Here is a 112,426-nt window from a genome sequence, read left to right as displayed (position 1 = left end):
ACGCCGCCGACGGCCTGGAGGTTGATCATCTGCGGGATGAACAGCTCGCGGGTGGCGGCGAAGACCTGGCCCACGCCGGCGCGGACCTGTGCGAGCAGCCAGGCGTCCAGGGGCGCCTCGGGCAGGTGCGCGGCCAGGCGGGTGCGCAGGGCGTCAGCCTCAGCGCGAGGGGCCCATAGTTCGCTGCGGCCGTCGGACAGGCGCAGGGCGATCAGGCCATTGGCGCGGGTGATGCTGTCGGCGTCCTGCGGCAGTTCGAGGCCCAGGCCCAGCAGCACGTCGTCGCCCCGGGCGAGGCCGAAGCGCACCCAGTCGGGGGTTTCGTCACCGAGGGTGGACTTGGAGAACACGGCGTATTTCTTCAGGTCCGCCAGTTGCGCTTCCAGCAGCGCCGCGTCGAGCGCCAGCAGGAAGCCGTCGCCTTCGGAGAGTATGCGGAAGCTGGAAACCATGCGGCCCTTGGGGGTGCAGCGCGCACCGAGGCTGGTGGTGCGCTCGTCGAGGTAGGCGAGGTTGCAGGTGACCTGGCCCTGGAGGAACTTGGCGGCGTCCACGCCACGTACGGCGAGCAGGCCTTCGTGGGTGAGCGGGCAGAAGAATGCTGAGTCGGCCATCGGTGTTCGCAGGAGTGGGGGTCTGGGGCGTCATGATAGAGCCCGCCATGCCGGTTGTCAGCGGGTGCCGCATGCGGCTCGGGTCGTTATAATGCCGGCCTCTTCCCTGGAGGCGCTCTGATGGCCGACGCAACTGAACTGAACCGACTCTTCTGGCACAGCCGCCGCGGCATGCTGGAGCTCGATGTGCTGCTGGTACCTTTCGTCCGGGAGGTGTACCCCAGCCTCGATGAGGCGGACCAGGCGCGCTTCCGCAAGCTGCTCGAATGCGAGGACCAGGACATGTTCGGCTGGTTCATGCAACGCGGTGAGCCGGAAGATTCCGACCTGCGGTACATGGTGAAAATGATCCTGGACCGTGTCCAGCCCAAGTAGCGCCTTCGAATGCCACTGGCGCCCTTCGCGGCGCCTGCTGGTGCTCTACCTGTCGCTGTTCTCCCTGGCATTGGTCGCCGTGGCCTGTGCCGAGCTGCCCCGGTGGGCACAGCTCGCTTGCCTGTTCGCCTGCCTGGCCCATGCGGCCTGGACACTGCCGCGCCAGGTGCTGCTGGCGTCCGCCTCATCCATCCGGGGTTTGCGCCTGGATGCCGACGGCTGGCGGCTGCGGCGCCACGACGGGCAATGGTGCGCCGTGCGCCTGAGTCCCGACAGCCTGGCGTTGCCGATGGCGGTGTTGCTGGTCTATCGCCCCGAGGGCGCGATCATGACACGGGGCCTGTGCATCCCCGCGGATTCACTGGATGAGCGGAGCCACAGGCGCCTGCGCGTGCACCTGCGCTTCAATCGCCATAGATGGGTGGCGCCAGGATAGTGTCGCGGGCCTCGGGCAACTGGTCGGGATAATCGAGCGTGTAGTGCAGGCCGCGGCTTTCGCGGCGTTGCATGGCCGACTCGATCATCAGCTCGGCGACCTGGGCCAGGTTGCGCAGCTCGATCAGGTCGCGGCTGACCTTGTAGTTGGAATAGAACTCGTCGATCTCGCTGAGCAGCAGGCGCACCCGGTGCTGGGCGCGTTGCAGGCGCTTGTTGGTGCGCACGATTCCGACGTAGTCCCACATGAATCGCCGCAGTTCGTCCCAGTTGTGCGCGATGATCACGTCCTCGTCCGAGTCGGTGACCTGGCTGGCGTCCCAGGCCGGGAGACGGGCGGGCAGGGGGATGGTGTCGAGCTGGGCGAGCATGTCGTGGGCCGCGGCGCGGGCGTAGACGAAGCACTCCAGCAGCGAGTTGCTGGCCATGCGGTTGGCGCCGTGCAGGCCGGTGAAGCTGGTCTCGCCGATGGCATAGAGGCCGGGGATGTCGGTGTGGCCATCGCGGTCGACCACCACGCCGCCGCAGGTGTAGTGGGCGGCGGGTACCACCGGGATCGGCTGGCGGGTGATGTCGATGCCGAAGTCCAGGCAGCGCTCGTAGACGGTCGGGAAGTGGCTTTTGACGAACTCGGCCGGCTTGTGGCTGATGTCCAGGTAGACGCAGTCGATGCCCAGGCGCTTCATCTCGTGGTCGATGGCGCGGGCGACGATGTCGCGCGGGGCCAGTTCGGCACGGGGGTCGAAGCGCTGCATGAAGCGTTCACCGTTGGGCAGCTTGAGCAGGCCGCCCTCGCCGCGCACCGCTTCGGTGATGAGGAAGCTCTTGGCCTGCGGGTGGTAGAGGCAGGTGGGGTGGAACTGGTTGAACTCCAGGTTGCCCACCCGGCAGCCGGCGCGCCAGGCCATGGCGATGCCGTCGCCACAGGCGCCGTCGGGGTTGCTGGTATAGAGGTAAACCTTGGCCGCGCCGCCGGAGGCGAGGGCGGTGAAGCGGGCGCCGTAGGTGTCGACTTCGCCACTGGCGCGGTTGAGCACGTAGGCGCCGAGGCAGCGATGCCCCTCGAGGCCGAGCTTGCGCTCGGTGATCAGGTCGACGGCGACGCGCTGTTCCAGCAATTCGACGTTCGGGCGCCGACGAGCCTGTTCCAGCAGGGTGTTGAAGATGGCAGCGCCAGTGGCGTCGGCGGCGTGGATGATGCGCCGATGGCTGTGGCCGCCCTCGCGGGTCAGGTGGAATTCGAAGCCACCGTCCTCGCGGGCGTTTTCGTCCTCGCGGGTGAAGGGCACCCCCTGGTCGATCAGCCATTGGATCGCCTGGCGGCTGTTCTCGACGGTGAAGCGCACGGCGTCTTCCCGGCACAGGCCGGCGCCGGCTACGAGGGTGTCCTCGACATGGGAATCGACGGTGTCGGTGTCGTCCAGGACCGCCGCCACCCCCCCTTGTGCCCAGTAGGTTGACCCGTTGGAAAGGTCGCCTTTACTCAAGACTGCGATGCGCAGGTGCTCGGGCAACGTCAGCGCCAGGGTGAGGCCGGCTGCACCGCTGCCGATCACCAGGACGTCGTGCTGAAAGTGTTGGCTCATGTCGGGATCCCGCGAAAATGCGGCCACTAGTATATAGAGGGGGTGGGCGGCACAATAGCGGGCTTATGTCCGGCAGAGAATCCCGGGAACTTTCTTAGTCCCCCTGGTTTCTTACCTCCGTCGCACATGAGGTGACGTGCTTGTTGAGTTGTGCCGCGGAGCGTTTCCTGCGTTCCTGGCAGCGGCAAATCAGGCGAAAAATTATCCGCGCAGCAGTGGCCAGTGCTCTGCTGCGCGATTCCGTGCAAGACGGAAACAGTCTTGTAGGAAGCTTGCTTGGAGGGGAGAACTTTTGCGCAACGCCCGAGTCTATTTTGGCAAGCCGATCCACTGGCTGGCGCAGTGCCCCTCGAGCTCCAACGAGGAGTGTCCATGCTAACCCAGGAACAGGATCAGCAACTGGTCGAACGGGTGCAGCGAGGCGACAAACGAGCTTTCGATCTTCTGGTGCTGAAGTATCAGCACAAGATTCTGGGTCTGATCGTGCGATTCGTCCACGACGCCCAGGAAGCTCAGGATGTTGCTCAGGAGGCCTTCATCAAGGCCTATCGCGCACTTGGGAATTTTCGCGGTGACAGCGCTTTCTACACATGGCTGTACCGCATCGCCATCAACACGGCGAAGAACCATCTGGTGGCGCGCGGTCGGCGCCCGCCGGATAGCGATGTGAGTGCCGAGGATGCGGAGTTCTACGATGGCGACCATGCCCTCAAGGACAACGAATCACCGGAACGGGCATTGCTGCGGGATGAGATCGAAGGCACCGTCCATCGGACCATCCAGCAATTGCCGGAAGATTTGCGTACTGCGCTGACTTTACGTGAATTCGATGGTCTGAGTTACGAGGACATTGCCAGCGTCATGCAATGTCCGGTTGGTACGGTTCGCTCGCGTATTTTCAGGGCGCGAGAAGCTATAGATAAAGCCCTGCAACCTTTGTTGCAGGAATCCTGAGACAGCGGCGACAGCTAAGAGAGGAATCGCCATGAGTCGTGAAGCCCTGCAGGAATCGCTGTCCGCGGTAATGGATAACGAAGCGGATGAACTGGAGTTGCGACGTGTGCTCGCGTCCAGCGGCGATGAGGAGCTCCGTTCCACCTGGTCTCGCTACCAGATAGCGCGTGCCGTTATGCACAAGGAACTGATCGAGCCGCGCCTCGACATCGCCGCCGCGGTTTCCGCCGCGCTGGCTGATGAGGCGCTGCCGGCCCAGGCCGCTCGCGGTCCTTGGCGCAGCCTTGGCCGCCTGGCGGTTGCCGCTTCGGTGACGCTGGCCGTGCTCGCTGGTGTGCGTATGTACAACCAGGACGAGGTGGGCGCCCAGCAGCTGGCCCAGCAAAGCGCTCCGCAGCCGGTGATCAGTGCGCCGCAAGCCAGCAAGGACACCGTTCTTGCCGGTTACAGCACTGACTCCCAAGGCGTGCGTCCGCCGCTGTCTGGTGCCGCGCAAGCGACCTCGGGTTGGCATGATCAGCGCCTGCCGGCCTACCTGCGCCAGCATGCCCAGCAGGCCGCCATGAGTGGGACCGACAGTGCGCTGCCCTATGCGCGTGCCGCCAGCCTGGAAAGCCGCTAAGGAGAAACATGCGCGCATTTCCACTCTTCGTGTTGCTCGGCGGTGGTTGGCTGGTTCAGGCCGCCCACGCCGCCGATGCACAGGACTGGCTGAAGCGACTCGCTGACGCCGAGCAGCGGCAGAATTTCCAGGGCACCTTCGTCTATGAACGAAGCGGCAGCTTCTCCACCCATCAGGTCTGGCATCGCGTCGATGCCGGCAAGGTGCGTGAAAGGCTGCAGCAGCTCGATGGGCCCGCCCAGGAAATCCTCCGTGTGGATGGACGTACCGAATGTGTGAGTGGGGCGCTTTCCGACCAGATGGTCGACGGCCAGGTCTGGCCGGCCCGTGATCTCGATGTCGCCCAGGTGGCAAAGTCCTATGACCTGAGCCTGGTGGGCGAGTCGCGAGTGGCGGGGCGCCAGGCCGTGGTGCTCTCACTCAACCCGCGCGACCAGCATCGGTACGGCTTCGAGTTGCATCTGGACCGGGAGACCGGCCTGCCGCTCAAGTCATTGATGCTCAATGAGAAGGGCATGCTGCTGGAGCGTTTCCAGTTCACCCAGATCGACACCACGCAAGCACCCAGTGACAGCCAGCTCCAGGCGGGGCAGGGCTGTGAGCCCGTACGCTACGCCGAGGCGCCCAAGGCCCTGGCCAGCGCCTGGCGCTCCGATTGGTTGCCGGAAGGGTTCGCCCTGACCAGTGCGGTCCAGCGTCGCAGCCCGGTATCGACGGATCCGGTGGCCTGCCTGCTCTATGGCGATGGCCTGGCGCGCTTCTCTGTCTTCCTCGAGCCCCTGCACGGTGCGTCTGTGGAAGATGTGCGTGTCGAGCTCGGTCCGACTGTTGCCGTATCCCGTCGGCTCGGCACCAGCGAAGGTGACGTGATGGTGACTGTGGTTGGCGAAATCCCCGTGGGAACTGCGGAGCGCATTGCGTTGTCTATGCGTACGGCCGGAACCGCAGCCCCCCAGGCGGCCCAGTGAATTGAACGACGCCGGGGCGGAGCAGCCATGTCCATGCGAGCCCGTCAGGGTTCATGGGCTGATCGCTCCTCGGCGTTGGTCCCCGCAAGCGAATTCTTGTTTATGGTGTATCGGGCTGGGGGCATTCCCCCGGCCCGAATTGCGTTTGCCCGCCGGGCCGGTCGGCTCGTGACGGGTTCACATTCCTCGTTTCATGACGGGAGCTGTATGTCGATGCTAAGCATGAAATCCTGCATGTCCGCGGTCGCGGCCCTGCTGCTGCTCGGTCAAACCCTTGTCGCCCGGGCGGAGCTGCCCGACTTCACCCCGCTGGTGGAGGAGGCCTCTCCGGCGGTCGTCAACATCAGTACGCGGCAGAAGCTTCCGGATCGCGCCGTCGCCGGCAACCAGGCCATGCCCGACCTTGAAGGCCTGCCGCCCATGCTCCGCGAGTTCTTCGAGCGCAGCATGCCGCAGATGCCGCGTAACCCGGGCGGTGGTCGCCAGCGCGAGGCGCAATCCCTGGGTTCGGGTTTCATCATCTCCAAGGACGGCTACGTCCTGACCAACAACCATGTGGTGGCCGACGCCGACGAGATCATCGTGCGCCTGTCCGACCGCAGCGAGCTCGAAGCCAAGCTGATCGGTGCCGACGCGCGCACCGACGTGGCCCTGCTCAAGGTCGAAGGCAAGGACCTGCCCATCGTCAAGCTCGGCAAGTCCGACGCCCTGAAGGTCGGCAGCTGGGTGCTGGCCATCGGCTCCCCCTTCGGCTTCGACCACTCGGTGACCGCCGGTATCGTCAGCGCCAAGGGGCGCAGCCTGCCGAACGAGAACTACGTGCCCTTCATCCAGACCGACGTGGCCATCAACCCGGGTAACTCCGGTGGCCCCCTGTTCAACCTGGATGGCGAGGTCGTGGGCATCAACTCGCAGATATTCACCCGCTCCGGCGGCTTCATGGGGCTGTCCTTCGCCATCCCGATCGACGTCGCCATGAGCGTCGCCGACCAGCTCAAGGCCGAGGGCAAGGTCAGCCGTGGCTGGCTCGGTGTGGTGATTCAGGAAGTGAACAAGGACCTGGCCGAATCCTTCGGCTTGGACAAACCCGCAGGTGCCCTGGTGGCCCAGGTGCTCGACGACGGTCCTGCAGCCAAGGGCGGCCTCCAGGTCGGCGACGTCATCCTCAGCATGAATGGCCAGCCGATCGTCATGTCCGCCGACCTGCCGCATCTGGTCGGTGCCCTCAAGCCGGGTAGCAAGATCGACCTCGACGTGGTCCGCGAGGGGTCGCGCAAGAAGCTGGCGCTGACCATCGGCTCCCTGCCCGAAGATGGGGAGGAAGTGACCTCCACCGGCGCGCCGCAAGGTGCCGAGCGCAGCAGCAACCGCCTGGGCGTGCTGGTCGCCGAACTGTCCGCCGAGCAGAAGAAGAGCCTCGACATCAAGGGTGGTGTAGTGATCAGGGAAGTCCAGGACGGCCCGGCCGCCCTGATGGGCCTGCGTCCGGGTGACGTGATCAGCCACCTGAACAACCAGTCCATCGACTCGGTGCAGACCTTCGCCAAGGTAGCCAAGGAGTTGCCGAAGAACCGATCCGTGTCCATGCGCGTGCTGCGCCAGGGCCGTGCCAGCTTCATCACCTTCAAGCTTTCGGAGTAATCCGATGCACTGAAAAAGGGCGACCCGGGTCGCCCTTTTTCATGCCTGCGCTCCGCCATGCGGGCGTGACGCCCGCGCTGCCGATCAGGTAAACTCCCCGGCTATTTTTCGGCAAGCAACCGGCTTGCGGCTTTTTTCGAGTGTCGACCCCGTGAGTGACCTGAGTCATATCCGCAATTTTTCGATCATCGCCCACATCGACCATGGCAAGTCGACCCTGGCCGACCGCTTCATCCAGATGTGCGGCGGCCTGTCCGATCGCGAGATGGAGGCCCAGGTGCTGGACTCCATGGACCTGGAACGCGAGCGCGGCATCACCATCAAGGCCCACAGCGTGACCCTGCACTACAAGTCGCAGGATGGTAAGACCTACCAGTTGAATTTCATCGATACCCCCGGCCACGTCGACTTCACCTATGAAGTCAGCCGCTCGCTGGCCGCCTGCGAAGGCGCGCTGCTGGTGGTGGATGCCGGCCAGGGCGTCGAGGCGCAGTCGGTCGCCAACTGCTACACCGCCATCGAGCAGGGCCTGGAAGTGATGCCGGTCCTGAACAAGATGGACCTGCCCCAGGCCGAGCCCGAGCGGGTCAAGGAAGAGATCGAGCACATCATCGGCATCGACGCCACCGACGCGGTGCCGTGCAGCGCCAAGAGCGGCATGGGCGTGATCGACGTGCTCGAGCAACTGGTCAAGGTCATCCCGCCGCCCGAAGGCGAGATCGACGCGCCGCTGCAGGCGCTGATCATCGACTCCTGGTTCGACAACTACCTGGGCGTGGTCTCGCTGGTACGCGTCAAGCACGGCCGGGTGAAGAAGGGCGACAAGATCCTGGTGAAATCCACCGGCAAGATCCACCAGGTGGACAGCGTCGGCGTCTTCACCCCCAAGCACACCGAGATGGCCGACCTCAAGGCCGGTGAAGTGGGCTTCATCATCGCCGGCATCAAGGACATCCTCGGTGCCCCCGTGGGCGACACCCTGACCCTGTCCAACACCCCGGATGTCGATGTGCTGCCGGGCTTCCAGCGCATCAAGCCGCAGGTCTACGCCGGCTTGTTCCCGGTCAGCTCCGACGACTTCGAGGACTTCCGCGAAGCGCTGCAGAAGCTGACCCTGAACGATGCCGCCCTGCAGTACGAGCCGGAAAGCTCCGAGGCCCTGGGCTTCGGCTTCCGCATCGGCTTCCTCGGCATGCTGCACATGGAGATCATCCAGGAGCGCCTGGAGCGCGAGTACGACCTGGACCTGATCACCACCGCGCCCACCGTTATCTTCGAAGTGGTGCAGAAGAACGGCGAGACGATCTACGTCGACAACCCGTCCAAGCTGCCCGACCTCTCGTTCATCGAGGACATGCGCGAGCCCATCGTGCGTGCCAACATCCTCGTGCCCCAGGAACACCTGGGCAACGTCATCACCCTGTGCATCGAGAAGCGTGGCGTGCAGCGCGACATGCAATTCCTCAGCAGCCAGGTTCAGGTTTGCTACGACCTGCCGATGAACGAAGTGGTACTCGATTTCTTCGACCGCCTGAAATCCGTGAGCCGTGGCTATGCGTCCCTGGATTACAGCTTCGACCGTTTCCAGTCGGCCAACCTGGTCAAGCTGGACGTGTTGATCAACGGCGAGAAGGTCGATGCCCTGGCGCTCATCGTGCACCGCGACCAGGCCCACTACAAAGGCCGCGCGCTGACCGAGAAGATGAAGGAACTGATCCCACGGCAGATGTTCGACGTGGCGATCCAGGCGGCGATCGGTGGTCAGATCGTCGCGCGTACTACCGTCAAGGCGCTCAGGAAGAACGTTCTGGCCAAATGCTACGGTGGCGACGTGAGCCGTAAGAAGAAGCTGCTGGAAAAGCAGAAGGCCGGTAAGAAAAGGATGAAGCAGGTCGGCAGTGTGGAGATTCCACAGGAAGCCTTCCTCGCAGTGCTCAAAGTGGATAGCTAGGGTCTATGTCGATCAATTTCCCGCTTCTGTTGGTTCTCGCCGTGGCTGTCTGCGGCGTGCTCGCTCTCATCGATCTGGTTCTGCTGGCTCCGCGCCGGCGCTCCGCGATTGCCGCCTACCAGGGGCAAGTCAGCGAGCCCGACCCGGAGGTGATGGAAAAGCTCGACAAGGAGCCCTTGCTGGTGGAATACGGCAAGTCCTTCTTCCCGGTGCTGGCCATCGTGCTGGTGCTGCGGTCGTTCCTGGTCGAGCCCTTCCAGATTCCGTCCGGGTCGATGAAACCGACCCTGGAAGTAGGGGATTTCATCCTGGTCAACAAGTTCGCCTACGGCATACGCCTGCCGGTGGTGGACACCAAGGTGATCGAAGTCGGCGACCCGCAGCGCGGTGATGTCATGGTGTTCCGCTACCCCAGCGACCCGAACATCAACTACATCAAGCGCGTGGTCGGCCTGCCGGGCGACCGCATCGCCTACAGCAGCGACAAGCGCCTGACCGTCAATGGCGAGCAGGTGGCCGAGAAACTGGTCGGCGACGAGCCCGGCACCCTGGGCAGCTCCCGTCTCTACGAGGAGAAGCTGGGCGAGGCCGAGCACCTGATCCGCAAGGAAATGAAGCGCTACCGCATGGAGCCGGGCAAGGAATGGGTGGTGCCGCAAGGGCATTACTTCATGATGGGCGACAACCGCGACAACTCGAACGACAGTCGCTACTGGAACGACCCCAACATTCCCAAGGACCTGCTCGGCATGGTTCCTGACCGCAACATCGTCGGCAAGGCCTTCGCCGTGTGGATGAGCTGGCCGGACCCGAAGATGAACAACCTGCCCAACTTCTCCCGCGTAGGCCTCATTCACTGAGGCTTGCCGACTTTCGCTTTTGCGGCGCTGTTCAACGCAGCGCCGCCCGCTATATATAGTCTTGCAACGGGCCAGCCGGCCCGCATAACAACACTGACAATGAGGTCATCATGACGTTTGCGCATTCGCAGAGGGGCTTGTCGATACTGGGCTGGCTGGTTGTCCTGGCCATCGTGGCGTTCCTGGCCAGTACCGCCTTCAAGATCATTCCGCACTACATGGATTACTACGCGCTCGAGAAGCTCATCAAGTCCGTTGAGAACGAGAAAGGTCAGGCCATATCCACGCCGCGCGATTTCCTGGACTACGTGCGCAAGGGCATGATGGTCAACAGCATCCGCGACATCGATCTGGAGAAGGCCCTGCAGGTCAAGGTCGAGAACAACGACTTCTATGCCACGCTGAAATACGAAAAACGCGAGCCGCTGATCGAGAACCTCGACCTGGTGGTGCACTTCGACAAAGAATTCCGTGTGCGAGTCCCGTGAGCGTATCCCTCAGCCGTCTCGAGCGTCAGCTCGGCTACACCTTCCAGGACCAGGGTCTGATGACCCTGGCCCTGACCCATCGCAGCTTCGCCGGGCGCAACAACGAGCGCCTGGAGTTCCTCGGTGATGCCATCCTCAACTTCGTCGCCGGCGAGGCGCTCTACGAGCGTTTCCCCCAGGCGCGTGAAGGCCAGCTCTCGCGCCTGCGCGCCCGCCTGGTCAAGGGCGAGACCCTGGCACTGCTGGCCAGGGGCTTCGAGCTGGGCGAATACCTGCGCCTGGGCTCCGGCGAGCTGAAGAGCGGTGGTTTCCGCCGCGAGTCCATTCTCGCCGATGCGCTGGAAGCGCTGATCGGGGCCATCTACCTCGATGCCGGCATGGATTGCGCGCGCGAGCGCGTGCTGGCCTGGCTGCACAACGAGTTGGAAGGCCTGACGCTGGTCGATACCAACAAGGACCCCAAGACCCGCCTGCAGGAATTCCTCCAGTCGCGGGCCTGCGAACTGCCCCGCTATGAAGTGGTGGATATCCAGGGCGAGCCCCATTGCCGCACCTTCTTCGTCGAGTGCGAAGTTGCCCTGCTGAATGACAAGACCCGAGGCCAAGGTGCCAGCCGACGCATCGCCGAACAGGTGGCGGCGGCGGCGGCACTGGTGGCCCTGGGCGTGGAGAACGGCCATGACTGAATCGAACAACCCGCGCTGCGGCTACGTGGCTATCGTCGGGCGTCCCAACGTCGGCAAGTCCACGCTGCTCAACCACATCCTCGGGCAGAAGCTCGCGATCACCTCGCGCAAGCCCCAGACCACCCGCCACAACATGCTCGGCATCAAGACCGAGGGCGAGGTCCAGGCCGTCTACGTCGACACCCCCGGCCTGCACAAGAACAACGAGAAGGCGCTCAACCGCTACATGAACAAGACCGCCTCGGCCGCCCTCAAGGACGTCGACGTAGTGATCTTCGTGGTGGACCGCAACCGTTGGACCGACGAGGACCAACTGGTGCTCGAACGCGTCCAGTACGTCCAGGGCCCGGTGATCCTGGCCATCAACAAGACCGACCGCCTGGATGACAAGGCCGACCTGATGCCGCACCTGGCCTGGCTCCAGGAGCAACTGCCCAACGCCGAGGTGGTGCCCATCTCCGCCCAGCAGGGGCACAACCTCGACACCCTCGAGCGCCTGGTCGCCGAGCGCCTGCCCGAGGGCGAGCACTTCTTCCCCGAGGACCAGATCACCGACCGCAGCAGCCGCTTCCTCGCCGCCGAACTCGTGCGCGAGAAGATCATGCGCCAGCTGGGTGCCGAACTGCCCTACCAGATCACCGTCGAGATCGAGGAGTTCAAGCAGGAAGGCCGCATCCTCCATATCCACGCGCTGATCCTGGTGGAGCGCGACGGCCAGAAGAAAATCATCATCGGCGACGGTGGCGAGCGCATCAAACGCATCGGCCAGGAGGCGCGCAAGGACATGGAGGTGCTGTTCGACTCCAAGGTCATGCTCAACCTCTGGGTCAAGGTGAAGGGCGGCTGGTCCGACGACGAGCGTGCCCTGCGTTCCCTGGGCTACAACGACCAGTAACCGATGCAGACCTGTGCGCAACCGGCCTTCGTGCTGCATAGCAGGGCCTACCGCGAAAGCAGCGCACTGGTGGATTTCCTCACCCCGGAAGGGCGCCTGCGCGCCGTCCTGCGGGGGGCGCGGGGCAAGGCCGGGACCCTGGCCCGGCCCTTCGTGCCGCTGGAGGTCGAATTCCGCGGCCGCGGCGACCTGAAGAACGTGGGGCGTCTGGAAGGTGCCGGCATCCCCCACTTCCTCACCGGCGAGGCCCTTTTCAGCGGCCTCTACCTCAATGAACTGACCATCCGCCTGCTGCCTGCCGAAGCGCCGCACCCCGCGCTGTTCGAGCACTATGCCGCCACCCTCCAGGCCCTGGCCGCCGGCCGACCGCTGGAGCCGCTGCTGCGCGCCTTCGAATGGCGCCTGCTGGACGAGCTGGGCTATGGTTTCGCGCTGGACCTGGACCTCAGCGGCGCGCCCATCCTCGCCAGTGGCATCTACCGCCTGCTGCCCGACGCCGGCCTGGAGCCCGTCGGGCAGTTGCAGCCCGGCCTGTTCCAGGGCGCCGAGCTGCTGGCCCTGGCCGAGGCCGACTGGAGTGCCCCCGGCGCCCTTGCTGCGGCCAAGCGCCTGATGCGCCAGGCCCTGGCGCCCCATCTCGGCGGACGGCCACTGGCCAGCCGCGAACTCTTCATGACGATCAAGGAACCTTCCCGTGACTGAAGCCAACCGTGTTCTGCTCGGCGTCAACATCGACCACGTCGCCACCCTGCGCCAGGCCCGTGGCACCCGCTATCCGGACCCGGTGAAGGCCGCCCTGGATGCCGAGGAGGCAGGCGCCGACGGCATCACCGTGCACCTGCGCGAGGATCGCCGGCACATCCAGGAACGCGACGTGCGCGTACTCAAGGAGGTCATGCAGACCCGCATGAACTTCGAGATGGGCGTGACCGAGGACATGCTCGCCTTCGCCGAGGAAATCCGCCCCGAACATGTCTGCCTGGTCCCGGAGACCCGCCAGGAACTGACCACCGAAGGCGGTCTCGATGTCGCCGGGCAGGAAGCGCGGATCAAGGCCGCGGTCGAGCGCCTGGCGCGCCTGGGCAGTGAAGTCTCCCTGTTCATCGACGCCGACCCGGCGCAGATCGAAGCGTCCCATCGCGTCGGTGCCCCGGCCATCGAGCTGCACACCGGCCGCTATGCCGACGCCCACACCCCTGAAGAGGCCGCCCGTGAGCTGCAGCGCATCCGTGAAGGCGTGGCCCTGGGCCTGAAGCTGGGCCTGGTGGTCAATGCCGGCCATGGCCTGCACTACCACAACGTCGAGCCGGTGGCCGCCATCCCCGGCATCAACGAACTGAACATCGGCCACGCCCTGGTGGCACACGCGCTGTTCGTCGGCTTCAAGCAGGCGGTGGTGGAGATGAAGGGACTGATCCAAGCGGCAAGCGGCAAGCCTCAAGCCGCAAGATAAGGGCTGCATCCGCGTTTGGACGGAGCTTCGTTTGTTGGGGCGGCTCCGTTATCGGGTAAGGGCTCAGCCGCTACTCATGCGCTTGCGGCTTGCAGTCCGCAGGGTGGGTAGAACGGAGCGAAATCCACGCGGTCGCGGTTCGATATCACTCCGAAATGGTGGACCGGTGAAGCGTGGTCCACCCTACGCCCGGGCCGTGAAAATAAATAAGTCCGGGCGTTGACGACTTCCGTCGATCCCCCAGGCTTTTGCAGCTTGCAGCTTGCAGCTTGCAGCTTGCAGCTTGCAGCTTGCAGCTTGCAGCTTGCAGCTACGGCTTCCTCGCGACCACCACCGCCCGTGCCGGGGCAGGGAGCCCCTCGATCGTGCGGCTGTGGTCGGCGGGGTCGAGGAACTCGGGCAGTGACTGGAAGCGCATCCACTCGGTGCTGCGCTGCTCTTCGACGCTGGTGACGCTGACGTCCACGCAGCGCACATCGACGAAGCCGGCGCGGCGCAGCCACAGTTCCAGCGCCGGCACCGATGGCAGGAACCACACGTTGCGCATCTGCGCATAGCGGTCCTCGGGCACCAGCACCTGCTGGGCGTCGCCTTCCACCACCAGGGTTTCCAGCACCAGCTCGCCGCCACGCACCAGGCAGTCCTTGAGGTCGAACAGGTGGTCGATGGGGGAGCGACGGTGATAGAGCACGCCCATGGAGAACACCGTGTCGAAGCCCTCCAGCCTGGCCGGCAGCTCTTCCAGGGCCAGGGGCAGGTGCCAGGCGGGCAGGTCCGGCAGGAAGCGCTTCATCGCCAGGAACTGGCAGAAGAACAGCCAGTTGGGGTCGATACCCACCACGCTCTCGGCACCGGCGCCGAGCATGCGCCACTGGTAGTAGCCATTGCCGCAGCCCACATCCAGCACGCGCTTGCCGCGCAGGTCGAGGTGCGGCGAGACCCGTGTCCATTTCCAGTCCGAGCGCCATTCGGTGTCGACGTGCACGCCGAATAGCTCGAAGGGCCCCTTGCGCCAGGGGATCAGCCCTTGCAGGGCCGTCTTCAGCGTGGCACGGGTGGCGTCGTCGCAGGGGCCGTCGAGGGCGAAGCGCCGGGCCAGTTCCACGCTGGTCGGGATCAGCGCAGGCAGGGCCTCCACCGCCGCGCCCCAGCGCGCCAGGTCACCGTGGCCGACGGCCAGCTTGGCGTCGAGTTGGGCGGGCAGGTCGGCGGCCCAGTCCTGCAGCGGGGTGCCCATCAGCGTCTGCTGCAGGGCGTCGAGGTCGAGCGTACGGATCATGGCAGGGCGATCAGCGAAGCGAAGTTGAGGCACTGGAACCAGGGCACCACGCGGGAGAAACCGGCCGCCAGCAGGCGCTCGCGGTGTTCCTCCAGGCTGTCCGGGCGCATCACGTTCTCCAGGGCGCTGCGTTTCTGGGCGATTTCCAGCTCGCTGTAGCCGTTGGCACGCTTGAAGTCGATGTGCAGGTCGGTGAGCAACTCGTGCTCCGCCGCGTCGTTGAAGCGCAGTTTCTCTGAGAGGATCAGCGCGCCACCTGGCAGCAGCGCCTGGCGGATGCGCGCCAGCAGGGCCTGGCGGTCCTCGCGGGCGACGAACTGCAGGGTGAAGTTCATCGCCACCAGGGAGGCGGGCTCGAAGTCCAGGGCGAGGATGTCGGCCTCCAGGACTTCCACCGGCAGCAGCTCCTGGTACATCGAGTCCTGGGCATGCAGGTATTCGCGGCAGCGCTCGACCATCGCCGCGGAGTTGTCCACGGCCAGCACCCGGCAGCCTTCGCTGCGCACGTGGCGGCGCAGGGCCTGGGTCACCGCGCCGAGGGAGGCGCCGAGGTCGTACAGGCGGGTATTGGGTTGCGCGAAGCGGGCGGCCAGCACGCCGATGTTCTCGACGATGGTCGGGTAGCCCGGCACCGAGCGCTTGATCATGTCCGGGAACACCTTGACCACGTCCTCGTTGAACGCGAAGTCGGTGACTTGTGCCTGAGGCGTGGCGTAGATGCGATCGGGGTTGTGCTTCACGGGGCCGGTACCAGCTGGTGGAAAGGCCGGCATTCTAGCCAAGACCGCGCCCGGCCAGAATCCCGGCGTGCCGATCGGTCGAAAATCAGCGTCGCCCGTGCAGCACCGCCGAGGCGACGATGCCCAGTTGCCCCAGCCAGTAGGTGAGCATGATGGCCAGCCCGGCCGCGTCGAAGGGCGTCACGAAGCGATTGATCCCCAGCAGGCTGTCCGAGACCACGAAGCACAGCGCCCCCAGCGCCGCGACCCGCACCGAACGCCGCCCCGGCCCGCGGGTGCCCAGGCGGGCCAGGGCGCGCCAGAGCATCGCGCTGATGGTCAGGGCATAGAGCGCCACCGGCACCAGCAGGCCGCCGAGGCCGCCACGGGCCAGCGACGCGAACATTCCGGCACCGAACAGCACCGCCAGCAGCAGCGCCAGGGGCGCCAGGTGCCGGGTGTCGGACAGGTAGGCGCCGATATAGGCCAGGTGGCCGAGCAGGAAGGCCGCCAGGCCGAAGACGAAGAAGTCCGGCGACCATTGCAGGAGCATGTCGCCGGCCAGGCACAGCAGCAGGCCCACTGCGACCCAGTGTCGATAGCGGCCGGGTGCGGCGCTGCGCAACAGCCAGGCGAGGAGGGCGAGGATGGGCACCGGCTTGGTCCACAGGCACAGCGTGGCCAGGTCGTTGGCATCGCCGTAGAGGTAGGCCAGCGCGCCGGCCAGCCCGATCAACAGCCACTGCATGGGAAACTCCTTGAATGGTTGGTGCGCGGCCGCCTTCCGGCGACTCGCGGTGGCCTTGGCAGCCTCGGACCACTGTGCGCATCGCCACGATCGGGCTCCAGGCGCAAAACGCCAGGGGCAGTCGCCGATTGCGCCGCTAGACTGAAAAACGCAACCCGCCACGAGGACAACGAAGTGATGAAGACGGTGACGCGCCTGCAGGCCGGATTCCTGCTGGCGATCGGCATGCTGGTCCTGAATATCGTGCTGCCGCTGGCCACAACCCGCTGGGTCGGCGGCGCCGAGCGCCAGCTGGAGCGGCATGAACACATGGGGCGTGAGCTGGCCGACCTCCTTTCGTCCCTCAAGGATGGCGAAACCGGCCAGCGCGGATTCGCCTTGACCGGCCGCGACGACTACCTGACACCGCTCTACCAGGGCTACGGCGATGTCGACAAGGACATGGCGCGCTTCCGGGTCACCTTGGCTGGCGACGAACTGTTCGATGACCTGCAGATACTCTTCGGCCTGATTGCCGAGCAGCGCACCTTCTTCGCCCGGGTCATCGAGCTGCGTCGCAGCGAAGGACTGGCCGCCGCCAGCGAGCTGATCGGCACCGGCAAGGGCAAGCAACTGATGGATGCGATCCGCCTGCGCCTCGGCGAAATGCAGGGCGTGGTCGAGCAGCGCGTGCTGCTGGCCAAGCAGGAAATCGAGTGGCGTGGCTGGGCCGGGATGGCGATGCTGGGGCTGATCACCCTGCTGGACCTGCTGGTGATCGCGCTGCTTTTCCACTTCACCTTCCGCATGCTGCGCGAGGGACGTGAAGCCCGTCTCGCCCAGGACATGCTCAGCGAACAACTGAGCCTGGGCATGCAGCGTGTGGAGCTGCGCAACCACCAGATATCTTTGTTGAGCCGCATGGCCGGTGCCCTGCATTCGGTGAACGAGTTCGACGAGTGCTTCGGCATCATCAGCCGCTTCGCCGGCCAGCTGTTCCCGCAGAGCGACGGTTGCCTGCACCTCTACCACCCCTCGCGGGACGTACTCGAAGAAGCCGGCCGCTGGGGCGGCTGGGAGGCCGGCAGCGTCGAGCTGTTCGAGCCCGACGACTGCTGGGCCATCCGTCGCGGGCAGAGCCACCTGGTGCTGGACGTGGACAAGGACCTGGTCTGCCCGCACCTGCACGAACGTCACCTGGCCCGGAACGGGTCGCTCTGCGTGCCCCTGATGGCCCAGGGCGAACCCCTGGGGGTGATGACCCTGTGCGGCGGGGGCGCCGACCTGGAGCTGGCCGAAGCCTTCGCCGAGCAGGTGTCCCTGGGCGTGGCCAACCTCAGCCTGCGTGAGAGCCTGCGCCAGCAGTCGGTGATGGACGCCCTGACCGGCCTGCACAACCGCCGCTTCCTCGACGAGACCCTGCGCCGCGAACTGCTGCGTGCCGGTCGCAAGCAGTCACCGGTGATCGTCGTCCTGCTGGATGTGGACCACTTCAAGCGCTTCAACGACACCTTCGGGCACGAAGCAGGCGACCTCGTCCTGCGCCACCTGGCGCTCGAAATGAAGCGCCACGTGCGCTCCAGCGACCTGGCCTGCCGCTACGGCGGCGAGGAGTTCGCCCTGGTGATGCCGGAGATCAGCCTCGAAGATGCCATCGATCGCTGCGAGGCGCTCCGTCTCGGGGTCACGCGCCTGCAGATCCGCTACGGCGGCCAGCCCCTGGGGCCCATCGCCATTTCCCTGGGCCTGGCTTGCTTCCCCGCCGATGGCGAAGGTGCCGATGCGCTGCTGCACGCTGCCGACAGTGCGCTGTACCAGGCCAAGCGCGCCGGCCGCAACCAGCTGTGCCTGTACCAGGGCTTGCGCGGCCAGCACAGCATCACCGCCGAGTCCTAGGCCCGGCGGTGGGCATCGTGGGATTGTGAGTGTTTCGCCTGCAGGGCCCGCCAGGTCGCGGGCCCTCGCGGTCAGTCGACGCTGACCTTGCAATCGAAGGTCTGCTCCGGCGCTACGTCGGCTTCCCAGGGGCGCTGGTAGACCAGCAGCAGGCGGCCTTCGCCGCTCTGCGCGGCGTTGAAGCGCCAGGTGGACTCGCCGGCGCCGCCCACCAGGCCGGCTTCCTCCGGCGTGTCGTACACCTCAGGGCCGAGGCTGCGCAGCACGCCTGGCGCGGCGTCCTTCACCACCCAGCGGAAACCCGTGGTGGGATTGCTCGGCAGGGTCAGGACCAGCAACTGGCCCTTGTCCAGCTCGATGGGGCAACTGCTCTGTTTCTGCACCACCAGGCTGGTGGATTCGTGGGCGCACGCGGCCAGCAGCACCAGGGCGGCGGGCAGCAGCAGGCGGGGAAGGCGGGCAGGTTTCATGGACGGCTCCGTCGTTCAAGGGCCGGAGCAGCATATCCGCTGCTCCGGCCCCTGGGTAGGCACCGCAGGGATCAGCCGAAGAGCACCCTGGCCACATCGGAGAAGCGTCGGGCGAAATGCACCGTCATGCCCTCGCGCAGGTAGTCCGGCAATTCCTCGTAGGAGCCGCGGTTGGCCTCAGGGATGACCAGTTCGAAGATCTTCTGTCGCCGCGCGGCGATCACTTTCTCGCGCACCCCGCCGATGGGTAGCACCTGGCCGGTGAGGGTCAGCTCGCCGGTCATGGCCACGCCCTTCTTCGGTGCCTGGTCGCGGGCCAGGGAGAGCAGGGCGCTGGCCATGGTGATGCCGGCGCTGGGGCCATCCTTGGGCGTGGCGCCTTCCGGTACGTGGAGGTGGACGAAGGCCTGGTCGAAGAAGCCGGCGTCGCCCCCGAACTTCTTCAGGTTCGAACTGATGTAGCTGTAGGCGATCTCGGCCGACTCCTTCATCACCTCGCCCAACTGGCCGGTGAGCTTGAAACCGCGGTTCAGCGTATGGATGCGCGTCGCCTCGATCGGCAGCGTGGCGCCGCCCATGCTGGTCCAGGCCAGCCCGGTGATCACGCCGGTGCCCGAGAGCAGCTGCTCCTTGCGGAACGGCGGCATGCCGAGGAAGGGTTCCAGGTCCTTCTGCGCGACCTTGATCCTGGTCGCCGGGTCCTCCAGCAGCCTGACCACCGACTTGCGGATGATCTTGCCCAGCTGCTTCTCCAGCTGGCGCACCCCGGCCTCGCGGGCGTAGCCCTCGATCACCGCGGTCAGCGCGCCGTCGGTGATCGACAGGCGCTCCTTCGGCACCCCGGTGCGCTCCAGCAGGCGTGGCCACAGGTGGCGCTTGGCGATGGCGTGCTTCTCCTCGGTGATGTAGCCGGACAGGCGGATCACCTCCATGCGGTCCAGCAGGGGCCCGGGGATGGAGTCCAGGGTATTGGCCGTGCACACGAACAGCACCTTGGACAGGTCCATGCGCAGGTCCAGGTAGTGGTCGAGGAACTCGACGTTCTGCTCCGGGTCCAGCGTCTCCAGCAACGCCGACGCCGGGTCGCCCTGGTAGCTGGCGCCGAGCTTGTCGATCTCGTCGAGCATGATCACCGGGTTCATCACCTCCACTTCCTTCAGCGCCTGCACCAGCTTGCCGGGCAGGGCGCCGATGTAGGTGCGGCGGTGGCCCTTGATCTCGGCCTCGTCACGCATGCCGCCGACGCTGAAGCGGTAGAAGGGGCGCCCCAGGGATTCGGCGATGGACTTGCCGATGCTGGTCTTGCCCACGCCGGGCGGGCCCACCAGCAGCACGATGGAGCCGGCGATCTCGCCCTTGAAGGCGCCGACGGCGAGGAATTCGAGGATGCGGTTCTTGATGTCGTCGAGCCCCGCGTGGTGCGCATCGAGCACCTTGCGCGCATGGCCGAGGTCGAGCTTGTCCTTGCCGTACACGCCCCAGGGCACGCTCGTGGCCCAGTCCAGGTAGTTGCGCGTCACCGCATATTCCGGCGAGCCGGTCTCGAGGATCGACAGCTTGTTCAGCTCCTCGTCTATGCGCTTCTTCGCCTGCTCCGGCAGGACCTTGCCCGCCAGGCGCTGCTGGAACTGCTCGGCGTCGGCGCTGCGGTCGTCCTTGGTGATGCCCAGCTCCTGCTGGATGATCTTCAGCTGCTCCTTGAGGAAGAACTCGCGCTGGTGCTGGCCGATCTTACGGTTCACCTCGGCGGAGAGCTCGCTCTGCAGGCGCGCCACCTCCACTTCCTTGCGCAACAGCGGCAGCACCTTCTCCATGCGCTTGAGCACCGGCACCGTGTCCAGCACCTCCTGCAGCTCCCTGGCCGGGGCGCTGGTCAGCGCGGCGGCGAAGTCGGTGAGCGGCGAGGGGTCGTTGGGACTGAAGCGGTTGAGGTAGTTCTTCAGCTCCTCGCTGTACAGCGGGTTGAGCGGCAGCAGCTCCTTGATGGCGTTGATCAGCGCCATCCCGTAGGCCTTCACCTCGTCGCGCTGGTCCGCCGGGTTGCGTGGGTAGTCCACCTCCACCAGGTAGGGCGGGCGATGGCGCTTGAGCCAGCCCCGGATGCGCACCCGCGACAGGCCCTGGGCGACGAACTGCAGCTTGCCGCCCTCGCGGCTGGCGTGGTGCACGCGCACCAGGGTGCCGTGTTCCGGCAGGGTGGACGGGTCGAAGTGGCGCGGGTCCTCCGGCGGGTTCTCCATGAAGAACAGCGCCAGGCAGTGATGGTCGGTCTTGGCCACCAGTTCCAGGGTCTCGGCCCAGGGCTCCTCGTTGACGATCACCGGCAACACCTGGGCCGGGAAGAACGGGCGGTTGTGGATGGGAATGATGTAGACCGTGTCCGGCAATGTCTGTCCGGGCAGGACCAGGCCTGTGCTGTGCGGGGCGGTCGCTTCTTCGACCAGATCGGCGTTGATGTCCTGATCGCTCATTGGGCACCTGGTAGCTGGGAATTGAAGGCGTGTGGTCGGGGCATGTGAGGCAGATGGGGCTGTATCGCGGGCTTTTCAAGCGCGTGGGTCGCCCTCGTGCTGCCCGGCGGTGCTGGGCAACGGCTGGCCACTTGCCTAAAATGCGCAAATTCTGACCACGACCCGCCATGCTAGTTGCCCGCCTCCTGCGCCTCGATGAACAGGCCCACGCCCACGCCCACGGTCATCACCAACTGGTGATGTCCCTGGCTGGCCGCGCCGAGTTCGAGGTGAACGGCCGGGGCGGCGAGGTCTGCCGCATGCGCGCCTGCCTGGTGCCGGGGGATGCCGAACACCAGTTCGCCGGCATGGGCGAGAACCGCATGCTGATCCTCGACCTGGACGAGCAGGGCACCAGCAGCGAAGACCGCGAACTGCTCGTGCGCCTGTTCGAGACCCCGCGCTACCCCGAGCTGGACGCCGATTTCCAGAACCTCCTGAGCTACGCCGGCGCCGAGCTGGCGCGCTACGGCAGCGACCCGATCCTCGCCCGCTCACTGGGCGGCGTGCTGCTGCGGGCGCTGCATCTGCGCCTGTTCGGCGACTCGCCCCGGCGCCCGGTCGGTGGGCTCGACCTCGAACCCCTCGATGAGCACATCCGACAGAACCTGGCGCGGCGCATCAGCGTCGCCGAACTGGCCCAGGTCGCCTGCCTCAGTCCCAGCCATTTCCATGCCCAGTTCAAGGACAGCGTGGGCCTGAGTCCCCACCAGTACCTGCTCAAGACCCGCCTCGATCGCGCCGCCAGGCTGCTGCGCGAAAGCGACCTGGCGCTGGTGCGCATCGCCGAGGAATGCGGCTTTTCCAGCCAGAGCGCACTGACCAACGCCATGCGCCGCTACCTCGGCCTCACCCCCCGGCGCCTGCGCAGCGGCCACTGAAGCGAAGGTGATGGCCAGTTGCTTCCGCCGGCCGCGTGAAGTTCCGCCGATCAGCTAATCTGCAATCCAACTGGTTCGCACAGGCCAGGGGCATGGCGCACGAGCCGGCCCCCGCCGGCCGTTGAAAGGGTGGAAGACGACATGCTGCGCGTCACTCCATGGGCCCCCGGGGTGGGCCTGATCGGTCTTTTGTGCTGCCTGGGCGGCACACTCTCGGCGGCGACCCTGCAGGGCGAGGTGGTCGACGGCCATGGCCAGCCCCTGGGCAATGCGGTGCTCAGCCTGAAGGGTCCTTCGGGCAGCGCCGCCATCCCCGACACGGGCGTGATGGACCAGCGCGACAAGCAATTCGCCCCCTACGTGCTGGCTGTGCATACCGGCACCGCGGTGAGCTTCCCCAACAGCGACAACATCCGCCACCACGTCTACTCCTTCTCACCTGCCAAGCGCTTCGAGCTGCGCCTCTACCAGGGCACGCCGTCTACGCCCGTGGTGTTCGACAAGCCCGGCGTGGTGGTGCTCGGCTGCAACATCCATGACTGGATGCTCGGCTACGTGTACATCACCGACGATCCCTTCTTCGTCGTCAGCGATGATGCCGGCCGTCTCAGTCTCGACCTGCCACCGGGGCGCTATGTCGCCAGCCTGTGGCACCCCCAGGTCGCCGGCATGCTGCCGGTCGCGGCGGGGGAGATCGAGATCACGGCCACGGGCCTTAAGCAGCGGTTCCCGCTGACGCTGCAGGGCGCGCCCGCCGCACAACCCCCGGCACCGGCGGAAAAGGGCTTCGGCGACGCATTCAAGAGGGCCACGGGTGAGGCTCAGTAACAGCTTCCAGGCGCGCATCGCCTGCGTACTCATCCTGCTCCTGCTGGTGGTGGTCGGCGCGTTGTACTTCGCCTTCAAGGCCGCCACCGGCGCCGCCGTGCAGGCCCAGGCGCGCGAGGAGCTGGACATCGGCGGACGGGTGTTCGTCCGCCTGCTGGAGTTGCGCAGTCGCCAGTTGCACGACGCCGTCCAGGTGCTGGCGGCCGACTTCGGCTTTAAGGAAGCCGTCGCCAGTGGTGACGAGCAAACCATTCGCTCCGCCCTGGGCAACTCCGGTGCCCGCATCAACGCCGGCGCGGTGATGCTCCTGGGCATGGATGGCAAGCTGCAGGTCTCCACCGCCGAGCGGCTCGGCAGCGACTCTTCCGCGCGCCTCGCCGAACTGATGCAGGAGCACCAGCGCAACGGCGGGCAGGGCCTCCTGCAACCCATCGACGACGATATCTACTTGCTGGTAGAGGCCAATGTCACCGCGCCCATACCCATCGCTCGCGTGGTGATGGGCTTCCGCCTGGACGCCGACTTCGCCAGCGAGATGCGTGAACTCACCCACCTCGACATGAGCCTGGTGGCGACGCAGGCGGGCAAGCCGGACATCTGGCTCAGCACCTTGTCGGGCGACATCGAGCAGGAGCTCAGGGGCGAGATCAAGGCCAGCGATGGCGACATCCTGCGCATCGGCGAACGGCGCTACATGGATCGTCGCATGGTGCTGTCCAGTGGCTCGGACTACCAGGTGCTGCTGCTACTGCACAAATCCCTGGAGCAGGCACAGCAGGCCTTCGCACCTCTGGATCGGGACATCCTGCTGATCGCCCTCTGCGCGCTGCTCGGCTCCCTCGCCGGCGCGTTGCTGCTGGCCCGCAGCGTATCGCAACCGGTAAGGCAACTAGCCCTCGCCACCCGGCGCATCGGCGAAGGCGACTACCAGAGCGTCATCGAACTGGATCGCTCCGACGAGCTCGGGCAACTGGCCGGCGCGATCAACCGCATGCGCGAGGATATCGCCGAGCGCGAGCGCCAGCTTGCCCACAACGCCCTGCACGATCCGCTCACCGGTCTGCCCAACCGCACCCTGGCACTCGACCGGCTGGGCAGTGCCATCACCTCCGAGCGTCCCACCGCACTGCTGCACCTGGGCATCGGCAATTTCCGTTCGGTCAACGAAACCTGCGGCCCCGGCGGTGGCGACTTCGCCCTGCAGCAGATCTGCCGACGCCTGCAAGCGACCCTGCGACCCGGCGACAGCCTGGCGCGGCTGGTCGCCGACGAGTTCTTGCTGCTGCTCGGGGGGGCCGACCGCGACAGCGCGGTGGCCGCGGCGGACAAGCTCCAGCAACTGCTGATCAAGCCCCTGCGCATCGGCAGCCTCGACGTCGCCATCGACTCACGCATCGGTATCGCCTGTTACCCCGCCGACGGCGGCGCGCCGGACGAATTGCTGCGTCGCGCCAGCATCGCCATGCAGGACGCCGCCCAGGCGCCCGGCCACCTGCAGCTCTACCAGCAGGGCCGTGACGACGCCCAGCAACGCCAGGTGGTGCTGATCCGCGACCTGCGCCATGCCGCCGGGCGCGGCGAGCTGGTGCTGCACTACCAGCCCAAGCTCGACATCGCCGAAGGCCGGGTGCTCCAGGCCGAGGCGCTGCTGCGCTGGCAGCACCGGCACCTGGGCATGGTCTCGCCCGGGGAATTCATCCCGCTGGCCGAGCGCACCGGCAGCATCCAGTCGCTCACCGCCTGGGTCATCGAAGAAGTGCTGCGCCAGCTCCAGGAATGGGCGGGGCGGGGGCTCGATCTGCAGGTCTCGCTGAACATCTCCGCCGACGACCTGATGAGCCGCGACCTGGTCGAGCGGGTGTCGGCGCTGCTGCGCAACTACCGTGTGCACCCCGGGCAGGTGGTCTTCGAGATCACCGAAAGCGCGGTCATGGCCGACCCCGTGCAGGCGCTCCGTGTGCTCGACGGCCTGCGCGACCTGGGCATCAGCCTGTCGGTGGACGATTTCGGCACCGGCTACTCCTCCCTCGCGCAGCTCAAGAGCATGCCGGTGCAGGAGTTGAAGATCGACCAGTCCTTCATCCGCGAGCTGGACGAGACCAGCGAGGACGCGGTGATCGTTCGCTCCACCATCGAGATGAGCCACAGCCTCGGCCTCAAGGTGGTCGCCGAGGGCGTCGAGCATGCCCACAGCCTGCGCCTGCTCGAACGCTGGCGCTGCGACACCGCCCAGGGCTACCTGATCAGCCGGCCGCTGTCGGCCAGCGCCTTCGAGGCCTGGATCGCCCAGCCACTGCGCTCACCCGTCGCCGCGGTGCACTGACCATGAACCGATACCTCGTCCTGCTCATAGCCCTGTCCCTGCCCGCGGTTGCGATCGCCGGCGAGGGGCGCCTGCTGGCCACCGGCGGCGCCACCAGCATCGAAGGCTCCGCCGGCGGCGGCATCACCCCCTGGGCGGTGCTGGCCGGCTATGGCGAGAAGGGCGAGTGGGGCGCCACGGCCTTCGCCACCCGTGTCGAGACCGGCGACTACCGCCTCGACGCCGCCGGGGTGGCCGCCTCCTGGGACAACCGCTTGGAGCTGTCCTACGCCCGCCAGCGCTTCGACCTCGGCACCCTGGCCCGCGACCTGTCGTTGCCGGAGAACACCCTCAGTCAGGATGTGGTCGGGCTCAAGGTGCGGCTGTTCGGCGACCTGATCTACGACCCGCTGCCGCAGGTGTCCCTGGGCCTGCAATACAAGCGGCAGAAGGACTTCCTCATCCCCTCCCTGGTGGGCGCCCGGCGCGACGAAGACACCGAGGGCTACCTCGCCGTCAGTCGCCTCATCCTCGGCGGCGCCTTCGGCTACAACCTGCTGCTCAATGGCGGGCTGCGCTACAGCCGGGCCAACGAACTGGGCCTGCTGGGCTTCGGCGGTGACCGGCGCGACGAGCGCTCGCTGCTCAAGGAAGGCGCCATCGCCGTGCTGCCCGACCGCCACTGGGCCGTTGGCATCGAATATCGGGAAAAGCCCGACAACCTGAGCTTCGCGGGTGAAAGCGACTGGGCGGACCTGTTCATCGGCTACTTCCCCAACAAGAACCTGGCGGTGGTGCTGGCCTATGCGCGCCTCGGCGAGATCGCCACCCTCGACCACCAGGACGGCGTCTACCTGTCCGTGCAGGGGAGCTTCTGACATGCGCCGCCTGCTCATCGCCGCCGCCCTGGTCCTGGTGGCCGCCTGTGCCCAGCAGCCGCCCAGGGACGACAGCCTCTACCAGGACCTGGGTGGCAAGGCCGGCATCACCCGCATCGTCGAAGGCATGTTGCTGAACATCGCCAGGGACCCGCGCATCGTCGAGCACTTCCGCAACATCGACATCGAACGCCTGCGCGACAAGCTGGTGGAGCAGTTCTGCGTCGAGGCCGGCGGCCCCTGCCGGTACACCGGCGACAGCATGGAGGAGAGCCACAAGGGCCAGCAGCTCACCGAAAGCGACTTCAACGCCCTGGTCGAGAACCTGCAGGACGCCATGGATGCCGAGGGGATCGCCAGCCGCACGCAGAATCGCCTACTCGCGCGCCTCGCCCCGATGCGCGGTCAGGTCATCCACAGGTAGCATTGCAGAGCGGTGGTTGCACCTTTAGGTGCAACCGGGTTGCCCCTCTTGTCGGACAGTCGGAGGATTTGGCAATAACTCCGGAGCTTTTCGAAAGAAAAGGCGGCCTGCGCTCTCTACATTCCGCTGTCCCTTTCGCGCGCCCGGGTCGACACTTGACCGGGAGGCGATCCGACGTAGCCAGACCGGACCAGGAAGACCCGGTGCAGTCCGGATGGCTTGGCGTCTCGTCCTGCGGCGAGGCCTGACGCCTGAGCACCGACTACGGGCAGAGGTTGCACCCCATGGGTTGCGCCGGGCCTGCAAACCAATCGGTAGTCGCCCCGAGCAACTGCCAAATGCCAACCAGAGAGATGCGGAATACCCGTCCCGTCTCAATAACAACAAACGACAGGGGAGACCCCCAATGAGTATGAGCAACCCGATGCTGATCACCTTCGTGATCTATATCGCTGCCATGGTTCTGATCGGCTTCGTTGCCTATCGTTCCACCAACAACCTCTCCGACTACATCCTCGGTGGCCGCAGCCTCGGCAGCTTCGTCACCGCGCTGTCGGCCGGCGCTTCCGACATGAGCGGCTGGCTGCTGATGGGCCTGCCGGGCGCCATCTACCTCTCCGGCCTGTCCGAGGCCTGGATCGCCATCGGCCTGATCGTCGGTGCCTACCTGAACTGGCTGCTGGTGGCCGGCCGCCTGCGCGTGCAGACCGAGCACAACGGCAACGCCCTGACCCTGCCGGACTTCTTCACCAACCGCTTCGAAGACAACAGCCGCGTACTGCGCATCTTCTCCGCCGTGGTGATCCTGGTGTTCTTCACCATCTACTGCGCCTCCGGCATCGTCGCCGGCGCCCGCCTCTTCGAAAGCACCTTCGGCCTGTCCTACGAGACGGCGCTGTGGGCCGGTGCCGCCGCCACCATCGCCTACACCTTCGTCGGTGGCTTCCTGGCGGTGAGCTGGACCGACACCGTGCAGGCGACCCTGATGATCTTCGCCCTGATCCTCACCCCCGTCGTGGTGATGATGATCAACGGCGGCATCGAGCCGACCTTCGCTGCCATCGAGCTGCAGGACGCCGCCCACTTCGACATGCTCAAGGGCGCCACCTTCATCGGCGTGATCTCGCTGATGGCCTGGGGCCTGGGCTACTTCGGCCAGCCGCACATCCTGGCGCGCTTCATGGCCGCCGATTCGGTGAAGTCCATCCCCAACGCCCGCCGCATCTCCATGACCTGGATGATCGCCTGCCTGGGCGGCGCGGTCGCCGTCGGCTTCTTCGGCATCGCCTACTTCTCCGCTCACCCGGAAGTGGCCGGCCCGGTCACCGCCAACCCCGAGCGCGTGTTCATCGAACTGGCCAAGCTGCTGTTCAACCCCTGGGTTGCCGGCGTGCTGCTGTCCGCCATCCTGGCGGCCGTGATGTCCACCCTGAGCTGCCAGCTGCTGGTGTGCTCCAGTGCCCTGACCGAAGACTTCTACAAGGCCTTCTTCCGCAAGAACGCCAGCCAGAACGAACTGGTCTGGGTCGGCCGCGCCATGGTGCTGCTGGTGGCCGTGATCGCCATCGCCATCGCCTCCAACCCCGAGAGCAAGGTGCTGGGCCTGGTGTCCTACGCCTGGGCCGGCTTCGGTGCCGCCTTCGGCCCGGTGGTGATCCTCTCCCTGGTGTGGAAGGGCATGACCCGCAACGGTGCCCTGGCGGGCATGATGCTGGGCGCCGTCACCGTGATCCTGTGGAAGAACCTCCTCGGCTGGACCGGCCTGTACGAAATCATCCCGGGCTTCATCCTCGCCACCCTCGGCATCCTGATCTTCAGCCGCATCGGCAACGGCCCCTCCGCCGCGATGATCAAGCGCTTCGACGAAGCCGAGAAGGAATACCAGGACGCCAGCGCCTGATGCCTAGAGCGCCCGGGCCGCAGAGCCCGGGCAGCGAAGAGTTTGATAGTGCTTCAACGGCCCTCGTCCTCGGACCTGGGCCGTTTTTTTTAGCGGTGTCTGCATCAGGTGTTGCTGGGAGATTTCCAGTTCAGCCGATTGCAGAGTTCCGTTGGGGCTTCCGGTTTCGCCCCTCCCCAGGCGAGTCCCTCGCTTGATCATCGATGTGCGAATCACGCTCGGGGCGAAGCGGTTTCCGTAGGGTGGCGTAGAGCGAAGCGAAACCCACGCGGTGGGCATGGCAGGGAGCCATGAATGCCCTGAAGGCAACGTGCTTGAGCTTGTTCGTTGAGCCCGCAACAGATGACGCAGACAGGGACTTTTTTATGCCCGCAGAGATCCCCGCCCCACTGAGGCGGGGCGAGTTGCACGTTGTGGAAGGGAAGGGCCCGGCACAGGGCCGGGCCTGGTCGTATCGCGGATGATCAGTTCATGCCCAGCCAGGTGGGCAGTGCCAGGGAGATCCAGGGCACGTAGGTGATGAACAGCAGGAAGACCAGCAGGATCATCAGCCAGGGCATGGCGGCGCGGATTGTGGAGGTGAGCGGCATGCCCGTCACCGCGGAGGTGACGAACAGGTTGAGCCCCACGGGCGGGGTGATCAGGCCGATCTCCATGTTCACGACCATGATGATGCCGAGGTGGATCGGGTCGATGCCCAGCTTCATGGCGATGGGGAAGAGGATGGGCGCGAGGATCAGGATGATCGCCGAGGGCTCCATGAAGGCGCCGGCCACCAGCAGCACGATGTTGACCATGAGCAGGAACATGAAGGGGGTGAGCCCCGCTTCGATGACCCAGGCGGTGATCTGCTGGGGCAGTTGCTCGGTGGTCAGCACGTGGGCGAAGAGCATGGCGTTGGCGATGATGAACATCAGCATGATCGACAGCTTGCCCGACTCCAGCAGCACCTTCGGCGCCTCGCTGAGCTTCATGTCCTTGTAGACGAACAGGGCGATGAAGGCCGAATAGACGGCGGCCACGGCAGCGGCCTCGGTGGGGGTGAACATGCCGGAGTAGATGCCGCCGAGGATGATCACCATCAGCAGCAGGCCCCAGATCGCCTTGCGCGCGGCGCTGAGCCATTCGCGGAAGGTGGCGCGGGGCATCGCCGGCAGGTTCTTCTTCACCGCGATGATGTAGATCGCCACCATCAGCACCACGCCCAGCAGCAGGCCGGGGACGACGCCGGCCATGAACAGCTTGCCCACCGAGGTTTCGGTGGCGGCGGCGTAGACCACCATCACGATGGACGGCGGGATGAGGATGCCCAGGGTGCCGGCGTTGCACACGATGCCGGCGCCGAACGCCTGCGGGTAGCCGGAGCGCACCATGCCGGCGATGGCGATGGAGCCCACCGCGGCCACCGTGGCGGGGCTGGAGCCCGAGAGTGCGGCGAACAGCATGCACGCCAGCACCGCCGCGATGGCGAGGCCGCCACGGATGTGGCCGACGCAGGCGTTGGCGAAGTCGATCAGGCGCTTGGCCACGCCGCCGGTGGTCATGAAGGCGCCGGCCAGCAGGAAGAAGGGGATGGCCAGCAGGGTGTAGTGCTCGGAGGTCTCGAACAGCTTGATCGCCAGCGAGCGCACCGAGTCGGGGCTGAACAGCATGATGGTCACCGAGCCCGCCAGGCCCAGGGAAATGGCGATGGGCACGCCGATGAACATCAGCAGGAACAGCAGCAGGAAGAGGAACAGGATGGTCATTGCTTGCCTTCCTCGTGCTCGGTGAGTTTCAGCGCATCGGCAGCTTCGTCGGCCAGGCCGAGCCCGGTCTGCCGGTTCTGCAGCAGGCGCACGAGGATTTCGCCGTAGCGGATGAACACCATGGCGAAGCCGAGCGGCACGATAAGCGCGATATGCCATTGCATGACGCCGTAGTGGCCGAGGTCTTCCGCGCCGATGGCGGCGGTGAACAGGGTCTGCACCCACTCGAAGCTGGCCACGCCCAGCAGGCCGGCGTAGGCCAGGCAGCAGAGGCAGGCGATGACGCCGATGATGCGTTGGACCTTGCGAGGGGTGAGCCTGACCAGGGCGTCGACGCCGATGTGGCCGGCGGTGCGCACGCCATAGGAGAGGCCGAAGAAGATCAGCCAGGCGAACAGGGCCTTGGTCAGCGAGGTGCTCCAGGTCATGGCCTGGGCCATGCCCATGATGCTGTCGCCGATGGCGAAGAGCCGCTCGCTCGCGCCCTCCCAGCGGTCGGCGAGGCTGTAGAACAGGGTGTAGAGGTTGTTGAGGATCACGTAGACGAAGGTGACCAGCGTCATGGCCGCCAGGAGGAAGGCGATGAAGCCTTCCTCGAAGTGGTCCCAGACGCGCCTTAGGGTGTTCATGGATGGCGTCTCCCGAGCTATGGAAGCGGTGCCGGCGCGGTGGGCCCGCGCCGGCCGGCGTTTACTGGGCCTGGTTGGCCGCTTCGGCTGCCTTGATCAGGTCGGCGCCGATCTCGCCTTCGAACTTCTTCCACACCGGCTTCATCGCGTCGCGCCACTCGTTGCGCTGCTCGGGGGTGAGCTCGATGATCTCGCTGGTCTTGGCCTCGATGATGCGCTGCTTGTCGCCCTGGTTGAGGGCCTCGGCCTGCTTGTTCACCTCGGCGGTGACTTCCTGGGTGATCTTCTCCAGCTCGCTGCGCACATCCGGCGGCAGGCCGTTCCAGAACTTGGTGTTGGTGATCAGCATGTAGTCGAGCACACCGTGGTTGGACTCGGTGATGTACTTCTGCACTTCATGCATCTTCTGCGAGTAGATGTTCGACCAGGGGTTCTCGGCGCCGTTGACCACGCCGGTCTGCAGGCCCTGGTAGACCTCGGCGAAGCTCATCTTGCGCGGGTTGGCGCGCACGGCCTTGAACTGCTCCTCGAGCACGGCGGAGGCCTGCACGCGGAACTTCAGGCCGCGCGCGTCCTTGGGTTCGCGCAGGGGCTTGTTGGCCGAGAGCTGCTTCATGCCGTTGTGCCAGTAGCCCAGCCCGGTGATGTTCTTGCTTTCCATGGACTTCAGCAGGCCCTGGCCCTCGGGGCTGAGCTGGAAGCGGTCGACGGCCTGGATGTCGTTGAACAGGAAGGGCAGGTCGAACAGCTGCACCTGCTTGGTGTACTGCTCGAACTTGGCCAGCGACGGCGCGATCATCTGCACGTCGCCCAGCAGCAGCGCCTCCATTTCCTTGCCGTCGCCGAAGAGCGAGGAGTTCGGGTAGACCTCGACCTTGACCTTGCCGGCCAGGCGCTCCTCCGCGAGCTTCTTGAACAGCAGCGCGCCCTGGCCCTTGGGCGTGTGTTCGGCGACGACGTGGGAGAACTTGATGACGATGGGGTCGGCAGCGTGCGCCAGGCTGGCGGCACCCAGGGCGAGTGCGCAGGCGAGCGCTTTTAACGTGGGTTTGAACATGGGACTTCCTCTTGTAGTTGTAAGCAGATCCATGCGCGGGGAGCGCTACTACGGCTGACAAGAGCAAGTCTAGGCGCTGGCCAGAGGGAAAGCGGTCAGTACCCGGATCACGGCCAGTCTTGTTCTTGTCGGCTCGCTGGCGATCCGATGGCAAGTCCCGTACCAGACGCGCGGGTAGGGCCGGAGGCTCGGGCCTCGAGGCGTTTGGCCGCGAAACCGGGCGGGTTGGAAATGGCGAAAAACCGCCCATCTGTCGCGATTTGGTGGCGGAAATCCGCCGTGTCCGGCGCCTGCCGTGGCCGCCCGTGCAAGCGGGGTCAGTGCGGCCGTATCGAACCGCATTCGCGGCTCAACCAGTCGAAGAACGCCTTCACCGGTGGGTGCCGCTCGCGGCCGGGGACGCAGAGGGTGGAATAGCCCGCGCCCTCGACGCTGATCTCCGGCCGGTAGGGCACCAGCAGGCCGTTGGCGACGCTCTCGGAGACCAGGATGGAGCTCGCCAGCACCAGCCCCTGGCCGGCGATGGCGGCTTGCAGGGCGTAGTGCTCCTCCGCGTATTCGCGTTGCGCCGCGGTTTCCAGCAGGTGCTCCTCACCGGCGGCCTGGCACCAGGCCTTCCAGCCCAGTTCATAGAGCTGCGCGTTGTGCCAGCGGATGGTGATCAGCGTCGGCACCGCCCTGCCCAGGCTGGCGACCAGGGCCGGGGCGCCGTAGACGCCGAAGCACTCGTCGAGCAGGCACTGGCTGTGCAGGCTGGGGTAGTGCGTGGTGCCGTAGCGGATCACCAGGTCGACACTGGCGTCCTGGTGCAGGTCCACCAGGGTATTGCGGGTGTCCAGGCGCAGGCTGATGGCCGGGTGGGCGGCGTAGAAGCGCCCCAGCCGGGGAATCAGCCAGAGCGCGGCGAAGGCCGGCGTGGTGGAGAGGGTCAACTGGCCGCCGCTGCGTTGCGGGCGCAACTGGTCGAGGGTCTGGGTCACGTCCAGCAGCGCCCCGTGCAGGCTGCCGAACAGCTGCTGGCCACAGTCGGTCAGGCGCACGCTGCGGGGCAGGCGCTCGAACAGCGGCACACCGAGCCAGCCTTCCAGGCTGCGGATCTGGTGGGACACCGCCGTCGGCGTCACCGCCAGCTCCTCGGCGGCGGCCTTGAAGCTCAGCAGGCGGGCGGCGGACTCGAAGGTGCGCAGGGCGGTCAGGGGCAGGTTGGCGAACATCTGGGCTCCACGGATGAAATGGATTCATCCTGGTGAACTAAGGGTCATTTGTCCGGAAATACGGCTGGCCCTAGCTTAGTTCCTGTGTTCAGGCCGGTCACCGGCTTGATGAAGACAACCGGAAGCAGGAGCTACAGATGAGCCGTATTCTTTCCATCCAGGGCAGCCCCCGTGGCGAGCGTTCCCACTCGCGGCGCCTGCAGGAGGCTTTCCTCACCGCCTGGCAGGGCCGGGACGCCGACCGCCAGGTGGTGCGCCGCGAAGTCGGCCGCTCGCCCATCCCGGCGGTCACCGAAGGCTGGATCGCCGCCGCCTTCCACCCCGAACCCGAGCAGCGCACCGAGGTGATGAAGGCCGACCTGGCCCTCAGCGACCTGCTGGTGGACGAGCTGTTCGCCGCCGACCGCCTGGTGATCGCCGCGCCCATGTACAACTTCGGCGTGCCCAGCGGGGTCAAGGCCTGGGTCGACCAGATCGTGCGCATCCGCCGCACCTTCGACTTCGACCCGAGCCGCCCGGGCAACCCCTACACGCCGCTGGTGCTGGGGCGCAAGGCGCTGATCATCACCACCCGTGGCGACCACGGCTACGGCCCCGGCGGCGTCAACGCCCACATGAACCACGCCGACACCTACCTGCGCGACGTGCTGAGCTACATCGGCATCACCGACGTCAGCGTGGTGGCGGTGGAGAACGACGAGTTCGGCGGCGACGCCTTCCAGCAGTCCTACCAGCGTGCCGAGCGCGCCCTGGTGGAACTGGCCGAGGTCTTCTGAGGAGGTCGCCATGGCCTGGCTGTTCCTGCTGATCGCGGCGTTCTTCGAAGTGCTCTTCGCCATGAGCATGAAGTACGCCAACGGCTTCACCCAACCGCTGCCCAGCGCCCTGGTGGTGCTGGCGGCCATCGCCGGCATCTACTTCCTGACCCTGGCCATGCGCGTGCTGCCGGTGAGCGTCGCCTACCCGATCTGGACCGCCATCGGCACCCTCGGCACCGTCATCCTCGGCGTGGCGCTGCTGGGCGAGTCCATCACCCCGGTAAAGCTGCTGTCGGTGGCGCTGATCATCGCCGGGGTGGCGGGGTTGAAGTGACAGGCCGCTGCTCGGTTGTGACCGGTATGTAGGGTGGAGGTCGCTTTTCACCTCCACCAGACGGAGTCGAGCGCGGCACGCCGGGGGGCGTGAAACACCGCATCGATGGGTTTCGCTTCGCTCTACGCCATCCCACGAAAGCGCAAGGCATCGCGAATGAATTCGCTCCCACGAGGGCGGTGCTGCGCGCCGCTTGGCGACTGAAGTCGCCCCTACGAAGGTTCCTGTGCATCGGCCCTTCGCAAGGCGTTGCCATTGCCCTAAGCTGCCACGCTTTCCCACCCCATCGAGGCCTTTACGTGAGCTCCCAAGACCCCCTGCACGGCATGACCCTGGCGAAGATCCTCGAAGAGCTGGTCGCCAAGTACGGTTGGGACGGCCTGGCCAAGCGCATCGATATCCGCTGCTTCAAGAGCGACCCGAGCATCAAGTCGAGCCTGACCTTCCTGCGCAAGACGCCCTGGGCGCGGGAGAAGGTCGAGTCGCTGTTCATCGACGTGCGTCGCCGCCAGGAGTGAGCCCTCAGAGCCGGCTGGCCTGCACCGAGGCTTCCGGCATCTGGCACAGGGTGGCGCGGCCGGGTTCCAGGTAGGGCTGGAGGATGGGTGCCATGCCCTTCATCACCTGCACCGGCAGCGCCGAAGTGAAGCGGAAGTTCGAGGCCTGGCTGCCCGCCACGTAGGCGGTCAGCGTGCCGAAGTGCCGGGGCCCCAGGTAGAAGACGAAGGTGGCGGTGCGGTTCAGCGCCTTGGAGCTGATCACCTGGCCGCCGCGCCCCACGGTCTGCAGGCGGTTGTCGCCGGTGCCGGTCTTGCCGCCCATCACCAGCGGCTTGCCGTCGGGCTGGGTGAAGGTGCCCTGCAGGCGCCGCGCGGTGCCGGCGTCCACCACCTGCGAGAGCGCCTCGCGCAGCGCCGTCGCCACTTCCGAGGCCATCACCCGCTTGCCCGGCACCGCCGCATGGCTGAGCTGGGTTTCGTAGGGCGTGTCGGCGGCGAAGTGCAGGCGGTCGATGCGCACCGTGGGCAGGCGTACGCCGTCGTTGACGATGATCCCCATCAGTTCCGCCAGCGCCGCCGGGCGGTCGCCGGAACTGCCCAGCGCGGTGGCCAGCGACGGCACCAGGTGGTCGAACGGGTAGCCCAGCTGGCGCCACTGCTGGTGGATGTCGAGGAAGGCTTCCACCTCCAGCATGATGCGGATGCGCTTGTCCCGCGCGTTCTTGCGCTGCGACTTGAACAGCCAGCCATACACCTCGCTGCGCGGCCCGCCGCTGGCTTCCACCGCCTCGCGGTAGGTCGCCTGCGGGTGCCCCTGCAGGTAGGCCAGCAACCACAGCTCCAGCGGGTGCACCCGCGCCACGTAGCCTTGGTCGTTGAGGTTGAAGGCGCCGGGGCCGTAGCGGTCGTACAGCTGGTCGAGGCGCTTGTCGCCCAGCGCTTCGTTGGGCAGGCGCTCGCGCATGAAGGCGGCGAAGGTGGCGCGGTCGGCCTGGGGTTGCAGGTAGCGGTGGATGGCGGCGAGGCGCGAGGCCCAGGGGCGCAGGCCGTCGAGGAAGGTGGCCATGCGCTCGTCGGCGTCCTTGCCCTTGTACTTGTTCCAGAAGCGCAGCAGGTAGGTCTGGCTCTCGCGGGAGACGAACAGGTCCAGGTAACCCTGGCGGCGTGGGTCCTTGTCGTCGGACAGCAGCGCCACCTTGCCGCCGTCGGGGCGGTAGATGTCGTGGCGCACGATGTCGCGCAACAGGCGCACGAAGGGCAGGTTGATCGACTCGCGCAGGGCGTCGCGCAGGGTCGGGTTGCGGCCGTTGTCCTCCTTGCGGAAGTTGCTGAAGGTGTGCAGCCCGCCGCCGGTGAAGAAGCGCTCGAAGGGGTTGGCCGAGTAGGTGCGGTCCAGCGCCGCCGCCAGCATCGGTGCCAGGCTGCGGTCGCTGGTGCCGGCCAGGTAGTCGAGGGCCCAGCGGCTCAGCGCGTCCAGCGGGTCGACCCGCACCTTGCGCAGCTCCGCCGCCGGCATCTGGCCGTAGCGCGCGTGCAGCGCGGCGATGTAGTCGAGGTAGGTGGCCAGCACCCGCAGCTTGGCGGTGGAGCCCAACTCCAGCTTGCTGCCCTCGTTGATGTCGAAGGGCTGGTCGGTGTTGTCGGTCTGCACGCGCACCTGGTTGCCCGAGGGGGTGCGCTCGAAAAGGGTGAAGCTGTAGCGCACCTCGCGGGTCTTCTCCGGCGACAGCAGGCGCTCACCGAACAGCCCGGCCTGCTCGGCGAACGCCGGTTCGGCGAGGTCGTGCAGGTAGGTGGTGACGGCCTGCTGCAGCTCCCCCTGCAGGCTGCTGCTGGCGGCGAGGTCGAGGCGGTCGAGATCGTACAGCGGCATCTGCAGCAGGCTCGACAGGCGCGCCCGCGCCAGGCTGACGCCCTTGTTGCCTTCGATGCGCGAAAGCGCCGGCTCCTGCTGCAGGTCTCGGAAGACCAGGCGCGCCTCCAGCGCCGCCCGGCCCAGGGCCGGGCGCAGTACGCCGGCGTTGCCCAGCAGGCGCAGGTGGCTGTCGGTCAGCGCCTCCAGCTCCTCGCGCCCGCGTGCCAGGTAAAAGGAGGGCCGACGCTGGGCGATCATCAGCGACACCACCTCTCGCAGCGCCTGGCCCCGCGCCTGCAGGCGCTCGGGCTCTTCCTGGTCCTCGGCGAGGAGGCGGTTGGTGCGTTCGAAGTCGGCGCCGTACCAGACCCGCAAGCCATCGGCCATGCCGTGCACCTCGCCGTGGCCCGGCACCGCGGAGAGCGGCACGCTGTTGAGGTAGTCGAGCACCACGCGCTGGCGAGCGGCCAGGGTCTCGGGGCCGCCCTGGTAGGCGCGCACGCTGGCCGAGGCCATCTGGCGGATCTTCTCGCCCGCCGAGAGGGTGAGGCCGGAGGGCGAGTGGCGGTACTTTTCCAGCTGGGTCGCCAGGGTGCTGCCGCCGGCGCTCTGGCCGGGCATGTCGAGCACCTTGCCGGCCTGGGTCAGCGCCGCCTTGACGAAGCGCGGCCAGTCCACCGCCGGGTTGGCCAGGGGCTGGTCGGCCAGCAGTTGGCGGTTCTCGATGAACAGCAGGCTGCTGGTGAGCAGCGGCGGGATGGCGGAGAAGCCGGCATACAGCTGTTGCGGGTAGCTGAAGCGGTACAGCGGCTCGCCCCGGCAGTCGGCGATGTCGATGCCCGCCTGGACCTTCTCCCGGTACGGCGGGAACAGGCCATGGCGGCTGTAGTCCATCAGCGCCGGGGAGAAACGCACCTGCCGGCGGATGGCATAGCCGCGCGCGTCGAGGCGCTGCAGCATCTGCGGCAGGTAGGCGTAGCCCAGGCGCTTGTCGAAGGGGCCGTCGTGGGGGTACAGGATGGCGTCGCTGGGGCCTTCGTCGAGGCGGTAGGTGAGGGTGGCGGCGTAGCGGCTGATTTCCCGGGACTGCAGCCAGGAGCTGCGCATTTCCTCGCGGGCGGCGTAGCCGAGAGCGGCGGCGGACACGAGCATGAAGCTCCAGAACGCCAGGCGGTGTTTCTTGCGGCGGGGGCGACGGGAGCGCGAGGTCACGTCTTCGAGGCTACCTTTGGGTACCTGGGTGGACGATGCGTCGGTTTGCCATAAAACGCCCATGATCGGATGGCCTGGCTGGCGCGTTACCGCTCTTGTACAAAGCGTAGTAGGTGGGAGCCGGAGAGCGCTCCGAAACGACGGAATACGAGGCGAACAGCCATGTCAGACGATAACCGGCAGCAGATCGAGCGCAGCTGGCGCGCCAACGCCGCCGCCTGGAGCGACGCCGTCCGTGGCGGACGCATCGAGAGTCGCCGCGTGGCGACCGACCGGGCGATGCTCGAGGCGATCGACGCGCGCGCCCCGCAGCGGGTGCTGGACCTGGGTTGCGGCGAGGGCTGGCTGTGCCGCGCGCTGGGCGAGCGGGGCATCGGAGCGCTGGGCGTGGACGCGTCGCCCGCGCTGGTGGAGCTGGCCCGGGCAGCCGGCGGCCGTTTCGAATGCTGGGACTACCAGGGCCTCGCCGAACAGCCCCTGCGCTTCGGCCGCTTCGATGCCGTGGTGTGCAATTTCGCCTTGCTGGACGAGGACCTGCAGCCGCTGCTGGCGGCGATCACCCGGGCCCTGGCGCCCGGCGGCGCCCTGCTGCTGCAGACCGTCCACCCCTGGAGCGCCGCTGGCGAGGAGGGCTATCGCGATGGCTGGCGCCTGGAGACCTTCGCCGCCTTCGAGGGCGCCTTCACCGAGCCGATGCCGTGGTACTTCCGCACCCTGGAATCCTGGCTGGCGTTGCTGGGGCGCAGCGGCCTGGTGCTGGAAGCGCTGCACGAGCCCCGCCACCCCGGCAGCGGCCTGCCGCTGTCGCTGCTGTTGATCGCCCGGCCTCAGGGCTGAATGCGGTAGAAGGTGCGGGGTACCCCGTGGCCCGGGTTGGCCAGGCGCACCGGCGTGGCCTTCGGCGGCTTGCGTTGGTTGAGGCGGTTGCTCAGGTCCAGCCAGGCCGCAAGGGCCGACATCAGCAGCACCCCGGCGCAGGCCAGGGCCACCTGGCCCACCGCATCGAGCGCGTAGAGCGTGGCGATGGCATCGGCCAGCGGCGCCAGCAGCACGCTGAGGCAGAACACTTCCAGCGAATGCATGCCCATGCGGCACACCTCGCGGGCCGGCCAGCGGGTCAGCCAGTCCGTGCGCGGCAGCAGCACGGCCACGCAGTGGGCGAGGGCGAGGAAATGCAGCAGGCGCAGGGGCGAGAGATCGGTCTTGTCCAGCGGATAGAGCACATCGCCCAGCCACTTCGGCATCCAGGCGTCATGCAGGCCCGGCGCTTTCCAGCTGAGGGCGACCACGGCGCTGAACACCAGGTAGCCGGCGGCGGCGAAGAACAGCGGCGACTTCCAGGTGGCCGGCGGCGCATCGGCTGGGCGGGCCTGGGCATGGCGCGCGGCGACGCCGCCGAGCACGAAGAGGAATTGCCAGGCCAGCGGGTTGAAGAACCATTCGCCGCCCGGGTGGGAGCTGAGGTTCCACCAGGGCGCGCACAGGTACAACGCCCCCGAGAGCGCAAGGGCGGCGTAGCTCCAGCGCATCAGCAGCGGCAGGATCAGCGGCAGCCCGGCCAGCAGCACGACGTACAGTGGCAGCGGGTCCATCAGGTTGGGCTTGAAGCGCAGCAGCAGCTCGTCGATCAGTGCCTGTTGCGGGTTGGCGAGGAAGTAGTCCAGGCCCATCTCGTTGATGAAGTTGCGGCTGTCCACGTGGTTGTTGGTGTAGAACACCACGCCCATCAGCACGGCGAGCAGGAAGATGTGGGCGACGTACAGCACCCACACGCGGCGCAGTACGCGCAGGCAGGCCACCGCGTAGCCGTCGCGCAGCAGCAGCTTGCCGTAGGCGAGCACGGCCGCGTAGCCGGCGAGGAAGACGAAGATCTCCGCCGCGTCGCTGAAACCCAAGTTGCGTGGCGTGACCTGCCCTAGAGGGTTGTGCGGGATGTGGTCCCAGAAGATGAACACCAGGGCCAGCCCTCGGAAGAAATCGATACGCAGGTCGCGTCCTGTCTGCATGGCGGCTTACTCGCGGCAAGTCCCGCCCGGAGTGGGCGAGCGGTGGGTCCTGATGGTTCTGACTGCGGCCCCGGAGCGAGTTTCCCCATGCAAGACAAACGGTCGTGGCCGCCCCGACGCACGGCTTTACCGAAGCGGCGGGAAGCCGCACTATCCGCGCGTTTCGATGCATGCTTTCAAGGAGCGGAAATGAGCAAGGCGTTGCTGGTTGTGGATATGCAGGCGGGGTTGTTCCTCACCACCCCCGAGCCCTGGCGTGCCGGGCAGGTGCTGGAGCGGATCAATCGCCTGGCCGACCGCGCACGCAGCGCCGGCGTGCCGGTGATCTACGTGCAGCACGACGGCGAGCCCGGCAGCGAGCTGGAGCCTGGCTGCATCGGATGGCAGCTGCATCCGGGCCTGGAACGAGGCGACAACGACTGGGTGCTGCGCAAGACCGCCTGCGACGCCTTCTTCGAGACCGAGCTGAAATCCACCCTGGACAAGCTCTACGTCACCGATCTTGTGGTGACCGGCTATGCCACCGAATTCTGCGTCGACACCTCCGTCCGCCGTGCCGCCAGCGAGGGCTTCAACGTCATCCTGGCCAGCGATGCGCACACCACCCGCGACCGGCCGCACCAGAGTGCCGAGGCGATAGTCGCCCACCACAACTGGATCTGGAGCGAGTTCGTCCAGCCACGGAACCCGCTGCGCCTGCAGCAGGCCGAAGAGATTCACTTCTGAGGAGAGCCACCATGGGCAGCATCACCTTCCCCGACGGCGCCGCCGTACCCGCCATCGGCCAGGGCACCTGGCACATGGGCGAGCGCCCCGACCAGCGCGCCCGCGAAGTCGCCGGGCTGCGCCTGGGCCTGGAGCTGGGCATGAGCCTGATCGACACCGCCGAGATGTATGCCGAGGGCGGTGCGGAGCAGGTGGTGGGCGAGGCCATCGCGGGGCATCGCGAGCAGGTCTTCCTGGTCAGCAAGGTCTACCCGTGGAACGCCAGCCGCACGGGCGTCGAACAGGCCTGCGAACGCAGCCTCAGGCGCCTGGGCACCGACCGCATCGACCTCTACCTGCTGCACTGGCCGGGCGAGCATCCGCTGGAGGAAACGGTGGAGGGCTTCGAGCGCCTGCGCGAGCAGGGCAAGATCCTGCGCTGGGGCGTCTCCAACTTCGACCTGGCCGACATGCAGGGCCTGCCCGCTGGCTGCGCCGCCAACCAGGTGCTGTACAACCCCGAGTCGCGCGGCATCGAGTTCGACCTGCTGCCCAGCCAGCAACGCCAGCGCATGCCGCTCATGGCCTACTGCCCGGTGGGGCAGGGCGGCAGCCTGCTGCGGGATGCGGCGCTCGTCGAAGTCGCCCGCCGCCACGAGGCCACCCCGGCGCAGGTCGCCCTGGCCTGGGCGTTGCGCCAGGACGGCTTGATCGTCATCCCCAAGGCGGTCGATCCCGTGCACATCCGGCAGAACGCCCGCGCCGGCGAGTTGCGCCTGAGTGCCGACGACCTCGCCCTGATCGACCGCGCCTACCCGGCGCCGACGCGCAAGCAGCGACTGGACATGGTCTGACCCGCTTCGCACCGTAGGTTGGCGCCGGGCGCAGCGAGGCCCAACGGCGCAGGAGCCGGCTTCGGCGCGTTGGGCTTCTGATCTCGGCCCGACCTACGGATGCATTGCGGTGCCTCCGGGTCCTATCCGGCCAATATCCGTAGAAGCGCCCGTCACCTAGATTCCTATTGTCCTACAGCTCCAATAGACTCGCGGGTCTGTGACCCAGGGAAGGATTGTTATGAATCGCATGCTGTGGACGTTGGTCGGACTGATGGGTTTGGCGATGAGCGCGGGTGCTCAGGAGGTGCCGGCGCCGGACCCCCTGCTCGATGCGCCAGCTGCATCCGCCACCCCCGGCAGCGCCGCCCGTGGCGTGTTGCGCGCTCGTGACCAGGCCGTGCTGGCCAGCGAGCTGGCCGGGCGCATCACCGAGATGCCCTATGCCGAAGGCCAGGCCTTCAAGAAGGGCGAGGTGCTGGTGCGCTTCGACTGCGCCGCCTACCAGGCCCAGCTCAATGCCGCCAACGCCGCCACCCGTGCCGCCCGCGAAGAGTTGAAGAACAAGCAGCAGCTGGCCGCGCTCAATTCCGTCGGCCGCTTCGAGGTGGCCCTGGCCGAGGCGCGCCAGGCGCAGTCCCAGGCGGAGGCCCAGGTCTACCAGGTGCAGGTGCAACGCTGCCAGGTGAAGGCGCCCTTCGATGGCCAGGTGGTCTCGCGTCGCGTGCAGCCCCACGAAAGCGTGCCCAGCGGCGCGCCTCTGCTGGAAGTGGTGGACAACCGCACCCTGGAGATCCACCTCTTGGTGCCATCCCGCTGGCTCGGCGCGCTCAAGCCCGGTGAACCCTTCGAATTCGTACCCGACGAGACCGGCAAGGCGCTCAAGGCCACGGTCAAGCGCCTCGGCGCGCGCATCGACGAAGGCAGCCAGACCTTGCTGCTGATCGGTGGCCTGCCCGACGACGCGCCTGGCCTGCTGGCCGGAATGAGCGGCAGCGCGCGCTTCCCGGAGGCGCGATGAACGCACCGGTGCCCGGCTTCGCCGAGCGCGTCTTCGCGGTCTTCCTCGGCCTCCAGGCCCAGGCCCGCAAGGCCGGGACCTCCTCGCAGCTGGCCTTCGCCATGGTCAACGACGGCCAGGGCGTGTTCGGCTACCGCCATGCCGCGCTGCTGATCACCGGCAAGGTCCACGCGCTCACCGGCATCAGCGTGGTGGAACCCAATGCCCCCTTCGTCGCCTTCGTCGAGCGTGCGGCGGCCCAGCGCCTGGCTGCGGGCCAGCTGGGCGAGCCCGGCGTCGTCGACCCCGGCAGCCTGGACGAGAGCAGCCGCGAGGACTGGCAGGCGCTGTCCGCCGCCCACGCCTTCTGGCTGCCGTTGAAGGATCGCCAGGGCGAGGTCTTCGGCGGCCTGTGGATCGCCCGCGACACCCCCTGGAGCGAGGCCGAGCAGGCCCTGCTGGTGCAGCTCGGCGACACCTACGCGCACGCCTGGCTGGCCCTGCAGCCGCGCAAGCCCTGGCGCCTGCGCTGGCCGAAGAAGAAGCTCCTGGCCCTGGCCGGCGCGCTGGCCCTGGTGCTGCTGGTGCCGGTGCGCCAATCGGTGCTGGCGCCCGCCGAAGTGGTGCCCCAGGGCGGCCGCGTGGTGGCCGCGCCGCTGGATGGGGTGATCGCCGAATTCCTCGTCAAACCCAACCAGAGCGTCGCCGCCGGCGACCTGCTGGTGCGCTTCGACGCCACCACCCTCAAGGCCCAGGCCGATGTCGCCGAGCGCGCCCTGGGGGTGGCCGAGGCGGAGCTGAAGGCCAACAGCCAGCGCGCCTTCGCCGATGCCGAATCCAGCGCCCGTATCGACCTGCTGGCCGCCCGCGTGGAACAGAAGCGCGCCGAGCGCGACTACGCCAGGCAGTTGCTCGCCCGCAGTGAAGTCCGCGCCGAGCGCGCCGGCATCGCCGTGTTCGCCGATGCCGAGCGCCTCACCGGCAAGCCGGTGCAGACCGGCGAGCGGCTGATGCAGATCGCCGACCCGGCCCAGGCCGAGCTGCGCATCGAGCTGCCGGTGGGTGACGCCATCGCCCTGCAACCCGGCGCCGAGGTGGCGCTGTTCCTCGACAGCGACCCGCTCAACCGCCACGACGCGCACCTGGAACGTGCCGCCTACGAGGCCCAGGCCACCGCCGCCGGGCAACTGGCCTATCGCCTCGATGCCGCCTTCGCCGATGCCCCGCCCCGCATCGGCCTGCGTGGCACCGCCAAGCTGTTCGGTGACCGCGCTCCGCTGGCCTACTACCTGTTGCGCCGGCCCCTGGCCGCGCTGCGCCAGGGCCTGGGGTTCTGATGCTGCCCGCCCTGCGCTCCGACCTGCAGCTGTCGCCCGCCGCCCCGGATCGTGACGGGGCGCCGCAATGGACCCTGGCCGACCCCCTGCGTGGCCGCTATTTCAAGCTCGGCGCCGCCGCCGTCCGCCTGCTGCGCCATTGGTCGCGGGGGGAGCCCCAGCAAGTGCTGGCGGCCGCCAACGCCGAGCCGGGCGCGCCCCTGGGGGCCGGCGAGCTGGAGCAGATGCTGCGCTTTCTGCGCGGGCACGACCTGATCGCCGCCCTCGACCCGGAGCAGCGCGCCAGCTATGCCCTCAAGGTCGCCAGCACGCGCCACAGCCTGTGGCAGCAGGTGCTGCACCAGTACCTGTTCTTCCGCATCCCGCTGTGGCGGCCGGATCGTTTCCTCAACCGCGCCTGGCCGGTGCTGGAGCGCAACGGCCCCTGGCTGCTGCGACGCGGGCTGCCGGTGATCCTGCTGTTCGGGCTGTTCCTGGTGGCGCGGGACTGGGAGCGCTACCTGGCCACCTTCCCGCACCTGTTCAGCTTCGGGGGTGCCCTGGCCTTCGGCATCGCCCTGACCTTCGCCAAGCTCTGCCACGAGTTCGGCCACGCATTCATGGCCAAGCGCGCCGGCTGCCGGGTGCAGAGCATGGGGCTGGCCTTCATGGTGCTGTTGCCGATGTTCTACACCGACGTCAGTGATGCCTGGCGGGTGCAGGACCGCCGCTCGCGCCTGCTGATCGGCGCCGGCGGGGTGCTGGCCGAACTGGTGCTGGCGGTGCTGGCGCTGCTGGCCTGGTCGCTGCTGCCGGATGGGCCGGCGCGCACTGCGGCCTTCATGCTCTCCAGTGCCACCTGGATCACCACCCTGGCGATCAACCTCAACCCCTTCATGCGCTTCGACGGCTACTTCCTGCTCAGTGACCTGTGGGAGGTGGAGAACCTGCAGAACCGCGCCTTCGCCCTGTGCCGCTGGCGCCTGCGCGAGGCGCTGTTCGGCTACGCCGAACCGGCCCCCGAGCCCTGGCCCGAGGCCATGCGCCGGCGCCTGCTGGTGTGGGGCTACGGGGCCTGGATCTGGCGTGCGGCGCTGTTCTTCGGCATCGCGCTGACGGTGTACCACCTGTTCTTCAAGGTGCTGGGCATCTTCCTGATGCTGGTGGAGCTGGTGTGGTTCATCGGCCTGCCGATCTGGAAGGAGTTCGGCGAGTGGTGGCAACGCCGCGACCAGGCGGACCCGCGCAAGGTGCTGCTCACCGGCTCGGCGCTGGGGCTTGTGTTGCTGGTGCTGCTGGTGCCCTGGCGCAACGCCGTGGACGTGCCGGCCATGCTGGAGGCCGCGCGCACCGGCACCCTGCACGCGCCCATCGGTGCGCGGGTCAAGGCGGTACGGGTGAAGGACGGCGACACGGTGGAGCAGGGCGCCCTGCTGGTGGAGCTGGAGTCCCCTGACCTGGACGCGCGCCAGGGCATCGTCCGCCGCGAGATCGACATCCTCCAGTTGCAGCTGCGACGCCAGGCCGGGCGCAGCGAGACCGCCGCCGAGACCGGGGTGATCGAGCAGCAACTGGCCGAGGCCGTGGCCGAGTACCGCGGCCTGGCCGCCCAGCGCGAGCGCCTGCAGCTGCGTGCGCCCCTGGCCGGCGTGGTGCGCGACCTGCCGCCGGACCTGATAGTGGGTCGCTGGCTGCACAGCGGCGAGACCCTGGCCCGGGTGATCGCCCCCGGGCTGCGCCTGCGCGGCTACCTGGCCGAGGAAAACCTCTGGCGCGTGGAGCCGGGCACCGAGGGCCGTTTCATCGCCGACGACCCGGCGCGGCCGGCCCTGCCGGTGCGCCTGGACGAAGTGGACACCACCGGCGTCGCCTTCCTCGAACTGGAGGCGCTGGCCTCCGACCACCACGGCCAGGTGGCCGTGCGACGCAATGCCCAGCAACGCGCCGAGCCGGTGCAGGCCCAGTACGGCGTGCGCCTCAGCCTGCTGCAGGACCTGCCGCCCCCCGACCAGCCGCTGCGCGGCGTGGTGGTGCTGGAGGGCAGCCGGCAGTCGCTGCTGGGCTTCGCCTGGCGCCGCATGGCGGCGTTGGGTGTCAGGGAAAGCGGTTTCTAGCCCATCTGCCAAGGAAGGTTCCATGGACGTAACCCTGCCGATCTGTTCCCGCCTGCCCTGGCGTTTCGACCTGGCGCCGCTGCTGGCGGCCCTGGAGCGGATCGACCCGGCGACCTGGGTGGCGCATTTCAACACCGCCTACTACCAGGGCGACTGGAGCGGGGTCGACCTGGTGGCGGCGGTGGACGCGCCGATTCCCCTGGCGCCGGGCTTCGGCCCGGTGGCCCGCAGCGCCCTGTGCGCGGCCGATCCGGCCTGGCAGGTGGCAGTCGAGCGGTTCGGCGAGGGCCTGCGCAGTGCGCGCCTGCTGCGCCTGGGCGCCGGCGCCAGCATCCACGAGCATTGCGACCCCGACCTGGGCGCGCCGGAAGGGCCGCTGCGCCTGCATGTGCCGCTTCTCAGCCCGCCGGATGTGGAGTTCCTGGTGGATGGCCGGCAGGTGCCGATGGCGCCTGGGGAATGCTGGTTCATCGACCTGTCCCGCCCGCACCGGGTGGACAACCCCGGCCCGGAGCCGCGCATCCACCTGGTGCTGGATTGCATGATGAACCCACGCTTGCGCCAGGCCATCGCCGAGGGCCTGGCGACCACGCCCGCGCTGCAACCGAGCCGGGGCGTTCGAGCCTTCACCGCGTTCAACGAGCAGGTGCAGCAGCGCCCGGACCTGGCCCATGCGCTGCAACTGATCACCGATCCCACCGACTTCTGTCGCGAGGCGGTGGCCGCCGGCCAGGGCCTCGGGCTGGTATTCGGCGAGGCGGACGTGCGCATGGCCATGCGCCAGGGGCGTCAGGCCTGGAGCCGACAATGGAGCGTGCGATGAACACACTGGATTTCACCGAATGGCTGCCGATCCGCGCCTTCGAGCAGGCCGGCCGCTGGCAGCTGGACTGGGCCTGGTTCGGCACCATGCCCCTGGCCCGGCCCTTCTTCAGCGACGACGTGGACGACGCGCTGCGCCTGCCGTTCAACCTGGCCCTGCGGCGCCAGACCGGCCTGGATGCGCTGTTCGACTGGCAGGCCCGCAGCCCCGGGCTGGAGCCCTCGCTGCTGGTATTCCACACCTCCCGTTGCGGTTCCACCCTGCTGGCGCAAATGTTGCGGGCCCTGCCTGGGCACGTGGTGCTGTCCGAGCCGCCACCGCTGGACGCTCTGCTGCGGGCGCACTACCGCGACTCCACGGCTTCGGGCTGGCAGGCGGATGCGGTGCGTGCCTTGTTCTCGGCCTATGGCCAGCGGCGCCGTGGCGACGAGACCCGGCTGGTGGTGAAGCTGGACGCCTGGAACCTGTTCGAGGCCCGGCTGCTGCGCCAGCTCTACCCCGAGGTGCCGTGCCTGTTCCTCTACCGCGACCCGCTGGAGGTGGTGGTGTCCCAGCGGCGCCAGCCCGGGTTGCATGCGGTACCGGGGCTGCTCGGCCCCTCCGGGCTGGACGGCCTGCCGGGGCGGGAGGCGCTGGCACCTGGCGATTACCTCGCCTGGATGGTCGGGCACCTGCTGGAGGCCGGGCTCGGCCTGTGTTCGGCAGGCGAGGCGGTTGCGTTGAACTATCGCGAGCTGCCCGGCGCCCTCTGGGGCCGCCTGGGCCCGCTGCTGGGCATCGACCCGGCCGCCGTGCCGCGCTTGCAGGCGCTTGCCGGGCACGACGCGAAGCGTCCTGGGCAGGCCTTCAGCGCCGACGGCGAGGCCAAGCGCAACGAGGCGGACGCGGCCACGCGGGCGGCTGTGGAGCGCTGGGCGAGGGCGCCCTTCGAGGCGCTGGAGGCGTTTTCACCTCGCCACTTGTGAATGCCGCTTCACATTCATCGCAGAAACCGCCGAACGGCGATTTTTCGATGGTGGCCAACTGAAATCCTCGTCTATGCTCTGCGCAGGGAAACTGTAACCACAGTTGTAGGCTCTTTCCCCGGGCCAGCAAGGATGCACGTCGTATGTCTTTCCATACCTTGAACCTCCGCTTGGCAACGCTGGCCGATCGCGCCTTCCTGCGGGCGCTGTACGGCACCACCCGTGCCCACGAGATGCAGCACACCCCCTGGGACCAGGCGGGCTGCGAGCGCTTCCTCGACCAGCAGTTCGAGGCCCAGTGCGGCTACTACCTGGCGCATTACGCCGACGCCGAGCAATACGTCATCGAAGAGGCCGGCCAGCCCATAGGCCGGGCCTACCTGCTGTGGACCGACACCCACCTGCAAATCATCGACCTGGCCCTGCTGCCCGAAGCCTGTGGCCGTGGCATAGGCGGCGAGCTGCTAGGCCGCTTTCTCGAACGGGCCGACCGTGAAGGCCTCAGCGCGGGGCTGCACGTGGAGTCCTACAACCCGGCCCAGCATCTCTACAGCCGCCATGGCTTCGAAGTGGTGGGCGAGAACGGTGTGTACCTGAAGTTGCGCCGCGCCCCTCGCCGTCCGCAGGCCGTGGCCGCGCCTGTGCGGCGTCCGGCCGGCCTGTCCTGAGGAATTGCCCATGCATCCGATGCCTTCCTTCGCGCTGCTCGCCGAGACCGTCGGCCAGCCTTTCCACCTCTGGCTGTCGCCGGAGCAGGTGCTGCCCATCGAATTGCTCGCCGTCGAGGAGGGCACCGGCATGACCCCTCGGCACCAGTGCTACCACGCCCATTTCGCCCTGCCCGCCCAATGCAGCCTGCCCCAGGACGTCTACCGCCTGGGCCTGCCGGGTGAGGAGGGCTGGGCGCTGCTGTTGACCCCCGCAATGCCCACCCCGGACGGGCGCCCCGTACTCCAGGCCGTGTTCCACACCGACCGGCCGGCATAACCCATAACAATAAGCACGTAAACGCGGCCGAGCCATTCGGGCGCGCCAAACCAGAGCCAGAGGAGAGTCAACACGTGGATCCTTTCATCGGTGAGATCAAGATGTTCGGTGGCAATTTCGCCCCCCGTGGCTATGCGTTCTGCATGGGGCAGACCATGGCGATTTCGCAGAACACCGCACTGTTTTCCCTGTTGGGCACCGTCTACGGCGGTAACGGCCAGACCACCTACGGCCTGCCGGATCTGCGCGGCCGCTCGCCGGTCGGCCAGTTCCAGGGGCCGGGCCTCTCAATGATCGACCTCGGCGAGGTCGGCGGCACCGAGAGCGTCACCCTGCTCCAGACCCAGATGCCGATGCACACCCACGTCGCCACCGGCACCAGCACGATTTCCGCTGCCGGCACGCCGACCAGCCCGGCACTGGTTCCGAGCGCCACCAACTCCGTACTGGGTGGGTCCGTCGGCGGGTCGGCCTCTGCGGCGGCCATCTGGTCGACCGCGATGGCGAATCCGGTTCCGCTGACCAACCCCAGCACCGTCAACGTGACGGTGCAGGTCGCCGGCGGCAGCCAGCCGGTGGGCATCCGCAACCCCTATCTCGGGATCAACTTCATCATTGCGATGGAAGGGGTCTTCCCCTCCCGCAACTGATGAACCTGCGCCGCCGGTGCCTCGCGGCACCGGCGGCTCCGTGATCGGACAGAGACTCATCGACAGGCAGACGTACACGCAGACCATGGCCCATCCATCACCCACCTATCACTTCATCTCGGGGCTGCCACGCTCGGGGTCCACGCTGCTGGCGGCTCTGCTGCGGCAGAACCCGCGCTTCCACGCCGGCATGACCAGCCCGGTGGGCAGCTTCTTCTCGGCCCTGCTCAAGCAGTTCGGCGCCGACAGCGAGTTCGGCCCGGTGGTGACCCAGGAGCAGCGCAAGCGCCTGCTCGCCGGCCTGTTCAGCAGCTACTACGCGGACCAGGCCGGGCGGGACGTGATCTTCGACACCAACCGCCATTGGTGCGCCCGCCTGCCGGCCCTGCTGGACCTGTTCCCCCAGGCCAAGGTGATCGCCTGCGTGCGCAACGTCGCCTGGGTGATGGACAGCATCGAGCGGCTCTACCGCGCCAACCCGTACGAGATCACCAAGCTGTTCAACGACGACAACGAGCGCAACACCGTCTACAGCCGGGTCGAGACCCTGGCCCAGCGCAACCGCCTGGTGGGCCTGCCCTGGTCGGCGCTCAAGGATGCCTATTACGGCGAGCACGCCCGCTCCCTGCTGCTGGTGGACTACGACCTGCTGGTGGCCACGCCCGAGCGGGTGCTGCGGCTGGTCTACGAGTTCCTCGGCGAACCCTGGTTCGAGCACGACTTCGAGCATGTCGAGTACGACGCCCCGGAGTTCGACCAGGCCCTGGGCCTGCGCGGCCTGCACAAGGTGCGGCCCAAGGTCGAAGTGGCGGCGCGGCGCACCCTGCTGCCGCCGGACCTGTTCGAGCAGTACGCGCAACTGGATTTCTGGAAGGACTCGCGCAACAGCGAGGCCCATGTGATCAGGACCACCCGGGATGCCCGGGCCCTGGAACAAGAACGCAACTGAGCACCCGCCGAGGCGGGCGCCGGAACGAGGAGGTAGAGGTCATGGGCTGGGGTCATTCGAAGAAGGCAGGTCGCAACGGCAAGGCCAAGGGTGCGGAGGCTGCGCCCCTGGCGTGCCCGCTGCCGCTGATCAGTGCGCTGGAGCCGCGCATGATGTTCGACGGCGCGGTGGCCGCGACGGTTGCCGATACCGCCGCCTCGGCGGCGACCTCCGCCCCCACGGCGGCCGACGCGGCCCATGACACCGGCGCCAGCGACAGCAGCCATGCCGGCACTGCCGACAACAGCCACGGCACCCAGGACCTGCAGGCCAGCCCGGTGACCGACGGGCAGAACGGCGTGCGCAAGGAAATCGTCTTCGTCGACACCCGCGCGCCGAACTACCAGGAGCTGCTCAAGGCCGTCTCGCCCAATGCCGAGGTGGTGTTGCTGTCCACCAACAAGGACGGGGTGCAGCAGATTGCCGACGCCCTGGCCGGCCGCACCGGCATCGACGCCATCCACATCATTTCCCACGGCGATTCCGGGGTGCTGCTGCTGGGCAACGGCCCGCTGTTCGAAGGCAACCTCGGGCAATACGCCACCCAGCTTTCCACCATCGGCAAGGCGCTGACCGCCGAGGGCGACATCCTCCTCTACGGCTGCGAAGTGGGGGCAGGCAGCGAAGGCCACGCCTTCGTCTCGAAACTGGCCGACATGACCGGGGCGGACATCGCCGCTTCCGACGACAACACAGGCGGCAGCGTCAAGGGCGGTGACTGGGACCTGGAGATCGCCACCGGCCAGATCGCGGCCAGCAGTGCCCTGAACCTGTCGCGCCTGGGCGGGTACGACCACCTGCTGGTGACCACGGCGGTGAACAACATCGCCGACCTGAATAACGCCATCGCCACGGGCGTTGCCGACAACGTCGACGATGTGATCACCCTCACCGGCAACATCACCTTTACCGGCTTCAACGACACCATTTCCATCCATGTCACCGACGGCCACACCCTGCAGATCGTTGGCGGTGGCTTCACCATCGACGGGGCCAACAAGGCTCGGATTCTTGACGTGAACACCAGCGGCGCCAACTCCAAGGTCGCGCTGGACAACATCACCATCCGCAATGGCCTGGTCGTCGGCAACGGTGGCAACGAGAGCTCGGCCGCACCCGACAGCGTGGGGGCCGGTATCTACAACGCGGGTGTACTGACCATCACCAACAGCACCATTACCGGCAACAAGGCGTCCGGTGGCGGGGGTGGTGGTGGCGACTCCGGTGGCTACTACGGCGGCGGTGGTGGTGGCGGCGGTGGTTTCGGGACGACACCCGGCGGCTCCGGCGGTACCAGTGCTGGCGCCGGCGTCTCGCCCACGCCCGCTTCCGGCATCAGCGGGGGCAATGGCGCGGGCGGTACCAGCTCCTTCGGGGGACGTGGCGGCGGTGCGGCTGGCGGCGCTGGGGGCAGCTACAGCGGTGATGGCAACAACACCCTCGGCTACACCGCAGGGGGTGGGGGTGGGTCGGCCAACAACGGCAGCACCAGCATTGGCGGCGGTGGTGGCGGCGGCGGTGTTGCCGCCGTCGGCGGCAAGGGGGGCGCCGCCGCGGGGGGCATCTACAACGCCAGCAGCGGCATCCTGACCATCGTCAACAGCAGCGTGACCAACAACCTGGGGGCTGGTGGCGGCGGCGGTGGCGGTGTCTCCAGCGACGCAGCCACGGGGCCTGGCAACCGGGTGGGCAATGGGGGAGCGGGCGGTGCCGGGGTCGGTGCCATCTGGAACGCCGGCGGTACCGTGCGCATGGACAACACCAGCTTCACGAGCCTCTCAACCGGCAACGTCGGCGCGGGTGGCCTGGGTGGCAAGGCGGCCGGCGGCGCGAACGTCAACGGTGCCAACGGCGCGTCCACCTCGACCATCTACACCACCAATGGCGGCACCACCGATACCAACTACAACCCCAACGCCGCGCCGACCCTCGGCAACCTCAACGGCGACAGCGTCGCCTGGGGCGGTGCGGGCAATACCGTGCGCCTTGATGTGGGCGGCAACGCAAGCCTGGCCGATGCCGAGCTGGGCGCGCTGAACGGGGGCAACGGCGACTGGTCCGGTGCCAGCCTGGTGATTCAGCGCAACGGCACGGCGGTGGGCACCGACTTACTTGGCTTCGACACCGCAGGTGCGCTGTTCACCGTCAGCGGCAGCAACCTGCAGTCGGGCGGGCTGACATTCGCCACCTTCACCAACACCGGCGGCGTGCTGACCATCACCTTCACCAGCAGCGGCACGGCGGCGACCACCGCGCTGGTCAACGACGTGGCGCATCGCATCACCTACAGCAACGACACGCCGGCCGGCGACGCCAACGTCAAGGTCACCCTCAACGACGGTGCCGGCGCCAGCGCCACGGCCAACGTCACGGTGGCCACTGACCTCATCTATGTCACCAATACCAGCGACACCGCGACCATCGACGCCAGCAACGGTACGAGCTTCAGCGAGGCCGTCGCCATCGCCGCGGCCGACAGCACCGGCACCCAGACCATCGTCTTCGCCAGCAACCTGGCCGGCCAGACGCTGAACCTCAACGCCGTGTCGATCAACGAAAGCCTGACCCTCGACATGGACCAGGCCAGCGGCCTGATCCTCACCGGCGGCACCATCACCCTGGGCGGCGGCACCACCCAGACCTTCACCCATGGTGCGGGCGACACCGCCACCATCAGCAGCGTCATCGCCGGCAGCGGCGCCCTGACCAAGGCCGGGGCGGGCAATCTGACCCTCTCCGGTCCCGGCAATACCTTCAGCGGCGCCACCACCATCAGCGCGGGCACCCTGACGGTCAGTGGCGGCGATGCGATCTCCACCAACAGCAGCGTGTCCGTCGCCGCAGGCGCCACCCTGGCCCTGGCCGGCAACGAGGCGATCGGCAACCTCTCCGGCGCCGGCTCGGTGACGCTCGGCAGTTTCAGTCTCACCAGCACCCAGACGGCGGACACCACCTTCTCCGGCGCCATCAGCGGCACCGGTGGGGTCACCTTCACCCAGGGCAGTTCCGCCACCTACTCGACCACGCTTTCCGGCACCAACACCTACACCGGTGCCACCCTGCTGGCCAACTACGGCTGGCTGAAGCTCAGTGGCGACGCCTCCATGGCCGACAACAACGTCGTGCGGGTCAACGGCAACAGCGTCCTGACGCTGCTCTCGAACCAGACCATCGGCAGCCTGGCGAGCAACAACGTCAGCGCCAGCATCCAGCTGGGCAGCTACACCCTCACCGCCGGGGGGGACAACACCTCCACCACCGTCGCCGGGGTGATCTCCGGCACCGGCTCGCTGGTCAAGCAGGGCAGCGGCATCCTGACCCTGTCCGGCAGCAACAGCTATGGCGGCACCACCACCGTCTCCGGCGGCACCCTGTCGATTGCCGGTGACGGCAACCTGGGCAGCGGCGCGGTCAACCTGGCGGATGGCACCGTGCTCGATGTCTCGGGCGCCAGCACCATCGACAACGCCATCGTCCTGACCGGCAACAGCAGCATCGGCAACAGCAGCGCCGTCACCCTCAGCGGCGCCATCAGCGGTGCCTACGACCTGACGAAGACCGGCAGCGGCAACCTGACCCTGTCCGGCAGCAACAGCTACGGCGCCACCTACGTGAATGCCGGCACCCTGAGCGTGAGCAGCGACGGCAGCCTGGGCTCGGGCGCGGTCAACCTGGCCGCCGGCACCACCCTGGCCCTCATCGGTGCCACCACCGTCGACAACGCCATCGTTCTCGGCGGCGATGCCGCGGTCAGCGCAGCGGCCAACGCCACCCTGTCCGGGGTGATCAGCGGTGCCTTCACCCTGACCAAGGCCGGGGCTTCGACCCTGACCCTCTCCGGCACCAACACCTACGGCGCCACCACGGTCAGTGCCGGCACCCTCAGCGTGGCCAGCGACGCCAACCTGGGCAGCGGCACCCTGACCCTGGCCAGCGGCTCGACCCTGGCGGTCACCAGCGCCGGGACCATCGACAACGCCATCGCCCTCAGCGGCAACGCCACGGTGGACGCCGCCGCCGACACCACGCTCTCCGGCGTCATCAGCGGCAGCAACAATCTGCGCAAGATCGGCAGCGCCGTGCTGACCCTCACCGGCAGCAATACCTACAGCGGCAGCACCACCGTCAGCGCTGGCACCTTGAGCATCGCCGCCGACGCCAACCTGGGCAGCGGCGCCCTCAACCTGGCCAACGGCACCACCCTGCAGATCACCGGCAACACCACCATCGACAACGCCCTGGCGCTGACCGGCCTGGTCACCGTCAATGCCGGCGCCGCGGCCACCCTGTCCGGCGTCATCGGCGGCCCCGGCAGCCTGACCAAGACCGGCGCCAGCAACCTGACTCTCTCCGGCAGCAACACCAACAGCGGGGCCACCACCGTGGCGGCGGGCACCCTGGTGGTCAACGGCAGCACCAACAGCGCCACCACCGTGGCCAGCGGCGCGACCCTGGCGGGCGGCGGCACCCTGGGTGGCGATGTCACCGTGCAGAGCGGCGGCACCCTCTCCCCGGGCAACGGCGGCGCCGGCACCCTGACGGTCAACGGCAACCTGACCCTGGCCTCGGGCAGCACCCTGGCCTTGGACATCAACGGCACCACCGCCGGCACCGGCTACGACCGGGTGGTGGTCAACGGCACCGTCGACGTCTCCGGTGCCACCCTGGCGGTCACCCACGGCTACGCGGCCGGCAGCGGCGACAGCTACACGGTGATCGTCAACGACGCCGCCGATGCCGTGACCGGCACCTTCAGCGGCGTCAGCGAGGGCGGCAAGTTCAACGCGGCAGGCAATGGCACCGAGCTGACCACCAGCTACATCGGCGGCAGCGGCAACGACCTGAGCCTGACCGCTCCCATCGCGCCGACCGTCACCAGCGTCTCGTCCAGCACCGCCAACGGCACCTACAAGATCGGTGACGTCATCACCGTCACCGTGCGCTTCGACAACGCGGTGAACGTGACCGGCACCCCGACACTGACCCTGGAGACCGGCACCACCGACCGGGTGCTCAACTACCTTTCCGGCTCGGGCACCGACACCCTGACCTTCAGCTACACCGTGCAGGCCGGCGACAGTTCCGCCGACCTCGACTATGCCTCCACATCGGCCCTGAGCCTGAATGGCGGCACCATCCAGGACGGCGCCAACCAGAACGCCATCCTCACCCTGCCAACCCCCGGTGCCGCCGGCTCCCTGGGCGCCAACAAGGCCCTGGTGGTGGACGGCGTGCGCCCGGCAGCCACCAGCATCACCCTCAGCGACACGGCCCTGCGCATCGGCGAGACCGCCACCGTCACCATCACCTTCGCAGAGCGGGTGGTGGGCCTGGACACGGCGGACTTCGCAGTGTCCGGCGGCTCACTCTCGGGTCTGAACAGTGCCGACGGCGGTCTCACCTGGACCGCCACCTTCACCCCGGGCGCCAACGTCAGCGACGCCACCAACATCATCACCCTGAACAACTCCGGGGTGATGGACCTGGCGGGCAACGTCGGCAGCGGCACCACCGACTCGGGCAACTACGCCATCGACACCCAGCGCCCGACCGCCACCGTCGTGGTCACCGACACGGCGCTGAAGGCCGGCCAGACCACCACGGTCACCATCACCTTCAACGAGGCGGTGAGCGGGCTGACCACGGCGGACTTCAGCGTGGACAACGGCAGCCTGAGCGGTCTCAGCTCCAGCGACGGCGGCATCACCTGGACCGCTACCCTGACGCCCGGCAACAACGTCAGCGACACCAGCAACCTGATCACCCTGGACAACACCGGCTACACCGATGCCGCCGGCAACGCCGGCAGCGGCAGCACCGACTCCAACAACTACGCCATCGACAGCCAGCGCCCGACGGCGACCATCGTGGTCACCGACACCGCGCTGAAGGCGGGGCAGGGCACCACTGTCACCATCACCTTCAGCGAGGCGGTGAGCGGGCTGACCACGGCGGACTTCAGCGTGGCCAACGGCGCGCTGAGCAACCTCAGCAGCAGCGATGGCGGCCTGACCTGGACCGCGACCCTGACGCCCAGCGCCAACGTCACCGACCCGACCAACCTGATCACCCTGGACAACACCGGCTACACCGATGCCGCGGGCAACACCGGCACCGGCACCACCGACTCCAACAACTACGCCATCGACAGCCGCGCCCCGACCGTCACCTCCGTCGGCGTGCCGGCCGACGGCACCTACCTGACCGGCAACACCCTCGACTTCACGGTGAACTTCGACGAAGCCGTGATCGTCGACACCACCGGCGGCACGCCGCGCCTGGCCATCACCCTGGACACCGGCGGCACCGTCTATGCCGACTACGTCAGCGGCTCGGGCGGCGTCGCCCTAGTGTTCCGCCTGACGGTCGCCAGCGGCCAGGCCGATGCCAACGGGATCAGCGTCGGCGGCGCGATCGACGCCCACGGCGGCACCCTGCGCGATGCCGCCGGCAACGACGTGACCACCACCCTCAACAGCGTCGGCGACACCAGCGCCGTGCTGGTGGATGCGGTACCGCCACGGGTCACCAATATCGCCCTGGACGGCACCTCGCCCACCACCAACAGCTCGGTGAGCTTCACCGTCACCTTCAGCGAAGACGTCACCGGGGTGGACCTGAACGACTTCGCCCTGCTCACCGGCGGCAGCGCCAGCGGCACCCTGCAATCGCTGGTGCAACTGAGCGGCAACACCTATCGCATCACCGTCAGCGGCGTCACCGGCCAGGGCAGCCTGGGCCTGTCATTGCAGGCAGCAGGTGCCGGCATCACCGACGTCCCGGGCAGCGCGATGGTCGACTCCTACTCCACCATCGGCTACCAGATCGGCTCGCTGGACAACGGCGATCCGGAGTTCCGCGCCAACCCGCCGGTGACCACGCCGATCGACACTTCGGCGCCGCTGCAGCCCACCGTGCCCAGCGCGCCGCCGCCCTCGACCACCACCTCGCCGCTGCTGCCGCCGCCGCTCTTCGAGCAACCGACCCTCGGCAGTGGCATTCCCACCGTGGGCAACATCTTCATCAACAACGGCGCCCTGGCGCCCAGCTTCATCGCCCAGGTGTTCGCCAGCAGCGACAGCGGTGGCGATGGCGGTGGTGCGGGCTTCCTCGGCTTCGGTGGCGGGGATGGCGGCGTGTTCGGCGCCAGCACCTTCTCCGGCCTGTTCAGCAAGGACAAGCCGCAGGAAAGCAACGAGAAGATCTTCGACAAGCAACGCGGCAACGGGCAGGGCGGACGCAGCTTCGGCGCGCCCACCCTCGGCCAGCAGCTGCATGAGATGAAGGAAGCCGAGCAGCGCCAGGTGCGCCAGCTGGCACAGGCCCTGGGCCAGGTCGCGGGGGCGGCAGCCCAGGGTTGAACCGAGTCAGGGAAATCCAATTACCAGCCGTACCAGGGGGCGGCACAAGGATGACCAACCACAACAAGTACAAGGTATTCGCCGCCAGCCTGCTGGCATTGGCAATCAGCGGCTGCGCCGTGACGACGCAGCCCATCGACAAGAGCGTGAGCGAGGAGCGCGCCCGCACCGACCTGCAGGCCATGTTCAAGGGCCAGGAACCCTTGTCCGGCCCGCTGACCCTGCACCAGGCCATGGCCCGCGCCGTGAAGTACAACCTCGAGGCGCGCCTGAAGGTGATGGAGCAGGCCATGGCCGAGCGTCAGATCGACCTGGCCAGCTTCGACATGCTGCCGCGCATGGCGCTGTCCGCCGGCTATGCGGGGCGCAACAACGTCAGCGCCTCCAGCAGCCAGAGCATCGAGACCGGTACCCAGTCGCTGGAACCCTCGACCTCCCAGGACCGCGACCGTGGCGTGGCGGACCTGACCATGGTGTGGAACGTGCTCGACTTCGGCGTCAGCTACATGAGCGCCAAGCAGCAGGCCGACCAGCGCCTGATCGTCGAAGAGCGCCGCCGCAAGGTCATCCACACCATCACCCAGGACGTGCGCTCCGCCTACTGGCGCGCCGTGGCCGCCGAACGCCTGCTCAAGCAGATCGACAGCCTGATGAGCCGCGTCGACAAGGCCCGTACCGACAGCCGCGACATGAGCCGCCAGCGCATCGGCGACACCGTGCAGGTGCTCAGCTACCAGCGCGCGCTGATCGAGGCCACCCGCCAGCTGGAAGAGCAGCGCCGCGCCCTGACCCTGGCCAAGACCGAGCTGGCCGCGCTGATCAACCTGCCGTTGAACACCGACTACCAGCTCGCCTCCTCCGATACCTACAACGTGCCCGAGCTCAAGGTCGATTTCACCCAACTGGAGCAGCAGGCCCTGGCCAGCCGCCCCGAGCTGCGCGAGCAGGACTACCAGGCGCGCATCAGCGCTGCCGAAACCCGCAAGGCCATGCTGCGCCTGCTGCCCGGCCTGGAGTTCTCCGCCGGCGGCCACTACGACAGCAACAGCTTCCTGGTGAACCAGAGCTGGGCCGACTACGGCGTGAAGGTGACCTGGAACCTGTTCAACGTGCTCTCGGCGCCGGCGGCCATCGACGTCGCCAAGGCCGGCGAGAACGTGGCGGCAGCCCGTCGCCAGGCGATGTCCATGGCGGTGCTGGCCCAGCTGTACGTGGCCAACGCCAACTTCCACGAGGCCCAGCGCCAGTTCCAGACCAGCCAGCAACTGGCCGACCTGGACGGGCAGATCGCCGAGCAACTGCGCAATCGCTACAGCACCCAGAGCATCGGCGAGTTGGAGCTGATCCAGGGCGAGCTCAACACCCTGCAGGCGCAGCTCAAGCGCGACCTGTCCTATGCCGACCTGCGCAACGCCTACAGCCAGCTGTTCATCAGCGCCGGTGTCGACCCGCTGCCGGACGCGCTGCCGGACGCCAACCTGTCGACCATCGCCGGGGCGCTGGCCAACAGCGAATCGCGTTGGGAAAGCGGCGATATCGGCACCGCGAAGTAACGCGCGGTTCGCTGGGAAAAGGGGCTTCGGCCCCTTTTTTCATGGGCGCGTGGTCGTTCAGTGGCCCCCCGCGTGCGCGGGGGTGACGGAGTGGTTCGGGACTACCCACACCCCGTCATCCTCGCGAACGCGGGGATCCACTAAAGGGAAGGGCGAGAGAGCCGAGCAGCCGCTCAGTGAACGCTCTGCGCCTGTTCCTCGAACAGGCGCTGGGCGGTGCTGAGGCGTTCCAGCTCGCGGCGGACCATGGCGGCGTATTCCGGGGGCTTGAGCTGGTAGAGCTCGGTGGCGACCCAGGCCAGCCAGCGCGGGCCGAGGACCGCGCGCTGCTCCAGCAGGCGCAGCGCGTCGGCGAGGGCGCGTTCGGCGTTGTCCTGGTGGAAGCGTTCGCGGCCCATGGGCTCAGTTGGCCTGCAGGCCGACGTAGATGTTCTGCACGTCGTCGTGGTTGTCGAGGGCGTCGAGGAAGGCTTCGACTTCTTCCAGCTCGGCACCGGACAGGGCGACCGGGTTCTTCGCCTTGTAGCCGAGGTTGGCCGAGGCCACGGTGAAGCCGAACTCCGGCAGCGCCTTGCACACGGCGTCCAGGTCGGTGGGGTCGGTGTAGAAGGTGCTGCCTTCGTCACCGGCTTCGAAATCCTGGGCGCCGGCTTCGATGGCGGCCAGTTCCGGGTCGGCATCGGCGCCGTTCGGCTCGGCCTCGATCATGCCCAGGTGGTCGAAGTCCCAGGACACGGAGCCGGAGGTGCCCAGCTGGCCCTTGCGGAACAGCACGCGGATCTCGGCGACGGTGCGGTTGAGGTTGTCGGTCAGGCACTCGACGATCACCGGCACGCGGTGCGGGGCGAAGCCCTCGTAGAGGGTGCGCTCGTAGTTGACCACTTCACCGGTGAGGCCGGCGCCTTTCTTGATGGCGCGCTCCAGGGTGTCCTTGGGCATCGAGGCCTTCTTGGCCTGGTGCACGGCGAGGCGCAGCTTGGGGTTCATGTCCGGGTCGGCGCCGTTGCGCGCGGCGATCATGATTTCCTTCACCAGCTTGCCGAAGATCTTTCCTCGGGCGTTGGCGGCGGCTTCTTTGGGTTTGGCTTTCCACTGGGCGCCCATGGCGGTTCTCTCGCAGGTTGCACGGGGAGCGGGCCGGTGCCCGCTCGTGACAGGTGGGCGATTCTACCGGGCACTCGGGGTCGCCTGCCAGTTGCGGCGCCGGTCGGTGGGGTCGCACCCGGCGCCGCAACCAAACTCGACGGAAAGTCGCCGAGCGAAGGTCAGGCGAGGCAAAAAACGGTGAGGAAGCGGAGTCTACGAGCTGTAAATGAGCATTCCGAACCGTTTTTTAACGAAGCATCACCGAGCGCAGGCACTTTCCCTTCAAAACGCTGAACGCACCACGCCTCCATCCACACGCAGGGCGGCGCCATTGGTCGCCGAGGACGCCTCGGAGCAGACGTAGACCACCAGGTTGGCCACTTCCTCCGGGCGGGCGAAGCGCTTGAGCAGTGAGCTGGGGCGGGCACTGGCGAAGAACTCCTGCTCGAAGGACTCGAAGCTCTGGCCGCCGGAGAGCTTGTCGACGAACTCGCCCACGCCCTCGGAGTGGGTCGGGCCGGGCAGCACGGCGTTGACCGTGACCCCGGTGCCGGCGCAGGTCTCGGCCAGCCCGCGGGAGAGGCCCAGCTGTGCGGTCTTGGTGACGCCGTAGTGGATCATCTCCACCGGGATCTGTACGCCGCTCTCGCTGCTGATGAACACCACGCGACCCCAGTTGCGCGTCTTCATGCCGGCCAGGTAGGCGCGGGTCAGGCGCACGCCGGACATGACGTTGGTATCGAAGAAGCGCTGCCAGTCCTCGTCGGGTATCTCGTCGAAGGGCTTGGGATCGAAGATGCCCAGGTTGTTCACCAGCACGTCCACCTCCGGGTGGTGCTGCACCAGCCGGGCGACCTGCTCGGGCTGCGTGAGGTCGCCGGCGAAGCCTTCGACCCGGGCGTCGGGCTGCTGGGCGAGCAGGCGGGCGATGGCCTCGTCCACCGAGCCCTGGCTGCGGCCGTTGAGGATGACCCGCGCACCTTCGCGGGCGAGCCCGGCGGCGATGGCGAAGCCGATGCCCTTGGTGGAGCCCGAGACCAGGGCGCGCTTGTTGGTCAGGTTGAAGTTCATGTTGCCTCCGAGGGTTGAGGGAGCGGTACTTGGGTATAGACGCTTTCCTCGCCCCGCGCCCTGGCCCGGGCTTCAGCCCGGGACCCTCAGGGCCTGTGCCGGGTACGCCTGCCGCTCAGATCCGCCCCGCCAGCTGGCGCGCATCGTCCAGCCAGCCGGCCAGGCGCCGCTCGCTGGCGCCCCTGATCGGCCCCAGTGCCAGGGTGCGCACCGGGGCGATGCCGCAGAACTTCAGCGTGGTGCGCTCCATCTGGTTCAGCCCCGGTGCCCGGTAGACCCAGCGGAAGTACCAGGGCGGGGTGTCGAGGCTGACCAGCTGATGCGCCGCGCGCCCCTTGAGCAGCCGCGCGGGGAAGGGGTTGCCGTCGCGGTAGGCGAAGGCGAAGCCCGGCAACAGGATGCGGTCGAGAAACCCCTTGAACAGCGCCGGCACGCCGCCCCACCAGATGGGGTAGGCGAAGCACAGGTGCTCGGCCCAGGTGATCGCCTCCTGGGCCTGCAGCAGGTCCGGCTCCAGCGGCTGGATGCGCCGGTAGCCCTCGTGGAGGATGGGGTCGAAGTCCAGCTGGTGCAGGTGCAGCGTGCGCACGTCATGCCCGGCCGCCTGCGCGGCCCCTGCATAGGCCTGCGCCAGTGCCGCGCAATAGCTGTCGCCAGAGGGATGCCCGAGTACCACCAGGACGCGTTTCGTTGCCATGGGCCACCTGCCTGTAGAAGGAAAGGCGGCAGTCTGGCGTCTGCCCCTAGGGGCAGAGTCAAGCCTGTTGCAACAGGGCGCTGCGCTCGGCGGGAACGGCCGCGCAAAGGGTCTCGTCGGCCGGGGGCTGGCCGGCGATGCAGGCGTGGATTTCCTCGCCTATGCGGCCCAGCTGCGCATCCAGGCATTGCAGGCGGCGGATCTCCGCGCGCAGGGCGGCACGTTTGTCCAGCAGGCGCTGGTACAGCTCGGGCCAGTCGGGCTCGGCGCCACCGGCCAGCAGCGGATGCAGTTCGGCCAGGCGGAAGCCCACCGACTGCGCCTGGCGGATCAGCAGCACCTGCTGCAGGTGACGCTCGCCATAGAGGCGGTAGACGCCCTGGCGCGGCACCGGGCCGAGCAGGCCCTGCTCTTCATAGAGGCGGATGGCCTTGGCGCTGGCGCCTGTGCGCCGGGCGAGTTCGCCGATGTGCATGGTGGGTCCCCGTGACGTGGAAGAGGGGACGGTAATGCGCGATGGGGTGCGGTTCAATGGGGTGCTTGTGGCTGCGACCATCCGGCGCGCGAGGCGGGCCTCGGCAGTGGCGGGGGCGGTCGCTACAATGCCGCCTTTTTCGAGGAGCCCGAGCCTTGAGCAACCCACCCTTCGGCGTCGGCGATGCCTCCTACCAGGCCGCCGGCGGCATCGACGGCCTGCGTCGCCTGGTCGACGACTTCTACCGGCTGATGGATGAACTGCCGGAAGCCCGCGACCTGCGCGGCATGCACCCGGAGAGCCTGGAACTGTCGCGGGACAAGTTCGCCAGCTTCCTCAGCGGGTGGCTCGGCGGGCCGCGCCTGTTCAGCGAGAAGTACGGCTCCATCGCCATCCCCGCCTTCCACGCCCAATGGCCGATCGACGAAGCCCGCAGCGCCGCCTGGCTGCTGTGCATGGAGCGGGCGATCGCGCTGCAGGGCTACTCCAGCGAATTCGCCGACTACCTGCTGGCCCAGCTGCGCATCCCCGCCGGGCGCGTGGTGCAGGCCAGCCGCAACCGCCACGGCTGACGGCTTGCCCGTCATCCGCCGCCATCCATACTTCCCCGGCCGCCCTGGCCACTACCCATCGAGGTCCCCATGAAACCCGTACGCATCGTCGCCCAATGGGCCGAAGACGAAAGACAGACCCTGGTGATCGTCGCCCTGCAGGCCGATGACATGAGCATCGCGAAGACCGTCGAAGCCTTCGGCTACGTGAAGGACTACGACGACGAAGACCGCATGTACGTGCGCTACCCCTTCGTGCTGGAGGAATACTCCGAGACCGAGGCGCTTATGGACTGGGGCGCCCTGGACGACACCCGCACCCTGATCGACCTCTACGGCCGCCGCATCGTCCCCGGCGAGGCGCTGGTCCGCAACGAGCGCGGCGAGCGCTACGACTACCAGGTGGTTTCGGTGGAGCCGTTCGTGCCGGCGTGAGCCTCACGCATCCCGCAGCAGGTCGTGGGCGTTGAGCAGGGCGAAGAGGACGTCCGGGTTCCTCTCCAGGCCGCGGCGGATGGCGGCGGGGATGGACTGGCGGGTCTTGCGGCAGAGGCCGGCCTGCTCGGCGATGTCGATCTCGATGCCGCGCCCGCTGCGCACCTCGTTGAAGCCGGGGGCGATGGCCAGGCGGATGCCGAGCTGCTCGAACATCTTCTGCTGCATCCGCCCGAGGTCGTCGAGGCTGGTGATGTTCTCCAGCCGGTCGAGCAGGCGCAGTTCTTCCTGGCGCGTGAGGCGCAGGATGCGCAGGTCGGCACCGGGCGCGTCCAGCAACTGGTCGCGCTCGCAGATGCAGGTGCCGGGCGGGCAGGGGTTGCGCAGGGGGATGGATGGCGTCATGCATCGATCATAGCGACAGGCCGGCGTGCTTGCGTATGGCCGTAGGTACCGAACGATGGCATCGTGCTGCACATTTTCCCGCCGGGGTTGTCCAACCGGGGTATTCGGGCCTGACGGCCTTGCGTCCCGGCGGCCTGTTCAAGCAGGCTGGGGCGCTCCAGGGGTGATATCGCATTGCGCCGGACGGATTGGAATCGCGCATCACGAGCGCTATCAGGTGAGGGAGGTTTCCATGGGGGGCATGCATCGCGTGTCGCGGCTCGCGGCGTTGGCGTTCGGGGTGGCCGTGGCCACCCACGCTGCGGCCAGCGAGGAGTCGCAACTGGTCGAATCGATCAACCTGTACCGCAGCCAGGTGCAGAGCTGTGCGGGCGAGGCGTCCCTGGAGCTGCCGCCGCTGGCGGCGGACCCGCGCCTGGTGCTTTCGGCCAGCAGCATCGGCGACCTGCAACAGGCGCTGGCGCAGTCGTCCTATCCCATGGTCAACGTGCAGGCCATCAGCCTCTCCGGCCCGCGTGACGCCAAGTCCGCCATGGGGGCCCTGCAGGAGAGCTTCTGCCACGTGTTGCTCGACCCGCAATTCGTCGACGTCGGCGTGAGCCGCGAGGAGCGCGACTGGCGCATCGTCCTCGCCCGGCCGCTGCTGGCCGCCGCCCTGGGCAAGTGGGAGAAGGAAGGGCAGACGCTGCTGGAGCAGATCAACGCGGCACGCGCCCAGCCCCGCCAGTGCGGCGGCCAGGCCTTCGCCGCCACCACGCCGCTGGCCTGGAACGCCACCCTGGCCACCGCCGCCGAGGGCCACGCACGTTCCATGGCCAACCAGAACTATTTCGATCACAAGGGCCGCGACGGCCGCACCCCCGGCGACCGCGCCGAGCTGGCGGGCTATGTCGGCCAGCTGATCGGCGAGAACATCGCCGCCGGCCAGGACAGCACGCGCAAGGTGCTCGACGGCTGGCTGGCCAGCCCCGGCCATTGCGCCAACCTGATGAACCCGCAGTACCGCGAGTTGGGCGCGGGCTACGCGGTGGACCCCAAGAGCGATGCGGGCATCTACTGGACGGCGATGTTCGGGACGCAGTGACGAGGTCGACCCGGGGCCCTGCCTGAGGGCCTCCCTCCGTGAGCCGCGACCTTCCCCGGGCTGAAGCCCGGGCTACAGGCGATCAGGCGCGGCCCGGGCCGTCGCGCTCGTCGAGGAATTCGGTGGCCTCGCTGCCGTCGGCGTTGAGCTGGAAGATGCGCGCCGGGCGGCCCTGTGCATCGAAGAACACCTGGCCGAGGCCGGCCGAATTCCACAGGCGTTCGCCCGCCTTGCTGTGGGCCGGGGTGTGCGGCACCACCTGCATGCGCCGGCGCTTGGTGAACCAGTTGAGCGGCGAATGGGGCGAGTAGAGCCAGCGGTTGAGGCGGTCGAAGACGTCCAGCAGGCGCCGGGGGAACTCGTTCTTCACGCCGCTGCTGGTGATCTGCCAGATGCGCGGGCCCTGCTTGCGGTGGCGGATCAACACCTCGTAGACGAAGGAGTAGTGCACGTCCCCCGAGAGGATCACGTAGCTGCCCGGCGTGCGCGAGTGGCGGAAGATGTTGAGGATCACCTGGGCCGCGCCGCGATGGGCCATCCAGTTCTCCGCGTCCACCAGCAACGGGTGGCCCAGCCAGCTGAAGACCTTCTGCACCGTCTCGATCAGCTTCACGCCGAACACCGGCGCGGGCGAGACGATGATGGCCGACGGGTGGTCGAGCAGCTCCTGCTGCAACTCGCTCAGCGCTTCCCAGTCCAGCAGGCCGGAGGGCCGCTTGAGGTTCATTTCGCTGCGCCAGCGGCGGGTGCGGGTGTCCAGCACCACCAGCGCCGGCGTGGTGGGCAGCGTGTATTGCCAGTGGTTGAAGGCCAGCAGTTCGTCGATCAGGTCGTCCAGCATCGGGCTGTCGAGGTGGCCGTCCGCCCGCGCGCCGGTGGTGAGCGCCTGGATCTTCGGCAGCACCTGGGCGAAGGCGTCCGGGTCGTTGCCCCAGCCCTGGCAGAGCAGGTAGGCGAGCAGGGCGTTGCCGATGATGCGCTTGGAGAAGGGGTGGCCGTAGGCGGTCTGCTCCCACTGGGCGGAGAGGTTCCAGTCGTCGGTGATGTCGTGGTCATCGAAGATCATCAGCGTCGGCAGGTGGGCCAATACCCGCGCCGCGCCCGGCAGGCCCTCGCGGAAGGCTTCCAGGCGCTGGCGCTCCAACTGGTAGCGCTCGACCTTGTCCGCCGGCAGCGACGGCATCTCCGTCTCCAGCAGCGTCCAGGGCACCGGTGACCACACCAGCAGGTACATGGCCAGCACCTCGGCCAGGGTCACCAGGTGGTTGTCGGCGTTGCTGCTGGTGAAGATGGGTTTCTTCGAGCCACCGAAGAAGCGCTCGCGCAGCGTCTCGTTGCTCTCCAGCGCCGGCAGCAGGTCGGCGCGCCGGTAATAGCTGGCCGGGTGCTGGTACAGGGCCTGGCTGTCGTCGACCACGGCACCGTCCAGGCGCTCGTCGAACAGCCCGAGGCGGGTGATCAGCTGATGGATGGCGCGCAGCATCGGCCCGGCCACGTCGTCGGCGTAGACCTGGTCGCCGCTGAGCAACAACAGCGCCGGGCGCTGTTCCGGCTCGGGCTGCGCGGCCAGCAGGCGGTCCGCGCAGAGCAGGCCCTCCGCCGCCGGGTGATGGGGCTTGCGGCAGGAACCGTGGAGCAGCTGGTCGATGCGCGAGCGCAGCACGAAGCCCGGCTGCTGCGCCTCGCCGTACAGCAGGTGCGGCGCCCACTGGGCGATGCCCTGGCCATCGAAGCGCAGGTCGTAGTCGATCTGCCGGTCGCAGGGCAGGGGCGTATCCAGGCGCAGGTCGACCAGGTGCAGGAAGGCGTGCCGTCCCAGCGGTATCACCTGGCAGGCCTCGCCATCGAGGCGGTGATCGCGGGCGTTGCCGTCGACGGCCAGGTGCAGGCTCAGCGCCAGCTCGCGGCTGGCCACCAGCCACAGCACCACGCGCTGCGCCTCCAGCCGCCGCAGCACGGGGCCGGCGAGAACGGGCGGAAGGTGATCGGGCATGGCGAGCGGGGGTGAGGGCATCGGCGAAGGGTATCGGGTGGACAAGCGCGGAAGAATAGCGCGACTGCCCGGATGGCTGAACCGGAGGCGCTGCTGTTCTGTTAGCGGGCGTGACAGGGTTCAGTTCTGCCGGATAGGCCGATCGCGAATGAATTCGCTCCTACGGGAGGGCGCGCTGCGCGCGCCTTGGGCGAATGAATTCGCCCCTACAGGGGAGCCACAGGCGTGAGGCGAAGGTTCCGGCCGCCTCGTCACCCTCGCGAACGCGGGGGGCCACTCGACTAACGCTGCGGATGACCGGCCGGATCGGCCGGTTGGGTTCGACCCTGGGGCGGGTGAAACCGGCGAAGCCATGCACCGCAGGTGTCGGGTTGCACCCGACTGCAGGCATCGCGAATGAATTCGCTCCCGCAGAGGCGCATCCCGTGGGAGCGAATTCATTCGCGAAGGGCTGCCGCCTGATATCCCGTGTTCAAACCGCCTTGACGATCTGCTCCCGCAGCCACTGGTGCGCGGGGTCGCGGTGGGAGCGTTCGTGCCAGAGCATGGCCATCTCGTAGCCGGGGACTTCCAGCGGGGCGTCGACCACTTGCAGGGTGCCGCTGTTGCCCACCAGGCGTTCGGGGAGCATGGCCACCAGGTCGGTGCTTTCCAGTACCGAGCGCAGGAACAGGAAGTGCGGCACCGAGAGCACCACGCGGCGCTCCAGGCCGTGCTCGGCGAGGGCCGCGTCGGTGACGCCGGAGAAGCCGCCGCCATCGGGAGAGACGATCACCTGGTCGAGGGTGCAGAACTGCTTCAGTGTCGGGCGGCGCTTCAGGCGCGGGTGGCCGGCGCGGCCGGCGAGCACGTAGCGCTCGGCGAACAGGGTGCGGCGGCGCAGGTTGAGGGGCGAGCCTTCGACGGTGTGGAAGGCGAGGTCGATGTCGCCGATTTCCGCCTGCCTGGCGATGCGCGAGGGCGCCATCTCGACCACGGAGACGCGGGTGCCGGGGGCGGCGGAGCGCAGGCCGGCGAGGGCGGGCAGGAGGATGGCCGATTCGCCGTAGTCGGTGGCGGCGACGCGCCAGGTATCCCGCGCCTGGGCCGGGTCGAAGGGGCTGGCCGGGGCCACGGCGCGCTCCAGTGCTTCCAGAGCCTGGCGCAAGGGCTCGCGCAGTTCCTCGGCGCGGGCGGTGGGGCGCATGCCGCGCGGGCCGGGCAGCAGCAGCGGGTCGTCGAAGATTTCCCGCAGCTTGGCCAGGTGCACGCTCACCGAGGGCTGGGAAAAATTCAGGCGCTCGGCGGCGCGGGTGACGTTGTGCTCGGCGAGCAGCACGTCGAGGGTCACCAGGAGGTTGAGGTCCAGACGCCTGAGATTATTCATTCGCATACCTGGAATATGGGTTATTCATTTCCAATATACCTGGCGGGCCACCATCCTGCGCTCATCCCGTTATGGAGGTTTGCCATGAATGTCCTGATCGTTTTCGCCCACCCCGAACCCCGCTCGCTGAACGGCGCGCTGAAGGATTTCACCGTGCAGCGCCTGCAGGCCGCCGGCCATGCGGTGCAGGTGTCCGACCTGTACGCGATGCTCTGGAAGGCGCCCATCGATGCCGGCGACAGCCTGGACCGCGACCCCGAGGCGCGTTTCGATGCCTCGCAGGATTCCAGGCGTGCCTTCGCCAGTGGCCGGCAGAGCGCGGACATCGCCGCCGAGCAGGACAAGCTGCGCTGGGCCGATGCGCTGATCCTGCAGTTCCCGCTCTGGTGGTTCTCGATGCCGGCGATCCTCAAGGGCTGGGTCGACCGGGTGTACGCCTATGGCTTCGCCTATGGCGTGGGCGAGCATTCGGACGTGCGCTGGGGCAACCGCTACGGCGAGGGGTCGATGGCGGGCAAGCGGGCGATGCTGCTGGTCACCACCGGCGGCTGGGATTCCCACTACAGCGAGCGCGGCATCAACGGCCCGATGGACGACCTGCTGTTCCCCATCCAGCACGGCATCCTGCATTACCCCGGCTTCGATGTGCTGCCGCCCTTCGTGGTGCACCGCACCAGCCGGGTCGACGCGGCCCGCTTCGCCAGCATCCAGCAGGAACTGGGGCAGCGCCTGGACGACCTGTGGACCACCGCGCCCATCGCCTATCGCCAGCAGAACGGCGGGGATTACGAGATTCCCGCGCTGACCTTGAAGCCCGAGGTGGCGCCAGGGGAGACGGGGTTCGCGGCGCATGTGAAGCGGTAGGCCAGGTGGGGCGAGGTTGGATCGGCAGCAACGGTGGACGCCATGCCGGCCCTTCGCGAATGAATTCGCTCCCACAGAAATACGGAGGGCAGAAACGACGACGGGAGCGCTGGGCTCCCGTCGTTTGGATCAATGGGCCTGGTTGAGGGTCAGGCGCATGTGGCGGTTCACATCCTTGTACAGCAGGTAGCGGAAGCGCCCCGGGCCACCGGAGTAGCAGGCCTGCGGGCAGAAGGCGCGCAGCCACATGAAGTCACCGGCTTCCACTTCGACCCAGTCCTGGTTCAGGCGGTAGACGGCCTTGCCTTCCAGCACGTACAGGCCGTGCTCCATCACGTGGGTTTCGGCGAAGGGGATCACGCCGCCCGGCTCGAAGTTGACGATGTTCACGTGCATGTCATGGCGCATGTCGGCCATGTCGACGAAGCGGGTGGTGCTCCAGCGGCCTTCGGTGTCCGGCATCACGCGCGGCTCGATGTCCTGCTCGTTGGTGACGAAGGCTTCCGGCAGCGGTACGCCGTCGACCTTCTGGTAGTGCTTGCGGATCCAGTGGAAGCGGGTGTGCTGGCCGCTGGTGTTGCGTACCTTGTAGTCGGCGCCCGGCGGAATGAACGCATAGCCGCCCGGTTGCATGGTGTGCACCTGGCCTTGCAGGGTCAGGGTCAGTTCGCCTTCGACGATGAACAGCACCGCTTCGGCGTTGACGTCCTGCTCGGGCTTGTCGCTGCCGCCCTGGGGGGCCAGCTCGACGATGTACTGGGAGAAGGTCTCGGCGAAGCCGGACAGCGGGCGGGCGATGACCCACATGCGCATGTTGTCCCAGAAGGGCAGGTGGCTGGTGACGATGTCACGCATCACGCCCTTGGGGATCACGGCATAGGCTTCGGTGAACATGGCGCGGTCGGTGAGCAGCTCGGTCTGTGCCGGGTGCCCGCCGTGCGGCGCGTAATAGGTGGATTTGGCCATGGGGTATTTCCTCATTGTTGTCTTGCTGCCCGGCGCGTGCGGCGCCGTGGTGAGCAATGGTGCGGAGCGGCGCGCCCGTGGGGCGGTGGCCGTCGCTGGAGAGCACGATATCCAGCGGCCTTTACATGCACAAATTAAATGTTGGAATCCGCTGTATTCGTTTTTCGAATGCGAGCGGGGTGTCCGTCAGCCTTTCGTATCCTGCGCCAGCACCCGTGACAGCACACGTGCCAGTTCCTTCACCATCGGGTCCGCCGCCGGGCGATGCAGCAGCGCCACCTCGAACGCGTCCACCGAGGGTAGCCCAGCTTTTTTGGCCAGCACGGCGTGGTCCGCCGTTACCGCCCGCTGCGGCAGCAGGCCGATGCCCATGCCATCGGCGATGGCCGACTGGATGCCCGACAGGCTCGAACTGGTGAAACTGATGTGCCAGCGCCGGCCCACCGCCTCCAGCGCCGCGATCATCTCGTCGCGGTACACCCCGCGCGGGGGGAAGGTGACGATGGGCAGCGGGTCGAGGTCGATGCAGGGGTTCCTGGCGCTGTCCACCCAGCGCGTCTTCTCCGGCCAGCAGGCCACCGCCTCGCGGGCGTTCTGCCGCTGCTTGAGCAGCACCAGGTCCAGCTCGCCGCGGTCGTAGCTGGCGGAGAGGTCGCGGCTCAGGCCGCTGGTGACTTCCAGCTTCACCTGCGGGTAATGCCGGTTGAACGCCGCCAACTGCAGGGTGGTGCGCCCCGTGGCGAAGTCGTCCGGCACGCCGATGCGCACCGTCAGCGCCACCGTGGCCCCGGACAGCGCCTCCTGCAGCTCGTCGTTCAGCGCCAGCATGCGCCGCGCGTAGCCCAGCAGCGTCTCGCCGGCTTCGGTGGGCAGCACATCGCGGTTGCCACGCTCCAGCAGGCGGTGCCCAGCCATCTCCTCCAGCCGGCGGATCTTCTGGCTGACGGTGGACTGGGTGGAATTCAGCCGGCTGGCCGCCGTGGTGAAGCTGCCGCAATCGGCCACCGCGACCATGGCGCGGAGCAGGTCGAGCTCGAACAGACGGCTATTCGAACGGTCACTGTGGTCCATGGCGGTATTCATCTTTTAAATGGGGATGAGGGCTTTTAGCAGCTTGGAGAACGGGGGGCAACGACGAGGGAGGGGGGGGTAGCAAGCAGGCTGTGGATGGAGTCGATTGCCGACCCCATCCACGGGGTTTTCAGCGGGCCAGCTTGGTGTCGGCCACGGCCTTCTTGCCTTCGGACTCGGAGACTTCGCTCAGGGTGGCGCCGCCGGCGAACACACCGATCCGGATGGACTGGCGTACGTAGTGGTTCTTGCCGGGCTGGGCACTGAGGTTGAGGGTGTTGTCACCGAACTCGGACTCGGTCGACAACACGTGCGCGCCCGGGGTGATCAGGCGGTAGAAATAGGTGTTGGGTGCGGTTTCCCCGATCACCTTGTCATCGATCTTCACGGTCTTCTTCAGCGCAGCGCCCAGGGAGGTGTCGCGGAAGATGTAGACCGCAGACTGGTCCTGCGGCGGGTTCGGGAAGGCCTTGAGGGCTGCGTCTTTTTCGGGGGATTCCATCGGTACCGAAGCGCAACCGGAGAGCAGCGCAACTGCCAGCGCCGCCGTGCACATCATGATCTTGGTCATGGATTACTCGTTCCTGAGTGAAGGTTCTTGCGGTGATGTCATTTCGCCGCTGCGCTACTTTATCGAGACCGATGGAGAGTGCAAGGGTGAGTGGTAATGGGTCGTATGTGGCAAGGTCGTTTGCAGCGATATCCGGTCTTTTTGCGGCGATTGACGACTGAAGTGGCGGCGACACAGAATCCACCACCCTGTCGATCACAAGGAAGTCTGAAATGGATGCAACCGAAGCGCGCTTTCGAGAAACCTACAGCGGAAGACGGACGGAGGTCCTGGTCGATCTGCTTGAGCAGGGTGGGTTGACCGAGGTGGCCGAGCGGGTCATCCGCAGTGTGCTTGCAGAGCGGGAATCGACCCCGGGCGAGCGTGCCGTGCCGCGACAACTTCCTGCATCCAACGCGGTTCGGCGTGAACCGCTCGACCTGCAACTCGCCCCGCTCTGGGCGAGGCTGGCGGCATCGCAGCTCGATTTCTGGCTGGCCTTGCTGGTGCTGGCCGCGATCAGTATTGCCATCGAATTCCTGACCGCTCACCACAGCGGCACCCAGGACACCGTCGGCAAGGTCGGCATGCTGCTGCTGTTCGGCTACCTGCTGGCCAAGGACGGGTTCAATGGACAGGGCATCGGCAAGCGCCTGCTCAAGATCCGCGTCGTCGACAGCGAGACCGGTGCGCCCTGCGAATTGCACAAATCCTGCCTGCGGGGGTTGGTAGGCCTGCTGGGCATTTTCGACGTGGTCTTTGTCTTCGGACAGCCACGCCAGCGGCTTGGCGATCATGCGGCGCGGACCATCGTGGTCAGGGCCTGATCCGATCATTCAGAGTCATGAAAAAGGGAGTCATGATGAACCCGCAGTCGCCTTACTCGCCGCCCCAGTCATCCCTCGCTCAGCAGAGTGGGGGCGTTTGGGTTGGAAAACTCCTGAAAGTGAACAACAACGCAGCACTGCCATGCGTGTGCATCAGCTGTGCGACGGACACGGAGCTTGAAGCGGTTTCGACCCGGATCAACTACGTGAGCCCTTTGACGTTCCTGTGGCTGCTGCTCAGCCCCCTGGCGTTGATTGCGGCCTATTTCATATCCCGGAAGCGGCTCGATATTTCGTACAGCCAGTGCGCGAGCTGCCTGAAGAAAAAGGCGTTCTGGACCTGGGTGTTGAGAGCGACCCTGGTGGTCTTCGTGCTGGCACTTGTTCTGCGAATAAGCGCGACTACAGGGCAATTCAATTTGCCGCTCTCGGGTCTGATATTCGGCTCGCTCCTATTCGCGTTGTTCGCGGTAACGATGAAGGACATGCGGAAGATTTCCGTGGAGCGAGTGGAGGGCGATGCCTTTTACCTGAAAGGCTTCAAGGATAAGGTCAGGGAAAAGCTCGTCTCTGCCTGACTTGAACCCTCTCGCATCCTTTATCTGTCTGGTCACGCGCCATGCTTGAGCGCCGCATCCTCTCGATCCTGCTGCACGTCGGTGACTGGCGTGCAGCCACCGACTGGTACCAGCGCGCCTTTCCCGAGGCGAAGCCTGTGCTGCCATCGACGGATGACTACGGGCATCTGGAGATGGGCGACGTGGTGCTGGAGATCGTCAACGCCGACGAGAAGGTCGCCAGCGGCGCGGCGGGCACCGCCGTCTATTGGGCGGTGGATGATCTGGATGCCGAAGTGCTGCGCTTGGGCCAACTGGGCGCGCCGTTGAACCGAGGGCCATTGGCACTGGGGGATGGCGACCGCATCTGCCAGGTGCGCGACCCTTGGGGCAATTGCATTGGGCTGCGGCAGCGGGGGCTTAGTCGCGGTTCTCACTAAGAGCGATTGGAGTCTGGGCTGATAGGAGCGCAGGGACACCGAAATCGGCAATCAGCTTGAGGCCGGGAATGTCCCTGTCGTCATCCTCCACCCCCATCGCAAAGCCCCATTGGCCGGCCTGACGCAACGTCAGCCCGTACTGGGTCGTCTGATGAGGTGAGAAGGCGCTCGGAGGCGTCAGCAGCCTGCTTGCCGAGCGCCCCATCCATTTGCCCCGGATTCGTTCATCGGCGAAGCAGATGCCCGGCACCTCCTCGCTCTCCTTCAGTTTTCGTTCGAGGTGGCCGTGCGAGCGGTTGATTCTTGGTACCACCCGCAGCATCAGCACGTAGGTGTAGCCCAGCTGGCTGGCGAGGTTCCTGCTCAGCGCATGGTCGTAGTCGACCTTCCAGGAGCAGGGAGCGAAAACCAGGCCGGCTGTCCGGCGGTATCCCCTGTAGTCCGGCCTCACGTACAGCAGTGACAGGACCCCTTTCTTCACCACGAAGGCATTCTCGGTATGGATGCGGCCTATCTGGTAGGCGGTACCGTCCAATTTTGTGGTGATGAGTTCAATGGACTTACCTGCGATGGGGATGGACTGAACCTGCAAGCCCTGCATGCGTTGACCTATGGATCGCCAGGTACCTCTTCCGGTGTTCTTGTTCAGGTTCAGCACTCGTCTGTCACTTTAAATACAGGGATTGGTTTGGAGAAATATCGTAGGTATGAAAGTGAACGATCCTACGCATTACCTAGAGTAATGCAATAAAGTTTTCGGTGCTGTCTTGCGAAATTAATAGATCATAAGAAAAAGGTAGTCAGTAATTTCTATAAGGTGACGATGAATGGTTTCTCATGATCCATGAATGGTTCCTTTTAAACTGTAGGCTGTTTCTTTTGATACGGATTTCACGTTAGGTAAGCCTTATTCCAGACTTGTTATTGTTTTTTCAAGCGCTACTCAGCTGCTTTTCCTTGAGTCGACATTGGTTCCAGAGATGACAATGATTGTCATTCATTGTTTGTTTGGAGACTCGATATGGATCAGCCATGGGTTCCAGAAGGTTACTGGGATGTCTTTCCGCATACGCTGACGGTGATAACGACATACAAGTGCAATGCTCAGTGTCGGGATTGCTGTTTCGAATGCAATCCGACGCTATCTGCAAAATTATCTTTCGAAGAGATAGCCAGTTTCATTGATCAAGCGTGGCAGGTGTTTCCTGGCTTGCGTCTTGTTGTGTTTAGTGGTGGGGAGCCACTTCTGCTGGGAGAGGATTTGTTTGCCTCCCTGGATCACGTTCAACAATTGGGGCTGCTTAGTCGCTGCGTGACAAATGGGTATTGGGGGAAGACTCACTCTTCGGCGACGAGAGTGGCAAGAAGACTGTCTGCTTCGGGGCTGAATGAGATCAACCTGAGTACAGGTGTCGATCATGCCGAGTGGGTCCCCGTAGCCTCGGTTGTCAATGCCGCCAAGGCCGTGGCGGAGAATGGAATATTTTGCGTAATTACCATTGAGCAAGACTCAGGCAAGAGCGAAGTGATTAGCCAAGTAAAAGCTGATGAGGAACTGAAGCCATTTATTGAGGCGGGGCTTGTGAAGTTGCAGGTAAACAGCTGGATGCCATTTCATGCAGACAGCACTATGAGGAAAGTATTCTCCAATCGAGAAGATATGCTTCTTCAGGGCTGTGATCAGGTTTAGAGAACTGCGTGATAACTCCTAATAAGGAAATTTCCGGTTGTTGCGGGCTTACGTTTGAGCACATTCCCGAAATGAAGCTAGGAAGCTTCAGCAAGCACGCACTTGAGGTTGTGTATTTTTCGCAAGTACGGGATTTCTTGAAAATTTGGATAAAGGTTGATGGCCCTTATCGCATATTAAAAATACTCAGCGCGTCGGCAGGTATCAGTTCTTTGGAGCACATCGTTCATCCTTGCCAAGCCTGTGCTCTGCTTCATCAGGATGAGCGTTTGCGTGAGTCCATAAAATCTGAGTATGGAAACCACATGGGGCGCGTGCTTCGTGCTTTTTATTCTCAGAGTTTGATTCAGTGCGATAGCCACAGGGAGGTGACAGCCAATGCGTCGTAGAGATTTCATGAAGGGTGCAGCATTGGGAAGTGTTGCGTTCACCCTTCCAGAGGTTAAAGCCAGTAATCGTTTGTATGGTACTCCAGGCTCGATAATCGCTAGAGATTCGGGTGGCGACAATAGATTGCGATTGCTTATGTCAAGAGGGGAAGTGCCTCTTGGTGTCTGGGAGGATGTAGTGGATTTCACTCGTCTCTGGTCCGCTGTGAGTAAGGATGCAGTGCTGGCCAGCGAGTTCTATTCGAACCGAAGTGCGCTCCTTGAACGAATGGGTATACCAGAGCAACTGATCGCTCCTCGCTCGGTTGAGGAGCAGTTGCTGTTGGCCAGCCAAGATCCAATTGTGCGCGCAGCCAGTAAGGACGGGGACTATTCCCGCTACCTCGGCAGGCTCAATGAGATGGGGATTTTTGCTGCTTCCTCCAAGATTCGCCAGCGAGTGAACGATCTGCTGAATTCCGATCCTGAAGACCTGCAAGGGCTTCTGACTCGGTCGGTGCCTGAGCAGATGCTGGAGAGTAAATATGCCAGTGATCTTCAGAAGCTAAAGGCGATCCTTACCCCAAAGGGTGAGGGTAGCTCCTTGCAGCGGCGATCCCTCGACGTCCCAGTGGCTCGTGCCGCTGTTGGGGCCGTTGCAATCGCTGTGGTTGCAGTCGGTGTCGCGACGTACGTAGTAGCAGCAGTCAACGTCGCGATAGGGGTGAATCTTGCTGTTCAACTCAGCGTTATTGTCAACGTAGCCGTCCGTACTGGTGGAGGAGGGGGGAGCAATTGCGGAGGCTGCCATGGGATCCAGCCAGGCCAGATGCTTGATGTGGAAAGTGCTGCCGTGCGGTTGGCACAGGTAAACGGCAATAGCCAGTTGTTATCTCAAGGGCTGCGAAGGCAGGTCAGGAAAGAGGTGATCGCCTGCGCCTATGCGGCACATGAACTTGGAGTGATCAGTTTGCCGAGAGCCGGGAGAAAACAAGCTCTCGATCTTCTGTGTGGCATCACCTATCGAATGGCAGGTATCTGAATGGACGTGGTGACTGTTTCTCTCAGTTTCAAATCAATGCTGTTGAACAGCCTGCTGATCGCAGTATTGCCAGTGGCGGTGATGCTGGGTGCAGACCTGTTGATCAGCAAGAGCATCAGCTTGAAGAGTGTTTTGGTTGGGGGCGTTCTCTACGCGTTGCTGCAGGGGTACCTGGTCTTCCAGGCGGGGGGCAAGGTGTATGTGGATAAGGGGGTACTTCATGTGCGGTCCGGGTTCTACGGCGCTTCGTGGCCAATCGAGGGACTCAAGGTTCAGCCGATAGACAGGGACGCGATGGAGAGCAGCGTTCGATTGAATGGCATCGCCACTTATGGCTTTCGCGCGGGCTGGTTCAGGCTCGAAGGACGCAAGGTTTTCTTCCTTACCACGGGGGAACGGAAGGCCTGCATACAGCAGAAGGGAACGACGGTCCTCTGTGTGGACAGCGATGTTGCTGCCTCTTTGAAAGCGCTTGCTTCCTGACTGCCCACGGACGTGACGCCTATCGGTCATGAACTGAGGGCGTCGCTTCGTTTGGCAGATGCAGTTCACTGTGAAGGCCTCTTCTTGACTCTAGGCCGCTGGCTTTCCTTAGGCGCCCATTTCGTGAGTGACAACCGATTCATCCTGGTCATGCCGGCCTCCGCCGACGCCACCTTCGAAGCCTTTCATAACCACCGTGTGCGGTTGCAGTGGAACACCTTGCTGGCCGTCGCGCATATGGAAACGGGTGACAGCCACCCCTCCATCGGCGCGGTTTCCTTCAACCGGGGCAAGGGCTGGAAGCGCCTGCTGGCGATGCGTACCCGCTTCGTGAACTACCAGCCTGGCAAGGTGGCGGCGGCCATGCTGGTGGAGCCGACGGGGCTGTTCGAGTCGTGGGCGGCGTCGATGCGCCACCGCGATATCGAAGAGGGGCGCTCCGAGCTGATCTACAGCTTCAGCCTGACGCTGCGACCGCCTTGGCTGGGCGTACTGCTCAATCCGCTGGCCAACCGCCTGTTCGCGTGGGAGGCGCGCAGACGTTTTGCGGCGTTGGCGGTGTTCCTGGCGAGAAAGTAGGGACGATCCACGCGGCTAGGGCACGTCGGAGCAGTTGGAAGACAACGCATCTTCCATCTGGCTGATGGCGATCTTGCCGTAGCGCTCTCCCTGTCTGGTCCATCCAAAACGGTCGATGAAGACGGGGTTATCGCGGACCTTTATCAGCGCTCGGGTGTTATGCGGATCGTATTCGCGAACGGCACTCGACGAAGCATCAGCGGGGCTGAGCCTCTTGGCCATGGCCAGAGGAATGGAGGTTCGCTCGAACGCCCGCTCTTCGAGGGTAGCCTCGCTTTCCGGTGAGTAGAGCTCCGCGTCGAACGGTATCCAGAACACCGCGACGCATTCGGCATTGGCTGCGGCGGGGCAGAGAGCCAACAGTGCCAGCAGAAAAGTCAATCGGGGGTTCATGGGGGCCTTGGATACTGCGTCCTGAATGGTCTCGGTCTGGGGCTCTTGGCTTCGCGGCGGGCTCAAGTCGAGACCGCTGAGCACAACATCGCCACAAAGCGTTCCACCGGCCATTGCTTGCGGTCGGAGACCTGCCCATCACCCAGCTCCACCAGGCGCAGAGCGCCGGACTCAGAGGCCACCAGGTCGACCGAGAAGAAGGGGCAGGGCACGCATTGAGCGATCTCCTGGACGAGAGGCGGCACCTCATCGGTTCGGCCATAGGCGCGGCCGTCGAGGACGAAATAGCGCTCTTCCGTTTCCGGAATCAGGGGTTCGAATTCCCTCAGGCACACGCCGCCTTCCAGCTCGCCGCGGTAGCGTTCGATGAGCGCAAGTATCTCGACCACTTCGTCCGCACTGCGGGCGATGGAACCGCGCTGGGTGGTCAGTGATTTCACGTAGTCCTTCACGAAGCAGGCGGACCAGCCCGCATTGGCCAATGCGGCGGCGAAGTCGGCGTCACGTGGAAGCACCAGGGTGGCGGGCGTCAGGTCCCGGCATTGTGGATACCACTCGGGCAGATGGTGGCAGTGCCGATACTGCGCCGGGCTGGTGACGGGAATGGCGCCTCTGCTGACGATGGACGCATGCAGGTAGCCGTAGGCATCCGGCGTCAGTCCAGCCCCGGTACAGGACGCGGGCCCCTTCTTCGAGGGCCGGCTTCGGCTTGAAGCGTTGCAGCTCCAGCTCCTCGCAGGAGAACAGCGAACAACCGAGCCCGGCAGCCTTGGCCGCTGCAAACTCTTCGGCAAAGGTCTCGTCCGGGATGTTTGGGTTATCGGGTGATGAGGGGTAGAGCAGGTGCATGGCGTCCATTCCGTCAGTTGCGTCGAGTAGCAGGTCGGCAAGGTACAGGGGCAGCGTTATCTGCAGCTATCCAACGCTTCCTGAATCTTCAGTTTCGTTTCGATACCCGGGTATTACCGGCAGTAGCCGATCACCTCCTGCCGCTCCTGTTCGTTCGCGTGCTGAGGGGCTTGCTGTCGGCATCGGTGGCGAAGGAGTTCACGAGTGCCGCCTTGGTCGTGAACCGCTTATTTTACAGAGGGTTGAATCCGCTAGATGACCTTCACCGCCCGACCAATGAACTGAACGGGCCCCATCGGCCGGCCCGTGGTGGAGCCCCCCGGGTTTTCCAGGGTCAGCTCGAACAACTGGCTGGGCTCCAGCGGCGGCAACTGATCGAGGGGCACGCTGAGTTGCGCGCCAGGCTTGACCAGGCCGAGGGATACCGGCGATTGCCACCCCTCCGCCTTGGTCCAGAACTGCAGCACCTTGTCGCCCGGAACCTCGCCATGCCCGAGGGGGATCAGCTGGACCCTGCGGCTGTCGCTGGCCTGCACTACCCAGCCGGGGGTCTGGTCGGTGGGGGCCACCAGCACCACCATGTAGGTGATGCGCGGTGCGCTGGTCGTCAGCAGCATCGTCGCCAGCACCAGGCTTGCGGCCAGCCCGGCGCCCGCCAGGCCCCGCCATACGCCCAAGCGCCGGTGCCAGGGTACGGCCACCTGCCGCGGTGCCTTGGCGTCGCCATCGAGCTGCGCGTCCAGGGTGCGGGATACCCGGCTCCACAGGCGTGGGCTGGGGGTTTTCGGCTCGACGATCGCGGTCAGCTCCAGAAGGCGGTTTTCCCAGGCAGCCACGGCCGAACGCAGATCGGCGTCGTGCTTGAGGCGCTCATGCACGGCATGCCACTGGCTGGCCGGCAGGCTGCCCAGTACATATTCGCCGGCGAGGGTGTCCAGGTCTTCGGGGCCGGTGCCATTGTGCTCGGTGTTCATCCCATGCACTCCCGCAGCGCCGCCAGGCTGCGCTTGATCCACGCCTTGACCGTGCCCAAGGGCGCGCCGAGCAGGACGGCGATTTCGGCGTGCGTGCAGCCGTCGACATAGGCATGCAGGATGCAGCGCCGCCGCGCCGGCTCCAACTGCCCCAGGCATTGATGAATCCTGGCCGAACCGTGCCCCGCCAGGCTGTCGTCCACCTCCGCCACCTGCGCGTGCAGCACCGCCGCGCCAGCATCGTCCAGGGGGGCCTCCCGGGCACCATCGCGGATATGGTTCAGCGCCAGGTTCCGCGTGATGCTGTAGATCCAGCCGCGCGCGGAGCCACGCGCCGGGTCGAAGCTCGCAGCGCGCGTCCAGATACGGATGAAGGCATCGTGCACGATGTCTTCGGCCAGGGCGTCGTCCCGCACGATGCGGCGAACCACGCCGAGCAGCCGCGCACCTTCCTGATCGTAGAGCGCCCGCAAGGCCGGCCGCTCACCTCGGGCGCAGGCGTCGAGATGGCTCTGGTAATCGAAGGCACTGACAGGCTGATCCAATTTCTGCGCTCGAGGGTGCCCCGGCCCGCCTGGCCGGGGTGTGTCGTTGAGCGTAGCCGACGGCTCGCCTCGCGCCTGCCCGGGCGAGCTCAGTTGGCCCCCCAGAATAGGTAGTCGGCCTGGTACTTGACGACCTGCCGCTGCCCCTTGTTCTCGGCGGCGCAGGTATCGCTGGGCGCGACGCCACCCCGGGTCGCCAGGCGCTGCACGAAGCTGACGCCGCTCATGGTGCCCTTGCCCTCGGCGGGGTTGGCCTTGACCAACTGGTACGGGATATCGCCTGTTCCAGCCGGCGCGACGGCCACCTGCGTGCCGGTTATCTTCGACCCGTCACGGGCCTGCCAGGTCGCAGGCGGCCCGAAGTAGTCCCCTACCGGCTTTCCGGCCCGGTCATTGAGCACGGCCTTGGGGCCGACGAAAAACCACTCGGTCTGGCCTGGCGCCCCCGCCTTGTCGCGGCATTCGTAGGTGATTTCGCCCACGCCGACGGTTTCGAGCACGACCTTGTGGCCATCGGGCACCTTCACGGCGTCGGGCAAGGCCGTCTGGGCGCTGAGGTTTTGCATGGCGACGCACATGACGAGGCCGCTGAGCAGGCAACTGGCAGTTTTTGCGTTCATGGGGCGATCTCCTGATAGGTAGTCGAAGGGGCAGATACGGGCTGCCCATCTGTACTACCCGCCAGGAATCGTTCCGGATGCACGTCCGGAAAAATTTTTTCGAACGGAGGGGGGCGTTCACCCAAGTGCCCCACGGCAGCCATGGGCAGCGCTGCCGTGGGGCGTGGGCTCAGGCGTCGTCGGCGCCGCGATAGCGGGGGTAGGGCAGGCTGTTCCAGGTGCGGTTGGCGAGGCGGCTGGCGTCCACCGCCGCCGGGATGTCGTCGAGCAGCGCACGGGCGGCGCTCACTTCCTGCTGCACCTCCGCCTGGCCCTGGTACATGAACTCGTCGGACGCCAGTTCCGGCGCCTGCCTGAATTTCTCGTCCAGGTCATCCAGCAGGCGCCGCTGCTGCCGGTGCAGGGCGTCGCGCGCGTCCTCCACCCAGGCCGGTTGCAGGCTGCGGTTGTGGTCCAGCAGGGCGCTGTACTCGCGGTAGACGCCGTCGTAGACATCGCCTGTGTGGGTGCGCGCCTCGTGGCAGGCCAGCTCCAGGTCGCGCACGGTGAGGGCGTCCGCTTCCAGGGGCTGCTGGCGCGGTGCGCCGCCCAGGCGGGTGAAGCGGGTGTAGAAGGGGAACAGGCTCTGGATCACCTTGGCCACCGGCAGGGTGCCTTCGCCGTCGTCCCCCAGCCCCTTGGGCTGGATGCCCTGCATGGCCGCCAGGGCCGACTCCGGGCGCACCACCTCCTTGGGCGGCACCAGGCCGTGGCGCAGCATCTCGCGGATGCCGGTGCCGGAGATGTTGAGCCGGTAGCGCTCGTCGTGGGGGCAGGTTTCGGTCGTGGCGTGGCTGGCGCAGCGCACGCAGTAGAACACCTCGTGGAACAGGCGCACCTCGATGCCCAGCTCCTCCGGGGTGAACTGGTCGAAGATGCTGTGGCTGGCGTACTTCTCGTAATAGCTGCCGATGCCCGCGTGGTCGCGGCCGATCAGCGCGTGGGTGCAGCCGTAGTTCTTCATGATCAGGGCGTGCAGCACCGTCTCCCGGGGGCCGGCGAAGATGTAGGTGACCCGCAGCGGCGAGAGCATGGCGCGGTCCTTCGGGTAGTAGGTCTCCAGCACGTTGCGGTAGGCCTGCATGCGGTACTCGTGGCGCACGTATTCACGCTTGGCCATTTCCACCAGCGGTTGCAGCAGCAGGCCGTCGATGCCTTCCAGGGCGTTGCGGTGGATGTATTCGTGGCCGCGGTGCAGCGGGTTGGCGCCGGTGATGAAGCCGGCCACGGAGCGGAAGCCGCGCTCCTCGTAGAAGCGCTTCCAGGTGTCCCGGGGCTCCAGGCGCAGCGACTCGAAGGGGCCCCAGTCGACCCGTTGCAGCAGCTGCAGCGGGCCACCCAGGGCCACATCGCCCATGCGCCGGTGGATGGCATCTACCCCCGGGTGGTTGCGGTCGGTGGTGCCGAACAGCTGGCGGGCGCGTTCTTCCTTGTCGTAGTCGAAGATGTCCTCGATGGCGAGGATGGCCACCGGCTCGTTGCGGTCGTCGATCAGGGCCACCTCATCGCCCACCGCCAGGGCGGCGATCACCTCGCGGTTGCGCTCGCCCACCGGGGCGAAGCTCAGCGGCACCGGCCACACCACGCCGTTGGCCAGCCGGCCGCTGCCCAGCACCGACAGGTAGTCGGCCTGGTTCATGAAGCCCTTGTTGGGCGAGAGCACGCCGGTGGTGATCATCTCGATGGTGATCACCGCCTCCAGGTCGATGCGGATCGACGGCAAGGCGCGTGCCCGCGCAACTTCTGCCCGTACCCGGTCGGCGGGCACCACCTGGTTGACCAGGGTTCCACCGTGGGGTTGCTGGGGGTAGCGATCGAAGGCGAGTTCCATGTTTCCTCCTGCTCGGCTCGGGCTTCGCTCGACCGTCGCTTGACCGTCGAACGGGTCGCACTGTGCCGCGTGTTAGGGGTAGGACAGGGCCGGTCACGGCGGCCGTCGGGTCAGCCCGTGGGCGCAACGGGCTGGCTGAACGGTATTGGCGGGGGGCTGCGGCGGACAAGGTCGTTGCCCTGTGGGGAAAGTCTGGAAGTGTCGAACGGGGCGTCTGCCCGATCGATTACGGCGATGCCCCTTCGCAGTTATCGAGCTCGTCCTGCGTCTTCAATTCCGTTTCGATACCCAGGCCGTAACGGCAGTAGTCGATCACCTCCTGCCGCTCCTGCGCGCTCAACCGGCTGAGGGGCTTGCTGTCGGTATCGGTAGCGAAGGGGTTCACGAATGCCACCTGGAAGGAGGGCTGCTTCTTGATGAAGAAGACCAGGCGGTTGTCCTCGGCGAAGCGCGTCTTGTAGACGCCGGTGGTGAGCCAGGTGCCGAGCAATGCGGCTGCGATCAGTCCGATGAATGCTTTTTTCAACTTGATGAAACCGATGCAGGAGTCTTTTGAGTTCGTTGGCTTCGGTTGCGAGCCGTCCATTCAATTTCACTCATTGGCTTGGCGCTCCCTGAGCCACCTGCAGAACATCACAGTGAGCGCGGCTACGACCGAGGCGATGCAGATACTCAGCAGCGGCAGATAGGTCGGCATGTAGGTCGTGGGGTCTATCGATTCTCCCACCTGATCCAGAGCGGCCAGGATCGCGATCACGGCAAGGCTGATCGCAGTCGCGGGCTTGTTCAGCGAGGAGAGCATTCCACCGGTCAGCACGAAGAAGAAGGCTGTCGTGGAGTACACGTAGAGGTCAAACCAGAGGCCAAGGCCCATAAACAGCACCAGGCTCGATAGCACGGCGGCGACGAATCCACCGAGGATGGCGAAGCTCAAGGCCATCACACTCAGGACAAGTTTTTTCCTCCAGCTCCGGGTCCTGTTTTCCACATGCATTCCTTGGCGATGAATCGGGGAGCGGGATAGTACGAAGCGGCGATGGGCACGTCATCAGCCGGGGCGCCGGGCAGGGGCGAAGGTGCCTCGGGCTCGTTGCGACTTAGGTCCTCATCCCTCTTGCCGCTGCCACCTTCCTTGGTACTGCCATCCCGCGAATTCCTTGACCCGCCGCTCCCCGCATCCCGATTCTTCCGCCGGCAAGACGCGCCTTAAAACAATAACGATGCCCACTGCGGCAACGGAACAAGGAGTTCTGTGATGCTTGGTTACTACGCGCCATACAGCCGGGAATACCTCGCCACGCTGATGATCGTGACGACGCTCTTCTTCGCCCTGCCCATCTTCGTTGCCCCCATCGCCTGGGCCCGACTCATGCGCTGGAGAATTCCGGAGCACCAGCACCTGGCGATCTACTTCGGCCGCTGCCTGGGGGCGTTCATCCTGATCATCGAGCTGGCCGTGCTGCGTGCCGTCACCACGGGCACCGGCTACAGCTATGCGTTCGACCTGCTGTTCCTGGTCTTCACGCTGATGTTCGTGGTGCATGTGTATGGCGCGATCCGGCGCATCCAGCCGATCACCGAGACGCTGGAGATCGGCTTCTGGATGATCCTCTTCGGGCTCAACGTGCTGTTCTATCCGGCCACCGCCATCACGCTCTGAGGGGCGGTGGATGAGGGCTGGCATCTCCAGCCCTCGGTCGTGCTAGCCGATCACGTGGGGCGGCCGGGGCAGCAGGCGCGGGCAGTCTTCGAGGGGCAGCCAGACCACGTCCTGCCAGTGCAGCACCTGCAACTCCTGCCCCATCCATTGCGCCACCGAGCGAACGGGCCAGTGGCCGACCTGGGGCTGTTCGGCGCGTAGGCAGGGGATCACCTGCTGGGTGATCCATTGGCGGATGCAGCGGTTTTCCGGGTGGTAGTAGTGGATCAGCGCGGCATAGGCGCCGGATTCGCTTACCAGCCATTCGCACTTGAAGTCGCCATGGCCGTTGCGTATCCAGGCGATCTGCATCTGGTCGTCATCCAGGTTGTGCGGCAGGCGCTCGACCAGGGGCGGGTGGTTCATCAGCCGGGCCAGGTCGGTGACCACGAACCAGGGTTGGTCTTCCAGCAGCACGGCACGCAGCAGGCGCTTGTGGCGGGTGAAGAGGGTGGGGATGAGGATTTCTTGATCGGGTTGGGGGTGGAGGGAGTCAGGCATTTAAGTACCTCTACGTGAGCAGCTTTCTCAGGGCTGTTGGCGTCGGGAGTTAAGAAACCCCACGTAGAAGGCCGGGCATATTCCCCTTTCGGGTCTTGTATTAGCCCACTCCCGACAGAGCAGAGGTTTTTTGCGTGCGCGAGTATGCCGCGAGCACAAAAAAACCGCTTAGCTATCGGGAGCGGTCATGCCGCTACGTGGGAGAGCGTTTCTTAGGCGCCGGGTACGGAGGCTATGGGCGCACCCGGAAAGTGGCAATGCAGTTACCGCGTGGGAAAGGGCTGATCGGCCAGGCCGAAACGTGAGGGTGGGGTAGGGTGGATGACGCTCTTTTCATCCACCAGGCGAGGCCCATCCCACCCTCATTCTCCCCAGCGGATATCGTCGTCCGCCACGCCATCACCGGCCCAATCCACCGGGTATAGGCCATCCCGCACCGCCCGGTGAAAACTCGAATACGGCCAATCGCACACCCGCCGCACATGGCCGTGTTTCACCGGGTTAATGTGGATGTAATCGAAATGCCGTTGGTAATCGAGGTCGTCGCGGATCAGGTGTTCCCAATAGCGGCGTTGCCAGATGCCGCGCTCGCCCCGGGTGCGTTGAGCCTCGGTGCGGGATTCGGTGTCGGCCAGGCGTTTGGAGAAGGCGAATTTGATGGAGCGCCAGCGCATGGCGAAGTCGTCGTCGCCCGGTGGCAGGGTCCAGAGGCAGTGCATGTGTTCGGGGAGCACGACCCAGGCATCGATATGGAAGGGGCGGCGGTGTTTGACTGCCTGTACCACGGCGCGCAGCAGGTGGATTTCGCGGACCAGCAGGTCGCTGTGCCGGTTACGCAGGTTGACGGTGAAGAAGTAGGTGCCCCCGCGCATCCGGGCGCGACGGTAATTGGACATGACCCCTCCTTGAGCCATTGGTGTTGCGGGTGGAAGAGCTGGTGGATGAGAAGAGCGTCATCCACCCTACGCGCTAGGAATTATGTCTTAGAAGTTGAGCGCCATTATTTTGCGGCTGCTCGGTCTGAGGTGGTTTGAGCTTTATTATTAAAAGTCATATTCATTTACGTAGCTGAGCATTTTTTCCAAAAGGTATTTTTGGATATGGCCAACTGTTAGTGTGTTCTGCTTTTCAGGTATCTCGCTAGGAACTGCTGACCCTGTTGAACGCCATGTTGGCTCTAGGCATATAATTTTTCCATCTGCCTGTATGATTTTTATGTCGGGCTTCAGGTTATCATCGGTATTTTGTTTTTCTGCGGTCACGGTTGCTGGGAGTGACTTGGATTCGAGATATTTCTGAACTCCTTCTGCTAACGCCTTGTTTAGTTTTTTGTCTCCACTTTTGGCAGAGGCCTGAATTCGAATATATTCGTGCTTTGTTTCATCGTCAGTTGCCCTCAGATAAGCATTTGCACCATATTCTTCTTTGGCCAGAGCTCGGAATAATGCAGAGCGAGAAATAGTATCTATTGCGCTTCTCGCAGATACGCTTTGCAGTTTCAATAATTTACGAGTTTCAGCGTCGCCAAATGCTCGAATACATGCAAGCGCAACGTTTGGTGGGAGTTCAAATAGTCGTACATCAAATAACCTGAGTAGAAAGGCGACTTTTGATCTTCTTTTTTTCCACTCTTTTAAATAGGCTGCATCAAGATTTGGGTCGTCTAGAAATTTTACTACTCTGTCAATGTCAATTGATTTTTGGGTGCCCTGAGTGAGTGATGCCACTGTTAGATTGAGATCTTTTGAATCGTCTCCGGAAACCAAAATCCAGACGCTGGGTACAGGCTTTTCTTTCAGTAAATCTCTATAATGTCCGGCGATCTCAGACGCCTTCAGTTCTGTCCTGGAAAAGAATTCAGATATTGTCTCTGATTCGGAAATTATGGTTGAAAGATCTGTGTCTGATATGCCGAATGCCTCTAGGCCATCACCGGTAATGGTGCGGGTAGTAAGGTCTGCGATGTTTTTGTAGTCGGTTTTACTTGGTCCGTTAAAGGTATATATGCCTTTCGTTCCTATATCAACTAAGCTGTCTCTTCCTACACTCCATGCAGTATCTGATAGTAGTCTCGCAGTGGGCTCATGTGTAAGTGGCCAGCATATAACAACTTTGCCGTTGTGCTGTCTGAACAGAACTCTGAGGTCCTCTAGGAACTCAAAGGCTTCATCTTTTGTTAAGCTTTGGTTGTCTCTTTCATACATTACCCAGACTTGGCGATCACCTAGTTCGTTGGTTCGCTGTTCTATGTAATTTTTTACGTCCCGTAGGGATATGTCATGAGGTATGGTGTTTACAGTTGTGCCTGTGAAAAATTTTGTAAGAGTCTTGAAAAAAGTTGTTTTTCCTGAGCCGGAGCGGCCCAGGAAGAGCTCAAATCTGCCTAGGCCGCCAATGTTGACTTGTCGAAGTAGGGTTTCAATTCGAGATGCAGCATCATCAATACGATGAACAATTGCTGTGATGTCATAGCCACTCTGCGAAGCCTCTCGCTCTAATGCTTCATACCTCTTGGGAAGACTTAGTGTTCTAATTTCGCTCATCATTAGCTCCGTTTATGCCTGTTTGGGGCGTGGTAGCAATCAATGTGATAAGAGCAGTGCTTCCTTCTAATAAGCGAAAAGCCCCGCACAAGGCGGGGCTTTCGCTTCTAATTTACTGCCCCAACATTCCGTTTCGGGTATCAGTACTTTCTAATGGTCTTGACTGCTTTTTGCTTTGATCTCTATCAATCCCAGCTCAGTGCACCGCCGGTCTGGTACTCGATGACGCGAGTTTCGAAGAAGTTCTTCTCTTTCTTCAGGTCCATGATCTCGCTCATCCAGGGGAACGGGTTGGTGGTGCCCGGGTATTCCTCTTTCAGGCCGATCTGGGTCAGGCGGCGGTTGGCGATGAACTTGAGGTAGTCCTCCATCATCGCGGCGTTCATGCCCAGTACGCCGCGCGGCATGGTGTCGCGTGCGTATTCGATTTCCAGTTGGGTGCCCTGGAGGATCATCTGGGTGGCTTCGTCCTTCATGGCGGCATCCCACAGGTGCGGGTTTTCGATCTTGATCTGGTTGATCACGTCGATGCCGAAGTTCAGGTGCATGGATTCGTCGCGCAGGATGTATTGGAACTGCTCGGCGGTGCCGGTCATCTTGTTGCGGCGGCCCATGGAGAGGATCTGGGTGAAGCCGCAGTAGAAGAAGATGCCTTCCAGTACGCAGTAGTAGGCGATGAGGTTGCGCAGGAACTGGCGGTCGGTCTCCGGGGTGCCGGTCTTGAACTCGGGGTCGGAGATGGAGCGGGTGTACTTGAGGCCCCAGGACGCCTTCTTAGCGACGCTCGGGATCTCGTGGTACATGTTGAAGATCTCGCCCTCGTCCATGCCCAGCGACTCGATGCAGTACTGGTAGGCGTGGGTGTGGATCGCTTCCTCGAAGGCCTGGCGCAGGATGTACTGGCGGCATTCGGGGTTGGTGATGAGGCGGTAGACGGCCAGCACCAGGTTGTTGGCGACCAGGGAGTCGGCGGTGGAGAAGAAGCCGAGGTTGCGCATGACGATGCGGCGCTCGTCTTCGCTGAGGCCGTCCTTGCTCTTCCACAGAGCGATGTCGGCGTTCATGTTCACTTCCTGCGGCATCCAGTGGTTGGCGCAACCATCCAGATACTTCTGCCAGGCCCAGTCGTACTTGAAGGGTACGAGCTGGTTGAGGTCGGCGCGGGCGTTGATCATCTGCTTGTCGCCGACCTGTACGCGCGCGGAGGCGCCTTCGAGGTCGTCCAGGCCTTCCTGGATGTCGAGGGCGTCGAGGGCCTTCTTGGCGCGGGCGACGGCGTCGGAGTCAGCGGCGGATACGGCGCGGGCGTCCTGTACGGAGCCGGCGGCCTCGTCATCGAGCTTGTCGGCGCCAGCAGCGGCTGCGGCGTTGGTCGCGGCGTTGGGTTGGGCGGCGGCGGGTGCGGCGGCGTCTTCTTTGTCGAATTCGTCCCAGCTGAGCATCTGTCCTCTCTCCTGGTTGGTTCGGCCGTTCTCTGCCGGCCTGGGTAAATGGTGCGTGGGTGTGTGCACGCTGAAGCTTTCTACTGCCGAACTGCTTGTCCGCTCCCGGTCGTGCCGGGGCCTGGTCACGGGCGTCTGTGTCAGCTGCCCAGTGGATGCCGCGTTCGCGGTTGACGGTGTTCGGTCTTGCTGCGCGGCCTGGGCCTGCGCGTGTGGCTTCTCCCTATCAAGGGAGCGGCCATGAAATTCGGTGGTGCTTTTACTGCTTGAGCTCCTCTCCCCGAAGGGAGAGGGCTTTTGCGATCCAGCGTGAAGCTGAGCGAGTGAGCGCTAGGCGCCGGGTTGCTCTGGCCCCGGAGCGTACGACTGTACGTGAGGAGCCGGAGCGGCCCGGCAACAACGCGGGCGCCGCTCAGATTCGCGCGTCACCTGTCACTGGCAGGCTTCGCAGTCGGGGTTGTCGATGGAGCACGCTTGCGGCACGGGTGCCGGTACCGGCGCGGCGGCGGGCGCTGCGCTGAAGCCTTCATCGCTACCGGAGGAAACCGCGTTGAGCTTGCCGGTGTTGATGGTGGACTTCTCGGTGCTGGTGGCAGCCAGGGCACGGAGGTAGTAGGTGGTTTTCAGGCCACGGTACCAAGCCATGCGGTAGGTGACGTCGAGTTTCTTGCCCGAGGCGCCGGCGATGTAGAGGTTCAGGGACTGGGCCTGGTCGATCCACTTCTGGCGACGGCTGGCGGCGTCGACGATCCACTTGGTTTCCACTTCGAACGCGGTGGCGTACAGGTCCTTGAGGTCCTGCGGGATGCGTTCGATCTGCTGCACGGAGCCGTCGTAGTACTTCAGGTCGTTGACCATGACCGGGTCCCACAGGCCGCGGGCCTTGAGGTCGCGAACCAGGTAGGGGTTGATCACGGTGAATTCGCCGGAGAGGTTCGATTTCACGTACAGGTTCTGGTAGGTCGGTTCGATCGACTGCGATACGCCGGTGATGTTGGCGATGGTGGCGGTCGGTGCGATGGCCATGATGTTGGAGTTGCGGATGCCTTTCTGTACGCGAGCACGTACCGGGGCCCAGTCGAGGGACTCGGTCAGGTCGACGTCGATGTACTTCTGGCCACGGGCCTCGATGAGGATCTGCTGGGAGTCCAGCGGCAGGATGCCCTTGCTCCACAGCGAGCCGTCGAAGGTCTCGTAGGAACCGCGCTCGTCGGCCAGGTCGCACGACGCCTGGATGGCGTAGTAGCTGATGGCTTCCATGGACTTGTCGGCGAAGTCGATGGCGGCGTCGGAACCGTAGGGGATGTGCTGCAGGTACAGCGCGTCCTGGAAGCCCATGATGCCGAGGCCGACCGGGCGGTGCTTGAGGTTGGAGTTCTTCGCCTGCGGGACCGAGTAGTAGTTGATGTCGATGACGTTATCGAGCATGCGTACGGCGGTCTTGACGGTCTTGGCGAGCTTGGCGGTGTCCAGCTTGCCGTCGACGATGTGGTTCACCAGGTTCACGGAACCCAGGTTGCACACGGCGATCTCGTCCTTGTTGGTGTTCAGGGTGATCTCGGTGCACAGGTTGGAGCTGTGGACCACGCCCACGTGCTGCTGCGGGCTGCGCAGGTTGCACGGGTCCTTGAAGGTCAGCCACGGGTGGCCGGTCTCGAAGAGCATGGAGAGCATCTTGCGCCACAGGTCCTTGGCGGCGATGGTCTTGTGCAGCTTGATCTTGCCGTAGCCGGCCATGGCTTCGTAGTACTCGTAGCGCTCTTCGAAGGCCTTGCCGGTCAGGTCGTGCAGGTCGGGCACGTCGGACGGGGAGAACAGGGTCCAGGGGCCGTCGTCGAATACGCGCTTCATGAACAGGTCCGGAATCCAGTTCGCGGTGTTCATGTCGTGAGTACGGCGGCGGTCGTCACCGGTGTTCTTGCGCAGCTCGATGAACTCTTCGATGTCCATGTGCCAGGTTTCGAGGTACGCACAGACGGCGCCCTTGCGCTTGCCACCCTGGTTCACGGCGACGGCGGTGTCGTTGACCACTTTCAGGAAGGGCACGACGCCCTGGGACTTGCCGTTGGTGCCCTTGATGTAGGAGCCCAGCGCGCGGACCGGGGTCCAGTCGTTGCCCAGGCCACCGGCGAATTTGGACAGCATGGCGTTGTCGTGGATGGCGCTGTAGATGCCCGACAGGTCATCCGGGACGGTGGTCAGGTAGCAGCTGGAGAGCTGCGGACGCAGGGTACCGGCGTTGAACAGGGTCGGGGTGGAGCTCATGTAGTCGAAGGACGACAGCAGGTTGTAGAACTCGATGGCGCGCTCTTCACGGTCCTTCTTCTCTTCGATGGCCAGGCCCATGGCCACGCGCATGAAGAAGATCTGCGGCAGTTCGAAGCGGATGCCGTCCTTGTGGATGAAGTAGCGGTCGTACAGGGTCTGCAGGCCCAGGTAGGTGAACTGCTGGTCACGCTCGTGGTTCAGCGCGCGGCCCAGTTTCTCCAGGTCGTAGGTCTTCAGTTGCGGGTCGAGCAGCTCGAACTCGGCGCCTTTCTCGACGTAGGCCGGCAGGGCCTTGGCGTACAGCTCGGCCATCTCGTGGTGGGTGGCGCTCTCGGCCACGCCGAGGAAGCCCAGGCCTTCGGCACGCAGGGTGTCCATCAGCAGGCGGGCGGTGACGTAGGAGTAGTTCGGCTCGCGCTCCACCAGGGTGCGGGCGGTCATCACCAGGGCGGTGTTGACGTCTTTCTCGGCCACGCCGTCGTAGAGGTTCTTCAGGGTTTCGCGCTGGATCAGGGCACCATCGACTTCGGCCAGGCCTTCGCAGGCTTCGCTGATGATGGTGTTGAGGCGGCCCAGGTCGAGCGGAACGACGCTGCCGTCGGCGCGGGTCACGCGGATGCTCGGGTGCGGCTGGGCGATCTCGGCGGCGCCGCTCTTGCGGGCCTGGGCGCGGGATTCGCGGTACAGGACGTAGTCACGGGCGACTTTCTGCTCGCCGGCGCGCATCAGGCTCAGTTCGACCTGGTCCTGGATCTCTTCGATGTGGATGGTGCCGCCCGAGGGCATGCGACGCTTGAAGGTGGCGGTGACCTGTTCGGTCAGGCGCGCGACGGTTTCATGGATACGCGAAGAGGCAGCGGCAGTACCGCCTTCCACGGCGAGGAACGCCTTGGTGATGGCAACGGTGATCTTGTCGTCGGTGTAGGGCACGACGGTACCGTTGCGTTTGATCACGCGCAGCTGGCCGGGCGCGGTGGCGGCCAGATCCTGGGTGGAATCGGCTGCCTGCGGCGCGTTGGCCTGCGGGTTCTCGCGAGTGGTTTCGGTCTGCATGGGGGTCTCCATGTTCTCTATTTGTTGAGTCGGGCGCGTGAGCGTCCGTCATTCCGTTTTACAAACGCCGCTGGCTCGGCCGGGGCCGGGTTCGTGGCGCTTACTACAAGGCAGGAAGGGCAGGGGACTCGAATGCCTCCCTGGCCCAGCAAGTCTAAGGTCGCTGTGTTAAGGCGCAGCGACAAACACAATACCTAGTGGTGCATCACCCTGGGGTGGTACACCTTTCTTCCGGTTCCAGTCACGTCATTCGTGTCCCGGGCCGGCACTGTCGGTCGGGGCCGCGCAGCGGGTTGGACTCCTAATGGATCACGGGGTTCGAAGCCTGGAAAAAGGCATTTCGTGCTTGATTCTGATTGTGCCCCGTGATCTAGCCAAACCCAATATGTAGGGGTCTGGCGTGATGGGGGTACAAGATAATGCGCTCTTGGGGGTATTGCAAGGCGAGGGGAACTGGAAAAGCTGTGGATAACTTGTGGGTGAATTGTGGGTGAGGCGGGGAGAGTTTGCGGTAGCCCTCGTGGGGCCTGGCGTACGCCGTTCGTCGCGGCTGCGACACTCTGGAACGGGCTGTTCCGAGGATGTCGGGCTGTGCGCAAGCTAACACAATATCTAGTGTTTTGTAGGGCTTTTGGCATGCACTGTGCAGAATGGCCGGCGTTGCTACAATGCCGCCCGTTTCACGGCCTTGATGCAGTTCATTAGGAGTACGTGGTGGAGCAAGAATCCTGGCGCATCCTCATCGTCGAGGACGACCAACGACTGGCCGAGCTGACCCGGGAATACCTCGAGGGCAACGGCCTGAAAGTGGCCATCGAGTCCGATGGTGGCCAGGCCGTGGCGCGCATTCTCAAGGAGCAGCCCGACCTTGTGGTGCTCGACCTCATGCTGCCCGGCGAGGATGGCCTGTCCATCTGCCGCAAGGTCCGTGGCCGCTATGAGGGCCCCATCCTCATGCTCACCGCGCGCACCGACGACATGGACCAGGTGCTGGGCCTGGAGATGGGCGCGGACGACTACGTGTGCAAGCCGGTGCGCCCGCGCGTGCTGCTGGCGCGCATCCGCGCGCTGCTGCGGCGCAGCGAGGGCGGCCTGTCCGAGCCCGTCGAGGAGAACGTGCGGCGCCTGGAGTTCGGCCCGCTGGTGATCGACAACGCCATGCGCGAGGCCTGGCTCAACGAGCGCAGCATCGAGCTGACCAGCGCCGAGTTCGACCTGCTCTGGCTGCTGGCGGCCAACGCCGGGCGCATCCTCTCGCGCGAGGAGATCTTCAACGCCCTGCGCGGCATCGAGTACGACGGCCAGGACCGTTCCATCGACGTGCGCATCTCGCGCATCCGCCCGAAGATTGGCGACGACCCCATGCACCCGCGCCTGATCAAGACGGTGCGCAGCAAGGGCTATCTTTTCGTCAGGGAGGCGGCCGAAGGCCTGCTTTGAACCCTATATAAGGATGCGGTGCCGCCCAGCTTCGGATGACGGTGCCCATCGTCCAGCCGAGAGCGCCATGTTCCCCACCCTCGAAACCACCCGATTCCGCCTGCGGGAGATTGGCCCGGCCGATACCCGCGCCATCTTCCTGGGCCTCTCCCACCCGGATGTGATCCGTTACTACGGCGTCTCCTACGACAGCCTGGAGGCCACCCGGGTGCAGATGGACTGGTACCGCTCGCTGGTTCGCGAGCGCACCGGCATCTGGTGGGGCATCTGCAACCGCGATGATCCCCAGCACCTGCTCGGCGCCTGCGGTTACCACGATTGGGACCACGGCCATCGCCGCGCGGAGCTCGGCTACTGGCTGATGCCCGAGCACTGGCGCGGCGGGGTGATGCGCGAATGCCTGGAGGCGGCGATCGGCCACGGCTTCGATGCCATGCGCCTGCACCGCATCGAGGCGGTGGTGGACACCGACAACGCGGCCAGCAGCGGCCTGCTGCGACGCCTGGGCTTCGTCCACGAAGGCGTGCGCCGCGAGTGCGAGTACAAGGACGGCCGCTACCTCAGCCTGGATTGCTTCGGCCTGCTCGACCGCCCCGGGGAGCGGCGATGAACTCGATCTTCCTGCGTATCTACGGCGGGCTGTTGATCACCCTGGTGCTGGTGGCGCTTTTGGGCGTGTTCACCTTCCACCAGGTCAACGAGGTGCGTGCCGACCAGTACCGCGAGAGCCTGGCGCGCGGCACCTTCCGCCTGATGTCCGACAACCTCGAACCCATGACCGCCATCGAGCGGCGCCGCGCCCTGGTGCTCTGGAGCCGGCTGATGGGCATCCCCCTGGCGCTGCAGGACCTGGACGAGGACCGCCTCGACAGCGGCGTGCGCAGCCGCGTGCTGCGCAAGCAGGTGCTGGTGGAGCAGACCGGCCCCCACGCCGCCAAGGTCTACAGCCTGGTGAGCGAGCAGGAGCACCTGGTGCTCACCGGCGAGGTGCAGCAGATCAGCGAGCAGCTGGCGCGCGCCACCGTCTACCTGTTGATCGACGAGCTGGTGCGCTTCCCGGTGCGCGAGCAGCCCCAGCGCCTGGCGGCATTGAAGGAGGGCAAGCAGTTCGGCTTCGACCTGCACCTGATCACCCTCAAGGACGCCGACCTCGATGAAGACCAGCGTCGCCGCGTGGACGAGGGCGACACGGTGATGGCCCTGGGCAAGGGCGGCGATTCGGTGCGCATCTTCGCCGGCATCGTCGACACGCCCTGGGTGCTGGAGATCGGCCCGCTGTACCTGATGAACCCCTACCCGCCGGAGCTGCTGGTGCTGATCGGCCTGCTCGGCCTGAGCTTCATCGGCCTCACCATCTACCTGCTGGTGCGCCAGCTGGAGCGCCGCCTGCTGGGGCTTGAGGCGGCGGCCACGCGGATCGCCCACGGCAAGCTGGACGCCCGCGTGCCGGCCAGGGGCGCCGACTCGGTGGGGCGCCTGGCCGCCGCGTTCAACGGCATGGCCGAGCAGTTGCAGCAGTTGCTGTCGGTGCAGCGCGAGCTGGTGCGCGCGGTCTCCCACGAGTTGCGCACGCCGGTGGCGCGCCTGCGCTTCGGCCTGGAGATGATCGCCGACGCAGAGACCGAGAACGCCCGGCGCAAGTACATGGAGGGCATGGACGGCGACATCCAGGAGCTCGACAAGCTGGTGGACGAGATGCTGACCTATGCCCGCCTGGAGCAGGGCACGCCGGCGCTGAACTTCCAGCGCGTGGATCTCGATGCGCTGTTCGACCAGGTGATCGCCGAGCTCGCCCCGCTGCGCGTCGCCGTGCGCGTGGAGCGCGGCCAGTGCCTCACCGCGAGCGGCGAGGGTGCCTGGGTCGAGGCCGAGCCGCGTTACCTGCACCGCGCCTTGCAGAACCTGGTGAGCAACGCCATGCGCCACGCCGAAGCACGCGTGCGGCTGAGCTACCAGATCGGCCACAAGCGCTGCCGTATCGATGTCGAGGACGACGGCCCCGGCGTGCCGGAAAGCCACTGGGAGCGCATCTTCACCCCCTTCCTGCGCCTCGACGACAGCCGCACCCGCGCCTCCGGCGGCCATGGCCTGGGGCTCTCCATCGTGCGGCGGATCATCTACTGGCACGCCGGCCGCGCACAGATCGGCCGCAGCGACACCCTCGGCGGCGCGCGCTTCAGCCTGGTCTGGCCCCGCCGCCAGGGCGATGGGGATTTACCGCAGTAGGAAAGAAGTCCCGTAGGTTGGGCTGAGGCACGAAGCCCAACGCAGCGAGGTGGGGCATTGCACTGTTGGGCCTCGCTGCGCTCGGCGCCAACCTACGGGTGCTCAGGCGCTGATCAGCGCACCGCCACTAGGCTTAGCAGCCGATCTTCGTAGAGGCGGAAATGCCCCTCCAGCTCGCTGCCCGTCATCCACTCGCCAGCCAGGTTGATCAGCAGCCCGAGGCGTGCCGTCCGTGCGCTGTCGTCCACCGCCAGCAGCTCGGCATCGTGGAAATAGAAGCGCTTGCCCACCAGCGGGTAGAGGGCCTTGAACAGGCTTTCCTTGAGGGAGAAGGTCAGGGTCACGCGCTCGGCCTGTTCTTCGGCGGGAAGCAGGGCGAGGCGTTGCAGCTCGGCGGGGGTGAGGATTTCCTCGGCCAGGCGCAGGGCGCGCCCGGTTTCCAGGCGTTGCTCCATGTCCAGGCCCAGGCCGCGCCAGTCCGCCTTGCGCGCCACCAGGGCCGCAGCCCAGCCGGCGCCGTGGGTGATGGAGCCGCTGATGCCCGTCGGCCAGACCGGCGCGCGATCCTCGCCCGTGCCCGGCACCTCCGCCCGGCCGGTCAGCGGCAGCAGCGCCGCGCGGGCACAGAGGCGGCCGGCCAGGTACTCGGCGCGGCGCTTGGCCACCGAGCGCTGGATATTGGCGGGCGCCGCGATGGCGCAACGGTCGAAGTCGTGGTCGGCGAGCTGCGCCGGGTCGAAGCGACAGGCGCGCAGGGCGATGCCGGGCAGCGCCGTGGCGAAGGGCCAATCGGCATCCAGCGGGGTGCAGAAAGCGGGGAGGGAAGGCGTCATGGGCGCATTTTGCCGCGCCGGCCCGGCCGGAGCCAGCGCCCGCGCCGGTTACATATGTTTGCAATCGGGTTACCAAAGCTAAACGGATGCCTGGCGGCCTATTTGCCAGACTAGCGTCGCGTTTCTTCTGGAACGCAGGTGAGGTTGTAGCTTGGAGTCCTGGCCACTGGTCGACTCCGGGCGTTTTCTCTGAATCGAGAACGGGAGCCCTTGTGGGGGCTCCCGTTTTTTTTTGCCCCGGGGCGGCGCGTTCAGTGGGTCCCCGCGTTCGCGGGGATGGCGGTGTGTGCCGAACCCCGCGCGCGTCCTTGCGTCCATTGCAGGTCGTTCAGCCGAGGTTCAGCGGGGGTTCAGGGGCTGTTCAGTGCCCCGCCGGCAAGATGGCTCCCGTGTTCAAGCACGAATCGAAATCCATCGGAGGAACGCCTCATGAAAGCCATCCTGAACCCCCTCTTCATCGCCGCCGGCCTGACCTTCGCCGCTGCGTCCGCCCAGGCCGCCGACCCGTTCATCGGCCTCACCTGGGGCCAGACCAACAACAACATCCAGAACTCCTCGGCGCTCAATGCCAACCTCGGTGACCCGAGCCTGGACAAGGTGATCCACAAGACCGGGACCTGGGGCGTGCGCGCCGGCCAGATGGATGACAACGGCCGCTACTACGCCACCTACGAGAACTTCTCGGACACCGACCGCGGCAACAAGCTGCGCCAGCAGAACCTGCTCGGCAGCTACGACGTCTTCCTGCCCCTGGGTGACAACAACACCAAGCTGTTCGGTGGCGCCACCCTCGGCCTGGTCAAGCTGGAGCAGGACGGTACCGGCATGCGCCGCGACAGCGACATCGGCTACGCAGCGGGCCTGCAGGCCGGTATCCTCCAGCAGCTGAACAAGAACACCTCCATCGAGGCCGGCTATCGTTACCTGCGCACCAACGCCAGTACCGAAGTCGCGCCCCACGGCGGCGACAAGCTCGGCTCGCTGGACCTGCACAGCAGCTCGCAGGCCTACCTGGGCGCCAGCTACAAGTTCTGACCAGTGCCACGCACGGCCGGGCCCAGTGCCCGGCCCTTGCCTGAGGAAATGCAGATGAAATTGCTGGTTGTGGAAGACGAGGCGCTGCTGCGCCATCACCTCCATACGCGCCTCGGCGAGCAGGGGCATGTGGTCGACGCGGTGGCCGATGCCGAAGAGGCGCTGTACCGCGCCAAGGAGTTCCACCACGACCTGGCGGTGATCGACCTCGGCCTGCCCGGCATGAGCGGCCTGGACCTCATCCGCCAGTTGCGCAGCAGCGACAAGGTTTTTCCCATCCTCATACTCACCGCGCGCGGCAACTGGCAGGACAAGGTCGAAGGCCTGGCCGCCGGTGCCGACGACTACGTGGTCAAGCCGTTCCAGTTCGAAGAGCTGGAGGCGCGCCTCAATGCCCTGTTGCGACGCTCCTCGGGCTTCGTCCAGTCCACCATCGAGGCCGGCCCCTTGCTGCTCGACCTCAACCGCAAGCAGGCGCAGGTCGACGGCGCGCCCATGGCGCTGACCGCCTACGAATACCGCATCCTCGAATACCTCATGCGTCATCACCAGCAGGTGGTGGCCAAGGAGCGGCTGATGGAGCAGCTGTATCCCGGAGACGAGGAGCGCGACCCCAACGTCATCGAGGTGCTGGTGGGCCGTATCCGTCGCAAGCTGGAAGGCGAGCACGGCTTCAAGCCCATCGAGACGGTGCGCGGCCAGGGCTACCTGTTCACCGAGCGCTGCCGTTGAGTCGCACCGCCGGCCCCCGCCGCCGCGCCGGGTTCTCCCTGCGCCTGCGCCTGATGCTGGGCGCCACCGCGCTCGCGGTGCTGTTCATGCTGGTGCTGCTGCCCCTGCTGCGCAGCGCCTTCGACTACGCCCTCGACCAGGCCATCGAGAAGCGCCTGGCCGCCGACGCCAGTGCCCTGATCGCCGCCGCGCGCATCGTCGACGGGCGCCTGGACATGCCGGACAAGCTGCCCGACGAGGAATTCGACAACCTCGACGCCACGCAGCTCGGCTACATCTACGACAGCGACGGCCGGCTGGTCTGGCAGTCGCGCTCCTCCACCGACGAGAGCGTGCACTACGAGCCGCGCTATGACGGCCGCGGCCACGAGTTCACCCGTGTGCACGACACGCGCGGCCGCGAGTTCTTCGTCTACGACGTGGAGATCGACCTGCTGCGCGGCCAGGCCGCCGCCTTCAGCGTGGTCACCATGCAGCCGATGAGCGACTACCAGGTGATGCACGACGGCTTCGTCCACCAGCTCTACCTCTGGCTCGGTGCCGCGCTCCTGCTGCTCCTGACCCTGCTCTGGTTCGGCCTCACCTGGGGTTTTCGCAGCCTGCGCCGGCTCAGCGAGGAGCTGGACCAGGTGGAAGCCGGCGCCCGCGATTCCCTCAGCGAGGAGCACCCGCGCGAACTGCTGCGCCTGACCGGCTCGCTCAACCGCCTGCTGGAAAGCGAACGCCAGCAGCGCGAGCGCTACCGCAATTCCCTCGACGACCTGGCCCACAGCCTGAAGACCCCGCTCTCGGTGCTGCAGGGCGTCAGCGAGACCATCAACAAGTCGGCCAACCCCGAGCAGGCGCACGTGCTGCGCAGCCAGATCGAGCGCATGAGCCAGCAGGTCGACTACCAGTTGCAGCGCGCCACCCTGCGCAAGAGCGGCCTGGTGCGCCACCGCGTGCGCCTGGCGCCGCTGCTCGACCTGCTCTGCGAGGCGCTGGACAAGGTCTACCGCGACAAGAAGGTGCAGGTCGAACGCGCCTTCGAGCCCACCCTCGAGGTGCCGGTGGAGCAGGGCGCCTTGCTGGAGCTGCTTGGCAACCTGCTGGAGAACGCCTACCGCCTGTGCCTTGGCCGCATCCGCGTCAGCGCCGTGCAGGGTGCCGGCTTCTGCGAGCTGCGCGTGGAGGACGACGGCCCCGGCGTGCCGGTGGACCAGCGTGCGCGCATCCTCAAGCGCGGCGAGCGCCTCGACGCCCAGCACCCCGGACAGGGCATCGGCACCGCTGTTGTCCGCGACATCGTCGAGAGCTTCGACGGCGAGCTGGCGCTGGACGACTCCAGCCTCGGTGGTGCCGAGTTCCGCATCCGCCTGCCGTTGCACTGAGGGATGGCGGGTTTTCCCCGCTCATCCGGCTGGTTTCCTGGCGGCGGACGTTCGCGGCGCTGGCAGGAGGCTCCAATCGCGCATCCACGGGGCGCCGTCCGGCGTTCCGACCCTCCTGTCAGCTGCGTGATTCCCAACACCCACTAAGCTGTGATTCGCCTCCGCGCCCGCGTGCATCCATGCGGGAGCCGATGCGCGCGAATTTTCTTCGAGGGGCTGTCGAAACCGGCGAAGCCCGTTCGACTAATGGACAGAACCGCCAGCCTGGCGGGCATGAAACCTGACAGAAGGAGCGACACGATGCGATTCATGGTGATGGTCAAGGCAACGAAGGAATCCGAAGCCGGCGAAATGCCCAGCGAGGAGCTGCTCGCCGCGATGGGCGCGTACAACCAGGAGCTGATCGACGCCGGCATCATGCAGGCGGGCGAAGGGCTGCACCCCAGTTCCCGGGGCGCTCGGGTGACCTTCTCCGGCAGCAGCCGCACGGTGACCGACGGGCCCTTCGCCGAGACCCGCGAGCTGGTCGCCGGCTACTGGATCTGGGAAGTGGAATCCCTGGAGAAGGCCATCGAGTGGGTCAAGCGTTGCCCCAACCCGATGACCGGGGACTCGGACATCGAGATCCGCCAGATCTTCACCGCCGAGGACTTCGGCGCCGAATTCACGCCCGAGCTGCGTGAGCAGGAAGAACGCCAGCGCGCCCAGATGGCCACCGGCAAGCCGCAGTAGGGAGACGACCATGCGAATCAACGCCTACCTGATCTTCGCCGGCAACTGCCGCGAGGCCTTCGAGTTCTACCACCAGACCCTGGGCGGCGAGCTGCAGGTGATGAGTTTCGGCGAATCCCCGGCGGCCGAGCACGTGCCCGCGCAGTTCCACGACCGCGCCATCCACGCCTGCCTTTGCCTCGGCGACCAGTCGCTGATGGCCTCGGACACCACGCCGGAACACCCCTACGACGGCATCCGCGGTTGCTCGGTGTCGCTCAACGTCGATTCCATCAAGGAAGCCGAGCGGGTGTTCGCCGCGCTCTCGGCCGGTGGCAAGGTGCAGATGCCGCTGGAGGCGACCTTCTGGGCCGCCCGCTTCGGCATGTTCGAAGACCGCTTCGGCGTGCCGTGGATGGTCAACTGCGAGAAGGACCGGTAAGGCGCGCCACGGGGCGGGGCCGGGCTCCGCCTCGTGGGGCTACTCGTCTTCGCCGGACTCGAGCAACTCCTTCGGCACTTCGCTGCGCAGCATCAGCTGGCATTGCTGGCTGTCCGGGTCGAAGACGATCACCGCCTGCTTCTTCTCCAGGGCATGGCGCACGCGGGCGACGCGGGTTTCCAACGGGGTCTCGTCACCGTTGTCGGTGCCGTCGCGGGTGACGAAATCCTCGATCAGGCGGGTCAGGGTGTCGGCTTCGAGCAGGTGGTGGGGAATCAGCATGATGGACCTCGGGGGCAGGCGGCGATCCTAGCGCGATGGCCGCCGCGACGCCATGCGCGGGCGTCGCCTCAGGCCGAGTGCTCCTGGCCCTGGCGCACCAGCAGGCGGTCGAGGGTGGCGAAGAGCAGGGCGCTGTCCAGCGGCTTGCCGAGGAAGTCGTCCATGCCGGCCTCGGCGCCGGCGTCGCGGTGTTCGTCGAGGATGTGCGCGGTCAGCGCGACGATGGGCACCGCCGGCAGCTGGCGGCTGCGCTCGAACTGGCGGATGCGCCTGGTCGCCTCGAAGCCGTCCATTTCCGGCATCTCGCAATCCATCAGGATCAGCTGCACGCCGGCCGGGTCGCGCTCGTATTCGTTCACCGCCGCCACGCCGTTGGCCACGGTGCGCACGCGGTAGCCACGCTTGCGCAGGAAGCCCTGCACCACCAACTGGTTCACCGGGTTGTCCTCGGCGACGAGGATGCAGGGCGCCGAGCCCGCGTCGCTGAAGGCCTCGCTGAGGATCGGGCGCGGCTCCTGGCGGCGCTCCTGGTAGAGGTCGGCGAGGGCTTCACGCAGGGGCACCACGGCCAGCGGCTGGGCCATGGCGATCAGGCGCAGGCCGTTGCTCTGGGGCAGGTTCTGGCACTGTTCGGGCGGGCACAGCAGGAGGATGCGCTGCCCCGGTTCCAGGCGCGGGCGCAGGGAGTCGAGCCAGTGCGCGGCGCTGCCCGGCCAGGGCGCCACCAGCACCAGCAGCGGCGGCACGGCAAAGTCGTCGAGGTATTCGTGCAGGCGCTCGGGGGTCTGGCAGCGCTCGGTGCGCATGCCCCAGCGGCCCAGCAGGCGGCTCAGGGCGTCGAGGCCGAGGCCGTCGAGGGAGGTGAGCAGGGCGGTCTTGCCCTTGAGCAGGCGCAGCAGTTCGTCGTCTTCCTCGGTGCCTTCCTGCAGGGGCATGTCGAAGGCGAAGCGGGTGCCCTGGCCCGGGGTGCTCTGCACTTCGATCCGCCCGCCCATCATTTCCACCAGCTCCTTGCTGATGGCCAGGCCCAGGCCGCTGCCGCCGTAGCGGCGGGTGGTGCTGGAGTCGCCCTGGGCGAAGGAGTCGAACAGCTGGGACAGCGCCTCGTTGCGGATGCCGATGCCGCTGTCGCTAATGGCGAAGATCAGGTGCGGCTCGCCCAGGGAGTTGGAGCGGCGGCAGACGTTCAGCGCCACATGGCCCTCGGCGGTGAACTTGAGGGCGTTGCTCAAGAGGTTCATCAGCACCTGCTTGAGGCGCGTGGGGTCGCCCTTGATGCGCCGCGGCACGCCGCTCTCCAGGCTGATGTAGAGGCGCAGGCGCTTGTCCAGGGCCTGGGCGGTGAACAGGCTGAGGGTGTCGGAGAGCAGTTGCTCCAGGTCGAACTCGATGTGTTCCAGGGTCAGCTTGCCGGACTCGATGCGGGCGTAGTCGAGGATGTCGTTGATCACCGCCATCAGGGCGCTGCCGGAGCTGGAGATGGTGTCGACGTAGAAGCGCTGGCTGCGGTCCAGCGGGGTTTCCTTGAGCAGTTGCAGCATGCCCAGCACACCGTTGAGCGGGGTGCGGATCTCGTGGCTCATCTTGGCCAGGAAGCGGCTCTTGGCGCGGCTCTCGACGTGCGCCTGCTCGGCGGCCTGGCGCGAGCGGAAGCCTTCTTCCTTGAGGGTGTTGATGCGGTCGGCGAGGCCGATGGAGAGGGTGATCAGCTCGATGGTCACGCCGATCTTCACCACCGTGGCGCCGAAGATGCCCAGCACCTCCACGCCCAGCGAGCCGGTGGTGGCCTGGATGAAGGCGAACAGCAGGATGCCCCAGGCCAGGGTGTAGTAGGAGCCGTAGCGCACGCCCCGGCGCCAGACGTAGATGCCGGCCAGGAGCAGCAGCAGCGAGACGGCCGAGACGGTGAGGCTGGCAAGGATGTTCCAGGCCTGCAGGCCGATCACCGGCGCCGAGACGAACACCGCCAGGGTCGCCAGCATCGCCACCCGCAGCGCCGTGTCCAGGCGCGGGAAGTACTGCTTGGCGTGGAGGAAGTGGCGGCTGAACTGCACGGCGGTGAGGCAGTGCAGGTACATGAGGATGTAGATGCTCACCGACTGGAAGGCCACGTGCTCGGGCAGCAGCTTGAACAGCATGCCGTCGAAGCAGGCGGCCAGCAGGCCGACGTTGAGGTTGTAGGCCAGGTACCAGAGGTAGGCCGACTCGCGCAGCGAGATGTAGAGGAACAGGTTGTAGAAGAACATGGCGAACAACACGCCGTAGAAGGCGCCGTTGAACCCCATGAGGTTTTCCTGCGCCGCCGCGCTGGCGCCGTAGGTGCTGAAGAACAGCGGCACGAAGAGGGTGCTGGTGCTTTCCACCCGCAGCAGCAGGGTGTTGGTGCCGGGCTGCAGGTCGAGGGGGAACCAGAAGTTGCGCACCTGCACCGGGCGCTGGGCGAAGGCGAAGCTGTCGCCGCTCTCCTGCTCCTGCAGGTGGCCGTCGGGTTCGAAGAGAAAGATCTTGATGTGGTCGAGCAGCGGGTAGTTGGCTTCCAGGTAGCCCGACAGCGGGTGCTGGCGGCTGTTGACCAGGCGCACCTTGAACCACCAGACCGAGCTGTTCTTGCCCATGTTGGCGTGTTCGCCGTGCACCGGGGTGAAGGCTTCGTCCGGCAACTGGCGCAGGTCGGCGAGCTGCAGCTTGCCCTCGGGGTCTTCCAGGTAGCCCATGAAGGGGCTCAGCGACAGGCGCAGGTCCTCGCGGTCCAGGGGTGCGCTTTGCAGCGCCCAGACCTGGCCGGTGAGGCAGAACAGCAAGAGCGCCAGACAGAGGCGAGGCATCCTTTCACCCCATTGTTTTTATCACCCGTGGCCTGGCACTTTGCCTTTATGTGAGGTGGCCTTCAAGCGTCGCTTTCGCCCTTGCCGACGAGACTTCCGACAGTCGGTACGCGGGTGTCGTTTTCCATCTGCGCGGTGTGTTCCAGCTGATGGCTGAATGGCTCCAGGGAGTTCTGCGCGGCGTCGGCGTCGCTGGCGAACACCGGCGGGCTCATCATGTAGGCGCCCAGCAGGCGGGTCATGGCCTCCAGGCTGTCGATGTGGGTGCGCTCGTAGCCGTGGGTGGCGTCGCAGCCGAAGGCGAGGAGGGCGGCGCGGGTGTCGTGGCCGGCGGCGATCGCCGACTGGGCGTCGCTGTGGTAGTAGCGGAACAGGTCGCGACGGACGGGTATGACGTTCTTCTCGGCGAGCTTCAGCAGGTGCCGCGAGAGGTGGTAGTCGTAGGGGCCGGCGGAATCCTGCAGGGCGACGCTGACGGCGTGCTCGCTGGATTGCTGGCCGGGGGCGACCGGGGCGATGTCGATGCCGACGAACTCGCTGACGTCCCACGGCAGCGCACCGGCGGAGCCGGAGCCGATCTCCTCGGTGATGGTGAACAGCGGGTGGCAGTCGATGGGCGGCACCAGCTTGGCCTCGGTGATGCCCTTGAGCGCGGTGAGCAGCGCGGCGACGCCGGCCTTGTCGTCGAGGTGGCGGGCGCTGATGTGGCCGCTCTCGGTGAACTCGGGCAGCGGGTCGAAGGCGACGAAGTCGCCGATGCACACGCCGAGGGACTCGCAGTCGGCGCGGGTCGAGCTGTAGGCGTCCAAGCGCAGTTCGATGTGGTCCCAGCTGATCGGCATGCTGTCCACCTCGGTGTTGAAGGCGTGGCCGGAGGCGAGCAGCGGCAGCACGCTACCCCGGATCACCCCGGTGTCGGTGAACACGCTGACGCGGCTGCCTTCGGCGAAGCGGCTGGACCAGCAGCCCACCGGGGCCAGGGCCAGGCGGCCGTTGTCCTTGATCTGGCGGACGATGCCGCCAATGGTGTCCAGGTGCGCCGCCACCGCGCGGTCGGGGCTCTTCTGCCGGCCCAGCAGGGTGGCGCGGATGGTGCCGCGACGGGTCAGCTCGAAGGGGATGCCCATCTCCTCCAGGCGCTCGGCGACGTAGCGCACGATGGTGTCGGTGAAGCCGGTGGGGCTGGGGATGGCGAGCATCTCCAGGAGCACCTGGCGCAGGTAGTTCATGTCCGGTTCGGGAAGTTTTCTGGCAGTCATGGCGTCTCCTTGGCGAGAAGCCGGGCCCGTGGGCCCGGGGCTCAGGACAGCGGCTGGCTGAGGGGGAACAGCAGGTCGATGAAGCGCTCGGCGGTGGGCTGCGGCTGGTGGTTGGCCAGGCCGACCCGTTCGTTGGCCTCGATGAACACGTAGTCGGGCTGGTCGGCGGCGGGCACCAGCAGGTCCAGCCCCACCACCGGGATGCCCAAAGCGCGGGCGGCACGGATGGCCGCCTCGCCCAGGCGCGGATGGAGGATGCCGGTGACGTCCTCCAGGGTGCCGCCGGTGTGCAGGTTGGCGGTGCGGCGCACGGCGAGGTGGGCGCCCTCGGGCAGCACGTCGTCGTAGCCGTAGCCGGCGTCCCTGAGGGTGCGTTCGGTCTCGTCGTCGAGGGGGATGCGGCTTTCGCCGCCGGTGGCGGCCTGGCGCCTGCGGCTCTGCGCCTCGATCAGCGAGCGGATGCTGCGCTGGCCGTCGCCGACGATCTCCGCCGGGCGACGGATCGCCGCCGCGACCACTTCGTAGCCGATCACCACGATGCGCAGGTCGTGGCCTTGGTGGAAGCTCTCCAGCAGCACGCGGCTGTCGAAGCGCCGGGCGTTGTCGATGGCCGCTTCCACCTCGGCGGCGCTGCGCAGGTCCACCGCCACGCCATTGCCCTGCTCGCCGTCCACCGGCTTGACCACCAGGGCGCCATGTTCGGCGAGGAAGGCGGCGTTCTCCTCTGGCGTGCCGGCCAGGCGCTGCGCCGGCAGGCTGAGGCCGGCGCGGGCCAGGGTGCTGTGGGTGAGGGTCTTGTCCTGGCACAGGGTCATGCTGACGGCGCTGGTCATGTCCGACAGCGATTCGCGGCAGCGCACGCTGCGCCCGCCCTGGCTGAGGCTGAAGAGCCCGGCGCGGGCGTCGTCGACGCGCACCTCGATGCCGCGGCGGTGGGCTTCGTCGACGATGATGCGCGCGTAGGGGTTGAGGTCCTCCTCCGGGCCGGGGCCGAGGAACAGCGTCTGGTTGATGCCGTTCTTGCGCTTGATGGCGAAGGTTGGCAGGTCGCGGAAGCCGAGTTTCGAGTACAGCGCCTTGGCCTGGCGGTTGTCGTGCAGCACCGAGAGGTCGAGGTAGGCCAGGCCACGGCTCATGAAGTGCTCGATGAGGTGGCGCACCAGCGCCTCGCCGACGCCGGGGCGGTTGCATTGCGGGTCCACCGCCAGGCACCAGAGGCTGGAGCCGCCCTCCGGGTCGTGGAAGGCCTTGCGGTGGTTGAGGCCCATCACGCTGCCGACCACCTGGCTGCTCGCCGAGTCCTCGGCCAGCCAGTACACCGGGCCGCCCTGGTGGCGCGGGGTGATCGCATCCTGGTCCACCGGCAGCATGCCGCGGCTGCGGTACAGCTGGCTGATGGCCTGCCAGTCCTCCTCGCTGTGGGCGCGGCGGATGCGAAAGCCCCTGAAGGCCCGACGCGCCGGGCGGTAGTCGGTGAACCACAGGCGCAGGGTGTCGGAGGGGTCGAGAAACAGCTGCTGCGGGGCCTGGGCCAGCACCTGCTGGGGCGCGGCCACGTAAAGGGCGATGTCGCGTTCGCCGGGGCTTTCGGCCAGCAGCTCGCGGGCCAGGCTCGCCGGGTCCGGGTAGGTGTGGCCCAGCAGCAGGCGCCCCCAGCCGCAATGCAGCACCTGGACCTGCTCGGCCTGTTCGTCCTTGTGCTCTTCCGCCAGGCGTGCCTGCAGGCGCTCGTAGGAGGGCGCCTGGCCGCGCAGCAGACGCTGGCTCTGCACGTACTGCTGGCTGGTAAAGAATTTCATCGCGAATCTCTCCTTAGAGTCCCTGCTCGTTGAGCCAGAGGTTGAGCGCCGCCATCTGCCACAGCTTGGAGCCGCGCAGCGGGGTCAGGTCTTCGCCGGGGTTGGCCAGCAGGCGTTCGAGGGTGGCGGTGTTGAACAGGCCGCGATCCTGGCTCGGGTCCAGCAGCAGCTCGCGCACCCAGTCGCGGGTCTTGCCCTGCAGGTGCTTGAGGCCGGGCACGGGGAAGTAGCCCTTGGGCCGGTCGATCACCTCGTGGGGGATGACCTGGCGGGCGACTTCCTTGAGCACCTGCTTGCCGCCGTCGCCCAGCTTGAAGCGCGAGGGGATGCGCGCGGAAAGCTCGACCACGCGGTAGTCGAGGAAGGGCACCCGCGCTTCCAGGCCCCAGGCCATGGTCATGTTGTCGACGCGTTTGACCGGGTCGTCCACCAGCATGATGGTGCTGTCCAGGCGCAGGGCCTTGTCGACCGGGTCCTCGGCGCCGGGGCGGGCGAAGTGTTCGCGGACGAAGTCGCCGGCCACGTCCCCGGTGAGCCAGGCCGGCTGCACGGTGTCGCGGTAGTCGGCGTGGCTGCGGTCGAAGAACCCCGCGCGGTAGGTGGCGAAGGGGTCGGTCGTGTCGGCCAGCGGCGGGTACCAGTGGTAGCCGCCGAACAGCTCGTCGGCGCCCTGGCCGCTCTGCACCACCTTGCAGTGTTTCGAGACCTCGCGGGAGAGCAGGTAGAAGGCGATGCAGTCGTGGCTGACCATCGGCTCGCTCATGGCGCGGAAGGCCGCCGGCAACTGCTCGATGATCTCGTGCTCGCCGACCCGTAGCTGGTGATGGCGGGTGCCATAGCGGCGGGCGATGAGGTCGGAGTATTCGAATTCGTCGCCGCGTTCGCCGCCGGCATCCTGGAAGCCGATGGAGAAGGTCAGCAAGTCCTCGACGCCGGCTTCGGCCAGCAGGCCCACCAGCAGGCTGGAGTCGACACCGCCGGAGAGCAGCACGCCCACTTCGCGGGCCGCGCGCTGGCGCACGGATACGGCGTCACGCAGGCTGCCCAGCAGCAGGTCGCGCCAGTCGGCCAGTTCCAGCCCGGCTTCCTCGGCGCCGTGGCCGTAGTCGAGGCTCCACCAGGTGCCCTGGTCGGTATTGCCCTGGGCGTCGATCATCATCCAGCTGGCCGGCGGCAGCTTCTCGATGCCCTTGACCAGGGTGCGCGGGGCCGGCACCACGGCGTGGAAGCTGAGGTAGTGGTTGAGCGCCTCGGCGTCCAGGGTGCCGTCGATGTCGCCGCCCTTGAGCAGGGCCGGCAGGCTGGAGGCGAAGCGCAGGCGGCTGGCGGTGCGCGACAGGTACAACGGCTTGATGCCGAGACGGTCGCGGGCCAGGAACAGGCGCTGGCTGCCCGGCTCCCAGATGCCCAGGGCGAACATGCCGTTGAGCTTGGGCAGCATGTCCTTGCCCCAGGCGTGCCAGGCCTTGGCCAGCACCTCGGTGTCGCCGCCGGAGCGGAAGCGATAACCGAGGGCCTGCAGCTCTTCACGCAGCTCGGGGAAGTTGTAGATGGCGCCGTTGAAGCTCATCGCCAGGCCCAGGTCGGGTTCGACCATCGGCTGCGCCGAGCCGTCGGACAGGTCCATGATCTTCAGCCTGCGATGGCCCAGGGCGACGGGGCCCTGGCTGTGGAAGCCCCAGGCGTCGGGGCCGCGAGGGGCGAGGTGATGGGTGATGCGTTCGACCGCTGCCAGGTCGGCGGGTCGCTTGTCGAAACGTAACTCTCCAGAAATGCCGCACATAGTTCCTTACCGGTTCTGCCGTTGGGGATACCACCCGCTTTATGCGGGCAGTAAGAGTCCGACCGGTAACTTTGCCGTTGGTTTAGATCAAATAGTTATTAGGGGAAGGGGCGCTTTCCGGCGCCTCAGGGGCGGCCGCAGGCGCGGTTGGCGGGCACGGCGATGTCCATCATGCGCGGGTTGGGCAGGCGCAGGCTGGCCATCAGCGCCGCATAGGCCTCGGCGTCCGCCACCTGCAGGCGCGGGTTGTGGGCACGTTCCTCGGCGATGCTCGAACGCGTCCAGCCGCGGTAGTCGTGGCCGGGGCACACCTCGGTGTCGCCGGCCAGCGCCAGCAGGCGCTGCAGGCTGGCCCACTGGGCGCGCGCGTCGCCGTTCTGGAAGTCGGTACGCCCGGTGCCGCGGATCAGCAGCGTATCGCCGGTGAACACCCGCGCCGGAGTGCCGTCGGCGGGGCTGGCGGGCAGCAGGAAGCAGTAGGAGTCCGCAGTGTGCCCGGGGGTGTACCAGGCGATCAGCTCGCGCGTGCCGAAGCGCAGGCGCGTGCCGTCGGCGAAGGTGAAGCTGGCGCAGGTGCTGCCGCTTTCGGCGCCGAATCCGCTCTGGCAGCCGGTGGCCTCGCGCAGGTCGCCCAGGGCGGTGATGTGGTCGGCATGGGTGTGGGTATCGAGCGCCTGCACCAGGCGCAGCCCGAGTTCGTCGAGCAGGCGCAGGTAGGCGTCGAGCTGTTCCTTCACCGGGTCGATCAGCACCGCCTCGCCGGCGTCGGCGAGCAGGTAGGTGTAGGTGGAGCTTTCGGCATCGAAGAGTTGGCGCAGCAGCATGGTGCAATCTCCTCAGATCAGTTTCTGCAGGGCCACCGACAGGCTGGTGATCACCAGCAGCACCGCGAACAGGCGTTGCAGTGCCGGGCCGCCCAGGCGGTACGCCAGGCGGTTGCCGACCAGCATGCCGAGCGCGCCGCCGACTGCCAGGGCACCGAGCAGCAGCGCCGGGGGCTGGGCCTGCCCCAGGTAGAGCAGGAAGCCACCGCCGGACACCACCACGACCACCGCCATGGACGTAGCGGTGGCGGCCAGTACCGAGAGCGGCGTGAACCAGAGTAGCGCCGGAACCACCAGGAAGCCGCCGCCGACGCCCATCAGTCCCGACAACACGCCCACGCCCAGACCGATGGCCAGCAACGGCAGGTAACGCAAGGGGCCCGTGCCGGCGCGCGGCCGCTCGGCGCCGTGCCACAGGCGCCAGGCGGACCACAGCACCAGCAGGCAGAAGCCGGTGATCAGCAGGCCCTCCGGCACCCAGTGCCCGAGCCACTGGCCCAGTGCGTTGCCGGGCAGGCCGGTGGCGGCGAGCAGCAGCACCGGGGGCCAGGCCACCAGGCCCTGGCGCAGGCGCAGCACGGTGCCGACCAGGGCGGTGAGGGCCACCGCGCCGAGGCTCACGCCGACCGCGTCGCGCAGCGGCAGGTGCAGGCTGAGCAGCAAGGGCAGGGCCACCAGCGAGCCACCTGCGCCGGTCAGCCCGAGCAGCAGGCCGAGCAAGGTGCCGATGGCGAGGGCTTCGAGAAGCATCAGCGGTTCCAGGGCATGCGGGCGAGCACCAGGGCCAGGCCGCAGGTCCCGCTCAGCCCGGCGAAGGTGAGGCCGGCGCCGACGAAGCCGCTCAGCAGGTACCAGCCGGGATGCAGCCAGGTGCCGAGGACGACACCCAGCAGCACCAGGCTGCCGGCGCTGATCTGCACCTGGCGCTGCAACTCCAGGCCGCCGCCGCTGCCTTCGCGGGGCATGCCGCAGGCCAGGCAGGCATCGGTGCCACCCTCGATCACCTGCACGCCCGGCAGCAGGGCGCTAAGGCGCTCGGCCGCCTGGCGCGCACGCTGGCCCTTCTGGCAGATCAGGTAGAGCTCGTCGCCGCTGCCGAGGCCTTCGCCACGCAGGCGCTCGGCCAGGCGGGCGCGGTCCAGGTTGCCCAGCGGTTCGTTGCGGGCACCGGCGATGTGCCCGGCGCGGTATTCCGCCGGGCTGCGCACGTCGACGAGGAAGCGGGCGCCTCCCCGCTGGTGCAGTTCGGCGAAGCGCGGCGCGTCGATCAGGCGGATGGCGTCGTTCATGTCGGGTACTCCCCAGGAGTATGTGTCAGGTGTACTTGGTGAAGATCGCGCGCACGCGCGCCAGGGTCTCGGCATCGTCGCGATCCGGGTCGAGCACGGTTTCCTCGACCAGGCAGGCGAGCATCTCCTGGTAGGCCTTGTCGAGCGCCTTGCGGGCGGCCGAGAACTGCTGCGCGATGGCCTCGCAGGGCTCGCCGCGACGGATCATCGCCTGGATGCCGCGTACCTGCCCCTCGACCCGTGCCAGGCGCTTGAGCATGGCGTCCTGGCGTTCCTGCGTGGGGCCGCTCATGGCGCCATCGCTCGTGCCGGGCGCGGATGGAGGGTGATGGGCATGGTGGGTACTCCCCTGGGGTTTATACCGGGGGGAGTATAGGAGCGACTCGTCGGGTTGTCAGCTGCGGCGCGTTGCCGCCTGGCGGATCTGCAGGCGGCTAGCGCCCGCGCACCAGGCGGCGCAGGGGGAAGCGGTTGGGGTGGCAGGCTTCGGCGACGTCGCGGGGCACGGGCAGCGGCTCGCCCTCCAGCCAGGCGGCCAGCAGCTCGCCGGCCAGCGGCGCGGTGATCAGCCCGCGCGAGCCATGGCCGCTGTTGACGTAGAGGCCATCGAGCCAGGGCGCGGGCACGTCCGGCACCTGGCGCGCGTCGCGGCCGAGCACCGCATAGGCCTCGGCGAAGGCGTCGGCATCGCACAGCGGGCCCACCAGTGGCAGGTAGTCGGGTGTGGTGCAGCGGAAGGCGGCGCGGCCTTCGAGCACGGCGGGGTCGAGCCGGTCGGCCTGCAGGCGCTCGGCCAGGTCGGGGGAAATCTCCCGCAGCAGGTCGAGGTTGCCGGCGTGTTCGGCGGTGGTGGGGGCCAAGTCCTGGCTGTGGAAGTCGAAGCTGGCGCCCAGGGTGTGCTCGTCGTTGCGCACCGGCGCCACGTAGCCTTCGGCACAGACCACGGTCGCCAGGGCGCGGCTGCCCTCGGTCGCCGGCAGGCGGGTGATCTGCCCACGGATGCGCTTGAGCTGCATCCCGGCGGCCTGTGGAAAACGCAGGATCTCGGCGGCGCCGGCGAGCACCGCGACCGGTGCCTCGGCGATCACCCGCTCGCCATCCAGGGCCTGCCATCGGCCGTTCTCGCGGCGCAGTTGCAGGGCCTCGCTGTGGGGCAGCAGGCGGATGCCGGGCCGGGCGGCCAGCCAGCGGCACAGGGCGGGTGGGTGCACCCAGCCGGCCTCGGGGTAGAACAGCCCCCCGGCGGGCAGGGGAATGCCGGCGACGGCT

The 112,426-nt window shown here is 66.5% G+C and carries 106 protein-coding genes (2 of these 106 running past the window's edge); 57 read left to right on the top strand and 49 right to left on the bottom strand.

The genetic code is table 11. The features are described 5' to 3' along the window. Positions 1-614, bottom strand: partial view of a CAF17-like 4Fe-4S cluster assembly/insertion protein YgfZ gene (gene ygfZ / locus WFQ67_RS04055; RefSeq protein WP_337056235.1) — the 5' portion only. 328 nt of this gene lie to the left of the window's left edge; the window shows 614 of its 942 coding nt (coding positions 1-614); the start codon lies at positions 612-614; the stop codon falls past the left edge of the window. Between the two features lie 120 nt (positions 615-734). Between ygfZ and WFQ67_RS04050 the strand changes: the two genes are divergently transcribed. Then, positions 735-989 (top strand): FAD assembly factor SdhE, encoded by a 255-nt coding sequence (locus WFQ67_RS04050; RefSeq protein ID WP_173172079.1) that lies wholly within the window; start codon positions 735-737, stop codon positions 987-989. Next, entirely contained in the window at positions 973-1,425 is a 453-nt protein-coding gene (locus tag WFQ67_RS04045) for a protein YgfX (protein ID WP_213625783.1), read from the top strand. The genes WFQ67_RS04050 and WFQ67_RS04045 overlap by 17 nt, the downstream gene beginning before the upstream one ends. On the opposite strand, the gene nadB is transcribed toward WFQ67_RS04045, so the two are convergent. Next, on the bottom strand, positions 1,394-3,010 hold the full coding sequence (gene nadB, locus WFQ67_RS04040) for an L-aspartate oxidase (protein ID WP_337056234.1): 1,617 nt from the start codon (positions 3,008-3,010) through the stop codon (positions 1,394-1,396). The two genes, WFQ67_RS04045 and nadB, sit on opposite strands and share 32 nt — an antisense overlap. A 372-nt stretch (positions 3,011-3,382) precedes the next feature. Between nadB and rpoE the strand changes: the two genes are divergently transcribed. The 11 genes from rpoE (at position 3,383) to pdxJ (ending at position 13,528) form a co-directional block, all read left to right on the top strand. Beyond that, positions 3,383-3,964 (top strand): RNA polymerase sigma factor RpoE, encoded by a 582-nt coding sequence (gene rpoE, locus WFQ67_RS04035; RefSeq protein ID WP_021221243.1) that lies wholly within the window; start codon positions 3,383-3,385, stop codon positions 3,962-3,964. A gap of 31 nt (positions 3,965-3,995) precedes the next feature. After that, positions 3,996-4,586, top strand: coding sequence for a sigma-E factor negative regulatory protein (locus WFQ67_RS04030; protein WP_213625781.1), 591 nt, complete (start codon positions 3,996-3,998; stop codon positions 4,584-4,586). 8 nt (positions 4,587-4,594) lie between these two features. Then, positions 4,595-5,554, top strand: coding sequence for a MucB/RseB C-terminal domain-containing protein (locus WFQ67_RS04025; RefSeq protein WP_213625780.1), 960 nt, complete (start codon positions 4,595-4,597; stop codon positions 5,552-5,554). Positions 5,555-5,767: 213 nt separating this feature from the next. Beyond that, complete coding sequence (locus WFQ67_RS04020) at positions 5,768-7,195, top strand: DegQ family serine endoprotease (RefSeq protein ID WP_178082926.1); 1,428 nt, start codon at positions 5,768-5,770, stop codon at positions 7,193-7,195. A 151-nt stretch (positions 7,196-7,346) separates the two neighbouring features. Then, positions 7,347-9,146, top strand: a complete 1,800-nt coding sequence (gene lepA / locus WFQ67_RS04015) for a translation elongation factor 4 (RefSeq protein WP_111260515.1) — start codon at positions 7,347-7,349, stop codon at positions 9,144-9,146. Positions 9,147-9,151: 5 nt separating this feature from the next. Further along, positions 9,152-10,006, top strand: coding sequence for a signal peptidase I (gene lepB, locus WFQ67_RS04010; RefSeq protein WP_111260516.1), 855 nt, complete (start codon positions 9,152-9,154; stop codon positions 10,004-10,006). Between the two features lie 110 nt (positions 10,007-10,116). Next, on the top strand, positions 10,117-10,494 hold the full coding sequence (locus tag WFQ67_RS04005) for a DUF4845 domain-containing protein (protein ID WP_213625779.1): 378 nt from the start codon (positions 10,117-10,119) through the stop codon (positions 10,492-10,494). Next, positions 10,491-11,180, top strand: coding sequence for a ribonuclease III (gene rnc / locus WFQ67_RS04000; RefSeq protein WP_111260518.1), 690 nt, complete (start codon positions 10,491-10,493; stop codon positions 11,178-11,180). Before WFQ67_RS04005 ends, rnc begins: the two co-directional genes overlap by 4 nt. Continuing rightward, a complete protein-coding gene (era, locus tag WFQ67_RS03995) occupies positions 11,173-12,075 on the top strand; it encodes a GTPase Era (RefSeq protein ID WP_111260519.1) in 903 nt (300 codons plus the stop codon). The genes rnc and era overlap by 8 nt, the downstream gene beginning before the upstream one ends. A 3-nt stretch (positions 12,076-12,078) precedes the next feature. Further along, the gene (gene recO / locus WFQ67_RS03990) at positions 12,079-12,777 is read left to right on the top strand and encodes a DNA repair protein RecO (protein WP_173172095.1); all 699 of its coding nucleotides are present in this window, start codon (positions 12,079-12,081) and stop codon (positions 12,775-12,777) included. Continuing rightward, on the top strand, positions 12,770-13,528 hold the full coding sequence (pdxJ, locus tag WFQ67_RS03985) for a pyridoxine 5'-phosphate synthase (RefSeq protein ID WP_213625778.1): 759 nt from the start codon (positions 12,770-12,772) through the stop codon (positions 13,526-13,528). Before recO ends, pdxJ begins: the two co-directional genes overlap by 8 nt. 310 nt (positions 13,529-13,838) lie before the next feature. Here pdxJ and cmoB read toward each other — a convergent pair whose 3' ends face one another. Genes cmoB through WFQ67_RS03970 form a run of 3 tightly spaced genes read right to left on the bottom strand, consistent with a single transcriptional unit; the run spans position 13,839 to position 16,274 of the window. After that, positions 13,839-14,807, bottom strand: a complete 969-nt coding sequence (cmoB, locus tag WFQ67_RS03980; RefSeq protein WP_337056233.1) for a tRNA 5-methoxyuridine(34)/uridine 5-oxyacetic acid(34) synthase CmoB — start codon at positions 14,805-14,807, stop codon at positions 13,839-13,841. After that, entirely contained in the window at positions 14,804-15,580 is a 777-nt protein-coding gene (gene cmoA, locus WFQ67_RS03975; RefSeq protein ID WP_337056232.1) for a carboxy-S-adenosyl-L-methionine synthase CmoA, read from the bottom strand. The genes cmoB and cmoA overlap by 4 nt, the downstream gene beginning before the upstream one ends. Before the next feature lie 52 nt (positions 15,581-15,632). Next, positions 15,633-16,274 carry a lysoplasmalogenase gene (locus tag WFQ67_RS03970; RefSeq protein WP_337056231.1) on the bottom strand — a complete coding sequence of 214 codons (642 nt, stop codon included), beginning with the start codon at positions 16,272-16,274 and terminating at the stop codon, positions 15,633-15,635. Positions 16,275-16,451: 177 nt separating this feature from the next. Between WFQ67_RS03970 and WFQ67_RS03965 the strand changes: the two genes are divergently transcribed. Further along, on the top strand, positions 16,452-18,149 hold the full coding sequence (locus WFQ67_RS03965) for a sensor domain-containing diguanylate cyclase (RefSeq protein ID WP_337056230.1): 1,698 nt from the start codon (positions 16,452-16,454) through the stop codon (positions 18,147-18,149). Between the two features lie 71 nt (positions 18,150-18,220). Here the strand turns inward: WFQ67_RS03965 and WFQ67_RS03960 are convergent, their stop codons facing one another. Beyond that, positions 18,221-18,619, bottom strand: a complete 399-nt coding sequence (locus WFQ67_RS03960) for a protease inhibitor I42 family protein (RefSeq protein ID WP_173172108.1) — start codon at positions 18,617-18,619, stop codon at positions 18,221-18,223. A 71-nt stretch (positions 18,620-18,690) separates the two neighbouring features. Further along, positions 18,691-21,090: an endopeptidase La gene (lon, locus tag WFQ67_RS03955; protein ID WP_213625773.1), complete on the bottom strand. Its 2,400-nt coding sequence runs from the start codon at positions 21,088-21,090 to the stop codon at positions 18,691-18,693. A 167-nt stretch (positions 21,091-21,257) separates the two neighbouring features. On the opposite strand from lon, the gene WFQ67_RS03950 reads away from it, so the two are divergent. From WFQ67_RS03950 to putP, 6 genes are all read left to right on the top strand, one after another. Further along, positions 21,258-22,010 carry an AraC family transcriptional regulator gene (locus tag WFQ67_RS03950; protein ID WP_213625772.1) on the top strand — a complete coding sequence of 251 codons (753 nt, stop codon included), beginning with the start codon at positions 21,258-21,260 and terminating at the stop codon, positions 22,008-22,010. A 141-nt stretch (positions 22,011-22,151) separates the two neighbouring features. Then, positions 22,152-22,838, top strand: a complete 687-nt coding sequence (locus tag WFQ67_RS03945; RefSeq protein WP_244862927.1) for a methylamine utilization protein — start codon at positions 22,152-22,154, stop codon at positions 22,836-22,838. Next, the gene (locus WFQ67_RS03940) at positions 22,825-25,161 is read left to right on the top strand and encodes a putative bifunctional diguanylate cyclase/phosphodiesterase (protein WP_337056229.1); all 2,337 of its coding nucleotides are present in this window, start codon (positions 22,825-22,827) and stop codon (positions 25,159-25,161) included. The genes WFQ67_RS03945 and WFQ67_RS03940 overlap by 14 nt, the downstream gene beginning before the upstream one ends. 2 nt (positions 25,162-25,163) lie before the next feature. Next, positions 25,164-26,018, top strand: a complete 855-nt coding sequence (locus tag WFQ67_RS03935) for a DUF3034 family protein (RefSeq protein ID WP_337056228.1) — start codon at positions 25,164-25,166, stop codon at positions 26,016-26,018. 1 nt (position 26,019) lies between these two features. Further along, entirely contained in the window at positions 26,020-26,442 is a 423-nt protein-coding gene (locus tag WFQ67_RS03930; RefSeq protein WP_213625769.1) for a group I truncated hemoglobin, read from the top strand. A 406-nt stretch (positions 26,443-26,848) separates the two neighbouring features. Further along, positions 26,849-28,342, top strand: a complete 1,494-nt coding sequence (gene putP / locus WFQ67_RS03925; protein WP_337056227.1) for a sodium/proline symporter PutP — start codon at positions 26,849-26,851, stop codon at positions 28,340-28,342. A gap of 464 nt (positions 28,343-28,806) precedes the next feature. On the opposite strand, the gene dctM is transcribed toward putP, so the two are convergent. The 4 genes from dctM to WFQ67_RS03905 form a co-directional block, all read right to left on the bottom strand. Next, a complete protein-coding gene (gene dctM / locus WFQ67_RS03920) occupies positions 28,807-30,090 on the bottom strand; it encodes a C4-dicarboxylate TRAP transporter large permease protein DctM (protein WP_213625767.1) in 1,284 nt (427 codons plus the stop codon). After that, complete coding sequence (locus tag WFQ67_RS03915; protein WP_213625766.1) at positions 30,087-30,719, bottom strand: TRAP transporter small permease; 633 nt, start codon at positions 30,717-30,719, stop codon at positions 30,087-30,089. The genes dctM and WFQ67_RS03915 overlap by 4 nt, the downstream gene beginning before the upstream one ends. A 61-nt stretch (positions 30,720-30,780) precedes the next feature. Continuing rightward, the gene (dctP, locus tag WFQ67_RS03910) at positions 30,781-31,776 is read right to left on the bottom strand and encodes a C4-dicarboxylate TRAP substrate-binding protein DctP (protein WP_213625765.1); all 996 of its coding nucleotides are present in this window, start codon (positions 31,774-31,776) and stop codon (positions 30,781-30,783) included. Between the two features lie 317 nt (positions 31,777-32,093). Next, positions 32,094-32,990 (bottom strand): LysR substrate-binding domain-containing protein, encoded by an 897-nt coding sequence (locus WFQ67_RS03905; protein WP_213625764.1) that lies wholly within the window; start codon positions 32,988-32,990, stop codon positions 32,094-32,096. A gap of 137 nt (positions 32,991-33,127) precedes the next feature. Between WFQ67_RS03905 and WFQ67_RS03900 the strand changes: the two genes are divergently transcribed. The 3 genes from WFQ67_RS03900 (at position 33,128) to WFQ67_RS03890 (ending at position 34,600) form a co-directional block, all read left to right on the top strand. Further along, the gene (locus WFQ67_RS03900) at positions 33,128-33,766 is read left to right on the top strand and encodes an FMN-dependent NADH-azoreductase (protein WP_337056226.1); all 639 of its coding nucleotides are present in this window, start codon (positions 33,128-33,130) and stop codon (positions 33,764-33,766) included. A 10-nt stretch (positions 33,767-33,776) separates the two neighbouring features. After that, a complete protein-coding gene (locus WFQ67_RS03895) occupies positions 33,777-34,082 on the top strand; it encodes a DMT family transporter (protein ID WP_213625762.1) in 306 nt (101 codons plus the stop codon). Positions 34,083-34,381: 299 nt separating this feature from the next. Further along, a complete protein-coding gene (locus WFQ67_RS03890; protein WP_021222097.1) occupies positions 34,382-34,600 on the top strand; it encodes a VF530 family DNA-binding protein in 219 nt (72 codons plus the stop codon). Between the two features lie 4 nt (positions 34,601-34,604). On the opposite strand, the gene WFQ67_RS03885 is transcribed toward WFQ67_RS03890, so the two are convergent. Beyond that, positions 34,605-37,712 (bottom strand): transglycosylase domain-containing protein, encoded by a 3,108-nt coding sequence (locus WFQ67_RS03885; protein ID WP_442969568.1) that lies wholly within the window; start codon positions 37,710-37,712, stop codon positions 34,605-34,607. 99 nt (positions 37,713-37,811) lie between these two features. Here WFQ67_RS03885 and WFQ67_RS03880 point away from each other — a divergent pair, with 99 nt between their 5' ends. Then, on the top strand, positions 37,812-38,486 hold the full coding sequence (locus WFQ67_RS03880) for a class I SAM-dependent methyltransferase (protein WP_213625760.1): 675 nt from the start codon (positions 37,812-37,814) through the stop codon (positions 38,484-38,486). Here the strand turns inward: WFQ67_RS03880 and WFQ67_RS03875 are convergent. After that, complete coding sequence (locus WFQ67_RS03875; RefSeq protein WP_337056225.1) at positions 38,477-39,655, bottom strand: OpgC family protein; 1,179 nt, start codon at positions 39,653-39,655, stop codon at positions 38,477-38,479. The genes WFQ67_RS03880 and WFQ67_RS03875 overlap by 10 nt on opposite strands. A 189-nt stretch (positions 39,656-39,844) precedes the next feature. On the opposite strand from WFQ67_RS03875, the gene WFQ67_RS03870 reads away from it, so the two are divergent. The 13 genes from WFQ67_RS03870 (at position 39,845) to WFQ67_RS03810 (ending at position 58,950) form a co-directional block, all read left to right on the top strand. Continuing rightward, a complete protein-coding gene (locus WFQ67_RS03870) occupies positions 39,845-40,381 on the top strand; it encodes a cysteine hydrolase family protein (protein ID WP_337056224.1) in 537 nt (178 codons plus the stop codon). Positions 40,382-40,392: 11 nt separating this feature from the next. After that, positions 40,393-41,214, top strand: a complete 822-nt coding sequence (locus WFQ67_RS03865) for an aldo/keto reductase (protein ID WP_337056223.1) — start codon at positions 40,393-40,395, stop codon at positions 41,212-41,214. Between the two features lie 220 nt (positions 41,215-41,434). Then, the gene (locus WFQ67_RS03860; protein WP_213625756.1) at positions 41,435-42,214 is read left to right on the top strand and encodes an efflux RND transporter periplasmic adaptor subunit; all 780 of its coding nucleotides are present in this window, start codon (positions 41,435-41,437) and stop codon (positions 42,212-42,214) included. Further along, a complete protein-coding gene (locus WFQ67_RS03855) occupies positions 42,211-43,530 on the top strand; it encodes an efflux RND transporter periplasmic adaptor subunit (protein WP_337056222.1) in 1,320 nt (439 codons plus the stop codon). Before WFQ67_RS03860 ends, WFQ67_RS03855 begins: the two co-directional genes overlap by 4 nt. Further along, complete coding sequence (locus WFQ67_RS03850; RefSeq protein ID WP_337056399.1) at positions 43,527-45,623, top strand: site-2 protease family protein; 2,097 nt, start codon at positions 43,527-43,529, stop codon at positions 45,621-45,623. Before WFQ67_RS03855 ends, WFQ67_RS03850 begins: the two co-directional genes overlap by 4 nt. A 22-nt stretch (positions 45,624-45,645) precedes the next feature. Continuing rightward, the gene (locus tag WFQ67_RS03845) at positions 45,646-46,446 is read left to right on the top strand and encodes an aspartyl/asparaginyl beta-hydroxylase domain-containing protein (RefSeq protein ID WP_337056221.1); all 801 of its coding nucleotides are present in this window, start codon (positions 45,646-45,648) and stop codon (positions 46,444-46,446) included. Beyond that, positions 46,443-47,411 carry a sulfotransferase family protein gene (locus WFQ67_RS03840; protein WP_337056220.1) on the top strand — a complete coding sequence of 323 codons (969 nt, stop codon included), beginning with the start codon at positions 46,443-46,445 and terminating at the stop codon, positions 47,409-47,411. The genes WFQ67_RS03845 and WFQ67_RS03840 overlap by 4 nt, the downstream gene beginning before the upstream one ends. Positions 47,412-47,554: 143 nt before the next feature. Then, positions 47,555-48,079, top strand: a complete 525-nt coding sequence (locus WFQ67_RS03835; protein ID WP_337056219.1) for a GNAT family N-acetyltransferase — start codon at positions 47,555-47,557, stop codon at positions 48,077-48,079. A 10-nt stretch (positions 48,080-48,089) separates the two neighbouring features. Continuing rightward, the gene (locus WFQ67_RS03830; RefSeq protein WP_213625751.1) at positions 48,090-48,398 is read left to right on the top strand and encodes a DUF6916 family protein; all 309 of its coding nucleotides are present in this window, start codon (positions 48,090-48,092) and stop codon (positions 48,396-48,398) included. A gap of 101 nt (positions 48,399-48,499) precedes the next feature. Continuing rightward, on the top strand, positions 48,500-49,048 hold the full coding sequence (locus WFQ67_RS03825) for a tail fiber protein (protein ID WP_213630647.1): 549 nt from the start codon (positions 48,500-48,502) through the stop codon (positions 49,046-49,048). 85 nt (positions 49,049-49,133) lie between these two features. Beyond that, complete coding sequence (locus tag WFQ67_RS03820; protein ID WP_213630646.1) at positions 49,134-49,997, top strand: sulfotransferase family protein; 864 nt, start codon at positions 49,134-49,136, stop codon at positions 49,995-49,997. A gap of 41 nt (positions 49,998-50,038) precedes the next feature. Further along, entirely contained in the window at positions 50,039-57,397 is a 7,359-nt protein-coding gene (locus WFQ67_RS03815) for an Ig-like domain-containing protein (RefSeq protein ID WP_337056218.1), read from the top strand. A 50-nt stretch (positions 57,398-57,447) separates the two neighbouring features. Further along, complete coding sequence (locus WFQ67_RS03810) at positions 57,448-58,950, top strand: TolC family protein (protein WP_213625749.1); 1,503 nt, start codon at positions 57,448-57,450, stop codon at positions 58,948-58,950. A 173-nt stretch (positions 58,951-59,123) separates the two neighbouring features. On the opposite strand, the gene WFQ67_RS03805 is transcribed toward WFQ67_RS03810, so the two are convergent. The 5 genes from WFQ67_RS03805 to WFQ67_RS03785 all read right to left on the bottom strand — a co-directional run bounded on the left by WFQ67_RS03805 (position 59,124) and on the right by WFQ67_RS03785 (position 62,279). Further along, complete coding sequence (locus WFQ67_RS03805; RefSeq protein WP_173172158.1) at positions 59,124-59,348, bottom strand: hypothetical protein; 225 nt, start codon at positions 59,346-59,348, stop codon at positions 59,124-59,126. A 4-nt stretch (positions 59,349-59,352) separates the two neighbouring features. Continuing rightward, positions 59,353-60,054, bottom strand: coding sequence for a YebC/PmpR family DNA-binding transcriptional regulator (locus WFQ67_RS03800; RefSeq protein ID WP_173172160.1), 702 nt, complete (start codon positions 60,052-60,054; stop codon positions 59,353-59,355). Between the two features lie 264 nt (positions 60,055-60,318). Further along, positions 60,319-61,107 (bottom strand): SDR family NAD(P)-dependent oxidoreductase, encoded by a 789-nt coding sequence (locus WFQ67_RS03795; RefSeq protein ID WP_173172162.1) that lies wholly within the window; start codon positions 61,105-61,107, stop codon positions 60,319-60,321. A gap of 115 nt (positions 61,108-61,222) precedes the next feature. Then, positions 61,223-61,804: an NAD(P)H-dependent oxidoreductase gene (locus tag WFQ67_RS03790; protein ID WP_337056217.1), complete on the bottom strand. Its 582-nt coding sequence runs from the start codon at positions 61,802-61,804 to the stop codon at positions 61,223-61,225. A gap of 58 nt (positions 61,805-61,862) precedes the next feature. After that, a complete protein-coding gene (locus WFQ67_RS03785; RefSeq protein WP_337056216.1) occupies positions 61,863-62,279 on the bottom strand; it encodes a MerR family transcriptional regulator in 417 nt (138 codons plus the stop codon). Between the two features lie 155 nt (positions 62,280-62,434). Here WFQ67_RS03785 and WFQ67_RS03780 point away from each other — a divergent pair, with 155 nt between their 5' ends. Together WFQ67_RS03780 and WFQ67_RS03775 are read left to right on the top strand one after the other, a co-directional pair. Then, positions 62,435-62,851: a group II truncated hemoglobin gene (locus WFQ67_RS03780; protein ID WP_337056215.1), complete on the top strand. Its 417-nt coding sequence runs from the start codon at positions 62,435-62,437 to the stop codon at positions 62,849-62,851. A 69-nt stretch (positions 62,852-62,920) separates the two neighbouring features. Then, the gene (locus WFQ67_RS03775) at positions 62,921-63,265 is read left to right on the top strand and encodes a hypothetical protein (protein ID WP_213625744.1); all 345 of its coding nucleotides are present in this window, start codon (positions 62,921-62,923) and stop codon (positions 63,263-63,265) included. Positions 63,266-63,268: 3 nt separating this feature from the next. Here the strand turns inward: WFQ67_RS03775 and WFQ67_RS03770 are convergent, their stop codons facing one another. Continuing rightward, the gene (locus WFQ67_RS03770; RefSeq protein ID WP_173172172.1) at positions 63,269-63,670 is read right to left on the bottom strand and encodes a hypothetical protein; all 402 of its coding nucleotides are present in this window, start codon (positions 63,668-63,670) and stop codon (positions 63,269-63,271) included. Positions 63,671-63,902: 232 nt separating this feature from the next. Here WFQ67_RS03770 and WFQ67_RS03765 point away from each other — a divergent pair, with 232 nt between their 5' ends. Further along, positions 63,903-64,754, top strand: a complete 852-nt coding sequence (locus WFQ67_RS03765) for a CAP domain-containing protein (RefSeq protein WP_173172174.1) — start codon at positions 63,903-63,905, stop codon at positions 64,752-64,754. A gap of 82 nt (positions 64,755-64,836) precedes the next feature. Here WFQ67_RS03765 and WFQ67_RS03760 read toward each other — a convergent pair whose 3' ends face one another. Both WFQ67_RS03760 and WFQ67_RS03755 read right to left on the bottom strand, forming a co-directional pair. Further along, on the bottom strand, positions 64,837-66,747 hold the full coding sequence (locus WFQ67_RS03760; RefSeq protein ID WP_337056214.1) for an alkaline phosphatase D family protein: 1,911 nt from the start codon (positions 66,745-66,747) through the stop codon (positions 64,837-64,839). Between the two features lie 472 nt (positions 66,748-67,219). Continuing rightward, positions 67,220-68,113, bottom strand: coding sequence for a LysR family transcriptional regulator (locus WFQ67_RS03755; protein ID WP_337056213.1), 894 nt, complete (start codon positions 68,111-68,113; stop codon positions 67,220-67,222). An 84-nt stretch (positions 68,114-68,197) separates the two neighbouring features. On the opposite strand from WFQ67_RS03755, the gene WFQ67_RS03750 reads away from it, so the two are divergent. Next, complete coding sequence (locus WFQ67_RS03750; RefSeq protein ID WP_337056212.1) at positions 68,198-68,977, top strand: NAD(P)H-dependent oxidoreductase; 780 nt, start codon at positions 68,198-68,200, stop codon at positions 68,975-68,977. Between the two features lie 129 nt (positions 68,978-69,106). On the opposite strand, the gene WFQ67_RS03745 is transcribed toward WFQ67_RS03750, so the two are convergent. From WFQ67_RS03745 to WFQ67_RS03735, 3 genes are all read right to left on the bottom strand, one after another. After that, positions 69,107-69,943: a bifunctional allantoicase/(S)-ureidoglycine aminohydrolase gene (locus WFQ67_RS03745; protein WP_173172181.1), complete on the bottom strand. Its 837-nt coding sequence runs from the start codon at positions 69,941-69,943 to the stop codon at positions 69,107-69,109. Positions 69,944-70,129: 186 nt separating this feature from the next. Then, a complete protein-coding gene (locus WFQ67_RS03740; RefSeq protein WP_263150635.1) occupies positions 70,130-71,014 on the bottom strand; it encodes a LysR substrate-binding domain-containing protein in 885 nt (294 codons plus the stop codon). Positions 71,015-71,144: 130 nt separating this feature from the next. Further along, positions 71,145-71,585 carry a DUF2846 domain-containing protein gene (locus WFQ67_RS03735; RefSeq protein ID WP_111264052.1) on the bottom strand — a complete coding sequence of 147 codons (441 nt, stop codon included), beginning with the start codon at positions 71,583-71,585 and terminating at the stop codon, positions 71,145-71,147. Positions 71,586-71,797: 212 nt separating this feature from the next. Between WFQ67_RS03735 and WFQ67_RS03730 the strand changes: the two genes are divergently transcribed. Genes WFQ67_RS03730 through WFQ67_RS03720 form a run of 3 tightly spaced genes read left to right on the top strand, consistent with a single transcriptional unit; the run spans position 71,798 to position 73,388 of the window. Then, positions 71,798-72,391 carry an RDD family protein gene (locus WFQ67_RS03730; RefSeq protein ID WP_337056211.1) on the top strand — a complete coding sequence of 198 codons (594 nt, stop codon included), beginning with the start codon at positions 71,798-71,800 and terminating at the stop codon, positions 72,389-72,391. Between the two features lie 35 nt (positions 72,392-72,426). Continuing rightward, the gene (locus WFQ67_RS03725) at positions 72,427-72,969 is read left to right on the top strand and encodes a hypothetical protein (RefSeq protein WP_337056210.1); all 543 of its coding nucleotides are present in this window, start codon (positions 72,427-72,429) and stop codon (positions 72,967-72,969) included. 41 nt (positions 72,970-73,010) lie between these two features. After that, complete coding sequence (locus WFQ67_RS03720; protein ID WP_337056209.1) at positions 73,011-73,388, top strand: VOC family protein; 378 nt, start codon at positions 73,011-73,013, stop codon at positions 73,386-73,388. Here WFQ67_RS03720 and WFQ67_RS03715 read toward each other — a convergent pair. Beyond that, the gene (locus WFQ67_RS03715; protein ID WP_337056208.1) at positions 73,369-74,046 is read right to left on the bottom strand and encodes a hypothetical protein; all 678 of its coding nucleotides are present in this window, start codon (positions 74,044-74,046) and stop codon (positions 73,369-73,371) included. The two genes, WFQ67_RS03720 and WFQ67_RS03715, sit on opposite strands and share 20 nt — an antisense overlap. A 363-nt stretch (positions 74,047-74,409) precedes the next feature. On the opposite strand from WFQ67_RS03715, the gene WFQ67_RS03710 reads away from it, so the two are divergent. The 4 genes from WFQ67_RS03710 (at position 74,410) to WFQ67_RS03695 (ending at position 77,550) form a co-directional block, all read left to right on the top strand. After that, complete coding sequence (locus WFQ67_RS03710; protein WP_337056207.1) at positions 74,410-75,078, top strand: radical SAM protein; 669 nt, start codon at positions 74,410-74,412, stop codon at positions 75,076-75,078. 378 nt (positions 75,079-75,456) lie between these two features. After that, positions 75,457-76,488, top strand: coding sequence for a hypothetical protein (locus WFQ67_RS03705; protein WP_337056206.1), 1,032 nt, complete (start codon positions 75,457-75,459; stop codon positions 76,486-76,488). Further along, positions 76,489-76,971: a hypothetical protein gene (locus tag WFQ67_RS03700; protein ID WP_213625729.1), complete on the top strand. Its 483-nt coding sequence runs from the start codon at positions 76,489-76,491 to the stop codon at positions 76,969-76,971. Positions 76,972-77,094: 123 nt separating this feature from the next. After that, a complete protein-coding gene (locus tag WFQ67_RS03695) occupies positions 77,095-77,550 on the top strand; it encodes a hypothetical protein (RefSeq protein WP_442969574.1) in 456 nt (151 codons plus the stop codon). A 15-nt stretch (positions 77,551-77,565) separates the two neighbouring features. Here WFQ67_RS03695 and WFQ67_RS03690 read toward each other — a convergent pair whose 3' ends face one another. The 8 genes from WFQ67_RS03690 to WFQ67_RS03655 all read right to left on the bottom strand — a co-directional run bounded on the left by WFQ67_RS03690 (position 77,566) and on the right by WFQ67_RS03655 (position 83,789). Then, the gene (locus WFQ67_RS03690) at positions 77,566-77,931 is read right to left on the bottom strand and encodes a hypothetical protein (RefSeq protein ID WP_337056205.1); all 366 of its coding nucleotides are present in this window, start codon (positions 77,929-77,931) and stop codon (positions 77,566-77,568) included. Positions 77,932-78,005: 74 nt separating this feature from the next. Continuing rightward, entirely contained in the window at positions 78,006-78,737 is a 732-nt protein-coding gene (locus WFQ67_RS03685; protein ID WP_337056204.1) for an ATP-grasp domain-containing protein, read from the bottom strand. Positions 78,738-79,043: 306 nt separating this feature from the next. Then, the gene (locus WFQ67_RS03680; RefSeq protein ID WP_337056203.1) at positions 79,044-79,766 is read right to left on the bottom strand and encodes an anti-sigma factor; all 723 of its coding nucleotides are present in this window, start codon (positions 79,764-79,766) and stop codon (positions 79,044-79,046) included. After that, positions 79,763-80,311 carry a sigma-70 family RNA polymerase sigma factor gene (locus WFQ67_RS03675; protein ID WP_337056202.1) on the bottom strand — a complete coding sequence of 183 codons (549 nt, stop codon included), beginning with the start codon at positions 80,309-80,311 and terminating at the stop codon, positions 79,763-79,765. The genes WFQ67_RS03680 and WFQ67_RS03675 overlap by 4 nt, the downstream gene beginning before the upstream one ends. A gap of 89 nt (positions 80,312-80,400) precedes the next feature. Beyond that, positions 80,401-80,931, bottom strand: coding sequence for a DUF3455 domain-containing protein (locus WFQ67_RS03670; RefSeq protein ID WP_337056201.1), 531 nt, complete (start codon positions 80,929-80,931; stop codon positions 80,401-80,403). 169 nt (positions 80,932-81,100) lie between these two features. Next, a complete protein-coding gene (locus tag WFQ67_RS03665; RefSeq protein WP_337056200.1) occupies positions 81,101-82,801 on the bottom strand; it encodes a sulfate adenylyltransferase in 1,701 nt (566 codons plus the stop codon). Between the two features lie 226 nt (positions 82,802-83,027). Beyond that, positions 83,028-83,387 (bottom strand): hypothetical protein, encoded by a 360-nt coding sequence (locus WFQ67_RS03660; protein ID WP_337056199.1) that lies wholly within the window; start codon positions 83,385-83,387, stop codon positions 83,028-83,030. Between the two features lie 6 nt (positions 83,388-83,393). Next, the gene (locus WFQ67_RS03655) at positions 83,394-83,789 is read right to left on the bottom strand and encodes a hypothetical protein (protein ID WP_337056198.1); all 396 of its coding nucleotides are present in this window, start codon (positions 83,787-83,789) and stop codon (positions 83,394-83,396) included. Between the two features lie 267 nt (positions 83,790-84,056). On the opposite strand from WFQ67_RS03655, the gene WFQ67_RS03650 reads away from it, so the two are divergent. Then, complete coding sequence (locus WFQ67_RS03650) at positions 84,057-84,461, top strand: hypothetical protein (RefSeq protein ID WP_337056197.1); 405 nt, start codon at positions 84,057-84,059, stop codon at positions 84,459-84,461. Positions 84,462-84,503: 42 nt separating this feature from the next. Here WFQ67_RS03650 and WFQ67_RS03645 read toward each other — a convergent pair whose 3' ends face one another. The 5 genes from WFQ67_RS03645 to WFQ67_RS03625 form a co-directional block, all read right to left on the bottom strand. Then, complete coding sequence (locus tag WFQ67_RS03645) at positions 84,504-85,001, bottom strand: BRO-N domain-containing protein (RefSeq protein ID WP_337056196.1); 498 nt, start codon at positions 84,999-85,001, stop codon at positions 84,504-84,506. A 362-nt stretch (positions 85,002-85,363) separates the two neighbouring features. Continuing rightward, entirely contained in the window at positions 85,364-85,897 is a 534-nt protein-coding gene (locus WFQ67_RS03640; RefSeq protein WP_337056195.1) for an REP-associated tyrosine transposase, read from the bottom strand. A gap of 147 nt (positions 85,898-86,044) precedes the next feature. After that, a complete protein-coding gene (locus tag WFQ67_RS03635; protein ID WP_337056194.1) occupies positions 86,045-87,544 on the bottom strand; it encodes a hypothetical protein in 1,500 nt (499 codons plus the stop codon). A gap of 185 nt (positions 87,545-87,729) precedes the next feature. After that, the gene (locus WFQ67_RS03630; protein WP_111263367.1) at positions 87,730-88,986 is read right to left on the bottom strand and encodes a ribonucleotide-diphosphate reductase subunit beta; all 1,257 of its coding nucleotides are present in this window, start codon (positions 88,984-88,986) and stop codon (positions 87,730-87,732) included. A gap of 432 nt (positions 88,987-89,418) precedes the next feature. After that, entirely contained in the window at positions 89,419-92,307 is a 2,889-nt protein-coding gene (locus tag WFQ67_RS03625) for a ribonucleoside-diphosphate reductase subunit alpha (protein ID WP_213625717.1), read from the bottom strand. Between the two features lie 714 nt (positions 92,308-93,021). Here WFQ67_RS03625 and WFQ67_RS03620 point away from each other — a divergent pair. From WFQ67_RS03620 to WFQ67_RS03610, 3 genes are all read left to right on the top strand, one after another. Beyond that, on the top strand, positions 93,022-93,747 hold the full coding sequence (locus WFQ67_RS03620; RefSeq protein WP_213625716.1) for a response regulator: 726 nt from the start codon (positions 93,022-93,024) through the stop codon (positions 93,745-93,747). Between the two features lie 67 nt (positions 93,748-93,814). Beyond that, entirely contained in the window at positions 93,815-94,357 is a 543-nt protein-coding gene (locus tag WFQ67_RS03615) for a GNAT family N-acetyltransferase (protein WP_173172219.1), read from the top strand. Next, positions 94,354-95,973 carry an ATP-binding protein gene (locus WFQ67_RS03610; protein ID WP_337056193.1) on the top strand — a complete coding sequence of 540 codons (1,620 nt, stop codon included), beginning with the start codon at positions 94,354-94,356 and terminating at the stop codon, positions 95,971-95,973. The genes WFQ67_RS03615 and WFQ67_RS03610 overlap by 4 nt, the downstream gene beginning before the upstream one ends. 113 nt (positions 95,974-96,086) lie before the next feature. Here WFQ67_RS03610 and WFQ67_RS03605 read toward each other — a convergent pair whose 3' ends face one another. Next, on the bottom strand, positions 96,087-96,806 hold the full coding sequence (locus WFQ67_RS03605; protein ID WP_337056192.1) for a 4'-phosphopantetheinyl transferase family protein: 720 nt from the start codon (positions 96,804-96,806) through the stop codon (positions 96,087-96,089). 429 nt (positions 96,807-97,235) lie between these two features. Between WFQ67_RS03605 and WFQ67_RS03600 the strand changes: the two genes are divergently transcribed. From WFQ67_RS03600 to WFQ67_RS03580, 5 genes are all read left to right on the top strand, one after another. Continuing rightward, complete coding sequence (locus WFQ67_RS03600) at positions 97,236-97,841, top strand: outer membrane protein (RefSeq protein WP_173172225.1); 606 nt, start codon at positions 97,236-97,238, stop codon at positions 97,839-97,841. Positions 97,842-97,895: 54 nt separating this feature from the next. After that, positions 97,896-98,573 carry a response regulator gene (locus WFQ67_RS03595; protein ID WP_173172227.1) on the top strand — a complete coding sequence of 226 codons (678 nt, stop codon included), beginning with the start codon at positions 97,896-97,898 and terminating at the stop codon, positions 98,571-98,573. Between the two features lie 53 nt (positions 98,574-98,626). Next, a complete protein-coding gene (locus WFQ67_RS03590) occupies positions 98,627-99,943 on the top strand; it encodes an ATP-binding protein (protein ID WP_213630642.1) in 1,317 nt (438 codons plus the stop codon). Between the two features lie 300 nt (positions 99,944-100,243). Further along, on the top strand, positions 100,244-100,675 hold the full coding sequence (locus WFQ67_RS03585; RefSeq protein WP_173172229.1) for a YciI family protein: 432 nt from the start codon (positions 100,244-100,246) through the stop codon (positions 100,673-100,675). A 10-nt stretch (positions 100,676-100,685) separates the two neighbouring features. Continuing rightward, on the top strand, positions 100,686-101,096 hold the full coding sequence (locus WFQ67_RS03580) for a VOC family protein (RefSeq protein WP_213625711.1): 411 nt from the start codon (positions 100,686-100,688) through the stop codon (positions 101,094-101,096). Between the two features lie 39 nt (positions 101,097-101,135). Here the strand turns inward: WFQ67_RS03580 and WFQ67_RS03575 are convergent, their stop codons facing one another. From WFQ67_RS03575 to mnmC, 10 genes are all read right to left on the bottom strand, one after another. After that, a complete protein-coding gene (locus WFQ67_RS03575) occupies positions 101,136-101,378 on the bottom strand; it encodes a YheU family protein (protein WP_173172233.1) in 243 nt (80 codons plus the stop codon). A 68-nt stretch (positions 101,379-101,446) separates the two neighbouring features. Then, positions 101,447-104,203: a hybrid sensor histidine kinase/response regulator gene (locus WFQ67_RS03570; protein ID WP_337056191.1), complete on the bottom strand. Its 2,757-nt coding sequence runs from the start codon at positions 104,201-104,203 to the stop codon at positions 101,447-101,449. Positions 104,204-104,265: 62 nt separating this feature from the next. After that, a complete protein-coding gene (locus WFQ67_RS03565) occupies positions 104,266-105,462 on the bottom strand; it encodes an osmoprotectant NAGGN system M42 family peptidase (protein WP_173172237.1) in 1,197 nt (398 codons plus the stop codon). A 41-nt stretch (positions 105,463-105,503) separates the two neighbouring features. Continuing rightward, positions 105,504-107,261, bottom strand: a complete 1,758-nt coding sequence (gene ngg / locus WFQ67_RS03560; protein WP_337056190.1) for an N-acetylglutaminylglutamine synthetase — start codon at positions 107,259-107,261, stop codon at positions 105,504-105,506. A gap of 13 nt (positions 107,262-107,274) precedes the next feature. Continuing rightward, entirely contained in the window at positions 107,275-109,044 is a 1,770-nt protein-coding gene (locus tag WFQ67_RS03555; protein WP_337056189.1) for an N-acetylglutaminylglutamine amidotransferase, read from the bottom strand. 125 nt (positions 109,045-109,169) lie between these two features. Further along, on the bottom strand, positions 109,170-109,868 hold the full coding sequence (locus tag WFQ67_RS03550; RefSeq protein WP_337056188.1) for an MBL fold metallo-hydrolase: 699 nt from the start codon (positions 109,866-109,868) through the stop codon (positions 109,170-109,172). Positions 109,869-109,880: 12 nt separating this feature from the next. Next, positions 109,881-110,618, bottom strand: a complete 738-nt coding sequence (locus WFQ67_RS03545; protein WP_337056187.1) for a sulfite exporter TauE/SafE family protein — start codon at positions 110,616-110,618, stop codon at positions 109,881-109,883. Further along, entirely contained in the window at positions 110,618-111,157 is a 540-nt protein-coding gene (locus tag WFQ67_RS03540) for a rhodanese-like domain-containing protein (protein ID WP_337056186.1), read from the bottom strand. The genes WFQ67_RS03545 and WFQ67_RS03540 overlap by 1 nt, the downstream gene beginning before the upstream one ends. A gap of 25 nt (positions 111,158-111,182) precedes the next feature. Next, positions 111,183-111,449: a metal-sensing transcriptional repressor gene (locus tag WFQ67_RS03535; protein ID WP_213625704.1), complete on the bottom strand. Its 267-nt coding sequence runs from the start codon at positions 111,447-111,449 to the stop codon at positions 111,183-111,185. A gap of 142 nt (positions 111,450-111,591) precedes the next feature. Continuing rightward, positions 111,592-112,426: the 3' portion of a bifunctional tRNA (5-methylaminomethyl-2-thiouridine)(34)-methyltransferase MnmD/FAD-dependent 5-carboxymethylaminomethyl-2-thiouridine(34) oxidoreductase MnmC gene (gene mnmC / locus WFQ67_RS03530; protein ID WP_337056185.1), read on the bottom strand. The gene runs 1,127 nt beyond the window's last position; only the last 835 of its 1,962 coding nucleotides appear in the window; the start codon falls outside the window, past its right edge; it ends in the stop codon at positions 111,592-111,594.

Source organism: Pseudomonas sp. USHLN015 (assembly GCF_037153275.1).
GTDB classification, from domain to species: domain Bacteria; phylum Pseudomonadota; class Gammaproteobacteria; order Pseudomonadales; family Pseudomonadaceae; genus Metapseudomonas; species Metapseudomonas tohonis.
Note: the sequence above shows the minus strand (reverse complement) of the source record. Positions and strands in the feature narration are given on the sequence as shown.

Bases quoted from the DNA above. Each gene is read 5' to 3' on its own strand.
- WFQ67_RS04050 (WP_173172079.1), top strand. From the start codon at position 735: ATGGCCGACGCAACTGAACTGAACCGACTCTTCTGGCACAGCCGCCGC.
- nadB (WP_337056234.1), bottom strand. From the start codon at position 3,010: ATGAGCCAACACTTTCAGCACGACGTCCTGGTGATCGGCAGCGGTGCA.
- rpoE (WP_021221243.1), top strand. From the start codon at position 3,383: ATGCTAACCCAGGAACAGGATCAGCAACTGGTCGAACGGGTGCAGCGA.
- WFQ67_RS04030 (WP_213625781.1), top strand. From the start codon at position 3,996: ATGAGTCGTGAAGCCCTGCAGGAATCGCTGTCCGCGGTAATGGATAAC.
- WFQ67_RS04025 (WP_213625780.1), top strand. From the start codon at position 4,595: ATGCGCGCATTTCCACTCTTCGTGTTGCTCGGCGGTGGTTGGCTGGTT.
- WFQ67_RS04020 (WP_178082926.1), top strand. From the start codon at position 5,768: ATGCTAAGCATGAAATCCTGCATGTCCGCGGTCGCGGCCCTGCTGCTG.
- lepB (WP_111260516.1), top strand. From the start codon at position 9,152: ATGTCGATCAATTTCCCGCTTCTGTTGGTTCTCGCCGTGGCTGTCTGC.
- WFQ67_RS04005 (WP_213625779.1), top strand. From the start codon at position 10,117: ATGACGTTTGCGCATTCGCAGAGGGGCTTGTCGATACTGGGCTGGCTG.
- era (WP_111260519.1), top strand. From the start codon at position 11,173: ATGACTGAATCGAACAACCCGCGCTGCGGCTACGTGGCTATCGTCGGG.
- recO (WP_173172095.1), top strand. From the start codon at position 12,079: ATGCAGACCTGTGCGCAACCGGCCTTCGTGCTGCATAGCAGGGCCTAC.
- cmoB (WP_337056233.1), bottom strand. From the start codon at position 14,807: ATGATCCGTACGCTCGACCTCGACGCCCTGCAGCAGACGCTGATGGGC.
- cmoA (WP_337056232.1), bottom strand. From the start codon at position 15,580: ATGCCGGCCTTTCCACCAGCTGGTACCGGCCCCGTGAAGCACAACCCC.
- WFQ67_RS03970 (WP_337056231.1), bottom strand. From the start codon at position 16,274: ATGCAGTGGCTGTTGATCGGGCTGGCCGGCGCGCTGGCCTACCTCTAC.
- WFQ67_RS03965 (WP_337056230.1), top strand. From the start codon at position 16,452: ATGAAGACGGTGACGCGCCTGCAGGCCGGATTCCTGCTGGCGATCGGC.
- WFQ67_RS03960 (WP_173172108.1), bottom strand. From the start codon at position 18,619: ATGAAACCTGCCCGCCTTCCCCGCCTGCTGCTGCCCGCCGCCCTGGTG.
- lon (WP_213625773.1), bottom strand. From the start codon at position 21,090: ATGAGCGATCAGGACATCAACGCCGATCTGGTCGAAGAAGCGACCGCC.
- WFQ67_RS03950 (WP_213625772.1), top strand. From the start codon at position 21,258: ATGCTAGTTGCCCGCCTCCTGCGCCTCGATGAACAGGCCCACGCCCAC.
- WFQ67_RS03945 (WP_244862927.1), top strand. From the start codon at position 22,152: ATGCTGCGCGTCACTCCATGGGCCCCCGGGGTGGGCCTGATCGGTCTT.
- WFQ67_RS03935 (WP_337056228.1), top strand. From the start codon at position 25,164: ATGAACCGATACCTCGTCCTGCTCATAGCCCTGTCCCTGCCCGCGGTT.
- WFQ67_RS03930 (WP_213625769.1), top strand. From the start codon at position 26,020: ATGCGCCGCCTGCTCATCGCCGCCGCCCTGGTCCTGGTGGCCGCCTGT.
- putP (WP_337056227.1), top strand. From the start codon at position 26,849: ATGAGTATGAGCAACCCGATGCTGATCACCTTCGTGATCTATATCGCT.
- dctM (WP_213625767.1), bottom strand. From the start codon at position 30,090: ATGACCATCCTGTTCCTCTTCCTGCTGCTGTTCCTGCTGATGTTCATC.
- WFQ67_RS03915 (WP_213625766.1), bottom strand. From the start codon at position 30,719: ATGAACACCCTAAGGCGCGTCTGGGACCACTTCGAGGAAGGCTTCATC.
- dctP (WP_213625765.1), bottom strand. From the start codon at position 31,776: ATGTTCAAACCCACGTTAAAAGCGCTCGCCTGCGCACTCGCCCTGGGT.
- WFQ67_RS03905 (WP_213625764.1), bottom strand. From the start codon at position 32,990: ATGTTCGCCAACCTGCCCCTGACCGCCCTGCGCACCTTCGAGTCCGCC.
- WFQ67_RS03900 (WP_337056226.1), top strand. From the start codon at position 33,128: ATGAGCCGTATTCTTTCCATCCAGGGCAGCCCCCGTGGCGAGCGTTCC.
- WFQ67_RS03895 (WP_213625762.1), top strand. From the start codon at position 33,777: ATGGCCTGGCTGTTCCTGCTGATCGCGGCGTTCTTCGAAGTGCTCTTC.
- WFQ67_RS03885 (WP_442969568.1), bottom strand. From the start codon at position 37,712: ATGGGCGTTTTATGGCAAACCGACGCATCGTCCACCCAGGTACCCAAA.
- WFQ67_RS03880 (WP_213625760.1), top strand. From the start codon at position 37,812: ATGTCAGACGATAACCGGCAGCAGATCGAGCGCAGCTGGCGCGCCAAC.
- WFQ67_RS03875 (WP_337056225.1), bottom strand. From the start codon at position 39,655: ATGCAGACAGGACGCGACCTGCGTATCGATTTCTTCCGAGGGCTGGCC.
- WFQ67_RS03870 (WP_337056224.1), top strand. From the start codon at position 39,845: ATGAGCAAGGCGTTGCTGGTTGTGGATATGCAGGCGGGGTTGTTCCTC.
- WFQ67_RS03865 (WP_337056223.1), top strand. From the start codon at position 40,393: ATGGGCAGCATCACCTTCCCCGACGGCGCCGCCGTACCCGCCATCGGC.
- WFQ67_RS03860 (WP_213625756.1), top strand. From the start codon at position 41,435: ATGAATCGCATGCTGTGGACGTTGGTCGGACTGATGGGTTTGGCGATG.
- WFQ67_RS03855 (WP_337056222.1), top strand. From the start codon at position 42,211: ATGAACGCACCGGTGCCCGGCTTCGCCGAGCGCGTCTTCGCGGTCTTC.
- WFQ67_RS03845 (WP_337056221.1), top strand. From the start codon at position 45,646: ATGGACGTAACCCTGCCGATCTGTTCCCGCCTGCCCTGGCGTTTCGAC.
- WFQ67_RS03840 (WP_337056220.1), top strand. From the start codon at position 46,443: ATGAACACACTGGATTTCACCGAATGGCTGCCGATCCGCGCCTTCGAG.
- WFQ67_RS03835 (WP_337056219.1), top strand. From the start codon at position 47,555: ATGTCTTTCCATACCTTGAACCTCCGCTTGGCAACGCTGGCCGATCGC.
- WFQ67_RS03830 (WP_213625751.1), top strand. From the start codon at position 48,090: ATGCATCCGATGCCTTCCTTCGCGCTGCTCGCCGAGACCGTCGGCCAG.
- WFQ67_RS03825 (WP_213630647.1), top strand. From the start codon at position 48,500: ATGTTCGGTGGCAATTTCGCCCCCCGTGGCTATGCGTTCTGCATGGGG.
- WFQ67_RS03820 (WP_213630646.1), top strand. From the start codon at position 49,134: ATGGCCCATCCATCACCCACCTATCACTTCATCTCGGGGCTGCCACGC.
- WFQ67_RS03815 (WP_337056218.1), top strand. From the start codon at position 50,039: ATGGGCTGGGGTCATTCGAAGAAGGCAGGTCGCAACGGCAAGGCCAAG.
- WFQ67_RS03810 (WP_213625749.1), top strand. From the start codon at position 57,448: ATGACCAACCACAACAAGTACAAGGTATTCGCCGCCAGCCTGCTGGCA.
- WFQ67_RS03805 (WP_173172158.1), bottom strand. From the start codon at position 59,348: ATGGGCCGCGAACGCTTCCACCAGGACAACGCCGAACGCGCCCTCGCC.
- WFQ67_RS03800 (WP_173172160.1), bottom strand. From the start codon at position 60,054: ATGGGCGCCCAGTGGAAAGCCAAACCCAAAGAAGCCGCCGCCAACGCC.
- WFQ67_RS03795 (WP_173172162.1), bottom strand. From the start codon at position 61,107: ATGAACTTCAACCTGACCAACAAGCGCGCCCTGGTCTCGGGCTCCACC.
- WFQ67_RS03790 (WP_337056217.1), bottom strand. From the start codon at position 61,804: ATGGCAACGAAACGCGTCCTGGTGGTACTCGGGCATCCCTCTGGCGAC.
- WFQ67_RS03785 (WP_337056216.1), bottom strand. From the start codon at position 62,279: ATGCACATCGGCGAACTCGCCCGGCGCACAGGCGCCAGCGCCAAGGCC.
- WFQ67_RS03775 (WP_213625744.1), top strand. From the start codon at position 62,921: ATGAAACCCGTACGCATCGTCGCCCAATGGGCCGAAGACGAAAGACAG.
- WFQ67_RS03770 (WP_173172172.1), bottom strand. From the start codon at position 63,670: ATGACGCCATCCATCCCCCTGCGCAACCCCTGCCCGCCCGGCACCTGC.
- WFQ67_RS03765 (WP_173172174.1), top strand. From the start codon at position 63,903: ATGGGGGGCATGCATCGCGTGTCGCGGCTCGCGGCGTTGGCGTTCGGG.
- WFQ67_RS03760 (WP_337056214.1), bottom strand. From the start codon at position 66,747: ATGCCCGATCACCTTCCGCCCGTTCTCGCCGGCCCCGTGCTGCGGCGG.
- WFQ67_RS03755 (WP_337056213.1), bottom strand. From the start codon at position 68,113: ATGAATAATCTCAGGCGTCTGGACCTCAACCTCCTGGTGACCCTCGAC.
- WFQ67_RS03750 (WP_337056212.1), top strand. From the start codon at position 68,198: ATGAATGTCCTGATCGTTTTCGCCCACCCCGAACCCCGCTCGCTGAAC.
- WFQ67_RS03745 (WP_173172181.1), bottom strand. From the start codon at position 69,943: ATGGCCAAATCCACCTATTACGCGCCGCACGGCGGGCACCCGGCACAG.
- WFQ67_RS03740 (WP_263150635.1), bottom strand. From the start codon at position 71,014: ATGGACCACAGTGACCGTTCGAATAGCCGTCTGTTCGAGCTCGACCTG.
- WFQ67_RS03735 (WP_111264052.1), bottom strand. From the start codon at position 71,585: ATGACCAAGATCATGATGTGCACGGCGGCGCTGGCAGTTGCGCTGCTC.
- WFQ67_RS03730 (WP_337056211.1), top strand. From the start codon at position 71,798: ATGGATGCAACCGAAGCGCGCTTTCGAGAAACCTACAGCGGAAGACGG.
- WFQ67_RS03725 (WP_337056210.1), top strand. From the start codon at position 72,427: ATGAACCCGCAGTCGCCTTACTCGCCGCCCCAGTCATCCCTCGCTCAG.
- WFQ67_RS03720 (WP_337056209.1), top strand. From the start codon at position 73,011: ATGCTTGAGCGCCGCATCCTCTCGATCCTGCTGCACGTCGGTGACTGG.
- WFQ67_RS03710 (WP_337056207.1), top strand. From the start codon at position 74,410: ATGGATCAGCCATGGGTTCCAGAAGGTTACTGGGATGTCTTTCCGCAT.
- WFQ67_RS03705 (WP_337056206.1), top strand. From the start codon at position 75,457: ATGCGTCGTAGAGATTTCATGAAGGGTGCAGCATTGGGAAGTGTTGCG.
- WFQ67_RS03700 (WP_213625729.1), top strand. From the start codon at position 76,489: ATGGACGTGGTGACTGTTTCTCTCAGTTTCAAATCAATGCTGTTGAAC.
- WFQ67_RS03680 (WP_337056203.1), bottom strand. From the start codon at position 79,766: ATGAACACCGAGCACAATGGCACCGGCCCCGAAGACCTGGACACCCTC.
- WFQ67_RS03670 (WP_337056201.1), bottom strand. From the start codon at position 80,931: ATGAACGCAAAAACTGCCAGTTGCCTGCTCAGCGGCCTCGTCATGTGC.
- WFQ67_RS03665 (WP_337056200.1), bottom strand. From the start codon at position 82,801: ATGGAACTCGCCTTCGATCGCTACCCCCAGCAACCCCACGGTGGAACC.
- WFQ67_RS03660 (WP_337056199.1), bottom strand. From the start codon at position 83,387: ATGGACGGCTCGCAACCGAAGCCAACGAACTCAAAAGACTCCTGCATC.
- WFQ67_RS03650 (WP_337056197.1), top strand. From the start codon at position 84,057: ATGCTTGGTTACTACGCGCCATACAGCCGGGAATACCTCGCCACGCTG.
- WFQ67_RS03645 (WP_337056196.1), bottom strand. From the start codon at position 85,001: ATGCCTGACTCCCTCCACCCCCAACCCGATCAAGAAATCCTCATCCCC.
- WFQ67_RS03640 (WP_337056195.1), bottom strand. From the start codon at position 85,897: ATGTCCAATTACCGTCGCGCCCGGATGCGCGGGGGCACCTACTTCTTC.
- WFQ67_RS03635 (WP_337056194.1), bottom strand. From the start codon at position 87,544: ATGAGCGAAATTAGAACACTAAGTCTTCCCAAGAGGTATGAAGCATTA.
- WFQ67_RS03630 (WP_111263367.1), bottom strand. From the start codon at position 88,986: ATGCTCAGCTGGGACGAATTCGACAAAGAAGACGCCGCCGCACCCGCC.
- WFQ67_RS03625 (WP_213625717.1), bottom strand. From the start codon at position 92,307: ATGCAGACCGAAACCACTCGCGAGAACCCGCAGGCCAACGCGCCGCAG.
- WFQ67_RS03615 (WP_173172219.1), top strand. From the start codon at position 93,815: ATGTTCCCCACCCTCGAAACCACCCGATTCCGCCTGCGGGAGATTGGC.
- WFQ67_RS03610 (WP_337056193.1), top strand. From the start codon at position 94,354: ATGAACTCGATCTTCCTGCGTATCTACGGCGGGCTGTTGATCACCCTG.
- WFQ67_RS03605 (WP_337056192.1), bottom strand. From the start codon at position 96,806: ATGACGCCTTCCCTCCCCGCTTTCTGCACCCCGCTGGATGCCGATTGG.
- WFQ67_RS03600 (WP_173172225.1), top strand. From the start codon at position 97,236: ATGAAAGCCATCCTGAACCCCCTCTTCATCGCCGCCGGCCTGACCTTC.
- WFQ67_RS03595 (WP_173172227.1), top strand. From the start codon at position 97,896: ATGAAATTGCTGGTTGTGGAAGACGAGGCGCTGCTGCGCCATCACCTC.
- WFQ67_RS03590 (WP_213630642.1), top strand. From the start codon at position 98,627: ATGCTGGGCGCCACCGCGCTCGCGGTGCTGTTCATGCTGGTGCTGCTG.
- WFQ67_RS03585 (WP_173172229.1), top strand. From the start codon at position 100,244: ATGCGATTCATGGTGATGGTCAAGGCAACGAAGGAATCCGAAGCCGGC.
- WFQ67_RS03580 (WP_213625711.1), top strand. From the start codon at position 100,686: ATGCGAATCAACGCCTACCTGATCTTCGCCGGCAACTGCCGCGAGGCC.
- WFQ67_RS03575 (WP_173172233.1), bottom strand. From the start codon at position 101,378: ATGCTGATTCCCCACCACCTGCTCGAAGCCGACACCCTGACCCGCCTG.
- WFQ67_RS03570 (WP_337056191.1), bottom strand. From the start codon at position 104,203: ATGCCTCGCCTCTGTCTGGCGCTCTTGCTGTTCTGCCTCACCGGCCAG.
- WFQ67_RS03565 (WP_173172237.1), bottom strand. From the start codon at position 105,462: ATGACTGCCAGAAAACTTCCCGAACCGGACATGAACTACCTGCGCCAG.
- ngg (WP_337056190.1), bottom strand. From the start codon at position 107,261: ATGAAATTCTTTACCAGCCAGCAGTACGTGCAGAGCCAGCGTCTGCTG.
- WFQ67_RS03555 (WP_337056189.1), bottom strand. From the start codon at position 109,044: ATGTGCGGCATTTCTGGAGAGTTACGTTTCGACAAGCGACCCGCCGAC.
- WFQ67_RS03550 (WP_337056188.1), bottom strand. From the start codon at position 109,868: ATGCTGCTGCGCCAACTCTTCGATGCCGAAAGCTCCACCTACACCTAC.
- WFQ67_RS03545 (WP_337056187.1), bottom strand. From the start codon at position 110,618: ATGCTTCTCGAAGCCCTCGCCATCGGCACCTTGCTCGGCCTGCTGCTC.
- WFQ67_RS03540 (WP_337056186.1), bottom strand. From the start codon at position 111,157: ATGAACGACGCCATCCGCCTGATCGACGCGCCGCGCTTCGCCGAACTG.
- WFQ67_RS03535 (WP_213625704.1), bottom strand. From the start codon at position 111,449: ATGAGCGGCCCCACGCAGGAACGCCAGGACGCCATGCTCAAGCGCCTG.